At 67.0% G+C, this 115,343-nt stretch carries 92 protein-coding genes and 1 tRNA gene (1 of these 93 running past the window's edge); 63 read left to right on the top strand and 30 right to left on the bottom strand.

The features are described from left to right. Positions 1–2,629, top strand: the 3' portion of a protein-coding gene (gene uvrA, locus AAHS21_RS16075) for an excinuclease ABC subunit UvrA (RefSeq protein ID WP_342928604.1). It extends 287 nt beyond the left edge of the window; 2,629 of the gene's 2,916 nt are visible here — the last part of the coding sequence; its start codon lies off the left edge, out of view; the stop codon is at positions 2,627–2,629. A gap of 11 nt (positions 2,630–2,640) precedes the next feature. On the opposite strand, the gene AAHS21_RS16070 is transcribed toward uvrA, so the two are convergent. Beyond that, positions 2,641–4,065, bottom strand: a complete 1,425-nt coding sequence (locus tag AAHS21_RS16070; RefSeq protein ID WP_342928603.1) for a wax ester/triacylglycerol synthase family O-acyltransferase — start codon at positions 4,063–4,065, stop codon at positions 2,641–2,643. A 446-nt stretch (positions 4,066–4,511) separates the two neighbouring features. Between AAHS21_RS16070 and AAHS21_RS16065 the strand changes: the two genes are divergently transcribed. After that, positions 4,512–5,714: an acyl-CoA desaturase gene (locus AAHS21_RS16065; protein WP_342928602.1), complete on the top strand. Its 1,203-nt coding sequence runs from the start codon at positions 4,512–4,514 to the stop codon at positions 5,712–5,714. On the opposite strand, the gene AAHS21_RS16060 is transcribed toward AAHS21_RS16065, so the two are convergent. Beyond that, a complete protein-coding gene (locus AAHS21_RS16060) occupies positions 5,707–6,579 on the bottom strand; it encodes an NYN domain-containing protein (RefSeq protein ID WP_342928601.1) in 873 nt (290 codons plus the stop codon). The genes AAHS21_RS16065 and AAHS21_RS16060 overlap by 8 nt on opposite strands. A gap of 515 nt (positions 6,580–7,094) precedes the next feature. Between AAHS21_RS16060 and AAHS21_RS16055 the strand changes: the two genes are divergently transcribed. After that, a complete protein-coding gene (locus AAHS21_RS16055; protein WP_342928600.1) occupies positions 7,095–8,417 on the top strand; it encodes a fatty acid desaturase in 1,323 nt (440 codons plus the stop codon). Positions 8,418–8,421: 4 nt separating this feature from the next. On the opposite strand, the gene AAHS21_RS16050 is transcribed toward AAHS21_RS16055, so the two are convergent. From AAHS21_RS16050 to AAHS21_RS16040, 3 genes are all read right to left on the bottom strand, one after another. Beyond that, positions 8,422–8,625, bottom strand: a complete 204-nt coding sequence (locus AAHS21_RS16050) for a cold-shock protein (RefSeq protein WP_342928599.1) — start codon at positions 8,623–8,625, stop codon at positions 8,422–8,424. Between the two features lie 161 nt (positions 8,626–8,786). Beyond that, positions 8,787–8,921 (bottom strand): hypothetical protein, encoded by a 135-nt coding sequence (locus AAHS21_RS16045; RefSeq protein WP_264002055.1) that lies wholly within the window; start codon positions 8,919–8,921, stop codon positions 8,787–8,789. A 96-nt stretch (positions 8,922–9,017) separates the two neighbouring features. After that, on the bottom strand, positions 9,018–9,518 hold the full coding sequence (locus AAHS21_RS16040) for a DUF5994 family protein (protein ID WP_342928598.1): 501 nt from the start codon (positions 9,516–9,518) through the stop codon (positions 9,018–9,020). A 429-nt stretch (positions 9,519–9,947) separates the two neighbouring features. Between AAHS21_RS16040 and AAHS21_RS16035 the strand changes: the two genes are divergently transcribed. Further along, the gene (locus tag AAHS21_RS16035) at positions 9,948–10,499 is read left to right on the top strand and encodes a DUF5994 family protein (protein WP_342928597.1); all 552 of its coding nucleotides are present in this window, start codon (positions 9,948–9,950) and stop codon (positions 10,497–10,499) included. A gap of 36 nt (positions 10,500–10,535) precedes the next feature. On the opposite strand, the gene AAHS21_RS16030 is transcribed toward AAHS21_RS16035, so the two are convergent. From AAHS21_RS16030 to lysX, 6 genes are all read right to left on the bottom strand, one after another. After that, on the bottom strand, positions 10,536–11,339 hold the full coding sequence (locus AAHS21_RS16030) for a transglutaminase family protein (protein ID WP_342928596.1): 804 nt from the start codon (positions 11,337–11,339) through the stop codon (positions 10,536–10,538). A gap of 92 nt (positions 11,340–11,431) precedes the next feature. Continuing rightward, on the bottom strand, positions 11,432–13,147 hold the full coding sequence (locus AAHS21_RS16025) for a serine/threonine-protein kinase PknH/PknJ (RefSeq protein ID WP_342928595.1): 1,716 nt from the start codon (positions 13,145–13,147) through the stop codon (positions 11,432–11,434). Between the two features lie 30 nt (positions 13,148–13,177). Then, positions 13,178–13,417 carry a hypothetical protein gene (locus tag AAHS21_RS16020; RefSeq protein WP_342928594.1) on the bottom strand — a complete coding sequence of 80 codons (240 nt, stop codon included), beginning with the start codon at positions 13,415–13,417 and terminating at the stop codon, positions 13,178–13,180. A 10-nt stretch (positions 13,418–13,427) separates the two neighbouring features. Then, positions 13,428–13,865, bottom strand: a complete 438-nt coding sequence (locus AAHS21_RS16015) for a DUF6653 family protein (protein WP_342928593.1) — start codon at positions 13,863–13,865, stop codon at positions 13,428–13,430. Between the two features lie 6 nt (positions 13,866–13,871). Further along, positions 13,872–15,284, bottom strand: a complete 1,413-nt coding sequence (locus AAHS21_RS16010) for an alpha/beta hydrolase-fold protein (RefSeq protein ID WP_342928717.1) — start codon at positions 15,282–15,284, stop codon at positions 13,872–13,874. Between the two features lie 146 nt (positions 15,285–15,430). Then, entirely contained in the window at positions 15,431–18,763 is a 3,333-nt protein-coding gene (gene lysX, locus AAHS21_RS16005) for a bifunctional lysylphosphatidylglycerol synthetase/lysine--tRNA ligase LysX (RefSeq protein WP_342928592.1), read from the bottom strand. A 455-nt stretch (positions 18,764–19,218) separates the two neighbouring features. Between lysX and infC the strand changes: the two genes are divergently transcribed. From infC to AAHS21_RS15985, 4 genes are all read left to right on the top strand, one after another. Then, the gene (infC, locus tag AAHS21_RS16000; protein WP_096291081.1) at positions 19,219–19,836 is read left to right on the top strand and encodes a translation initiation factor IF-3; all 618 of its coding nucleotides are present in this window, start codon (positions 19,219–19,221) and stop codon (positions 19,834–19,836) included. 41 nt (positions 19,837–19,877) lie between these two features. Then, complete coding sequence (gene rpmI, locus AAHS21_RS15995; RefSeq protein ID WP_267730407.1) at positions 19,878–20,072, top strand: 50S ribosomal protein L35; 195 nt, start codon at positions 19,878–19,880, stop codon at positions 20,070–20,072. 88 nt (positions 20,073–20,160) lie between these two features. Next, positions 20,161–20,550, top strand: coding sequence for a 50S ribosomal protein L20 (gene rplT / locus AAHS21_RS15990; RefSeq protein WP_036468879.1), 390 nt, complete (start codon positions 20,161–20,163; stop codon positions 20,548–20,550). Between the two features lie 5 nt (positions 20,551–20,555). Beyond that, positions 20,556–21,347: an RNA methyltransferase gene (locus AAHS21_RS15985; RefSeq protein WP_342928591.1), complete on the top strand. Its 792-nt coding sequence runs from the start codon at positions 20,556–20,558 to the stop codon at positions 21,345–21,347. Here AAHS21_RS15985 and AAHS21_RS15980 read toward each other — a convergent pair. Then, positions 21,344–22,375, bottom strand: a complete 1,032-nt coding sequence (locus tag AAHS21_RS15980; protein WP_342928590.1) for an oxygenase MpaB family protein — start codon at positions 22,373–22,375, stop codon at positions 21,344–21,346. The two genes, AAHS21_RS15985 and AAHS21_RS15980, sit on opposite strands and share 4 nt — an antisense overlap. A 315-nt stretch (positions 22,376–22,690) precedes the next feature. Between AAHS21_RS15980 and AAHS21_RS15975 the strand changes: the two genes are divergently transcribed. The 4 genes from AAHS21_RS15975 (at position 22,691) to pheT (ending at position 28,034) form a co-directional block, all read left to right on the top strand. After that, the gene (locus AAHS21_RS15975; RefSeq protein ID WP_342928716.1) at positions 22,691–23,482 is read left to right on the top strand and encodes an adenylate/guanylate cyclase domain-containing protein; all 792 of its coding nucleotides are present in this window, start codon (positions 22,691–22,693) and stop codon (positions 23,480–23,482) included. A 57-nt stretch (positions 23,483–23,539) separates the two neighbouring features. Further along, entirely contained in the window at positions 23,540–24,361 is an 822-nt protein-coding gene (locus AAHS21_RS15970; RefSeq protein WP_342928589.1) for a rhomboid-like protein, read from the top strand. Positions 24,362–24,504: 143 nt separating this feature from the next. After that, positions 24,505–25,548, top strand: a complete 1,044-nt coding sequence (gene pheS / locus AAHS21_RS15965; RefSeq protein ID WP_342928588.1) for a phenylalanine--tRNA ligase subunit alpha — start codon at positions 24,505–24,507, stop codon at positions 25,546–25,548. After that, on the top strand, positions 25,548–28,034 hold the full coding sequence (gene pheT / locus AAHS21_RS15960; RefSeq protein ID WP_342928587.1) for a phenylalanine--tRNA ligase subunit beta: 2,487 nt from the start codon (positions 25,548–25,550) through the stop codon (positions 28,032–28,034). The genes pheS and pheT overlap by 1 nt, the downstream gene beginning before the upstream one ends. 3 nt (positions 28,035–28,037) lie before the next feature. Here the strand turns inward: pheT and AAHS21_RS15955 are convergent, their stop codons facing one another. Continuing rightward, positions 28,038–30,014: an MFS transporter gene (locus AAHS21_RS15955; RefSeq protein ID WP_342928586.1), complete on the bottom strand. Its 1,977-nt coding sequence runs from the start codon at positions 30,012–30,014 to the stop codon at positions 28,038–28,040. A gap of 163 nt (positions 30,015–30,177) precedes the next feature. On the opposite strand from AAHS21_RS15955, the gene argC reads away from it, so the two are divergent. The 13 genes from argC (at position 30,178) to AAHS21_RS15890 (ending at position 56,898) form a co-directional block, all read left to right on the top strand. Then, positions 30,178–31,221, top strand: a complete 1,044-nt coding sequence (argC, locus tag AAHS21_RS15950) for an N-acetyl-gamma-glutamyl-phosphate reductase (RefSeq protein WP_342928585.1) — start codon at positions 30,178–30,180, stop codon at positions 31,219–31,221. Beyond that, positions 31,218–32,456 (top strand): bifunctional glutamate N-acetyltransferase/amino-acid acetyltransferase ArgJ, encoded by a 1,239-nt coding sequence (argJ, locus tag AAHS21_RS15945; protein WP_342928584.1) that lies wholly within the window; start codon positions 31,218–31,220, stop codon positions 32,454–32,456. The genes argC and argJ overlap by 4 nt, the downstream gene beginning before the upstream one ends. After that, on the top strand, positions 32,453–33,349 hold the full coding sequence (gene argB, locus AAHS21_RS15940) for an acetylglutamate kinase (RefSeq protein WP_342928583.1): 897 nt from the start codon (positions 32,453–32,455) through the stop codon (positions 33,347–33,349). The genes argJ and argB overlap by 4 nt, the downstream gene beginning before the upstream one ends. 14 nt (positions 33,350–33,363) lie before the next feature. Beyond that, entirely contained in the window at positions 33,364–34,530 is a 1,167-nt protein-coding gene (locus AAHS21_RS15935; protein WP_342928715.1) for an acetylornithine transaminase, read from the top strand. Beyond that, entirely contained in the window at positions 34,527–35,450 is a 924-nt protein-coding gene (gene argF / locus AAHS21_RS15930; RefSeq protein ID WP_342928582.1) for an ornithine carbamoyltransferase, read from the top strand. Before AAHS21_RS15935 ends, argF begins: the two co-directional genes overlap by 4 nt. After that, a complete protein-coding gene (locus AAHS21_RS15925) occupies positions 35,447–35,935 on the top strand; it encodes an arginine repressor (RefSeq protein ID WP_342928581.1) in 489 nt (162 codons plus the stop codon). Before argF ends, AAHS21_RS15925 begins: the two co-directional genes overlap by 4 nt. A gap of 17 nt (positions 35,936–35,952) precedes the next feature. Further along, complete coding sequence (locus AAHS21_RS15920; RefSeq protein ID WP_342928580.1) at positions 35,953–37,176, top strand: argininosuccinate synthase; 1,224 nt, start codon at positions 35,953–35,955, stop codon at positions 37,174–37,176. After that, positions 37,173–38,597: an argininosuccinate lyase gene (gene argH / locus AAHS21_RS15915; protein ID WP_342928579.1), complete on the top strand. Its 1,425-nt coding sequence runs from the start codon at positions 37,173–37,175 to the stop codon at positions 38,595–38,597. The genes AAHS21_RS15920 and argH overlap by 4 nt, the downstream gene beginning before the upstream one ends. Positions 38,598–38,747: 150 nt before the next feature. Next, positions 38,748–39,809, top strand: coding sequence for a type III polyketide synthase (locus tag AAHS21_RS15910; protein WP_342928578.1), 1,062 nt, complete (start codon positions 38,748–38,750; stop codon positions 39,807–39,809). A 36-nt stretch (positions 39,810–39,845) separates the two neighbouring features. Further along, on the top strand, positions 39,846–46,229 hold the full coding sequence (locus AAHS21_RS15905) for an SDR family NAD(P)-dependent oxidoreductase (protein WP_342928577.1): 6,384 nt from the start codon (positions 39,846–39,848) through the stop codon (positions 46,227–46,229). A 17-nt stretch (positions 46,230–46,246) separates the two neighbouring features. After that, positions 46,247–52,603, top strand: a complete 6,357-nt coding sequence (locus AAHS21_RS15900) for an SDR family NAD(P)-dependent oxidoreductase (protein WP_342928576.1) — start codon at positions 46,247–46,249, stop codon at positions 52,601–52,603. Then, positions 52,603–55,680, top strand: a complete 3,078-nt coding sequence (locus AAHS21_RS15895) for a type I polyketide synthase (protein WP_342928575.1) — start codon at positions 52,603–52,605, stop codon at positions 55,678–55,680. The genes AAHS21_RS15900 and AAHS21_RS15895 overlap by 1 nt, the downstream gene beginning before the upstream one ends. A 147-nt stretch (positions 55,681–55,827) precedes the next feature. Further along, positions 55,828–56,898, top strand: a complete 1,071-nt coding sequence (locus AAHS21_RS15890) for a 3-oxoacyl-[acyl-carrier-protein] synthase III C-terminal domain-containing protein (RefSeq protein WP_342928574.1) — start codon at positions 55,828–55,830, stop codon at positions 56,896–56,898. On the opposite strand, the gene AAHS21_RS15885 is transcribed toward AAHS21_RS15890, so the two are convergent. The 3 genes from AAHS21_RS15885 to AAHS21_RS15875 form a co-directional block, all read right to left on the bottom strand. Continuing rightward, positions 56,881–58,188, bottom strand: a complete 1,308-nt coding sequence (locus AAHS21_RS15885) for a cytochrome P450 (protein WP_342928573.1) — start codon at positions 58,186–58,188, stop codon at positions 56,881–56,883. The genes AAHS21_RS15890 and AAHS21_RS15885 overlap by 18 nt on opposite strands. A gap of 120 nt (positions 58,189–58,308) precedes the next feature. Continuing rightward, on the bottom strand, positions 58,309–60,081 hold the full coding sequence (locus AAHS21_RS15880; RefSeq protein WP_342928572.1) for an ABC-F family ATP-binding cassette domain-containing protein: 1,773 nt from the start codon (positions 60,079–60,081) through the stop codon (positions 58,309–58,311). A gap of 36 nt (positions 60,082–60,117) precedes the next feature. Next, the gene (locus AAHS21_RS15875; RefSeq protein ID WP_342928571.1) at positions 60,118–60,477 is read right to left on the bottom strand and encodes a YbaB/EbfC family nucleoid-associated protein; all 360 of its coding nucleotides are present in this window, start codon (positions 60,475–60,477) and stop codon (positions 60,118–60,120) included. 237 nt (positions 60,478–60,714) lie between these two features. Here AAHS21_RS15875 and AAHS21_RS15870 point away from each other — a divergent pair, with 237 nt between their 5' ends. Genes AAHS21_RS15870 through AAHS21_RS15855 form a run of 4 tightly spaced genes read left to right on the top strand, consistent with a single transcriptional unit; the run spans position 60,715 to position 63,319 of the window. Next, the gene (locus AAHS21_RS15870) at positions 60,715–61,974 is read left to right on the top strand and encodes an EspA/EspE family type VII secretion system effector (RefSeq protein ID WP_342928570.1); all 1,260 of its coding nucleotides are present in this window, start codon (positions 60,715–60,717) and stop codon (positions 61,972–61,974) included. A gap of 51 nt (positions 61,975–62,025) precedes the next feature. Next, complete coding sequence (locus AAHS21_RS15865; RefSeq protein ID WP_342928569.1) at positions 62,026–62,358, top strand: hypothetical protein; 333 nt, start codon at positions 62,026–62,028, stop codon at positions 62,356–62,358. 32 nt (positions 62,359–62,390) lie between these two features. Continuing rightward, the gene (locus AAHS21_RS15860) at positions 62,391–62,939 is read left to right on the top strand and encodes a YbaB/EbfC family DNA-binding protein (RefSeq protein WP_342928568.1); all 549 of its coding nucleotides are present in this window, start codon (positions 62,391–62,393) and stop codon (positions 62,937–62,939) included. A gap of 59 nt (positions 62,940–62,998) precedes the next feature. Further along, positions 62,999–63,319: a hypothetical protein gene (locus AAHS21_RS15855; protein WP_342928567.1), complete on the top strand. Its 321-nt coding sequence runs from the start codon at positions 62,999–63,001 to the stop codon at positions 63,317–63,319. 1 nt (position 63,320) lies between these two features. Here the strand turns inward: AAHS21_RS15855 and AAHS21_RS15850 are convergent, their stop codons facing one another. The 3 genes from AAHS21_RS15850 to AAHS21_RS15840 form a co-directional block, all read right to left on the bottom strand. Beyond that, positions 63,321–65,249, bottom strand: a complete 1,929-nt coding sequence (locus AAHS21_RS15850) for a hypothetical protein (protein ID WP_342928566.1) — start codon at positions 65,247–65,249, stop codon at positions 63,321–63,323. A gap of 281 nt (positions 65,250–65,530) precedes the next feature. Beyond that, a complete protein-coding gene (locus AAHS21_RS15845; RefSeq protein ID WP_342928565.1) occupies positions 65,531–67,843 on the bottom strand; it encodes a hypothetical protein in 2,313 nt (770 codons plus the stop codon). A 282-nt stretch (positions 67,844–68,125) separates the two neighbouring features. After that, the gene (locus AAHS21_RS15840) at positions 68,126–68,479 is read right to left on the bottom strand and encodes a YbaB/EbfC family nucleoid-associated protein (RefSeq protein ID WP_342928564.1); all 354 of its coding nucleotides are present in this window, start codon (positions 68,477–68,479) and stop codon (positions 68,126–68,128) included. Positions 68,480–68,724: 245 nt separating this feature from the next. On the opposite strand from AAHS21_RS15840, the gene AAHS21_RS15835 reads away from it, so the two are divergent. Genes AAHS21_RS15835 through AAHS21_RS15825 form a run of 3 tightly spaced genes read left to right on the top strand, consistent with a single transcriptional unit; the run spans position 68,725 to position 71,013 of the window. After that, complete coding sequence (locus AAHS21_RS15835; RefSeq protein WP_342928563.1) at positions 68,725–70,014, top strand: EspA/EspE family type VII secretion system effector; 1,290 nt, start codon at positions 68,725–68,727, stop codon at positions 70,012–70,014. Positions 70,015–70,060: 46 nt separating this feature from the next. Next, positions 70,061–70,390, top strand: coding sequence for a type VII secretion target (locus AAHS21_RS15830; protein ID WP_342928562.1), 330 nt, complete (start codon positions 70,061–70,063; stop codon positions 70,388–70,390). Positions 70,391–70,410: 20 nt separating this feature from the next. Further along, positions 70,411–71,013 carry a hypothetical protein gene (locus tag AAHS21_RS15825; protein WP_342928561.1) on the top strand — a complete coding sequence of 201 codons (603 nt, stop codon included), beginning with the start codon at positions 70,411–70,413 and terminating at the stop codon, positions 71,011–71,013. A gap of 16 nt (positions 71,014–71,029) precedes the next feature. Here AAHS21_RS15825 and AAHS21_RS15820 read toward each other — a convergent pair whose 3' ends face one another. Together AAHS21_RS15820 and AAHS21_RS15815 are read right to left on the bottom strand one after the other, a co-directional pair. Beyond that, the gene (locus AAHS21_RS15820; protein ID WP_342928560.1) at positions 71,030–72,715 is read right to left on the bottom strand and encodes a hypothetical protein; all 1,686 of its coding nucleotides are present in this window, start codon (positions 72,713–72,715) and stop codon (positions 71,030–71,032) included. A gap of 235 nt (positions 72,716–72,950) precedes the next feature. Beyond that, positions 72,951–75,320, bottom strand: a complete 2,370-nt coding sequence (locus tag AAHS21_RS15815; protein ID WP_342928559.1) for a hypothetical protein — start codon at positions 75,318–75,320, stop codon at positions 72,951–72,953. A gap of 351 nt (positions 75,321–75,671) precedes the next feature. Between AAHS21_RS15815 and AAHS21_RS15810 the strand changes: the two genes are divergently transcribed. Next, positions 75,672–78,650 carry an acyl-CoA synthetase gene (locus tag AAHS21_RS15810; RefSeq protein ID WP_342928714.1) on the top strand — a complete coding sequence of 993 codons (2,979 nt, stop codon included), beginning with the start codon at positions 75,672–75,674 and terminating at the stop codon, positions 78,648–78,650. Continuing rightward, on the top strand, positions 78,643–78,852 hold the full coding sequence (locus tag AAHS21_RS15805) for a Trm112 family protein (protein WP_342928558.1): 210 nt from the start codon (positions 78,643–78,645) through the stop codon (positions 78,850–78,852). The genes AAHS21_RS15810 and AAHS21_RS15805 overlap by 8 nt, the downstream gene beginning before the upstream one ends. Here AAHS21_RS15805 and AAHS21_RS15800 read toward each other — a convergent pair. After that, complete coding sequence (locus tag AAHS21_RS15800; protein ID WP_342928557.1) at positions 78,849–79,940, bottom strand: methyltransferase; 1,092 nt, start codon at positions 79,938–79,940, stop codon at positions 78,849–78,851. The two genes, AAHS21_RS15805 and AAHS21_RS15800, sit on opposite strands and share 4 nt — an antisense overlap. A gap of 172 nt (positions 79,941–80,112) precedes the next feature. Between AAHS21_RS15800 and AAHS21_RS15795 the strand changes: the two genes are divergently transcribed. Next, positions 80,113–83,433, top strand: coding sequence for a LuxR C-terminal-related transcriptional regulator (locus tag AAHS21_RS15795; RefSeq protein WP_342928556.1), 3,321 nt, complete (start codon positions 80,113–80,115; stop codon positions 83,431–83,433). A gap of 55 nt (positions 83,434–83,488) precedes the next feature. Here AAHS21_RS15795 and AAHS21_RS15790 read toward each other — a convergent pair whose 3' ends face one another. Genes AAHS21_RS15790 through AAHS21_RS15775 form a run of 4 tightly spaced genes read right to left on the bottom strand, consistent with a single transcriptional unit; the run spans position 83,489 to position 86,947 of the window. After that, a complete protein-coding gene (locus AAHS21_RS15790) occupies positions 83,489–84,109 on the bottom strand; it encodes a TetR family transcriptional regulator (protein WP_342928555.1) in 621 nt (206 codons plus the stop codon). A gap of 1 nt (position 84,110) precedes the next feature. Next, complete coding sequence (locus tag AAHS21_RS15785; RefSeq protein ID WP_342928554.1) at positions 84,111–84,929, bottom strand: ABC transporter permease; 819 nt, start codon at positions 84,927–84,929, stop codon at positions 84,111–84,113. Then, positions 84,863–85,627: an ABC transporter ATP-binding protein gene (locus AAHS21_RS15780; RefSeq protein WP_342928553.1), complete on the bottom strand. Its 765-nt coding sequence runs from the start codon at positions 85,625–85,627 to the stop codon at positions 84,863–84,865. The genes AAHS21_RS15785 and AAHS21_RS15780 overlap by 67 nt, the downstream gene beginning before the upstream one ends. Before the next feature lie 51 nt (positions 85,628–85,678). Next, positions 85,679–86,947: an ammonium transporter gene (locus AAHS21_RS15775; protein ID WP_342928552.1), complete on the bottom strand. Its 1,269-nt coding sequence runs from the start codon at positions 86,945–86,947 to the stop codon at positions 85,679–85,681. Positions 86,948–87,015: 68 nt separating this feature from the next. Here AAHS21_RS15775 and AAHS21_RS15770 point away from each other — a divergent pair, with 68 nt between their 5' ends. The 15 genes from AAHS21_RS15770 to AAHS21_RS15700 all read left to right on the top strand — a co-directional run bounded on the left by AAHS21_RS15770 (position 87,016) and on the right by AAHS21_RS15700 (position 102,114). Next, positions 87,016–87,627, top strand: coding sequence for a DNA-3-methyladenine glycosylase (locus tag AAHS21_RS15770; RefSeq protein ID WP_342928551.1), 612 nt, complete (start codon positions 87,016–87,018; stop codon positions 87,625–87,627). An 11-nt stretch (positions 87,628–87,638) separates the two neighbouring features. Beyond that, positions 87,639–88,901 carry a tyrosine--tRNA ligase gene (gene tyrS / locus AAHS21_RS15765; RefSeq protein WP_342928550.1) on the top strand — a complete coding sequence of 421 codons (1,263 nt, stop codon included), beginning with the start codon at positions 87,639–87,641 and terminating at the stop codon, positions 88,899–88,901. Positions 88,902–89,340: 439 nt separating this feature from the next. Beyond that, entirely contained in the window at positions 89,341–89,730 is a 390-nt protein-coding gene (locus AAHS21_RS15760; RefSeq protein ID WP_342928549.1) for a DUF732 domain-containing protein, read from the top strand. A gap of 68 nt (positions 89,731–89,798) precedes the next feature. After that, entirely contained in the window at positions 89,799–90,623 is an 825-nt protein-coding gene (locus AAHS21_RS15755; protein ID WP_342928548.1) for a tetratricopeptide repeat protein, read from the top strand. 19 nt (positions 90,624–90,642) lie between these two features. Continuing rightward, entirely contained in the window at positions 90,643–91,656 is a 1,014-nt protein-coding gene (locus AAHS21_RS15750; RefSeq protein ID WP_342928547.1) for an HAD-IIA family hydrolase, read from the top strand. A 23-nt stretch (positions 91,657–91,679) separates the two neighbouring features. After that, complete coding sequence (locus AAHS21_RS15745) at positions 91,680–91,865, top strand: hypothetical protein (protein WP_096287257.1); 186 nt, start codon at positions 91,680–91,682, stop codon at positions 91,863–91,865. A 9-nt stretch (positions 91,866–91,874) separates the two neighbouring features. Continuing rightward, on the top strand, positions 91,875–92,684 hold the full coding sequence (locus AAHS21_RS15740) for a TlyA family RNA methyltransferase (protein WP_342928546.1): 810 nt from the start codon (positions 91,875–91,877) through the stop codon (positions 92,682–92,684). Continuing rightward, the gene (locus AAHS21_RS15735; RefSeq protein ID WP_342928545.1) at positions 92,681–93,604 is read left to right on the top strand and encodes an NAD kinase; all 924 of its coding nucleotides are present in this window, start codon (positions 92,681–92,683) and stop codon (positions 93,602–93,604) included. The genes AAHS21_RS15740 and AAHS21_RS15735 overlap by 4 nt, the downstream gene beginning before the upstream one ends. A gap of 24 nt (positions 93,605–93,628) precedes the next feature. Beyond that, complete coding sequence (gene recN, locus AAHS21_RS15730) at positions 93,629–95,374, top strand: DNA repair protein RecN (RefSeq protein ID WP_342928544.1); 1,746 nt, start codon at positions 93,629–93,631, stop codon at positions 95,372–95,374. A gap of 170 nt (positions 95,375–95,544) precedes the next feature. Then, entirely contained in the window at positions 95,545–96,726 is a 1,182-nt protein-coding gene (gene steA / locus AAHS21_RS15725; protein WP_342928543.1) for a putative cytokinetic ring protein SteA, read from the top strand. Between the two features lie 22 nt (positions 96,727–96,748). Further along, the gene (locus tag AAHS21_RS15720; protein WP_342928542.1) at positions 96,749–97,693 is read left to right on the top strand and encodes a copper transporter; all 945 of its coding nucleotides are present in this window, start codon (positions 96,749–96,751) and stop codon (positions 97,691–97,693) included. Positions 97,694–97,829: 136 nt separating this feature from the next. After that, positions 97,830–99,581 carry a CTP synthase gene (locus AAHS21_RS15715; protein WP_342928541.1) on the top strand — a complete coding sequence of 584 codons (1,752 nt, stop codon included), beginning with the start codon at positions 97,830–97,832 and terminating at the stop codon, positions 99,579–99,581. Next, positions 99,574–100,200 (top strand): NUDIX hydrolase, encoded by a 627-nt coding sequence (locus AAHS21_RS15710; RefSeq protein WP_342928540.1) that lies wholly within the window; start codon positions 99,574–99,576, stop codon positions 100,198–100,200. Before AAHS21_RS15715 ends, AAHS21_RS15710 begins: the two co-directional genes overlap by 8 nt. Beyond that, complete coding sequence (gene xerD / locus AAHS21_RS15705) at positions 100,197–101,141, top strand: site-specific tyrosine recombinase XerD (RefSeq protein WP_342928539.1); 945 nt, start codon at positions 100,197–100,199, stop codon at positions 101,139–101,141. The genes AAHS21_RS15710 and xerD overlap by 4 nt, the downstream gene beginning before the upstream one ends. Before the next feature lie 268 nt (positions 101,142–101,409). Further along, positions 101,410–102,114, top strand: a complete 705-nt coding sequence (locus tag AAHS21_RS15700; protein ID WP_342928538.1) for a sensor domain-containing protein — start codon at positions 101,410–101,412, stop codon at positions 102,112–102,114. A gap of 610 nt (positions 102,115–102,724) precedes the next feature. Here AAHS21_RS15700 and AAHS21_RS15695 read toward each other — a convergent pair. After that, positions 102,725–102,997 carry a hypothetical protein gene (locus AAHS21_RS15695; RefSeq protein ID WP_342928537.1) on the bottom strand — a complete coding sequence of 91 codons (273 nt, stop codon included), beginning with the start codon at positions 102,995–102,997 and terminating at the stop codon, positions 102,725–102,727. Between AAHS21_RS15695 and AAHS21_RS15690 the strand changes: the two genes are divergently transcribed. Further along, the gene (locus AAHS21_RS15690; RefSeq protein WP_342928536.1) at positions 102,981–103,349 is read left to right on the top strand and encodes a hypothetical protein; all 369 of its coding nucleotides are present in this window, start codon (positions 102,981–102,983) and stop codon (positions 103,347–103,349) included. The two genes, AAHS21_RS15695 and AAHS21_RS15690, sit on opposite strands and share 17 nt — an antisense overlap. Positions 103,350–103,499: 150 nt before the next feature. Continuing rightward, a complete protein-coding gene (locus AAHS21_RS15685) occupies positions 103,500–104,084 on the top strand; it encodes a sensor domain-containing protein (RefSeq protein ID WP_342928535.1) in 585 nt (194 codons plus the stop codon). Positions 104,085–104,198: 114 nt separating this feature from the next. On the opposite strand, the gene AAHS21_RS15680 is transcribed toward AAHS21_RS15685, so the two are convergent. Then, positions 104,199–104,951, bottom strand: coding sequence for a class I SAM-dependent methyltransferase (locus AAHS21_RS15680; RefSeq protein WP_342928534.1), 753 nt, complete (start codon positions 104,949–104,951; stop codon positions 104,199–104,201). A gap of 192 nt (positions 104,952–105,143) precedes the next feature. On the opposite strand from AAHS21_RS15680, the gene AAHS21_RS15675 reads away from it, so the two are divergent. From AAHS21_RS15675 to der, 6 genes are read left to right on the top strand one after another with little or no spacing between them, the layout of a single operon-like run. Continuing rightward, a complete protein-coding gene (locus AAHS21_RS15675) occupies positions 105,144–106,010 on the top strand; it encodes a ParA family protein (protein ID WP_342928533.1) in 867 nt (288 codons plus the stop codon). Next, complete coding sequence (locus AAHS21_RS15670; protein WP_342928532.1) at positions 106,007–106,822, top strand: segregation/condensation protein A; 816 nt, start codon at positions 106,007–106,009, stop codon at positions 106,820–106,822. The genes AAHS21_RS15675 and AAHS21_RS15670 overlap by 4 nt, the downstream gene beginning before the upstream one ends. Continuing rightward, on the top strand, positions 106,823–107,527 hold the full coding sequence (gene scpB / locus AAHS21_RS15665; RefSeq protein WP_342928531.1) for an SMC-Scp complex subunit ScpB: 705 nt from the start codon (positions 106,823–106,825) through the stop codon (positions 107,525–107,527). It begins immediately after the preceding gene. Then, entirely contained in the window at positions 107,527–108,270 is a 744-nt protein-coding gene (locus AAHS21_RS15660; RefSeq protein WP_342928530.1) for a pseudouridine synthase, read from the top strand. Before scpB ends, AAHS21_RS15660 begins: the two co-directional genes overlap by 1 nt. After that, positions 108,267–108,953, top strand: a complete 687-nt coding sequence (gene cmk, locus AAHS21_RS15655; RefSeq protein WP_342928529.1) for a (d)CMP kinase — start codon at positions 108,267–108,269, stop codon at positions 108,951–108,953. Before AAHS21_RS15660 ends, cmk begins: the two co-directional genes overlap by 4 nt. Next, a complete protein-coding gene (gene der, locus AAHS21_RS15650; protein WP_342928528.1) occupies positions 108,950–110,350 on the top strand; it encodes a ribosome biogenesis GTPase Der in 1,401 nt (466 codons plus the stop codon). The genes cmk and der overlap by 4 nt, the downstream gene beginning before the upstream one ends. A gap of 159 nt (positions 110,351–110,509) precedes the next feature. On the opposite strand, the gene AAHS21_RS15645 is transcribed toward der, so the two are convergent. Next, positions 110,510–111,445: an SDR family NAD(P)-dependent oxidoreductase gene (locus AAHS21_RS15645; protein WP_342928527.1), complete on the bottom strand. Its 936-nt coding sequence runs from the start codon at positions 111,443–111,445 to the stop codon at positions 110,510–110,512. A gap of 112 nt (positions 111,446–111,557) precedes the next feature. Here AAHS21_RS15645 and AAHS21_RS15640 point away from each other — a divergent pair, with 112 nt between their 5' ends. The 5 genes from AAHS21_RS15640 (at position 111,558) to AAHS21_RS15620 (ending at position 115,089) form a co-directional block, all read left to right on the top strand. Further along, positions 111,558–112,403 (top strand): helix-turn-helix transcriptional regulator, encoded by an 846-nt coding sequence (locus tag AAHS21_RS15640; protein ID WP_342928526.1) that lies wholly within the window; start codon positions 111,558–111,560, stop codon positions 112,401–112,403. Positions 112,404–112,532: 129 nt separating this feature from the next. After that, a complete protein-coding gene (locus AAHS21_RS15635; protein ID WP_342928525.1) occupies positions 112,533–113,312 on the top strand; it encodes an SDR family oxidoreductase in 780 nt (259 codons plus the stop codon). Positions 113,313–113,328: 16 nt separating this feature from the next. Next, positions 113,329–114,153 carry a cyclase family protein gene (locus tag AAHS21_RS15630; protein ID WP_342928524.1) on the top strand — a complete coding sequence of 275 codons (825 nt, stop codon included), beginning with the start codon at positions 113,329–113,331 and terminating at the stop codon, positions 114,151–114,153. Position 114,154: 1 nt separating this feature from the next. Further along, positions 114,155–114,955, top strand: a complete 801-nt coding sequence (locus tag AAHS21_RS15625) for an IclR family transcriptional regulator (protein ID WP_342928523.1) — start codon at positions 114,155–114,157, stop codon at positions 114,953–114,955. 60 nt (positions 114,956–115,015) lie between these two features. Continuing rightward, a tRNA-Pro gene (locus AAHS21_RS15620) sits at positions 115,016–115,089 on the top strand. A gap of 42 nt (positions 115,090–115,131) precedes the next feature. Here the strand turns inward: AAHS21_RS15620 and AAHS21_RS15615 are convergent. Next, a partial coding sequence (locus AAHS21_RS15615) for a hypothetical protein (RefSeq protein WP_342928522.1) occupies positions 115,132–115,343 on the bottom strand: 212 nt, incomplete at its 5' end.

Below are 115,343 nucleotides of genomic sequence, written 5' to 3'. Positions count from 1 at the left end.
ATCGACCGTCGGCACCATCACCGAGGTCTACGACTACCTGCGGTTGCTCTACGCGCGGGCCGGCACCCCGCACTGCCCGATCTGCGGCGAGCGGATCGCCCGCCAGACCCCGCAGCAGATCGTCGATCAGGTGCTGGCGATGGAGGAGGGCACCCGATTTCTGGTGCTGGCCCCGGTGGTCCGTACCCGTAAGGGTGAGTTCGCCGACCTCTTCGACAAGCTCAACGCGCAGGGCTACAGCCGGGTCCGGGTCGACGGCGTGGTGCACCCGCTGTCCGATCCGCCGAAGCTGAAGAAGCAGGAGAAGCACGACATCGAGGTGGTGGTGGATCGCCTCACCGTCAAGACTGCCGCCAAGCAGCGCCTCACCGACTCGGTGGAGACCGCGCTGAACCTGGCCGACGGCATTGTGGTGCTGGAATTCCCCGACGACCGCGACGAACACGACCACCCGCGCGAGCAACGCTTCTCCGAGAAGCTGGCCTGCCCCAACGGACATCCGCTGGCCGTCGACGATCTAGAACCCCGTTCGTTCTCTTTCAACTCGCCCTACGGCGCCTGCCCCGAATGCGTGGGCCTGGGTATCCGCAAAGAGGTCGATCCCGACCTCGTGGTGCCCGACCCGGAACGCACCCTGGCCGAGGGGGCGGTGGCGCCGTGGTCGGCCGGCCACACAGCGGAGTACTTCACCCGGATGATGGCCGGGCTCGGCGAGGAGCTGGGATTCGACGTCGACACCCCCTGGCGCAAGCTTCCGGCCAAGGCCCGCAAGGCGATTCTCGAGGGTTCCGACCATCAGGTTCATGTGCGGTACCGCAACCGGTACGGCCGAACCCGTTCGTACTACGCCGATTTCGAAGGTGTGCTGGCGTTCCTGCAGCGCAAGATGGAGCAGACCGAGTCCGAGCAGATGAAGGAACGCTACGAGGGCTTCATGCGCGACGTGCCCTGCCCGGTGTGTGAGGGGACGCGCCTTAAGCCCGAGATCCTCGCGGTGTCGCTGGCCGCGGGCGACCGGGGCGCCAAGTCCATCGCCGAGGTCTGCGAGCTGTCCATTTCCGACTGTGCCGACTTCCTCAACGCGCTCACCCTCGGCGCGCGCGAGCAGGCGATCGCGGGGCAGGTGCTAAAGGAGATCCAGTCGCGGCTGGGCTTTCTGCTCGACGTCGGACTGGAGTACCTGTCGCTGTCCCGGGCGGCCGCCACGCTGTCCGGCGGTGAGGCCCAACGCATTCGGCTGGCCACCCAGATCGGTTCCGGCCTGGTCGGTGTGCTGTACGTGCTTGACGAGCCGTCGATCGGGCTGCATCAGCGCGACAACCGCCGTCTCATCGAAACACTCACGCGTCTGCGGGCTTTGGGTAACACGCTGATTGTCGTCGAGCACGACGAGGACACCATCGCGCATGCCGACTGGATCGTCGACATCGGGCCCGGCGCCGGCGAGCACGGCGGCAAGATCGTGCACAGCGGGACCTACCAGGAGCTGCTGAGCAACCCGGACTCGATCACCGGGGCCTACCTGTCGGGCCGGGAAAGCATTGCCACACCGAAACATCGGCGTGCCGTCGACAAGAAGCGTCAGCTCACCGTCGTCGGGGCGCGCGAGCACAACCTGCGCGACATCGACGTGTCGTTCCCGCTCGGCGTGCTGACCTCGGTGACCGGCGTGTCCGGCTCGGGCAAGTCGACGTTGGTCAACGACATCCTGGCGGCCGTGCTGGCCAACCGGCTCAACGGTGCCCGGCAGGTCCCGGGTCGGCATACCCGCGTCAACGGAATTGACCAGCTGGACAAGCTCGTTCGCGTCGACCAGTCGCCGATCGGGCGCACGCCGCGGTCCAACCCGGCCACCTACACCGGGGTGTTCGACAAGATCCGCACGTTGTTCGCCGCGACCACCGAGGCGAAAGTCCGTGGCTACCAACCGGGCCGGTTCTCGTTCAACGTCAAGGGCGGCCGCTGCGAGGCATGCACCGGGGACGGCACGATCAAGATCGAGATGAACTTCCTGCCCGACGTCTATGTGCCGTGCGAGGTGTGCCAGGGCGCCCGGTACAACCGGGAAACCCTCGAGGTGCATTACAAGGGCAAGACCATCTCCGAAGTGCTGGACATGTCGATCGAGGAGGCCGCCGACTTCTTCGAACCGATCAGCGGCATTCACCGCTATCTGCGCACGCTGGTCGACGTCGGCCTCGGCTACGTCCGGCTCGGTCAGCCCGCACCGACGCTATCCGGTGGTGAGGCGCAGCGGGTCAAGCTTGCCTCCGAACTGCAGAAGCGTTCGACCGGGCGCACGATCTACATCCTCGACGAGCCGACCACCGGGTTGCATTTCGACGACATCCGCAAGCTGCTCAATGTGATCAACGGCCTTGTGGACAAGGGCAATACGGTCGTCGTGATCGAGCACAACCTGGACGTGATCAAAACCGCGGACTGGATCGTCGACATGGGCCCCGAGGGTGGCGCCGAAGGCGGAACCGTTGTCGCCCAAGGCACTCCGGAGCACGTCGCCGCGGTGCCCGAGAGCTACACCGGTAAGTTTCTCGCCGAGGTGGTCGGGCGCAGTGCGCCGTCGGTGGCCAAGCCGCGGCCCAGCGGGCGGCGCAAAGTCAGCGCCTGAGTCGTTGCCGGTTAGCCCGAGCCCGCGAGCAACTCGCCGAACGACTCGTCCATGCACGCGGCGTATCGCGACGGGTCGGGCAGCGCGTCGCGATCCGCGGTCGCGCTAATCGACAGCGTCCCGTTGTAGCTGGCAACGACGTGGATGAGATTCGCGCCGCCGACCAGCGGTCCGAGACCGGCGGCGCGGACGAGTCGGGCACCGCTGAAGAACAGCGGTTCGGCGGGACCCGGAACATTGGTGACGGTCGTGTTGGCGATCGTCGGGCCGGAGAACGGGAGCGCGTTCGCGGCCTTCGCCGTCATTCCGAGCAGTGCAGTCGGCACCGTGCCGATCAATTGGAGAAGCTGACTGGTGCTGGCCGATTCCGCGTCGGCGCGGCTTCCCGCGGTCGATTCCGCGATCGCCGTGAGCCGTTTGATCGGATCGGCGATGTCGGTTCCGAGCGTTTGCAGTCGGCCGAACAAATCATTTCCGTTGTTAGTTGTATCGCCCGGCCTGCGTACCGACATCGGGCAGGCCGCGACGAGCGGTTCATCCGGTAGCTCGCCGTGGCCGTCCAGGTATGCGCGAAGCGTGCCGCCGACATACGCGAGTGCCACGTCGTTAATGGTCGCGCCGGGAACGCTGGCCTTGATCTTTTTGAAATCGGCGAGCTCGTGGAATCTGGCCTCGAAGACACGGTGCGCCGAGACCGTCTGGTTGAAACGGGTCTTCGGCGGAAATGAGGGCATCGCGGGGCGGGCGGCACCTCCGATCAGCTTGCCCGGCAGACCGGCGAGTCCGCGCACCGCCTTGGGGGCGTTGGCGAACAGCACCCCGCTCGCGCGCCACGGGTATAGCGCGGCGTTGATCGTCGCGCGCGAGAGTAGTGCCGCGTTCGACGGGAGCGGGCCGGGCTGCCAGGGACCGTCGGGCCCGGTGGGCCGGGGGCTGTCCGCAGCCAGGTCGTGCAACGCGGCGATCATCTGAACGCTGCCCATCCCGTCGACCGCGCAATGGTGCAGTTTCAACGCCATTGCGAAGGAGCCCTTCGGTACTCCCGATACTGAATTCAGTCCCTCGATCACAGTGATCTCCCAGGGCGGTCGCCGCAGGTCCACCTGCCTGGCATGAAGACGCGCGACCTGGATACACAATTGCCGCCAGTCACCGGGCTGGGGCAGCCCGATATGACGGACGTGATACTCCAGATCGAAGTTCGGGTCGTCCACCCAATAGGGCCGATGCAAACCCCCGGGCAGCTCGGTCAGCCGGTGCCGAAAGACGTCCGCCAGGTGCAGCCGGGCGTCGAGTTCCTCGAGAATGCCCCTGAAGGTCACCTTGCCGCCCGGCGCGGTCGCCGGGTCGTATATCAGCAGCAGCTGAATCTGTATCGGTGTCGCCGGCGTCTCCGCGCGCAACATCATGTCGTCGGTCCAACTCAGTTGCCGCACTAACGCCCCCTCGGGCTCGCCTCTATGGGCCAGCGTAGGCTGCTCACCCTACTGCGCGGGGAACGTGAGTGCGGCCTCCGGCAGATGCGCATAGCCGCATATGGTGCCGCTCATGTAGCCTCAGAGGTCAATCGAAGCCAGGGGGTAAGGCAGGTGCTCGAGCAGAGGGCTGAGTCGCAGCCCCGACCAGTAAGTTTCGGGAAAGGCGCCGTACTGGGCGTCGCCCGGACGGCCGACTCTGGTGGCTCGTTGCCGCAGTTCTGCTGTGCCGATTGAGACGTTCTCGCTCAGCTGACCTCGCGCCGCCAATCTTCGGCTTGTGCGCGCAACCGCCATCAAAAAACGATCGGACGTTACCTAAGATGCTGCGGCTTACCAGCCTTCCTCGATTGTGCGCTGTAGCGCGCACGTCCCGCGCCACTGTGCGCGAATTGCGTTGAGCGTCAATGGCCATCACTGACGTTGCCGAATACGCCCATCTCAGCGACACCGATCTCGAGGAGTTCGGGGCGGCGCTGGACCAGATCCGCTGCGATATCGAGTCTTCGCGCGGAGGGCGCGATCGCGCATATATCTTGCGCGCCATAGCTTTTCACCGAGTCCTCGAGGTCGCAGCACGGCTGGTCATCGGGGTCGGCAAGGGCAAGTTCGGCTGGGCTGTCGGGACAACCGCTCTGGCCGCGGCCAAGTGCATCGAGAACATGGAACTGGGCCATAACATCAGCCACGGTCAATGGGATTGGATGAACGACCCGGAAGTCCATTCCAATACCTGGGAATGGGACATGGCCGGCCTGACATCCCAGTGGCAGAACTCCCATAACTACAAACACCACGTCTTTGCCAACGTTGTCGGCGTTGACGACGATCTCGGTTTCGGAGTCCTGCGAGTGACTCGAGACGAGAAGTGGCAGCCCAGCGCCTTGATGCAGCCGTTGCGCGCGGCGCTGCTTGCGCTGTTATTCGAGTGGGGTGTCGCATTGCACTGCATGTATTCAGTGCAGGAGCGCGAGACGACGAGCGCCGGTAAGGCCACGCACCGAACGGCGCTTATGCGCAAGATTGCTCGGCAGGTCGGCAAGGACTACGTCGCGTTTCCCGCGCTGAGTCGCCGGCGGTGGTGGCGCACGTTGGGGGCCAACGTGGTTGCCAACGGACTGCGCAACGTGTGGGCATACGTCGTGATCGTCTGCGGTCACTTCACCGACGGAGCGGAAAAGTTCGCCCCGTCAGTGCTGGAGGCTGAGACGAAGCCCGAGTGGTATCTCCGGCAGATGCTGGGTACCGCCAACTTCCGGGCCGGGGCGGTGATGGGCTTCATGAGCGGAAACCTCTGTTATCAAATCGAACATCACATGTTCCCGGATCTGCCGAGCAATCGGTACCCCGAAATCGCCGAGCGGGTCCGCGAGTTGTGCGTCGCCTACGACCTGCCGTATACGACCGGCCCGTTGCATCGCCAGTTCCTACTCACCGCGCGCACAATTTGTAAACTCGCGCTGCCGGACCGCTTTCTGACCGCTACCTCCGACGACGCGCCAGAGACCGCTTCCGAGCACAGGTTTCGGAACACATCCCAACGATCGCACGTCTCGGGTGTGGGGCGACGCGGACTGGCGACGGCAATCCTGGCGCTTCGGACTACGTAACCGTTTCGCTGCGCAGCCGCACCAGACGCGTGGTGCTGGTCTCGTCGAGTTCGACCAGGTCGTTGCGGGACCTCAGGAAATCGCTGAATGATTTGAAGCCCAAAGACTTTTCGCTGAACGACGGGTCCATCCGCTTCATCTGGGCTTTGACTGCCGAGTTGTGCAGCCACTCGGTGTCGTCCTTCTCCAGGCCGATACGCAGCGCGCGTTCGAGCAATCCGGTGGCCGCGGCCTGTGCATCGGCAGGTGCGTCGTCGGTCTCGGCGGCGGTGTTCTGCTGCCGGCCGCGTTTCTTGGAATCGGTGGATTGCGCTGCGGCAGTAGGTATCCCGGGCAGGGCGTCGTAGGTTACGAACTCGTCGCAAGCCGCGGCCAGGGACCGGCTGCTGGCGCCGGCCACACCGATGCCCACGACGTATCTGCCGAGCCGCTTGCACCGCTGCGCCAACGCGATGTAATCGGAATCGCCGCCCACGATCACCACGTGGGTCAGATCGGGTAACCGAAACATGTCCTCGACCGCGTCGACGGCCAGCCGGATATCGGCGCCGTTCTTGCCGTAAGCGGCGGCCGGGAAGAGTTGAACGAGATCGACCGCACGGCCCACGAGCTGGCCGTGATAGGCCGCGTTGACGTCGGCGGACCAGTCCGCGTAGGCGCGGGTGAGCACGAGGGTGCCGAAGGACGATGCGAAGTCGATGATGGCGCCGAGGTCGACGGTCGCCGACTGCAGCCGGTCCACCTCGAGACCCTTGGCCTTGTCCTTCTGGAAGGAGTTGCGCCCGTGCACCTGGTCGTACCGGGAGATCACGATGTTGTCGAAGTCCAGGTACACCGCGACGCGAGTGGTAGCGAATTCGGTCATCCTGCGTGCACCGGGTCCAGCGTTTCGAGAGCAGCCATCCGGTCATGGTGCGCCACGAAATCCCACGCATCAAGCCCCGGTGCGGCGATAACGACGGCGCACCAGGTTGTGGGTGTAGCGTGGTAGTTGTTGAGACTTCCAGCCAAACCCAAAGCCGTTTTGGTTCTAAGGGCCGTTCTGTTCGTCGCCGCCTGCTAATTGCCTCGGTGGAACTGCCGAGGCCCGCGGTCGGCGACCGCCGCCACTACTGCTAAGGAGCCAGAGTTACTCGGCTCGGCTGCCCGGCCAGGTCAGCTGCGGCTCCGGTTGCGACAAACTTCGCTTCGCTGGGTAACCGCCCGGCCAGACCCACTTCACCAAGGCTACGAATGGCATTGGTGTGCAAATCAATTGGGTGTAGACAACCACCCAGCCAGATATCGCGGTAAAGCCGTCGCGCTCGGTTGGCGATTGGACCCGCCGGCGGCTAGGCGATACAGGCTGCGGTGAAACTCTGCCCTACGAAAGGACAAACCATGGCAATCAGTAACATTGCCGCGTTCGCTCACCTGACCGAGGCCGACATCGAGGCTTTGGGCGTCGAGCTGGATTCGATCCGCTTGGACGTCGAGGAGTCCCTTGGTGAGCGCGACGCGCTGTACATCCGTCGCACCATCGCCGCACAACGGGCCCTCGAGGGGGTGGGACGGGTCCTGCTCGCCGCTAGTTCGAAACGCTGGGCGTGGTGGGCCGGAACGGTGACCCTGGGGGTGGCCAAGATCGTCGAGAACATGGAGATCGGCCACAATGTCATGCACGGCCAGTGGAACTGGATGAACGACCCCGAGATCCACTCCTCAACGTGGGAGTGGGACATGGCTGGGGTGTCGAAACACTGGCGGTCGACCCACAACTACCAGCACCACAAATACACCAACATCGTCGGCATGGACGACGACATCGGATACGCCATTCTCCGGGTTACTCGTGACCAGCCTTGGCGGCCGTTCAACGCCGGCAACTTGCTGTTCAACGCCATCCTGGCGTTCGGCTTCGAGTGGGGAATTGGCTTCCAGCCCATCGAACTCGGCAAGATCCTCAAGCCCGGCGCGGACCGCGAGACTACCCTCCGGCAGGTGCGTGAGCTGGCGGTTAAGGCGGGAAGGCAGGCGGTCAAGGACTACGTCGCGTTCCCGGGTATCACTGCGCTGTCGCCCGTCGCGGGCTACAAATCCACGCTCAAGGCCAATATCGTGGCCAACCTGATTCGCAACGTCTGGGCCGACACGGTGATCTTCTGTGGGCATTTCCCCGATGGCGCAGAGAAATTCGCCAACACCGACATGGTCGAGGAATCAAAAGGTCAGTGGTATCTGCGTCAGATGCTCGGCAGTGCCAATTTTGACGCCGGACCGACGCTGCGGTACATGAGTGGGAATTTGTGCTACCAGATCGAGCACCACCTGTACCCCGACCTGCCGAGCAACCGGTTGCACGGGATTTCGGTGCGAGTGCGCGCCTTGTGCGACAAGTACGACTTGCCTTACACCACAGGCTCATTCCTGGTGCAGTGCGGCAAGACGTGGCGCACCATCGCCAAACTCTCACTGCCGGACCGTTACTTGCGCGACAGCGCGGACGACGCAGCGGAGACTCGCAGCGAGCGGATGTTCGCCGACCTGGCGCCCGGCTTGGCCTGGACCGACCCGGCAACAGGTCGTCACCGTGGCCTCAAAACAGCGATCGCTGCCGTCCGACGGTGGCGCCGGGACGCCGTGTTGCCAAAACCCCCGGGGCTGACGGTTGATCGTCACCGAACTAGGACGACATCCACTCCGCCCCAGGGGTTTTCGTACTGAAAGGCTATACGATGGTCACTTGCACAGCCTGGGGGCCTTTGGGTCCCTGGTTGATTTCGAACTGCACTCGCTGATTCTCTTCAAGGGAACGAAAACCGCTACCTTGGATCTCGGAGTGGTGGACGAACACATCCGTTGCGCCGTCATCAGGGGCGATGAAGCCAAAGCCCTTGTCGTTGTTGAACCATTTCACAGTTCCCTGTGTCATTCTTTTTCTCTCTCTTTTTTCAACTAGATGCAATTCGGATGCACCTAAGATTCTGACCCGGCCGCGGTGTGCCTAACGGGCAACGCCGCACGTCAACGGCGTTAGGTCGGATGATTTCTCCGGGCCTACACGATGAGGCTGGATTTCGACGGGCTATTGACTCAACGCTTCTTGGTCTGCGCCAACACCTCAGTCGCCGAAGTCTGGGCGACCTTGGCGCGCCTATCGGCGCGCTTCTCTTTCAGGGATTTACTCGATTTCTTCGTCATGGCTTGCCGGGGCGACTTGTCGGTCATCACAGCCCTTCGATGGGGCCTGTGTGGCCCCGATTGGTCGAGTGTACGCCCCGTTGCGCTGTTGGTGTTGCGGCTTTCCTGCCGCGTCGGCGGGCCTCAGCGTCCCGGCGTCCAATCCACACCGCACCCGATGGCGGGCGAGGGTTCCAACGCACGACCGAAACCCGGGCTCGGTTGGAGGACCATGTGCCGTAACACGCTGGCATTCATCGGTTGTCCTGACGCGGCGACCTCGCCGAGAAGTTGCTTCACTTCGTCGGCGGAACTGGACGGCGAGAGTACGAACAGCACGGCGTCGCGAGACCTGGCGCCCTTCAGGTAGATGGTGTCGCTGAAGACCATCCGATACGGGTCAAGGGAGACCATCTCATTGCGGCGGAGAACTCGCGACGGGGCGGGCAACCATGCGGTTGGGTCGTAAACGACCCGGCGCACCCGGCCCAGCCATAGGTTGAACACCGTTACGAGGTCCAGCAGCTCCACGCTCAGGTCCAAGCTTTTCGGCCACCACACGCCGTCGACGGCCGCCTGGCTGAGGTCGCGTTCGCACAGCGTCAATCGGGTCGGGCTGGCGGGGGACGACGAAACGTGCGCCACAGTGACGCTCCCGTCTAACAATTTCTGCCATCGCAGACGGCTACCGGAGGAAGCGGTACTCGACAAACCCACGACCGCAACAGCATAACTCCCACGTCTGCATGAACGGCGCGCGAATCGCCGAAAGGCAATCTTCGATGCGCGGTGCCGGTCTACCGCCGACTCGGTCTCCGTGTGGAATAGTGGCGCATCCTCGCCGTTACGCCGACGGTGCCTCTGAACTGCCGCGACTGAAAATACCTCAGGTGCGGCGGAATTCAGCGTCTAGCTGAACGTGTACACCAGGCGGGAGGACTGCGGGCTTACGCATGACCGGATAATGGCGTAACGTCGTCACTGAGCTGTTTCGTTGTCGGCGCTACGGGCAATGCGATTCCTCCGTCGGCCCGACTCGCGGTCCGATCGCTTCGAACCTCGAGGGGCCGCGCCATGAATCGCGCAGATACATTTATCGATGTCATTGCTTCTCAACAGAATCCAACAACAGATGTCGGCGTATCTGCGGGCACGCTAGAGGCGCGGCACCCCGGCAGCCAGGTGCGGCTCACTCTGGCATCAGGGCTCGGGGACAAGATTGATGGGGCCTGGTGGCCACGTACTGGGCTGATCTCACGGGAGCTCCCGGAATTGGTCTCCATTTTGGAAGCGCGGTTAGGCCAGGTCATCGACATCAACGTCAATTGGCCAGCGATACAACGCCAGCCGGATCTGAATTGGGCCTGGTGGCAGGGCATCCACCCGCACGTAATGACGGTTTGCGGTCACGATGCGCGGGCAAAGATTCTGATCGTTCCCTACCGAACCGGCACGGCGCTTGCGGTGATGCTCTTGCGCCGGTCTGCGGGCCTGTCCGTCCTTGCCGCGCATCGTGATTCCCGGGCGTTCGCGACCGCCGACTCGATTCTCCGCGCCGCCCGCGGCGAGCGAGTGTTTGAAATCCGTCGCACCCGACGTGCCGTGGACAAGAGCGGATTGAATTGATTCGCGGTGTCTTTGCCTGAGGACTGCCGGGAAATCTCAGCGGATGGAAACCAGCTGATCGATCGAATCGCCGGGCAAGTCGCCGTCGACGACGGCGGTCACCATCAGTTTGGTGAGTGTGATCGCGCCCTTGTGATTATCGAGGAACGCGGTGTCGGAGGCATCACGGCCCGTGGCGATGCGCACCAGGGTTTGTCTCGGCGCCAACAGCGTCGCGTCGACAACCCGCCACTGCCCCTGGACAAAGGCCTCGGCCACCGCGTGAAAATCCATGGGGGACAGGCCGGGTGCATACACCGATACCAGGCGGGCAGGGACCTTCACCGCTCGAAGCAGCGCCACGACCAGATGCGCGAAGTCGCGGCACACACCTTTGCCCGCGAGCAGCGTCTCCACCGCGCCGTCAATCGGATCGCTGGAGCCGGGCACATAGTTCAGCCTGGTACCCACCCACGAACTCACGTGCTCCAGCAGCGTCGCCGAATCGTGGTGGTTACCGAATTCGGTTGCGGCAAAGCCATAGAACTTGTCGGCCTCGGCATAGCGGCTGGGTCGCAGATACATCGATTGGTCGTATTCGGTCACCGGCGCGGGACTGGTCTGGCCCACTACGGTGGCCGAGTAGTCGACCTTCAGCGTGCCTGCCGCGGCGTCGAACTTGTGGATGCGGTTTCCGTGCACGCCGCTGATTTCCAACGGGTGAACCTGTACTCCGTTCAGGACGAAGCGCAGTGACTCGAAGACCTCCGCGAGTGGATGTGGTGCGACGGCGACTTGAAACTCCAACGTCGTGGCCGAGGTGATGTCGACTTCGAGTTGCACGCCCACTTCTCGTCTCATAACGCAATACTGCGCCAGTGGCCCTGGATGCGCCAATCGCGTGACCGGCCTGTCACGTTCTGCTGCACGCTGTTAGATTGCGCCGCAACGGTTTAGCCGGGCACTCTGGTCGCCATGTCATTGGCGATCTGCCGGGGTTGGTTGATGATTCCAGGCGCGCACCCGTTGACGTCGAGAACTACATTGGAGACCGCGGACAGCACGTGCTGGCACACCACCGGGCTGTTGGCCAACGTGTGCTGCAGGGCGATATTCGGCGGATTGCCGCTGACCTCCCGGAAGGTCCACTCGGATGTGACGCCCTTGTTGACCTGGGTCACGGTTCTGCCGGCGCAGCTTCGCCAGGGATCCACCTGCGCCGCCACAAATGCCTGGGCCTGGTTGGCTGACGCGAAAATCACGGCGCCCTGCACCACGACGTAACCGGGGTCGCTCTGCGGCTTCGTCAGCAGCTGGGCAAGCATCGCGGTATAGCCGCTGCTCTTGTATGTCTTGGTTTGAAAGCCGATGAGTGCTCCCAGGCACTTGTCATCCGACAGTGTGCTGTCGGGGCCGGAGTCGCTCATCTCTGTTGCGCTATGGTCCACGATGATTCCGGTGGTGCCCATCAGAACGTTGACCAGTTCGATCGGCGTCAGGATCGAATTCAGTTGTGCGGGAGTCACTGTCGGTGCGGCGCTGGTAGGCGCGGTGGTCGGTGCCACGGCGGTGGTGGCGGCGGTGGTGGTGAGTGCAGTGTCGGGTTCCGACGCACCGGGTTTACGCACGGCCGCCCAGATCGCGGTACCGGCGACGGACGCGACGACGACCGCGATCGCGCCGATCATCAGCCCCAGCCTGCGCTTGGGTGGCGGGGCCGGCGTCCAGGGTGGCGGGTTGGTGACCCAGGTCGGGGGCACGGGTGCCGGTTGGGTCCAGGGTTGCGGCGGCGGGGCGAAATGGCGGCTGTGGTGGATCAGGTCGGTCGCCCGGTCCTGGTCGGGGGTGCTGAGCGCGTGCAGGGCGGACTGCGCCAGATCGCCGGCGGTGACATAGCGGTCGTCGGGGTTCTTGGCCATACCGCGCGCGATGACGTCGTCGAATGCTGCCGGGACTGCCGGGTTTCGCTGACTGGGCCGCGGGATGGGTTCCATCATGTGCGCGGCCATCAGGCTGCTGAGGCTGTCGCTCTGGAACGGCGTTGCGCCGGTGAGGCATTCGTATAGCAGACAGGCCAGGGCGTAGACGTCGACTCGGTAAGTCGGGTCCTGCTTGCCGAATCGTTCCGGCGCCATGTAGCTCCAACTGCCCACGGCGGCACCGGTTTTGGTCACCCGCTGGTCGGTGGCAGCGGCGGCGATGCCGAAGTCGACCAGGTAGGCGAAGTCGCCCTCGGTGAGCAGGATGTTCTCCGGCTTGATGTCGCGATGAATGACGCCGGCGCGGTGGGCGGCATCGAGCGCGGACGCGATTTGCTCGACGATGGCGACCGCGCGCGGCGGGGGCAGCGGTCCGCCGCGGCGCAGCACCGAGCCGACGTCCTCGCCCTCGATGAACCGCATGTCGATGAACAGCTGGCCGTCGATCTCGCCGTAGTCGTGGATAGGCACGATGTGCGGTTCTGCCAGCCGTCCCGCGGTCTGCGCCTCCCGTTGCATGCGCCGGCGAAAGACGTCGTCGGCACTCACTTGCGTGGACACCAGCTTCAGCGCCACCACGCGGTCTTTGACGGAGTCGTAGGCCTCGTAAACCTCGCCCATCCCGCCGCGGCCCAGTAGTCGGCGCAACTGGTAGTGCCCGAACCGGCTACCAACGCGCGCTTCACTCATCGATGTCCCCCCGGCGTCAAGCCAACCGCCCTAACCCTCATCCGCGCGCATCGACTCGCGGATCTGCGCCAATCGTTCGGCCGCGGCACGCCGGCGCTCCTCGTATTGCTCGTCGACGGAGCGGCCCTTTGGGGATTCGGCGTCGAGTTCCGCGTCACCCAGTGACGCCGCGTAGCGGGTTTCGATTTTCTCACGCACCGAGTCGAAGGTCGGTACACCCGCGCTGTCGTACCCGGGGTCGGGTGCGGGGTTTGCTGGTAAGTCGGGCATGGTTGCCACGCTACTGCCGCGTGGCTGCGCCCTGCCGCTCACGCGCGAGATAACGCACCATTTGCTCCCAATAGACCAGGGTGAGCGACATGTGCAGCGTGGTAGCGATCGCCGCGAGCAGCAACAGATGGCGGCGGGCGGCCACCAGCGCGATCAGCGCCGTCGCCGAGGTCAGCCCGCTGACCACGGTGGCCCCGTCGAGGGGGCGTCGGCTGATCCACAGTTCCTCGCCGAGCATCGCTCGCGTCGACCAACCGTGCAGCCGCCGGGGCTCGCCGAAGACGTACGGGTTGGCCGCCAGCCACACCGCGAGCCAGATCGCATGGCTGCGCCGTCGCGTCCAGGCCGGCACCAGGATCAGCGGCGTGCTGGCCCAACGTGTCCACGCACTCCAGGGGTTGCAGTGCCGGGCGAACAGCGCCCGCCGCAGCCGTGCAATGGACGCCACCCGCGGCTACCTCGGCGCGGTGTTGGCGTGCTGGGCCGGGACCACCACCGGCGCGACCGTCGTCGCCTCGGCGGGCGACGTGCCTGGCAACGGAGCCCGCGGCACGCCGGGCGTGCCCAGCTGGCCGGCCAGCCACGGCAGCGCGGCCGCGAAGACCCGATCGGCGAAGGGCCAGTCGTGCTTACCCGGCTGGGGGAGCACCGCGCAGTCGATGCCATTGGCTCGGCCGAGCGCGCAGAGTGAATAGGCGGCCGCGGTCTGGTTGCTCGGGTTGGCGGCGGCATCGCGCTGCGCCAGCCGCATTGCCGCGGTGTCCGCGATCGCGTGCGTGGCAGGCCGGTCGTCCGACGAGATCGCGAACCAGCCGGAAACGTCGTGGTACCGGCCGTGCCGGTTGATCACCGTGCTCGGGTCGAACGACGCCCACGCATCGGCGTTTCCGCCGAACAGCCGGCTGATGGTTTGCGCCTTGTTGCCGGCGTTGGGGAAGAAGTCGCCGGCGACGTCGACGAACGCGCTGAACATATCCGGGTGCATGACGGTCAAGTCCACCGCGCAGGTGCCCCCCATGGACCAGCCCGCCACGCCCCAGTTCGCGCGGTCGCCGCTGACGCCGAAGCTGGTAACCATATAGGGGACAACATCTTCGGTGAGGTGGTCGGCAGCGTTGCCGCGGACGCCGTTGACGCATTCGGTGTCGTTGTTGAAAGCCCCGCCGGAGTCCACGAACACCAGCACCGGGGCTTGGCCGTGGTGGGCCGAGGCGAAGTCGTCGATCGTCTTGATCGCGTTGCCCGCACGCGTCCAGTCGGCCGGGGTATTGAACTGTCCGCCGATCATCATCACCGTCGGCAGCGCCGGCGGCGGGCTGGTCGCGAACCATTCGGGCGGCAGGTACACCAGCTCGCCGCGGTGTTTGAAGTGCGAGGCGGACGACGGGATGACCACCGGCACCACACTGCCGTGCGCCGGCCGAGTTCCCTTGGCGGCCATCGCGGTAACGGTGGCCCGATCGGTCTGGTCGGGCAGTGGGCCGGAGGTGAGCTGACCCCACGCGGACTGCACGGTGGGGAAGTAGCCGACCCACAGATTGAGCATCAGCGCGGCGCACAGCAGGCACAGCGGCACCGAGACCAGGGCCGCACCCCGCCGCCAGCCGGTTGCGCCGCGCCAGCCCAGCAGCAGCACCGCTCCGGCCATGCCGGCGACCGCGATCCACAGCCACAGCGCGGCCGGCGCGGGTTCCTCGGACAGACCCTGATCGACGACGTACCAGTGCGTTGCGTACGCCGCGGCACCACCGATCGCGGCCGCCAGGGGCAGGCACATCGTCCGCCAGCGCTGGGAACGCCAGCCGACGGCCAGCGTCAGCACGAGCGCGGTGACGACCTGGGCCGTGATCGGCACCCAGCCGTGCATCAGGGAGGTATGGCTACTTGCCAACAACTGTCCGGTGGCAACCGGCGCCGGCGGTGTCACGCGATCCATTGTGATCGATTGTTAACCATCCCGGAACATATTCAACCGATGTTCCCGGTGCGATCACGCAGGCGCCGTTGGCTGGGCTAATGCGGTTTGGCCAGCGGAAATGGCAGGGTCTCGCGGATGCTGCGACCAGTTATGAGCATCACGAGCCGATCGATACCCATCCCGAGCCCGCCGGTGGGGGGCATCGCGTATTCCATGGCCTGCAGGAAGTCTTCGTCGAGTTCCATGGCCTCGGGGTCACCGCCGGCGGCCAGCAGCGACTGCGCAAGCAGCCGGCGCCGCTGTTCCACCGGATCGGTCAGCTCGCTGTAGGCGGTGCCCAGCTCGACGCCCCACGCCACCAGGTCCCATCGCTCGGCGACGCCGGGCTGACTGCGGTGCGGCCGGGTCAGCGGTGACACCGACGTCGGAAAGTCGATGTAGAACGTCGGCGCCTCGGTGCGGTCCTCGACCAGGTGCTCGTAGAGCTCCAGCACGACTGCGCCGGCGTCCCAGTGGTCCCGGTACGGAATGCGGGCGCGGTCGGACAGCTTGCGCAATGCGCTCAGCGACGTGTTCGGGTTGATGCGTTCGCCGAGTGCGTCGGAGACCGCGTCGTGCACCGTCTTCACCGGCCATTCCCCGGAGATGTCGACAGGCTCGAGGCGGCCGTCGTCCCGCGGGTGGGGCCGCAGCACGGTCTGCGTGCCGTTGGCCGCCTCGGCGGCGTTCTGGATGAGCTCGCGGCAGCCGTCGATCCACACCCGGTAGTCGGCATGGGCCTGATAGGCCTCCAGCAGCGTGAACTCCGGGTTGTGGCTGAAGTCGACGCCTTCGTTACGGAAGGCCCGGCCCAGTTCGAACACCCGCTCCACGCCGCCGACGCACAACCGCTTCAGGTACAGCTCGGGCGCGATGCGCAGAAACAGGTCCATGTCGTAGGTGTTGATGTGTGTGACGAACGGGCGGGCCGCGGCCCCGCCGTGAATCGGCTGCAGGATCGGGGTTTCCACCTCGATGAAGTCCTTGGCGAACAACGTTTCGCGCACCGAACGCAGCACGCTGCTGCGGGCCATCACCAGGTTGCGTGACTCGGCATTGACCGCCAGGTCGACGTACCGGGTGCGCACCCGCGCTTCCGGGTCGGTCAGCCCTTTCCACTTGTTGGGCAACGGCCGCAAGCACTTCCCGACCATTCGCCAGTCGCTGACGATCAACGAGCGGGTTCCGCGCTTGCTGAATCCCATGTGCCCGGTCATCTCGACCAGGTCGCCGAGGTCGATGGCCGCGGTGAAATCGGCGGTCCGGCCGGACTCCAGGCGCGAATTATCCAGCAGCACTTGCATTTCGCCCGACCAGTCACGTAGTTCGGCGAACAGCACGCCGCCGAAGTCACGGATCCGCAAGATCCGGCCCGCTACCGAGACCGTGTCCTGGTCGTCGCTGTCGAGGGCGCGCGCGACGGTGTGGCTGGGCGGAGATCCCACCGGGTAGGCGTCAATTCCGTTGCGCTGCAGCGTTCTCAGCTTGGTCAGGCGGACACGTACCTGTTCGGGTAGCCGTCGCCGGTACTCCTCGGAGTCGACTTCGTCGCCCCGCTTGAGCCCGCTGACGTCTGGCGTCGATCCGTCTTCGTGCAGCAACCCCGATTCCGCGAGCCTGGCCGGCACAGCCGAGTGGTGCCCGGTGTGGACCTTGTCGCGCCGGCTGAATGGCAACACCAGGAAGCCTTCGGCCATCGCCGAAGCGACACCCACCCGCGGGATCAGCCGGGCGTCTTCGTAGCAGGCGTAGCGGGGAACCCATTCGGGTTGGTACTTCATGTTGGAGCGGTACAGCGTCTCCAGCTGCCACCACCGGGAGAAGAACAGCAGCAACCCGCGCCACAGCCGTGCGATCGGGCCGGCGCCGAGTTGCGCGCCCTGCTCGAACGCCGACCGGAACATGGCGAAGTTCAGCGAAACACGATTGATACCAAGCCCTTCCGCGTTCAGGGCAAGTTCGCTGACCATGAATTCGTTGGTGCCGTTGGGCGAGTTGGGGGAGCGGCGCATCACATCCAGGGAAACCCCGGTGCTTCCCCATGGCACCAGCGACAGCATCGCGACCACCTGCTCGTCCCGATCCAGCGCCTCGACCAGCAGGCACTCGCCGTCGGCGGGATCTCCCAGTCGCCCCAGCGCCATGGAAAATCCGCGCTCGGACTGGGTGTCGCGCCAGGCGTTGGCGCGTGCGATCGTCTCGGCCATCTCCTCGGCGCTGATGTCGCGGTGCCGGCGGATGCGGACCGTCAGCCCGGCTCGGCGTGCCCGCGTCACGGCCTGACGCACCCCGCGCATGTCCGGGCCGGACAGCTTGAAATCGGAGGTCCGCAGAATGGCCTCGTCGCCAAGCTCGAGAGCATTGAGGCCGCGCTCCCGATACGACTGAGCCCCTTGGGAACTGGCGCCCATCACACCGGGTGCCCAGCCGTAGGTCTTGCACAGCCCCAGCCATGCCTCGACGGCTTGCGACCAGGCCCGGGGGTCACCGACCGGATCGCCACTGGCCAGGCAGACGCCCACCTCGACTCGGTAGGTGATCGCGGCGCGGCCACTATGGGCGAAGACCACCGACTTGTCGCGTCGGGTGGCGAAGTAACCCAGCGAATCGTTCTTCCCGTACAGCTCGAGCAGCCCGCGGATCGCGGACTCGTCCTCGCCGGTGAGAGCGTTGTCGGCGCGCTGGGACTGGAACAGCACGATCGCGGCCGCGATCAGGGCGAGCGCGCCGAACAACCCGAAGATCGCATTGAGCAGAACGTGCGGCTTGCCGGTGAACAGGTCGGGGTCGGCCAGCGCGAACCCGACGACGCGGTTGGCCACGTAACCCAGCCGATCCTGGCGGGCCAGCGACCCGGGGAAGAGCTCGACCAGGCCCCAGGACAACAGGATTCCGATCACGTCCCCGACGACCAGGACGGCGGCCGCCTTGAGCAGCGCCGCGCGGCGGACCTTGGCCCAGAACTCCCGATAACTCAACAGCAGCAGGACGATCACGACGATGTGCATCGCGAACCCGAGGTTTTCGCCGAACGTCTCGGCCGCGGTGTTGTCGCCGGCGGCGATGTCGGCGGCGTTCCAGAATGCGGCCAGCACCATCTGGCCCAGCAGCACCCACCACGCGATACGTTTACGGGCGGTCAGCGCCGCCGCCAGCAGCGCCAGCACGAACGACCACGCGATGCTGGTGTCCGGGAAGTTGAACAGGTAGTCGTTGATGAACTCCCGCGGGCCCTTGATCAACCACCGGATCAGGGGCGACACGCTGCCGATCAGGGACAGGGTGGCGATGACGCCGACGGTCCAGCCGGCCGCCGCCGGTACCCACCGGTACCGAGAGTTCGACCGGCTGCCGGAACGAGGCCCCGAAGCAGCAGAAGCGAGAGTCACAGACCGCGAGGATAAGCCTTTACACCGTGAAATGCCTGGCGAAGCGCCAATCACGTCGAGACTAGTTATCGGTCCCGGGCGCGGCGCGATGGCGCGGTTCGGAATGCCGCCCGCGGTGGTCTCCGGCAGCTGAAATGCAGGCAGACGCCCGATGGCTGCTAGACTTGCCTCCGCGACCATCCCGGCTTGGCCTGGGACAGTTAAGTGGAGTCCCACTCCCACCGCTAGCCGCGAAACATTTCAAGGCGTAGCGGTCCGGTCACCGGCACCGCAAGGTGCCTGTTTCGCGCATGGCGCGAACGGCCTGAATGCGTTTCAGGTCGTGATCGGTCGGCATTGGGCCCTGCTTCTGCAGGGCTTTTTTTGCTGATGGTGTGGCGTTTCCACTGCTGAATCCCGACGGGCCCGAGCCACCGGTCGTGCGAGACGACGAAAAGCCCAACAAGGGAGGCCCCATCAGCACTGAGACCCGCGTCAATGAGCGCATCCGCGTACCTGAAGTCCGACTGATCGGCCCGGGGGGGGAGCAGGTAGGCATCGTGCGTATCGAAGACGCATTGCGCGTCGCCGCGGACGCCGATCTCGACCTCGTCGAAGTCGCCCCGAACGCCAGGCCACCGGTCTGCAAGATCATGGACTACGGCAAGTTCAAGTACGAGGCGGCGCAAAAGGCGCGCGAATCCCGCCGGAACCAGCAGCAGACCGTTGTCAAAGAGCAAAAGCTGCGACCCAAGATCGACGATCACGATTACGAGACCAAGAAGGGCCACGTAATCCGCTTCCTGGAAGCGGGATCGAAGGTAAAGGTCACCATCATGTTCCGCGGACGCGAGCAGTCGAGGCCCGAGTTGGGCTACCGATTGCTGCAGCGCCTGGGCGCGGACGTCGCCGAGTACGGATTCGTCGAAACGTCGGCCAAGCAGGACGGCCGCAACATGACGATGGTGCTGGCGCCGCACCGCGGCGCCAAGACTCGCGCCAGGGCGCAGCACCCGGAACAGCCCGGAGCCGCGCCGGCGCAGGCCGCCGACGAGACCGATGCCCCCGGCGACAACGCAGCTGCACCGAACTGACCTGACAGCCAAACCGCGAAACAGTAAGAACCAGAGGAAACATGCCCAAGGCCAAGTCCCACAGCGGGGCGACCAAGCGATTCCGGCGTACCGGGACCGGAAAGATCGTCCGCCAGAAAGTCAATCGTCGACACCTGCTCGAGCACAAGCCGAGCAAGCGCACCCGGCGGCTCGACGGCCGCACCGAGGTTGCGGCCAACGACACCAAGCGTGTCAACGCGATGCTGAACGGCTGACCTCAGCCACACCGAGTGCCGGCCGGGATACACCGAACCCGGCACGGCACCTGAGACCATTTACGTCTGAACGAGAGTAGGAACATCCATGGCACGCGTGAAGCGGGCAGTCAACGCCCACAAGAAGAGGCGCAGCGTCCTGACAGCCTCGAAAGGCTATCGCGGCCAGCGGTCTCGGCTCTACCGCAAAGCCAAAGAGCAGCAGCTGCATTCGTTGCAGTACGCCTACCGCGACCGCCGCGCCCGCAAGGGTGAGTTCCGCAAGTTGTGGATCTCGCGTATCAACGCGGCGGCCCGCGCCAACGACATCACCTACAACCGGCTGATCCAGGGCCTCAAGGCCGCCGGTGTGGAAGTCGACCGCAAAAACCTTGCCGACATCGCGATCACCGATCCGGCCGCGTTCACCGCGCTGGTCGACGTCGCCCGGGCGGCCTTGCCCAAGGACGTCAACGCGCCCTCCGGAGAAGCTGCTTAACCCCGGTGCTCACCGAGCGCTCGGCCCGGGTGGCCGCGGCGGTCAAATTGCATCGCCACGTTGTGCGACGACGGGCGAACCAGTTCCTGGCCGAAGGCCAAAATCTGGTTGAGGCCGCGTCGTCGCGCGGCTTGGTCCGCGAGGTGTTCGTCACCGAGCTCGCGGCGCAGCGGCACGCGGCCCTGCTGGCCGGCCAGCGAGGCCCGGTCCATGTGGTCACCGACCGTGCCGCAAAAGCCCTGTCCGACACCGTTACTCCGGCGGGGCTGGTCGCCGTCTGCGACATGCCGGCAACCGGACTGCAGCAGGCGTTGGCCGGCTCACCCCGGCTGGTCGCCGTCGCCGTCGAGATCAGCGAGCCGGGCAACGCGGGCACGCTGATCCGTCTGGCCGACGCCATGGGCGCCGCGGCGGTGATTCTCGCGGGGCACAGCGTCGACCCCTACAACGGCAAGTGCCTGCGCGCGTCGGCCGGCAGCATCTTCTCACTTCCGGTCGTCGCCGACCCTGACGTCGACGCGGTGCTGGGCGCGGTGCGTGTCGCCGGGCTGCAGGCGCTGGCCACCACCGTCGACGGCGGGACGCGGCTGGACGAGGCTGACGAACTGCTGAGTAGGCCGACGGCCTGGCTGTTCGGCCCCGAATCGCACGGCTTGCCCGAAGAGATCACCGACCAGGCGGACCAGCGCGTGCGCATCCCGATGTCGGGCGGCGCCGAGAGCTTGAATGTCGCTGCTGCCGCGGCGATCTGCCTGTATCAGAGCGCCCAGGCACTGGGTGTGCTGCAGGGTTTCTAAGCGGCCCTTTTGCGGCCGCCGGCGGGGCGCAGCCCGGCCAGCGAGAGTGTGGTGTGCACCAGCGACCCGGCCCGCTCGATCAGCGACTTATTGCGCAGGGAACCCGGGGGCCAGTAGTGCATCGGCAGGCCGCGCCGGTCGCGCGGCGGTGCGATGAACTCGGGCGCCTCGACCAGTGGCGCATCGAGCGGAACCCGGCCCTCGGCGCGGCGGTAGGCGGCCAGCGCCCGCGGATGCAGCCGGATCTCGTCGGGCACTGCCAGGAACGCCAGCGCAATCAGCTTGCCGAACACCCGCAGCAGGATTTCGTCGCCCGGTGTCCAGCGCATGCCCGCCTTCTCGCGCACCGCCGGTTCGAAGAGCCCGGCCGCGATCCAGCGTTGACCGGCCACCAACGGCTTGAAGATCTGATCCCAGATCGGCGTGGGCATCAGGACGAACTTCGGCTTCGGGATGCGGATCCGGAAGATGTCCAGCGTTGCCTGGTTGATCTCCAGCTCGTCGCGGCAGACCCGGTCCCAGTACTCCTGGAATTCCTCCCAGGACCCCGGCACCGGCCGCATGCTCATGCCGTACATCCGGTACCACTGCACGTGCTCGTCGAACAGCTGGCGCTTCTCGGACTCGGTCAGGCCGCCGCAAAAGTATTCGGCGACCTTGACGATGAGCATGAAGAAGGTGGCGTGCGCCCAGTAGAAGGTCTCGGGATTCAGCGCGTGATAGCGACGCCCTTCGGCATCAATCCCCTTGATGGTGTCGTGGTAGTGCTTGATCTGCTCACCCGTCAGAGGCGCGCGATCGCCGTCGTAGACCACGCCCATGATCGGATACACCGACCGGGCCACCCGCTGCAGCGGCTCGCGCAGCAGGATCGAATGCTCCTCGACGCCGGCACCGAGCTGTGGGTACATGTTCTGGATCGCCCCGATCCAGACGCCCATCATTCCGGTGCGCAGGTCGCCAAAGTACTTCCAGGTCAGGGAATCTGGCCCAAGAGGATCAGCGGATGTGGTCGATGCGGTTGTCATCACGACCTCCTACGTGCCCAATGAGCTCACGATAACTCTGACAACGCGTGTTGTCCGCGTTTCGGCGCGCGCCACGCGAAGCCGTTACCGAGATTCCACGCACGTGTGGCAGCGTCGTGATCAGCCGGTTTGATGCGATGTGTGACACAAACCGGACAGGCGTCGTTGCCCGGCTTCCCCGGAACTACTTACCCTTGCCAGGTGGAACTCGCGCCGCGCGATCCGGATCCGGCCGAGTCCTATGACAAGGACTCGGATTCGGTGACGACGGTGACGCCTCCCGGCTCCACCTCTTTCTCAGGAAGACGACCTCCGGTGTCCAAACACACCGCGGTCCAGTGGTGGCAGACCGCCAATCGCAGCCCGGGCGTGGTGGCCTTCATTCGGCGGGCGCGGCGGATGCTGCCGGGCGATCCCGAATTCGGCGACCCGCTGTCGACTGCGGGTGATGGCGGCCCGCGGGCGGCGGCCCGCGCCGCCGACCGGTTGCTGGGGGATCGCGATGCGGCCTCGCGCGAAGTCAGTCTTGGCGTGCTGCAGGTCTGGCAGGCCCTGACCGAAGCGGTGTCTCGCCGGCCGGCGAACCCGGAGGTGACGCTCGTCTTCACCGACCTGGTCGGCTTTTCGACGTGGTCGCTGCAGGCCGGGGACGATGCGGCGCTCACATTGCTGCGCCAGGTGGCCCGCGCGGTGGAGCCGCCGTTGCTCGATGCCGGCGGGCACATCGTCAAGCGGATGGGCGACGGCATCATGGCAGTGTTCCGGCGTCCTGATGTCGCGGTGCGGGCCGTGGTGCAGGCCGACGCCGCGATGCGGGAGGTCGAGGTGGGCGGCTATCGACCCCGGATGCGGGTCGGGATCCACACCGGGCGACCGCAGCGGCTGGCCGCCGATTGGCTCGGTGTCGACGTCAATATCGCCGCTCGCGTGATGGATCGTGCCACCAAGGGTGGGATCATGATCTCGGCTGCGGCGCTGGATCTGATCCCGCAGAACGAGCTGGACGTACTCGGCGTCGTCGCTAAACGCGCACGTAAATCCATGTTTACGCCCAAGACCCCGGGCATTCCGCCGGACTTGGCGATATACCGCTTGGAATACTATTAGCCAAGTCACAGCGTCCCATCACGAGGACGAAACAATTTAGCCCTCATAATGGATTCAATGCTTGGGGGACTGCTTTCCCGGCTCGGCCGGATCCGTTTCACCGTGGGGTATGCCGCGGTGCTGCTTGCCGTGAGCTGCGCCATCCTGATGCTCGGCCAGCACGCGCACGACGTCATCGTCGCGCGTGCCAGCACCAACCTGCACAACTTGGCGCACGGACACATCGGCACCCTGTTGGGCAGCGCGCTGGTCGTCGACGCCGGTCCGCTGTGGTTCTGGTTGCCGTTCCTGACCTGCCTGCTGGCGCTTGCGGAGCTGCATTTGCAGACCATCCGGTTGGTGATCGCGTTCGTGGTCGGTCACATCGGCGCGACGTTGGTGGTGGCCGCCGCTCTTGCCTCCGCGGTCGAGTTCGGCTGGCTGCCGATATCGATCTCGCGGGCCAGCGACGTCGGGATGAGCTATGGCGCCCTGGCGGTGCTCGGCGCGATGACGGCCGCGATACCGCAGCGGTGGCGCCCGGCGTGGATCGGCTGGTGGATCTCGGCGGGCCTGGCCTCGGCGATCATCGGTGCCGACTTCACCGACGCGGGTCACACCGTCGCCGTGATCCTGGGCGTGCTGGTGTCCGCCCGGTTCCGTCAACCGATCCGCTGGACGCCGGTGCTGATCGCGATGCTGGTGGCGTCCTCCGGGTTCGGCTTCCTGGTCCTGGCTCACCACTGGGCAACGATGGCCACGGCTCCGGTCGTCGGGTCGCTCGGCGCTTTCGCGGCCTACAAGCTCGCCCAGCTCAGGGCGTCGCGCCACCCAGCGCCGGTCGAGGCGGCAGACGACGGGGAAGCGTCCACCGCGCTGCAGCCGGCCCTGGTCGGCTAATCCATCGCTGCCCGCCGAAGCGCGTTCAGTTCCCCGGGCTGGGTCACATATGATCGGCACTCGACCCGTGCCTGTTTTTCAGCACCGCTCGCTGGCAATACGGGCAGCCCCTACCGCCTCGTCAGCAAGGAGAGTGTCGCCGCGTGGGTGATCAACCCGTCGACCTGTCGCCGGAAGCGATGGCCGAGGCTGTCGATGCTGCCCGCGGAGCTTTGGCCGGGGCCGGCAACCTGGAAGCGCTGGCACAGATCAAGACCGAGCACCTGGGCGACCGCTCGCCGATCGCACTGGCCAGACAGTCGCTGGGCACCCTGCCCAAGGAGCAGCGCTCCGACGCCGGCAAGCGCGTCAACACCGCGCGCGGCGAGGTGCAAAGTGCGTACGACGAACGGCTGGCGGTGCTGCGTGCCGAGCGCGACGCTGCCGTGCTGGTCGCCGAAAGCATCGATGTCACGCTGCCCTCGACCCGCCAGCCTCCCGGCGCCCGGCACCCGATCACGATCCTGGCCGAACACGTCGCGGACACCTTCATCGCGATGGGGTGGGAACTGGCCGAGGGCCCCGAGGTCGAAACCGAGCAGTTCAACTTCGACGCCCTGAACTTTCCGCCCGATCACCCGGCGCGCAGCGAGCAGGACACCTTCTACGTCGCGCCGGATGATTCCCGCCAGCTGCTGCGCACCCACACCTCGCCCGTTCAGGTGCGCACGCTGCTGGAGCGCGAACTGCCGGTCTACATCGTCTCGATCGGCCGCACCTTCCGCACCGACGAACTCGACTCCACTCACACGCCGGTGTTCCACCAAGTCGAGGGCCTCGCTGTGGACCGCGGCCTGTCGATGGCGCACCTGCGCGGGACCCTGGATGCGTTCGCGCGCGCGGAGTTCGGCCCCGAGGCCCGCACCCGGATCCGGCCGCACTTCTTCCCGTTCACCGAGCCCTCCGCCGAGGTCGATGTGTGGTTCGTCGGCAAAAAGGGCGGTGCCGGCTGGGTGGAATGGGGCGGCTGCGGCATGGTTCATCCAAACGTGTTGCGCGCCGCCGGGATTGATCCCAATGTCTACTCGGGCTTCGCATTCGGGATGGGCCTGGAACGCACCCTACAGTTCCGCAACGGCATCCCCGACATGCGCGACATGGTCGAAGGCGACATCCGGTTCTCGCTGCCGTTCGGGGTGGGTCTGTAATGCGCATTCCGTATAGCTGGCTGCGTGAGGTGGTTGCCGCCGGGTCGCCGGGCTGGGATGTCGCCGCCGCCGATCTCGAGCAGACACTGGTGCGCATCGGTCACGAGGTCGAGGAAGTCCTTACCCTGGGCCCGGTCGAAGGTCCGCTGACCGTGGGCCGGGTGTCCGCGATCGAGGAGCTCACCGAATTCAAGAAGCCGATCCGCGCTTGCCTGGTCGACGTCGGCGAGGGTGAAGATCGTGCAATCATCTGCGGCGCAACCAACTTCGCGGTGGGTGATCTGGTGGTGGTGGCGCTGCCCGGCACCACGCTGCCCGGCGGGTTCGCGATCACCGCCCGCAAGACCTACGGCCGCAGCTCCGACGGGATGATCTGCTCGGCATCCGAGCTCGGCTTGGGGGCTGACCATTCGGGAATTCTGGTGCTGCCGCCGGGAACCGCCGAACCCGGTGCCGCCGGCGCCGAGGTGCTCGGGCTGGACGACGTGGTATTCAACCTGGCCATCACCCCGGACCGCGGTTACTGCATGTCGGTGCGCGGCCTGGCCCGCGAGATCGCCTGCGCCTACGAGCTGAATTTCGTCGACCCGAGCGTCGTCGAGCCGCTGCCGGCCGACGGCGAGGCGTGGCCGCTGACCGTGCAGGCCGAGACCGGCGTACAGCGGTTCGCGCTGCGCCCGGTCACCGGCATCGATCCGGCAGCGGTCTCACCATGGTGGCTGCAGCGCCGGCTGTTGTTGTCCGGCATCCGCGCGATGTCCCCGGCCGTGGACGTGACCAACTACGTGATGCTCGAACTCGGCCACCCGATGCACGCCCACGACCGCAACCGCATCACCGGGGGCTTCAAGGTGCGCTTCGCGCAGCCCGGCGAGACGGTCGTCACCCTGGATGACATTGAGCGCAAACTCGATCCGGCCGATGTGCTGATCGTCGACGACGTCGCGACGACGGCGATCGGCGGTGTGATGGGCGCGGTGAGCACCGAGGTGCGCACCGACTCCACCGACGTGCTGCTGGAAGCCGCGGTGTGGGACCCGGCCGCCATTTCGCGCACCCAGCGGCGGCTGCACCTGCCCAGCGAGGCCGCGCGTCGTTACGAGCGCGCCGTCGACCCGGCCATCTCGGTAGCCGCGCTGGACCGCTGTGCCGCGCTGCTGGCCGACATCACCGGCGGATCGGTGTCGCCGACCCTGACCGACTGGCGCGGGGATCCGCCGCGCGACGACTGGTCGCAACCGGCGATCTCGATCGCCGCCGACCTGCCGGACCGCGTCGCCGGTGTGGCGTACGCCGCGGGCACGACCACCCGGCGGTTGGCCCAAATCGGTGCCGCGGTAACCGAAGACGGTGACACGTTGATCGTGACCCCGCCGAGCTGGCGGCCCGATCTGCTGCAGCCCGCCGACCTCGTCGAGGAGGTGCTGCGGCTGGAAGGCCTCGAGGTCATTCCGTCGCTGCTGCCGCCGGCGCCGGCCGGGCGCGGCCTGACGCGGGTGCAGAAGCGCCGCCGCGCGATCGGGAAGTCGCTCGCGCAGTCCGGGTATGTCGAGATCTTGCCGACCCCGTTCTTGCCGGCCGGTGTGTTCGACCTCTGGGGCCTACCGGCCGACGATCCGCGGCGCACCGCGACACGGGTGCTCAACCCGCTGGACGCCGATCGTCCGGAGCTGGCTACCACGCTGCTGCCCGGACTACTGGAAGCGTTGGGGCGCAATGTATCCCGAGGCCTTGTCGACGTAGCGCTGTATGCCATCGCGCAGGTGGTGCGGCCGACCGAGCAGACTCGCGGCGTCGAGCTGATCCCTGTCCACCGCCGGCCGACCGACGCCGAGATCGCGACGCTGGACACCTCGCTGCCCCGCCAGCCTCAGCACGTCGCCGCGGTGCTGGCCGGGTTGCGCGAACCCCGGGGCCCGTGGGGCCCCGGCCGTACCGTCGACGCCGCCGACGCCCTGGAGGCGGTGCGAATCATTGCGCGCGCCAGCGCAATCGACGTCACGTTGCGCGCGGCGCAGTACCTGCCGTGGCATCCCGGCCGCTGCGCCGAGGTCGTCGTCGCCGACACCGTCATCGGCCACGCGGGTCAACTGCATCCGGCGGTCATCGAGCGGTCGGGGCTGCCGAAGGGGACCTGCGCCGTGGAGCTCGACCTCGACGCGTTGCCGATCACCGAGCTGTTGCCGGCGCCCAGGGTGTCACCGTTCCCGGCCGTCTTCCAGGACGTCAGCCTGGTGGTGGCCGCGGACGTGCCGGCCCAGGCGGTGGCCGATGCGGTGCGCGAGGGAGCCGGCGAGCTGCTGGAAGACATGCAGCTGTTCGACGTGTTCACCGGCCCGCAGATCGGCGAGAATCGCAAGTCGCTGACCTTCGCGCTGCGGTTCCGTGCCCCGGACCGCACGCTGACCGAGGACGACGCCAGCGCGGCCCGCGATGCCGCGGTGCGGCGCGCCGCCGAGGCCGTCGGCGCCGAAATGCGCGCCTAGGCTTCAGCTTTGGCTGACGGCCGCGCGCAGTTGCTCGCCGGGTAGTCGCCACAGCACGGTGCCCGGGGCGGCGGTGGCGGTGGCCGCACGGGTCGCGCCCGGCCGCAACACGGCGACTTCGCCGAAGATCCGGCCCGGGCCCAGCGCGCGAATGCGTTCGCCGGCCCGGTCGAAGTCGACGCGCCCGTCGACGATGTAGTACGCGTCGCGGGCGGGGTCGTTCTCGCCGAACACGACGGTGGCGGTCTCATATCCCTCGGTGGTTGCCGAGGCCGCCAGGTCGCGGAGGGTGTCTGCGGGCAGCGCGGCCAACAGGGGTGCACCCGCCAGCGCGGCGTCGCGGCCGTTCGCGGTCGCGGGCATGTTCGCTTGTCGCTCGGTGGACGCCGCGTCGATGGTCTGACCCGTCGGGTCAAAGCCGGTCAGCACCGTCAGGAACCCCCGTCGGGGGAGGACCCACAGCCGGCAATCGGATGTCGCGCGCACGGTAGCGCTGCGGGTGGTGTCGCGCAGCAGGGCGAGCTCGCCGAAGAAATCGCCCGCGGACAGCGAGCGGACGTGTCGTCCGTCGACGCACACGTCGAGGGTGCCGGACTCGACGATGTAGAAGGAGTCGCCGTACTCGCCTTGGTAGGTGACGACCTCGCCGGCGCCGACCTCTTCGCGGTAGATCTGAGTGGCGATGCGTTCCCGCAACACGTTGGTCAGCGGAGCGAACAGCTCGATGTCGTCGAGGGCCCCCACCCGCTCACGGGTCGCCGCGACTCTGGCGTCGGTGCGCAGCAGCGCGCGTGCCACAGCCAGCATGGCCAACACCGTCAGCACGGCCAGGGCCAGCAGGCTGATGCGCAGCGACCACCCCTGGGTCACGCGCGTCGTGGCCCACGCGCCCGCGGCCATCGCGAACTGGCTCAGGCCTTCCACCGCGCCGAGCACCCGCCCGCCCGCGGACAACGGGATGAGACTTTGGATCTGTACCTGGCCCGCCATCATCACCAGGGCACTCCCGGCGCCGAACGCGATGGTGGAGGCGAGCACAACGGCATAGTGCGGTGCGGCCGCCATCAGGGTCAGGGCTGTGGCCATGACGGCCCCGGCGACGACGAACCACGGGCCCAGCCGGCGCTTGCCGATCGCACCGAGCGCCACCCCGCCCAGCAATCCGCCGCCCGCAATCAAAGCGGTCAGCACGCCGGGTCCGGCCTTTCCCCAGTGCAGGAGGTCGATCGCCAACGGCACGACGAAAACTTCGCTCGCCGCCAGCATCAGGAACGCCAGCGCGGTCACGACGACGATCGAACGCACGTGGGGTCCGGCGACGGTGCGGATCCCCTTGGCGGTTTCGCTCAGCGCATGCCGGGGACCATCGCCGGTGGCGCCGTGCGGGCGTTCGGCGACGTCCACCCGCAAGGTCATCACCGCGGCCACGGCACCCAGGGCGAAGACGGCGGAGACGCTGAGCGCCGCGGCGGGTGATGTGGCAGCCAGCATCAGGCCGCCCGCAACCGGCCCGATCAGGATCCCCATCTTGTCCGTGGCTCCCAGCGCCGCGTGTGCGCGAACCAGGTCCTGGGGTCGCTGGGTGATGGACGGCAGCAGCGCCGCGGTCGTCGGCCGCACGAACATGGTGGTGGTGCCCTCGACTCCGATCACCGCGACCAGGATGGACACCGCCGGGAAGAATGCCGCCGAGATCGCCGTGACCACAATCGAAACCAAGCGCATCGCGAACACCCCGGTGAGGATGCGTTCGTGCGGGTACTTGTCGATGACGTATCCCAGCGCCGGCGACAGCAGCGCGGCCGGCAAAACGGCGGCGACGCTGATGGCCCCGACCGCGCCCACCCCGGACAGGGTGAACGCATACACCGTCGTGACGGTGTACCACATCCACTCGGCGACCGTCGCCAGCAAGCGTCCCAACACGAGCCGGCGCAGCTTGGGGTTCGGCGACACGGACTCTCGGGTCTGCAGGCGCACCCGACCCACATACCCCCGCCGAGTAACGCCAACCTTCACGGCAAGCAAAGACGAGACGCGAGTTGCAGGCCGCGGGACGAGGCGACGACCGTGTGGCGTGCGTGAACCGTTGGCGGTGAGTATGAATTTGCAATCATTCGCATAACCATGCAGAATCGACGAAATGGCCGACGTGATAACAGTGGCGGTTGCCGGTGCCAGCGGCTATGCCGGCGGGGAGATTCTGCGCCTGCTGCTCGGGCACCCGGCCTTCGCCGACGGCCGGCTTACGATCGGCTCGGTGACCGCCGCGGCGAGCGCAGGCAGCTCGCTCGGCGAGCACCACCCGCATCTCACACCGCTGGCGCAGCGCGTGGTCGAGTCCACCGAACTCGACGTGCTGCGCGGCCATGACGTGGTCTTCCTGGGCTTGCCGCATGGGCATTCGGCGGCGCTGGCCGAACAACTCGGCCCCGAGACCCTGGTCATCGACTGCGGCGCGGACTTCCGGCTCACCGATCCCGCCGCGTGGGAACGGTTCTACGGATCCCCGCATGCGGGCAGTTGGCCCTACGGCCTGCCGGAGTTGCCCGGCGCCCGGGAGCGGCTGCGCGGTACCCGCCGTATCGCGGTGCCGGGTTGCTATCCGACCGCGGCGCTGCTGGCATTGCTGCCCGCGGTGGCCGAGGACATGGTCGAACCGGCCGTCACGGTGGTCGCGGTCAGCGGCACCTCCGGAGCGGGACGCGCCGCCAAACCCGACCTGCTCGGCTCCGAGGTCATCGGGTCGGCCCGGGCCTACAACATCGCCGGCGCCCACCGGCACACGCCCGAAATCGCCCAGGGCCTGCGGGCCGTCACCGATCGTGACGTCACGGTGTCGTTCACCCCGGTACTGATCCCTACCTCCCGCGGAATCCTGGCCACCTGCACCGCGCGCACCACGGCGCCTCTGTCGCAATTGCGGGCGGCATACGAAAAGGCTTACGACGCCGAACCTTTCATTTACCTGATGCCCGAGGGGCAGCTGCCCCGCACCGGCTCGGTGATCGGCAGCAACGCCGCGCACGTCGCCGTCGCGGTCGACGAGGACGCCCAGACGCTCGTCGCGATCGCCGCGATCGACAACCTGGTCAAGGGGACCGGCGGCGCCGCCGTGCAGTCGATGAACCTGGCGCTGGGTTGGCCGGAGACCCAAGGACTTTCGGTGGTCGGAGTGGCGCCATGACTGATGTCGTTCCCGAAGAGCCCACCGAGGCGTCCGCTACGCGGCTGGTGCGCACCCAGGGTGTCACCGCGGCCGCCGGTTTTCGGGCGGCCGGAATTGCCGCCGGGATCAAGGCTTCCGGCGCACGCGACCTCGCGCTGGTGTTCAACGAAGGACCCGACTATGCGGCCGCCGGGGTTTTCACCCGCAACCAGGTCAAGGCCGCGCCGGTGCTGTGGACCCAGCAGGTCCTCACCACCGGCCGGCTGCGGGCGGTGATCCTCAACTCCGGCGGTGCCAACGCCTGCACCGGGCCCGGCGGATTCCAGGACACCCACGCCACCGCGGAGGCGGTTGCGGGCGCGTTGTCGGACTGGGGAACCGAGACCGGGGCGGTCGAGATCGCCGTGTGCTCCACCGGACTGATCGGCGACCGGCTGCCGATGGATAAGGTGCTCGCCGGCGTCACGCACATCGTGCACGAGATGCAAGGCGGGCTCAGTGGTGGCGACGAGGCCGCCCAGGCGATCATGACCACCGACACGGTGCCGAAAAAGGTTGCGCTGCATCATCAAAGCAACTGGACGGTCGGCGGGATGGCCAAAGGCGCGGGCATGCTCGCGCCCTCGCTGGCCACCATGCTGTGTGTGCTGACCACCGACGCGGTCGCCGACTCCGCGGCACTCGACCACGCACTGCGCGCCGCGACCGCGCGCACCTTCGATCGGCTCGACATCGACGGCTGCTGCTCGACCAACGACACCGTGCTGCTGTTGGCCTCCGGCGCCAGCGGGATCACGCCGTCTCAGGCCGAGCTCGACGACGCCGTGCGGCAGGTCTGCGACGACCTGTGTCTTCAGCTGCAAGCCGATGCCGAGGGGGTGACCAAGCGTGTCACCGTGACGGTGACCGGCGCATCGTCGGAGGCCGACGCCGTGCTGGCCGCCCGCTCGATCGCCCGTGACAGCCTGGTCAAGACCGCGATGTTCGGTTCGGACCCGAACTGGGGCCGGGTGGTGGCCGCCGTCGGCCTGGCACCGGGGGTGTTCGTGGATCCCGATCGAATCACCGTGTCGTTCAACGGGTTTACCGTCTGCGCCAACGGGACCGGGGCTCCGGGCTCACGCGACGTGGACCTGTCCGGGACCGACATCGACGTCACCGTCGACCTCGGCCTGGGCGACGGCGAAGCGTCGATCCGTACCACCGATCTGTCGCATGCCTATGTCGAAGAGAACTCGGCCTACAGCACATGACGGCGAACATCAACACCGACGAACTGTCCACTCACGTCAAGGCACAAGTGCTCGCCGAGGCGCTGCCCTGGCTCGTCCAGCTGCACGGCAAGATCGTCGTGGTCAAGTACGGCGGCAACGCGATGACCGACGAGACGCTGCGTCAGGCCTTCGCCGCCGACATGGCATTTCTGCGCAACTGCGGAATCCATCCCGTCGTCGTGCACGGCGGCGGCCCGCAGATCACCGCGATGCTGCGCCGGCTGGGCATCGACAAGGGTGACTTCAAGGGCGGATTCCGGGTCACCACACCGGAAGTGCTCGACGTCGCACGGATGGTGCTGTTCGGACAGGTGGGTCGCGAACTGGTCAACCTGATCAACGCCTACGGTCCCTACGCCGTCGGCATCACCGGCGAGGACGCTCAGCTGTTCACCGCGGTGCGGCGCAGCGTCACCGTCGACGGCGTGGCCACCGACATCGGCCTGGTGGGTGACGTCGACAAGGTCAACACCGCCGCGGTGCTGGATCTCATTGCGGCGCGGCGCATTCCGGTGGTCTCGACCCTGGCGCCCGACGCCGAGGGCGTGGTGCACAACATCAACGCCGACACGGCCGCGGCCGCGCTGGCCGAGGCGCTGGGCGCCGAAAAGCTGTTAATGCTGACCGATGTCGAGGGTCTGTACACCAGCTGGCCGGATCGCGATTCGCTGGTCAGCGAAATCGACACCGCCACATTGGCGCAACTGCTACCCACTTTGGAGGCGGGCATGATCCCGAAGGTCGAAGCGTGTCTGCGGGCGGTCACCGCGGGCGTGCCCAGCGCTCACGTCATCGACGGCCGGGTCAAGCACTGCGTGCTGGTCGAGCTGTTCACCCACGCCGGGACCGGCACCAAGGTGGTGGCGGCGTGAGCAACACCGACGCCATGCGGCAGCGGTGGGAAGCCGTGATGATGAACAACTACGGCACCCCGGTGATCGCGCTGGCCAGTGGCGAGGGCGCGGTGGTCACCGACGTGGACGGCAAGAGCTACCTGGACCTGCTCGCCGGCATCGCGGTCAACGTGCTCGGCCACAGCCACCCGGCCGTCATCGAGGCTGTCACGCAACAGCTCTCGACGCTGGGACACACGTCGAACCTGTACGTCACCGAACCGGGTGTCGCGCTGGCCGAGGATCTGGTGGCCCTGCTGGGCACCGACACCATGACCCGGGTGTTCTTCTGCAACTCGGGCACCGAGGCCAACGAGATGGCGTTCAAGTTGTCGCGGCTCACCGGCCGTACGAAACTGGTTGCCGCGCAAGAGGGTTTTCACGGCCGCACGATGGGCTCGCTGGCGCTGACCGGCCAGCCGGCCAAGCAGGCGCCGTTCGAACCGTTGCCCGGCGACATCACGCACGTGCCCTACGGCGACGCCGATGCGCTGGCGGCCGCCGTCGACGACCAAACCGCGGCGGTATTCCTGGAGCCGATCATGGGGGAGAGCGGCGTCGTCGTCCCGCCCCCGGGCTACCTGGCCGCGGCCCGCGAGATCACGACACGACACGGCGCCCTACTGGTGCTCGACGAGGTGCAGACCGGAATCGGGCGCACCGGAGCCTTTTTCGCCCACCAGCACGACGGCATCACCCCCGATGTGGTGACGCTGGCCAAGGGGCTCGGCGGCGGACTGCCGATCGGAGCCGTGCTGGCCGTCGGGCCAGCGGCCGACCTGTTGACTCCCGGCCTGCACGGCAGCACGTTCGGCGGCAACCCGGTCTGCACCGCCGCAGCACGCGCGGTGCTGCGGGTACTCGTCGATGACGACCTGATCCGGCGTGCCGAGATGCTGGGCAAGTCGCTGCGCCAGGGCATCGAAGCGCTGGGCCACCCGCTGATCCACCACACCCGCGGCCGCGGGCTGTTGTGCGGCGTGGTGCTCACCGAGCCACGGGCCAAGGACGTCGAGGCCGCCGCGCGGGAGGCCGGATTCCTGGTCAATGCCACCGGAGCCGACGTCATCCGATTGGCGCCGCCGCTGGTGATCACCGAGGCCCAGATCGACAGCTTCCTCACCGCGCTGCCCGCGATCCTCGACAAGGCCGCGGCGTGAGGCACTTTTTGCGCGACGACGACCTGTCGCCGGCCGAACAGGCCGAAGTGCTCGAGCTGGCCGCCGAGCTGAAGAAGAACCCGTACAGCCGTCGCCCACTGGACGGGCCGCGCGGGGTCGCGGTGTTGTTCGACAAGAACTCCACCCGGACGCGCTTCTCCTTCGAGGTGGGTATCGCGCAGCTGGGCGGGCACCCCGTCGTCGTCGACAGCAGCAGCACTCAGCTGGGCCGCGACGAGACGTTGCAGGACACCGCGCGGGTGCTGTCGCGCTACGTCGACGCGATCGTGTGGCGGACTTTCGGGCAGGACCGGCTGGAGGCGATGGCCTCGACCGCGACGGTGCCGGTGGTCAACGCGCTGTCCGACGAGTTCCACCCCTGCCAGGTGCTGGCCGATCTGCAGACCATCGCCGAGCACAAGGGGGCGCTGCGCGGATTGTCGCTGTCCTACTTCGGCGACGGCGCGAACAACATGGCGCATTCCCTGATGCTCGGCGGGGTCACCGCCGGCATCCACGTGACGATCGCGGCCCCGGAGGGCTTCACGCCGGACCCGTCCGTGCTGGCCGCCGCCGAGCAGCGCGCCGCCGAGACCGGTGGGTCGGTCAGCGTGACCACGGATGCCGAGTCGGCCGCCGCGGGCGCCGACGTCCTGGTCACCGACACCTGGACGTCGATGGGACAGGAAGCCGACGGGCTGGACCGGGTCAAACCGTTTCGGCCATTCCAGATCAACGCGCGGCTGCTGGAGTTGGCTGACCCGAAAGCTATTGTGCTGCACTGTCTTCCGGCTCACCGCGGCGATGAGATCACCGACGAGGTGATGGACGGACCGGCCAGCGTGGTCTTCGACGAGGCCGAAAACCGGTTGCATGCCCAGAAAGCGCTGCTGGTGTGGCTGCTGGAGTGGTTCCGATGACGCGCGGCGTCTCCGACGTCACCCGGGCCGGGCGTCAGGCGCGCATCGTCGCGGTGCTGTCGTCCTCGTCGATCAGCAGCCAGAGCGAGCTGGCCGCCAGGCTGGCCGACGAGGGCATCGAGGTCACCCAGGCCACGCTGTCGCGCGATCTCGAAGAGCTCGGCGCGGTGAAGCTGCGCGGCGCCGACGGCGGCGTCGGGGTCTATGTCGTCCCGGAGGACGGCAGTCCGGTGCGTGGCGTCTCCGGCGGCACCGCGCGCTTATCGCGACTGCTGAGCGAGCTGCTGGTGTCCACCGACGCCAGCGCGAACCTCGCGGTGCTGCGCACTCCGCCGGGCGCAGCTGACTATTTGGCCAGCGCAATCGATCGCGCGGCGTTACCGTACGTCGTCGGCACAATCGCCGGAGACGACACTCTGTTCGTGGCCGCCCGGGAGCCGATGACCGGCGCCGAGCTGGCCCGAACCTTGGAACAGCTCAAGTAAACCTAGGAGATTGATTCATGTCAGAGCGCGTCATCCTGGCGTATTCCGGTGGTCTGGACACCTCGGTGGCCATCAGCTGGATAGGCAAGGAGACCGGCCGCGAGGTCGTAGCGGTTGCGATCGATCTCGGCCAGGGCGGCGAGGACATGGAACTCGTGCGCCAGCGGGCGCTGGACTGCGGTGCGGTGGAAGCGGTCGTCGTCGATGCCCGTGACGAGTTCGCCGAGGGCTACTGCTTGCCGACGGTGCTCAACAATGCGCTGTACATGGACCGCTACCCGCTGGTGTCCGCGATCAGCCGGCCGCTGATCGCCAAGCATCTGGTCGCCGCGGCCCGCGAGTACGGCGGCAGCATCGTCGCGCACGGCTGCACCGGCAAGGGCAACGACCAGGTCCGCTTCGAGGTCGGATTCGGTTCGCTGGCACCGGATTTGGAGGTGCTTGCACCGGTCCGCGACTACGCCTGGACACGGGAGAAGGCGATCGCGTTTGCGGAGGAGAACGCGATCCCGATCAACGTCACCAAGCGCTCGCCGTTCTCCATCGACCAGAACGTGTGGGGTCGCGCGGTGGAAACCGGCTTCCTGGAACACCTTTGGAACGCGCCCACCAAGGACGTGTACGACTACACCGAGGACCCGACCCTCAACTGGAGCACACCCGACGAGGTGATCGTCGGCTTCGAGCGGGGCGTCCCCGTGTCGATCGACGGCACACCGGTGTCGGTGCTCGAGGCGATCGTGGAGCTCAACCGACGAGCCGGCGCCCAGGGGGTCGGACGCCTGGACGTCGTCGAGGACCGCCTGGTGGGCATCAAGAGCCGCGAGATCTACGAGGCGCCCGGTGCGATGGTGTTGATCACCGCGCACGCCGAACTCGAACATGTCACCCTGGAGCGCGAATTGGGCCGATTCAAGCGCCACACCGACCAGCGCTGGGCCGAGCTGGTCTATGACGGGCTGTGGTTCTCGCCGCTGAAGGTCGCTCTGGACAGTTTCGTCGCCAAGACCCAGGAGCATGTGTCGGGCGAAATACGAATGGTGTTGCACGGCGGGCATATTGCGGTCAACGGCCGGCGCAGCTCGGAATCGCTCTACGACTTCAACCTGGCCACCTACGACGAGGGCGACAGCTTCGACCAGTCGGCGGCCAAGGGCTTCGTCTACGTGCACGGGTTGTCGTCCAAGCTGTCGGCCCGCCGAGACTTCGCCTTTGACGCAAAAGTCGCCGACGAAGCGTGAGCACTCGCGAGGGATCCCTGTGGGGCGGACGGTTCGCCGACGGCCCGTCGGATGCGCTGGTCGCGCTGAGTAAGTCGACGCACTTCGACTGGGTGCTGGCGCCCTACGACATCTCCGCGTCGCGCGCGCACACCATCGTGCTGTTCCGGGCCGGGCTGCTCACCGAAGAACAGCGCGACGGGCTGCTGGTCGGCCTGGACAGTCTGGCCCAAGACATCGCCGACGGCAGTTTCGGCCCGCTGGTCACCGACGAGGACGTGCACGGCGCGCTGGAGCGCGGACTGATCGACCGGGTCGGCCCCGAGCTGGGCGGGCGGCTGCGGGCCGGGCGGTCGCGCAACGACCAGGTGGCCACGCTGTTCCGGATGTGGCTTCGCGACGCGATCCGCCGGGTCGCCGCCGGGGCGCTGGACGTTGTCGCGGCGCTGGCCGTCCAGGCCGATGCCCACCCGACGGCGATCATGCCGGGCAAGACGCACATGCAGTCCGCCCAGCCGATCCTGCTGGCCCATCACCTGCTCGCGCACGCCCATCCGCTGCTGCGCGACGTGGACCGCCTCGCCGACTTCGACAAACGCGCGGCGGTGTCGCCGTACGGTTCGGGAGCGCTGGCCGGCTCGTCGCTCGGCCTGGATCCGGACGCGATCGCCGCGGACCTGGGTTTTGCCACCGCCGCCCCCAATTCCGTTGACGCGACGGCCGCCCGCGACTTTGCCGCCGAGGCGGCGTTCGTCTTCGCGATGATCGGGGTCGACCTGTCCCGGCTCGCCGAGGACATCATCATCTGGAGCTCAACCGAGTTCGGCTACGTCACGCTGCACGACTCGTGGTCGACCGGCAGCTCGATCATGCCGCAGAAGAAAAATCCCGACATCGCTGAGCTGGCCCGCGGCAAGTCGGGGCGGCTGATCGGGAACCTGGCGGGGCTGCTGGCCACGCTGAAGGCGCAGCCGCTGGCCTACAACCGTGACCTGCAGGAAGACAAGGAACCGGTGTTCGATTCGGTGGCCCAGCTGGAGTTGCTGCTGCCGGCGATGGCCGGGCTGGTCGGCAGCTTGACGTTCCACGTCGAGCGGATGGCGGCGCTGGCCCCGGCCGGCTACACCCTGGCCACCGATATCGCGGAGTGGCTGGTGCGACAGGGAGTGCCGTTCCGGTCCGCGCACGAGGCCGCGGGTGCGGCCGTGCGCACGGCCGAAGGCCGCGGCGTCGGCCTCGAGGAGCTGACCGACGACGAACTGGCGGCCATCAGTCCGACCCTGCGGCCCGACGTCCGCGAGGTGCTGACCGTGGAGGGCTCGGTGTCCTCCCGCGACGCCCGCGGCGGCACCGCGCCGGACCGCGTCGCCGACCAACTGCGCGATGTCCTGGCAAGCTGCGCGGAACTGCGGTCGCGGCTGGCCGCGCAGATCGAGAGATGACCTACGCCGCATAACCGCGGTTTGCTGTGGCCATTCTCTCAGGTCAGGGCGTTATTGCGGCGGTGCTGGCACAAAAGGAATAAACTTGCAGCTCGTAACCACAGGCTTGAACCCGTCGACCTGCATGTTCGTCACCAAGGGGTGGGACCAATGAGCGTCATCGCAGGAGTATTCGGTGCGTTGCCGCCGTATCGCTATTCCCAACGAGAACTCACCGACTTTTTCCTCAGCATTCCCGGCTTCGAGGACTACGAGGACATCGTTCGGCAGCTGCACACCAGCGCCAAGGTCAACAGCCGCCATCTGGTCATCCCGCTGGAGCGTTATCCCCGGCTGACCGACTTCGGCGTCGCGAATCAGATCTACATCGACAATGCCGTTGAGCTGGGCAGCGAGGCGCTCGCCGGCGCGCTCGACGACGCCGGCCTGCAGCCTAGCGACGTCGACGTGCTGTTCACGACCACGGTCACCGGACTCGCGATCCCGTCCATCGACGCCCGGATCGCCGGGCGGCTCGGGCTGCGCGACGACGTGCGGCGGGTGCCGCTGTTCGGCCTGGGCTGCGTGGCCGGGGCGGCCGGTGTGGCCCGGCTGAACGACTATCTGCGCGGCCACCCGGACGGCGTGGCGGCCCTGATCTCGGTCGAACTCTGCTCGTTGACCTACCCGGGGTACAAGCCCTCGCTGGCCGGTCTGGTGGGCAGCGCCCTGTTTGCTGACGGCGCCGCATCCGTGGTTGCCGTCGGTGCGGATCGCGCGGCGAGGATCGGCGCCGGCGGCCCGGATGTCCTGGATTCGCGCAGTCATCTCTACCCCGATTCGCTGCGCACCATGGGCTACGACGTCGGCACCGAAGGGTTCGAGCTGGTGCTGTCCAAGGACGTCGCGGCCGTCGTCGAGCAGTACATCGAAGACGACGTCACCGGTTTCCTGGGGGCGCACGGCCTGACCGCGACCGACATCGGCGCCTTTGTCAGCCACCCCGGCGGCCCCAAGGTCATCGAGGCGATCACCGCGGCACTGAGCCTGCCGCCGGACGCCCTGGAACTCACCTGGCGATCGCTCGGCGAGATCGGCAACCTCTCGTCGGCGTCGGTGCTGCACGTGCTGCGTGACACCATCGCCAAGAAACCGCCCAGCGCAAGCCCGGGTCTGATGCTCGCGATGGGGCCGGGCTTCTGCTCGGAGCTCGTCTTGCTGCGCTGGCACTGATGCGGGCGTATGGATCCTGGCTCGTCTCCTAGCCCCATGAATAGCACTCCCGATGAGCTGGTCAAGGCGCTACGCGCGTCGCTCAAGGAAAACGAGCGGCTGAAGCGGGAGAACCGCGAGTACCTAGCCCTGCTCACCAAGGAAGCGACCGAGCCGGTTGCCATCGTCGGGATGGCCTGCCGGTATCCGGGCGGGGTGGACTCACCGGAAGCCCTGTGGGAGATGGTCGCCGAGGGCCGCGACGTCGTCACCGACTTCCCGGCCGACCGCGGCTGGGATCTGGCCGAGCTGTTCGACCCCGACCCCGACGCGACCGGCAAGTCGTACAACCGCTGCGGTGGATTCCTTTCCGGTGTCGCCGATTTCGACGCCGCGTTCTTCGGGATCGCGCCGAGCGAGGCCCTGGCGATGGATCCCCAGCAACGCCTGCTGCTCGAGGTGTCGTGGGAGGCGTTGGAGCGGGCCGGAATTGACCCGATCACGCTGAAAGGATCGGCCACGGGCGTGTTCGTCGGCATCTTCCACGGTTCCTACGGCGGTCAGGGCCGCGTCCCCGGGGACCTGGAGCGCTACGGCTTGCGCGGTTCGACGCTGAGTGTCGCGTCGGGCCGGGTCGCGTATTCGCTGGGCCTGGAGGGCCCGGCGGTATCGGTGGACACGGCGTGCTCGTCGTCGCTGGTGGCGTTGCATCTGGCGGCGCGTTCACTGCGCTCGGGTGAGTGCGATGCGGCGCTGGTCGGCGGCGTGACCGTGATGGCCACCCCCGCGATGTTCGTGGAGTTCAGCCGTCAGCGGGCGCTGTCGGCCGATGGTCGGTGCAAGGCGTATGCCGGCGCAGCCGACGGAACCGGCTTCTCCGAGGGCGTCGGCGCGCTGGTGCTGGAGCGGCTGGCCGACGCGCGGCGGCTGGGTCACCGGGTGCTGGCCGTGGTGCGGGGTTCCGCGGTGAATCAGGATGGTGCGTCCAACGGGTTGGCGACCCCCAACGGGCCGGCGCAGCAGCGGGTGATCCGGGCGGCGCTGGAGAGTGCCCGATTGGGCACGGCGGACGTGGATTTGGTGGAGGGCCACGGGACCGGCACCACCCTGGGCGATCCCATCGAAGCCCAGGCGATCTTGGCGACCTATGGCCAGGATCGGCCGGCCGATCGGCCGTTGTGGCTGGGCTCCATCAAGTCCAACATGGGCCACACGTCGGCGGCGGCGGGAGTGGCCGGGGTGATCAAGATGGTGCAGGCGATGCGGCACGGCGTGATGCCCAAGACGCTGCACGTGGATGTGCCTACGCCGCATGTGGATTGGTCGGCGGGCGCGGTGTCGTTGCTGACCGAGCAGCGGTCGTGGCCCGCGCTGGATCGGCCGCGTCGAGCGGGGGTGTCGTCGTTCGGGATCAGCGGCACCAATGCACACGTGATCCTGGAACAGCCTCCGGTGGTGGAAAGCGTTGCGGCTGACAGTGACATGCCGGTGGCTCCATGGGTGTTGTCTGCCCGGTCGCCCGAGGCGCTGGCGGGCCAGGCGCGCCGACTGCTGGCACACGTGCAGGCCGATCCGCGGCTCGGCATTGCCGACGTGGGGTGGTCGCTGGCGTCGACGCGCTCGGTGTTCGATCATCGGGCCGTGGTCGTCGGTGGCCGCGACGAGCTGATGGCCGGGCTGGCCGGCCTGGCGGCGGGGGAGCTGGGCGTCAACGTCGTGGTGGGGCGCGCGCAGGCCGTCGGCAAGACGGTGGTCGTGTTTCCCGGCCAAGGCTCGCAGTGGGTCGGTATGGGGGCCCAATTACTGGACACCGCACCGGTATTCGCCGAGCAGTTGAACCGGTGCGAGAAGGCGCTCGGCGAGTACGTCGAGTGGTCCCTGATCGATGTGATCCGCGGCGCCGCGGGTGCCCCGGGGCTGGATCGGGTCGACGTGGTGCAGCCGGTGCTGTGGGCAATGATGGTGTCGCTGGCCGAATTATGGCGCTCGATAGGTGTGCGGCCCGACGCAGTCATCGGCCACTCGCAGGGCGAGATCGCGGCGGCCTACGTGGCCGGTGCGCTGTCGCTGGAGGACGCGGCTCGGGTGGTGGCGCTGCGCAGCCGGCTGCTGGTGCAACTGTCGGGGGCCGGGGGCATGGTCTCGCTGGCCTGCGGCCAGGACCAGGCGCACGAGCTGTTGGCGCCCGCTGGCGATCGTCTGAATATCGCTGCGGTCAACGGCATTTCGGCCATCGTCGTCTCCGGAGAGGTCAGCGCACTCGAGGAGTTGATGCGCCGTTGTGAGGGTGCCGGTGTGCGTGCCCGCCGGATCGACGTCGACTATGCCTCGCATTCGGCGCAGGTCGACGCAATTCGTGAGCCACTTGCCCAGGCCCTGGTCGGCATTGAGCCCCGATCGTCCTCGATCACCTTCTTCTCCACCGTCACCGGTGAGCCCCTCGACACCGCGGCACTGAACGCCGATTACTGGTACCGCAGCATCCGCCAGACCGTGCAATTCGCGCCGGCGGTGCGGACCGCCAGCGACGCCGGCTTCCGGGTGTTCATCGAATGCAGCCCGCACCCGGTGTTGGTTGCCGGCATCGAAGGCACCGTCGCCGACGATGCCGTCGTCATCCCGTCGCTGGGCCGCGACGATGGCGGGCTGGACCGGTTCTGGTTGTCCGCGGGACAGGCGCACGCCGCCGGTGTGACGGTGGATTGGCGCCCCGTGTTCTGCGGCGCCCACCAGGTGCAGTTGCCGACCTACGCCTTCCAGGGCCGACGATTTTGGTTGCCCCCGATGGGCATTGGTGGCGGCGATCTCGGTGGATTGGGATTGGCCGGAGCCGAGCACGGCTTGCTGGGTGCTGTGGTGCAGCGGCCCGATTCCGGCGGCGTGGTGCTGACCGGGCGCCTGTCGCTGGCCGCGCAGCCGTGGCTGGCCGATCACGCGGTGGCAGGTGTGGTGTTGTTCCCCGGCGCCGGGTTCGTGGAGTTGGCGTTGCGGGCCGGTGATGAGGTCGGCTGCTCGGTGGTCGAGGAGCTGACCCTGTCTTCCCCGCTGCTGTTGCCGGCGTCGGACAGCGTCGCGGTGCAGGTCGTGGTCGGGCCCGCGGGCAGCTCGGGCCGCCGGGCGGTATCGGTGTATTCCCTTGGCATGCAACCCGATTCGGAATGGGCGCTGCATGCGGAGGGTGCGTTGAGTGCCGCGGCGCCCGAACCTGCTACGGACTTGTCGGTGTGGCCACCGGTCGGCGCTTCCGTCGTCGAGGTCGGCGAGGTGTACGAAGTGCTCGCGGCTCGGGGCTACGAATACGGTCCCGCGTTTCAAGGCTTGCAAGCCATGTGGCGCCACGGTAATGAGGTCTTCGCCGAAGTCGCCGTGCCCGAGGTCGCCGGGATGCGGGTGGACAGTTTCGGAATCCATCCGGTACTGGTCGACGCCGCGCTGCACGCGATGGGTGTGGTCGGCGACCAGGCCGAGACCATGCTGCCGTTCTCCTGGCAGGGCGTGTGTCTGCACGCCGCCGGCGCGTCCCGGGCGCGGGTGCGGATCGCCCCGGTCGGGGTGAGCGCGGTGTCGGTGGACCTGGCCGACGGAACGGGCCTGCCGGTTTTGTCGGTGCGGGAGCTGGTGGTCCGGCCGGTCTCGACGGCCCAACTGGCGGCGGGGGCCGTGGCACCCCGCTCCAGCGGCGGACTGTACGAACCCGCATGGTCGGCGGTTGCCTTGGAGCCCAATGCTGTTGGTGGACGGGGTGTGACGGTGTGGGAGCCGGGTTCGGGCACCTCGGTCGAGTCGGTGTATGGGGCTACTCATGAGGCGTTGGGTGTGTTGCAGTCGTGGTTGGCTGGTAGCGATGCGGGGCCGTTGGTTGTGGTGACGCGTGGCGCGGTGGGGTTGGCCGGTGAGGATGTGACCGATCTGGCGGGCGCGGCGGTGTGGGGGTTGGTGCGGTCGGCGCAGGCCGAGCAGCCGGGTCGGGTGGTGCTGGTCGACACCGACGGATCATTGGACATCGCCGACGTCGTCGCCTGTGGCGAACCGCAATTGGTGGTGCGTTCCGGCGTCGCGCACGCGGCGCGGCTGATCCCGTCCCGGTCGGTGTCGACGTTGCCGGCGGGGCAGTGGCGGATGAGCGTGGGTGGCGGCGGCACCCTGGAGGATCTGGTGGTGCGCCCACTTCCCCGCGCGGAGCTGGCCGCCGGGCAGGTGCGGGTGGCGGTGGCCGCGGTCGGGGTGAATTTCCGGGATGTGTTGGTGGCGTTGGGAATGTATCCCGGTGGCGGCGAGCTCGGCGTCGAGGGCGCCGGCGTGATCGTCGAAATCGGTCCGGGAGTTCAGGGGCTGTCCGTTGGCGATGCGGTGATGGGCCTGCTGGGAGTCGTCGGATCCGAGGCCGTGGTGGATGCGCGGATGGTGACCAGGGTGCCGGCCGGCTGGTCGATGGTCCAGGCTGCGAGTGTGCCGGTGGTGTTTTTGACCGCCCTGTACGGATTGTCCGAGTTGGCGGGCCTCAAAGCCGGGGAGAAGGTGTTGGTGCACGCCGCCACTGGCGGGGTCGGCATGGCCGCGGTGCAGTTGGCCCGGCATTGGGGTGCGGAGGTGTTCGCGACCGCGAGCCGTGGCAAGTGGGATACGTTGCGCGCGATGGGCTTTGACGATGACCATATCGGTGACACCCGGACCGTGGATTTCGAGGAGAAGTTCCTGGCCACCACCGGCGGGGCCGGGGTCGATGTGGTGCTCAACTCGCTGGCCGGTGAGTTTCTCGACGCCTCGCTGCGGTTGCTGGTCGGCGGCGGGCGGTTTATCGAGATGGGCAAGACCGATCTTCGCGACCCCGCGTCGATGCCACCGGGCGTGCTGTACCGCGCCTTCGATCTGATTGAGGCCGGCCCGGACCTCACCGCGACCATGCTGTCCGACTTGATGTCGATGTTCGACGCCGGTGTGCTGAAGCCGTTGCCGATCACGATGTTTGACGTGCGCTGCGCATCCGCGGCCTACCGCTTCGTGAGCCAGGCCCGCCACACCGGCAAGGTGGTGCTCACGATCCCCGATGGTCCCGGCGACGCGGTCCTAACGGGTTCGGGCGGCGGTCTGGCCGGCGGCAGCGTGCTGATCACCGGGGGTACCGGCATGGCCGGTTCGGCGGTGGCCGCCCATCTGGTGGCGCGTTACGGGGTGGCCCATGTCGTGTTGGCCAGCCGCGGCGGCCCCGATGGCGACGGCGTGCCGGAATTGGTGGATCGACTCACCGCGGCCGGGGCCGAGGTGTCGGTGGTGGCCTGCGACGTCGGCGATCGAGATGCGCTGGCGGCGTTGATCGCCGGGCTGCCTACCGAATATCCGCTCAAGGGCGTATTCCATGCTGCCGGAGTGCTCGATGACGGGCTGCTCGCGTCGCTGACGCCGGGACGGGTGGACACGGTGCTGCGGGCCAAAGTGGACGGCGCGTGGAACCTGCACGAGCTCACCCGGGACATGGACCTGTCGGCGTTCGTGATGTTCTCCTCGATGGCCGGCATCGTGGGCTCCGCGGGCCAGGGCAACTACGCCGCGGCCAACAGCTTCCTCGACGAATTGGCGACCTACCGGCGTGCCCATGGTCTGGCGGGATTGTCGATCGCCTGGGGACTGTGGGACCAGGCCAGCGGCATGACCCAACACCTCGGCGAGCGCGACAAAGCGCGCATGAGCCGAATCGGGCTCGCCCCCATGCCAACCGAGCAGGCTCTGCGACTGTTCGACGCCGCGATGCTGGCCGAATGTCCGGTGCTGGTCGCCGCGCGCATCGATCCCGGCGCGTTGGCCGACAACGGCGCCACACTGCCCCCGCTGCTCAGTCAGCTCGTCGCCCGCCCCATCAGGCGTGTCATCGACGAGACCGACACCACCTCGGCTTCGACGACCAGCCTGGTCGCCCGCTTGCAGGGTCTGTCCGCCGAACAGCGGCATAGCGAACTGGTCGATTTGGTCAGCCGCAACGCCGCCACCGTGCTGGGCCGTCCCAACGCCGGAGATATCGACGCGGGCAGCGTCTTCCAGGACCTGGGCTTCGACTCGCTGACGGCGGTCGAGCTGCGTAACCGGCTCAAAACAGCGACTGGGCTGACCCTTTCGCCGACCCTGATCTTCGATTACCCGACGCCGATCGTCCTGGCCGAACATCTCGACACCCGGCTGGTGGTGCTCCATGCTCCGGACTCCGCCGGGCAGCCCGACCTGATGGCGCGCTTCAACGATGTCACCCGGGAGCTGCAAACGCTGCTGAACCAACCCGATTGGCAGCCAGCAGACAAGCCGCACTTGACCACCCGCATCCAGACGTTGCTGACCACACTCAGTGCCCACCTGGATCCACACGACCAACAGGAAGCCGACGACGAGGACATCCACACTGCCAGCGAAAGCGAACTGTTCGCGATCCTCGACGAAGAACTCGGATCGTAAGACGCCAAGGAGCGCCCGTGTCGGACACCGACAAACATCTTGATTACCTGAAGCGGCTGACCGCCGATCTGCGGCGCACCCGGCGCCGGGTGGCCGAACTGGAGGGCAAGCTGTCCGAGCCGGTGGCGGTGGTCGGGATGGCGTGCCGGTATCCGGGTGGAGTGGATTCGCCGGAAGCGTTGTGGGACATGGTGGTTGAGGGCCGTGACGCCGTGTCGGATTTTCCTTCGGACCGGGGCTGGGATGTGGCGGGGTTGTACGATCCCGACCCCGATGCCCCCGGCAAGATGTACGTGCGGCAGGGATCGTTTCTCGGCGACGCCGGCGATTTCGATGCCGGGTTCTTCGGCGTCGGTCCCAGCGAGGCGCTGGCGATGGATCCACAGCAGCGTTTGATGCTGGAGCTGTCGTGGGAAGCGTTGGAGCGCGCGGGCGTCGACCCGCTGGGGTTGCGGGGCTCGGCGACGGGCGTGTTCGCCGGCGTTATCCATGCCGGTTACGGCGGGCAGGTGGAAGGCGAGCTGGAGGGCTACGGGCTCACCGGCTCGACGTTGAGCGTGACCTCGGGCCGGGTGTCATATGTGCTGGGCCTGGAAGGCCCGGCGGTATCGGTGGACACCGCGTGCTCGTCGTCTCTGGTGGCGCTGCACCTGGCCGCGCAGTCGTTGCGATCGGGGGAATGCGACTTGGCCCTGGTCGGTGGCGTCACGGTCATGGCCACCCCCGCCGCCTTCGTCGAATTCAGCCGCCAGCGAGCATTGGCTCCCGATGGCCGCTGCAAGGTGTACGCCGGCGCCGCGGACGGCACCGCCTGGTCGGAAGGCGCCGGTGTCCTGGTGGTGGAGCGGTTGGCGGACGCACGCCGCGCCGGACACCCGGTGTTGGCGATCGTGCGGGGCACCGCCGTCAACCAGGATGGCGCGTCCAACGGGCTGACCGCACCGAACGGGCCCTCCCAGCAACGCGTCATCCGCACCGCGCTGGCCAGCGCGCGCCTGACCGCGGCCGACGTCGACGTGGTCGAAGGCCACGGCACGGGAACAGTGCTGGGCGATCCGATTGAGGCGCAAGCGTTGTTGGCGACCTACGGCCAGGATCGGCCGGCGGACCGTCCGCTGTGGCTGGGGTCGATCAAATCCAACATCGGTCATACCTCGGCCGCCGCCGGCGTGGCCGGGGTCATCAAGATGATCGAGGCGATCCAGCACGGGGTGCTGCCGCAAAGCCTGCACGTGGATGTGCCGTCGCCGCATGTGGACTGGTCGTCGGGCGCGGTGTCGTTGTTGACCGAGTCGCGGGCCTGGCCGAGCGGCGACGGGCCACGCCGGGCCGGGGTGTCGTCGTTCGGGATCAGCGGGACGAACGCCCACGTGATCATCGAGCAGGCACCGGCTACCGAATCCGAAGACGTTGTCGCCGAACCGGATCCGCGCGAGACCGCGTGGGTGCTGTCGGCTCGCTCCGAGCAGGCTTTGGCCAATCAGGCCAAGCGGTTGCTCGCCCACGTGTCCGGGGACGCGAAGCTGAGCCCGGTGGACGTGGCGTGGTCCCTGGTCACGACACGCGCGGTGTTCGACCATCGGGCCGTGGTGATCGGCGCGGACCGGGATCATCTGATCGCCGGCCTGAGCGAGCTGGCCGCCGGTGACCCGGGCGCCGGCGTCACGGCAGGGCGGGTCCGCTCGGCAGGCAAGACCGTGTTCGTGTTTCCCGGCCAAGGTTCGCAGTGGTTGGGGATGGGCCAGCAGCTCTACGAACGCTTTCCGGAGTTCGCCCGGGCGTTCGACGAGGCGGTCACCGCACTGGATCCGCAGCTGCGGTTGCCGCTGCGGCAGGTGATCTGGGGCGAGGACGCCGAGCTGCTGCAGAGTACTGAGTTCGCGCAGTCGGCGCTGTTCGCCGTCGAGGTGGCGATCGCGGCGTTGCTTGCGCATTGGGGCGTGCTGCCCGACGTGGTGACCGGCCATTCCGTCGGCGAGATCACCGCGGCCTACATCGCGGGCGTGCTGTCGCTCGCGGATGCGGCGAAAGTCGTTGCGGGGCGCGGCCGGTTGATGGCGGCGCTGCCGCCCGGGGGGGCGATGGTCGCGGTCGCCGCCGGCGAAGCCGACGTCTCGCCGATGCTGAGCGCGGAGGTAAATCTCGCCGCGATCAACGGCCCTGACGCCGTGGTGATTTCGGGCCCCGAGGCCGCGGTCACCGCGGTGTCCGACGAACTCGCGGCCCACGGCCGGCGGGTACATCGACTGGCCGTCTCACACGCTTTCCACTCCGCGCTGATGGAGCCGATGCTCGGGGAGTTCGCGCAGCTGGTCGCCGCAGTGTCACCTGCGCCGCCGCGAATAGGGTTGGTGTCCAACCTGACCGGCGAGCTGGCCGGGCCCGGCTACGGATCGCCGGAATACTGGGTCGAACATGTGCGCCTGCCGGTCCGTTTCGCCGACGGGGTGCGCACTGCCGAGTCGTTGGGCGCCCGGGCTTTCGTGGAGGTCGGTCCGGGTCGCGGTCTTATCGCTGCCGTCGAGCAGTCGTTGACCACCGAGCAGGCGACGTCGGTGATCACAGTGGCCAAGGATCGCCCCGAGGCGGAGTCGGCACTCAAGGCGCTCGGGCAGTTGTTCACGATCGGCGTCCAGGTGGACTGGGCCAAGGCGGTGGGAAACGGGCACCGCGTCGACCTACCCACGTACGGCTTTGTCCGGCAACGATTCTGGCTGCCCCTCGGCGCGGTGGGGTCGGGCAATGTGAGCAGCGTCGGGCTGGTCCGCGCCGCACATCCATTGCTGGGCGCGGTGGTGGAGCGGCCCGACTCCGGCGGCGTGGTGCTGACGGGCTCGTTGTCGGTGAGCGGATCGCCCTGGCTGGCCGATCACGTCGTCGACGGGGTGGTGTTGTTCCCCGGCGCCGGGTTCGTGGAGTTGGCGTTGCGGGCCGGTGATGAGGTCGGCTGCTCGGTGGTCGATGAGCTGACCTTGTTGGCACCGCTGGTGTTGCCACCGGGTGGCACCGCGCGCGTTCAGGTCGTCGTGGACGCCGCGGGCGAGTCGGGTTCGCATGCCGTGTGGGTGTATTCGCGTGGTGCGGCGACGGATTCGGTCTGGGTGCTGCACGCCCAAGGCGCGCTGAGTGCCGCGGCGCCCGAACCCGCCGCGGACTTGTCGGTGTGGCCGCCGGTCGGGGCTTCCGTCGTCGAGGTCGGCGACGTGTACGAGGTGCTCGCGGCTCGGGGCTACGACTACGGGCCCGCGTTCCGGGGTCTGCGAACCCTGTGGCGGCGCGGCCAAGAGGTCTTTGCCGAAGTGAGCGCCGGTGAGGGTGTGACCATGGGCGGCTTCGGGATTCACCCCACCGTGCTGGATGCCGCGTTGCACGCCTGGGGGATCGCCGAAGGTGGTGACTCCACGATGCTGCCGTTCTCCTGGCAGGGCGTGTGTCTGCATGCCGCTGGGGCCTCCCGGGTCCGGGTGCGGATCGCGCCGGCTGGCGCCGGCGCGGTGTCGGTGGACCTCGCCGACGCAACGGGCCTGCCGGTTTTGTCGGTGCGGGAGCTAGTGGTTCGCCCGATCTCGATCGGTGCGCTGTCGACCGCCTTGGCCGCTGCCGCCGGCGGCGGCGGCGGACTGTACGAACCCGCATGGTCGGCGGTTGCCTTGGAGCCCAATGCTGTTGGTGGACGGGGTGTGACGGTGTGGGAGCCGGGTTCGGGCACCTCGGTCGAGTCGGTGTATGGGGCTACTCATGAGGCGTTGGGTGTGTTGCAGTCGTGGTTGGCTGGTAGCGATGCGGGGCCGTTGGTTGTGCTGACTCGTGGCGCGGTGGGGTTGGCCGGTGAGGATGTGACCGATCTGGCGGGCGCGGCGGTGTGGGGGTTGGTGCGGTCGGCGCAGGCCGAGCAGCCGGGTCGGGTGGTGCTGGTCGACACCGACGGATCATTGGACATCGCCGACGTCGTCGCCTGTGGCGAACCGCAATTGGTGGTGCGCTGCGGCGTCGCGCACGCGGCGCGGCTCGGCGCCGTCGGGGCCGGGGCAGTGCTGGAGTTGCCACCCGGCGGCTGGCGACTGGCCGCCGGTGGTGGCGGCACCCTGGAAGACGTGGTGGTCGCTCCGGCCGCACCGGCGGTGCTGGCTGCCGGGCAGGTGCGGGTGGCGGTGGCCGCGGTTGGGGTGAATTTCCGGGATGTGTTGGTGGCGTTGGGGATGTATCCCGGGGGCGGCGAGCTGGGTGCCGAGGGCGCGGGGGTGGTGCTCGAGGTGGGTCCGGGGGTTGTGGGGCTGTCGGTCGGGGATGCGGTGATGGGCTTGCTGGGGGTGGTCGGGTCCGAGGCCGTGGTGGATGCGCGGTTGGTGACGGGGGTGCCGGCCGGCTGGTCGCTGCCGCAAGCCGCGGGCGTGCCGGTGGTGTTTTTGACCGCCCTGTACGGATTGTCCGAGTTGGCGGGCCTCAAAGCCGGGGAGAAGGTGTTGGTGCACGCCGCCACTGGCGGGGTCGGCATGGCCGCGGTGCAGTTGGCCCGGCATTGGGGTGCGGAGGTGTTCGCGACCGCCAGCCGTGGCAAGTGGGATACCTTGCGCGCGATGGGCTTTGACGACGACCATATCGGTGACACCCGGACCGTGGATTTCGAGGAGAAGTTCCTGGCCACCACCGGCGGTGCCGGGGTTGATGTGGTGCTCAACTCGCTGGCCGGTGAGTTTCTCGACGCCTCGCTGCGGTTGCTGGTCGGCGGCGGGCGGTTTATCGAGATGGGCAAGACCGATCTTCGCGACCCCGCGTCGATGGCACCGGGGGTGAGATACCGCGCGTTCGACCTGATGGAGGCCGGCCCGGACCACATCGCCTCAATGCTGTCAGACCTGATGTCGATGTTCGACGCGGGTGTGTTGAAGCCGTTGCCGGTCAAGACTTTTGACGTGCGTTGTGCAGCCGCGGCGTACCGGTTCGTCAGCCAGGCCCGCCAGATCGGGAAGGTGGTGCTCACGATCCCGGATGGCCCCGGTGACGCGGTCCTCACCGGGGCCGGTGGCGGGCTGGCCGGGGGCAGTGTGCTGATCACCGGAGGTACCGGTATGGCAGGTTCGGCGGTGGCCGCCCATCTGGTGGCGCGTTACGGGGTGGCCCATGTCGTGTTGGTCAGCCGCCGTGGCGCCGATGGCGAGGGCGTGGCGGAGTTGGTGGATCAGCTCGGGACGGCCGGGGCCGAGGTGGCGGTGGTGGCCTGCGACGTCGCTGATCGCGATGCGCTGGCGGCGTTGATCGCCGGACTGCCGGCACGGTATCCGCTCAAGGGCGTATTCCATGCTGCCGGGGTGCTCGATGACGGGCTGCTCGCGTCGCTGACCCCGCAACGCGTGGACTCGGTGTTGCGGGCCAAGGTGGACGGCGCGTGGAACCTGCACGAGCTCACCCGGGACATGGATCTGTCGGCGTTTGTGATGTTCTCCTCGATGGCCGGCATCGTGGGCTCCGCGGGCCAGGGCAACTACGCCGCGGCCAACAGCTTCCTCGACGGTCTGGCCGCCCACCGGCGTGCCCACGGTCTGGCGGGATTGTCGATCGCCTGGGGACTGTGGGACCAGGCCAGCGGCATGACCCAACACCTCGACGAGCGCGACAAGGCCCGGATGAGCCGGGCCGGGTTGGCGCCGCTATCCACCCCGCATGCGCTTCAGCTGTTCGACGAGGCCATGCTCGCCGACCGTCCGCTGCTGGTGGCTGCCCGCGTCGATTCGGCCGGGCTGGGCGCGGGCGGTGCCATCCCGCCGGTGCTGCGTGACCTGGTCAGGCGACCGGGTCGGCGACTGATCAGCGATGCCGACGCAGGGGCGTCGACGTCGGGTCTGGCCACCCGATTGCAGGGACTCAGTCCTGAGCAGCGTCACCACCAGCTGGTGGAACTGGTGTGCACCAACGCGGCCACCGTGCTGGGCAGGTCCAACGCCGACATCGAGGCTCAGCTGCCGTTCCAGGACCTCGGGTTCGACTCGCTGACGGCGGTAGAACTGCGCAACCGCATCAAAATGGCTACCGGACTTACCCTTTCACCGAGCCTGATCTTCGACTTTCCCACACCCGCGGCGCTCGCCGAACACATCGACGAACAACTCAGCTCGGTCACCACGAGCGCACCCGCGGCCGCGCCGGACCAACTGGCGCGGTTCAACGACATCGCCCGCGAGTTGCAAACACTGGTCAACCAACCCAACTGGACGCCGGACGAAAAAACTCGCTTGGCCGCCCGCCTCCAGGCGATCGTCAGCGAGCTGGCATCCCCAGCACCGCTGACCACCGAATCACACGTCATCGACGATGACATCACCACCGCCACCGAACGCGAACTCTTCGCGATCCTCGACGACGATCTCAGTCCCTGATGTCACCCACCGACGTCGCAGTCATCGGCCTCGCCTGCAGGCTGCCCGGTGCCGCCACCCCGCGGGACTTTTGGCGGCTCGTTCGCGACGGGTTGGAGCAGAACCGGCTACCCGGTGAGATCGCCGAGTTCGACGCCGACTTCTTCAATCTGTCGCCCCGCGAGGCCAGCGCGATGGATCCCCGTCAGCGGGTCGCCCTCGAACTGGCTTGGGAACTGTTCGAAGACGCCTTTCTGGTACCGGAAACCCTACGCGGCGAACAGGTTTCCATCCACCTCGGAGCGATGACCGACGACTACGCCGTGCTGACGCTTCGCGACGGCGCGGACAACCTCGACCACTATTCCTTCGGCGGGGTCACGCGGGCCATGATCGCCAACCGGATCTCCTATGCGCTCGGCTTGCAGGGGACCAGCATGGTCGTCGATTCCGGTCAATCGTCCGCACTGGTCGCGGTGCACCTGGCCTGCGAAAGCCTGCGCGCGGGCGAGTCAGCGCTGGCGATAGCCGGCGGGATCCACCTCAACCTGGCCGACGAAATCGCGATGCTCGAAACGGAATTCGGCGCGATGTCGACCTCCGGCCACACCTATGCCTTCGACGGACGTGCGGACGGCTACGTGCGGTCCGAGGGTGCCGGTATGGTCCTGTTGAAGCCGCTGGCCGCGGCCCTGAAAGACGGAAACAGAATCCGCGCCGTCATCCGCGCCAGTGCGGTCGGCAATGCCGGCCACAGCTCCGCCGGCCAGACCGTACCGTCGGTGCCCGGGCAAGCCGACGTCATCCGGCGGGCGCTGGGCCGCGCCGGCCTGGGCGCCGACGACATCGACTATGTCGAGGCGCACGGCACCGGGACGCAAGTCGGTGACCCAGTCGAGGCGCGGGCACTGGGTGAGATCTTCGCCGGGCGCCACCAGAACCCGGTACTGGTCGGCTCGGTGAAGACCAACATCGGACACGCCGGCAGTGCCGCCGGAATCGCGGGCTTGCTCAAAGCGGTACTGGCCGTCGAAAACGCGGTGATTCCGCCGAGCCTCAACTACGACCCAAACACTGTCGGCAACAGCCTCAAAAACTATGGGCTGCAAGTCAATACAGCGTTGATGCCGTGGCCGAACGAGGACCGGCCGCGGCGGGCCGGTGTGTCGTCGTTCGGAATGGGCGGGACGAATGCACACGTGATCGTCGAGCAGGCGCCCGCGCAGCCGGAAAGCGTTGTCGCCGAACCGCAACAAGTGATCCCGCTGCCCTGGGTGCTGTCGGCGCGCTCGGAGCAGGCCTTGATCAACCAGGCCGGGCGGTTGGCCGCCTACCTCGACTCCGAGGACGCGGCGACCGTGACGGATGTGGCGTGGTCGCTGGCCACCACGCGGACGGCCTTCGAACACCGGGCGGTTCTGGTGGGCAGCGATCGTCCAGCGCTCACCTCGGGCTTGACACGGTTGGCCACCGGAGACCGGTCCGCGGTCACCGGCCGCGCTCGAGCGGCCGGCAAGACCGCGTTCGTGTTCCCCGGCCAAGGTTCGCAATGGTTGGGGATGGGCCAGCAGCTCTACGACCGCTTTCCGGTCTTCGCCCGAGCATTCGACGACGCTCTCGACGCGTTAAATGTCCACCTGCGGTCGGGTTTGCGCGATGTGATCTGGGGTGTCGACGCAGAGTTGTTGGCGAATACCGAATATGCGCAGCCGGCGCTGTTCGCCATCGAGCTGGCCGTGGCGGCATTGCTGCAAAGCTGGCGAATCGAACCCGATTTGGTGATGGGTCACTCGGTGGGGGAGATCACCGCTGCGCACATCGCCGGCGTGCTCACGCTCGACGACGCCGCACGCCTCGTCGCGGTGCGGGGCCGCTTGATGGCGGCGCTGCCGGCCGGTGGCGTGATGATCGCGGTGGCCGCCAGCGAGGACGTCGTAACCCCATTGCTCGCCGACGGCGTGGCCATCGCGGCGGTCAATGCCCGCAACGCCGTAGTGCTTTCGGGCGCCGAGGCCCCGGTGGCCTCCGTGGCCGACCAGTTGGCGCGGCAGGGGGCGCGGGTGCATCGCCTCGCGGTCTCGCATGCGTTTCATTCGGCGCTGATAGAGCCCATGATGGACGAATTCGCCCGCTTGATAGCTGACGTCAAAGCCGACGAGCCGCGGATTGACTTGGTGTCCAACGTGACTGGTGAGTTGGCCGGCACCGACTACGGAACGGCGGAATACTGGGTTGAACACGTACGCCGGCCGGTTCGCTTCGTCGACGGCGTTCGGCTGGCGGAATCGTTGGGAGTCAACACGTTTGTCGAGGTGGGGCCTGCTGCCGGCCTGAGCGCTGCAGTGGAGCAGTCGCTGAACACCGAGCATGCCTGCGCGGTGGCCACACTGGTCAAGGAGCAGCCCGAAATTGACGCGCTGATGAGCGCGGCCGGGCAACTCTTCGTCAACGGCACGGCGGTTGACTGGCCGTCGATCGTGGCCGGCCTGGGTGGACGGCGTATCGAGTTGCCGACGTACGGCTTTGCCCGGCAACGGTTTTGGTTGGGATCACGCACGGACGCACCCGCGCCGCCTATCGACCGGGTGGCGGATCTGGCCGAGCAGTTGCGCGCGATGGCACCCGAGGACCAGCACCGTCAGCTGGTGGAACTGGTGCGCGCTCACGCGGCAACGGTGCTGGGGCACTCGAGCGGGCGCGACATCGACGTCGACCGTGCCTTTTCCGACATAGGCTTTGAATCGCTCACCGGCGTCGAGCTCCGCAACCGTCTGAAAGCCGCTACCGGGTTGGCCTTGTCGCGCACGCTGATCTTCGATTTCCCCACCCCGGCGGCGTTGGCCGATCAGCTGCGTCGGCAACTGCTGCACGGCGAGCGCGAAGTGTCCGACGACGAGAAGACGTGGGCGGCGCTGAGAAAAATCCCGTTGGGCGAACTTCGGCGAACGGGCTTGCTCGACAAGCTTTTGCTGCTCGCGGGCGACTCGGAAACGGCGCGTGCCGAAACCCAAGTCGACGACGACGTCATCGACTCGTTGAGCACCGACGCGTTGATCGCGATGGCGTTGGAGTCCAATAAGTCCGATGATGTTGAATGACGAAATCCCTGCTGGCGGGCCTGATTCCGCGCGGGTCTCCGAGGCTGTATCCGACACATGTTGAATAGCCGTATCTTTGCGGCCCTGAACCAGACCGCATAAACTTCCGTGCAATGGGGAGGGAACCGTTTTAGGTAGAGGTCAGGTATGAGCGTCATCGCAGGTGTGTTCGGTGCCGTGCCACCGCACCGTTACAGCCAGGGCGAGATTACCGACCAATTCGTCAAGTTCCCGGTCTTGCAGGAACACGAAGCGATCGTCCGGCGCCTGCATGCGGGCGCGAAGGTCAACAGCCGCCACCTCGTGCTGCCTCTCGAGCAATACCTGTCGCTGACCGATTTCACCGAAACGAACGAAATCTTCATCGAAAATGCCGTCAACCTCGGCTGCGAGGCGCTGCTGGGCGCTCTCGACGAGGCGGGACTGCAACCCCAGGACGTCGACTTGATCGCCACCACGACCGTCACCGGCGTCGCGGTGCCGTCGCTGGACGCCCGCATCGCCGGGCGGATCGGCCTGCGCCCGGATGTGCGCCGGATTCCGCTGTTCGGCCTGGGCTGCGCCGGCGGGGCGGCAGGCGTGGCGTCCCTGCACAACTACCTGAAGGGCGCGCCGGACGGCGTCGCGGTCCTGGTGTCCGTCGAGCTGTGCTCGCTGACATTTCCGACGGTCAAGCCGACCGTATCCGGGCTGGTGTCGACCGCGATGTTCGGCGATGGGGCGGCCGCCGTGGTGGCGGTCGGCGATCGTCGCGCCGACCAAGACCGGCAACTGCGTGCCAGCGGGCCCGACATCGTCGATTCCCGCAGTCGCCTCTATCCGGAATCACTGCACATCATGGCGTGGAACGTCGGCCCCGCCGGGCTACAGCCCGTGTTCTCCCCGGAGCTCGCCACGATCATCGAGCGCCACCTGGCCGGCGACGTCGACCGGTTCCTCAGCCGACACAGCCTGACCAGGGCCGACATCGAGGCGTGGGTGGCCCATCCCGGTGGTCCCAAGGTGATCGACGCGATCGGCAAGAGCCTTGAGCTGCCTCCCGAGGCGCTCGAGCTGACCTGGCGCTCACTGGGTGAGATCGCCAACCTCTCGTCGGCGTCGGTGCTGCACGTCCTGCGCGACACCATCGCCAAGCCGCCGGCCAGCGGCAGCCCGGGCCTGATCGTCGCGATGGGCCCCGGATTCTCCTCCGAGCTCGTGCTACTGCGCTGGCACTGAGCCGGCGATTTCGACGACCAGTCCCGGGGTGGGACTGAGCGCGGCGAGGTTGGCCGCACGGATTCGCTGAGCGGGCAATCGCATCGTCGTCCGGGCCACCAGCCGGGCCAGCATGACTGTCATCTCGGTCGTCGCCATCACCGCCCCGATACAGCGGTGCAGCCCGCCACTGAACGGAATGAACTCATGTGGTGCGGGCTTGCGGTAATCCGGCGCGTCCGGGTCCCAACGGGCCGGACGAAACGTGCGCGGGTCCGGCCACACCTCGGGCAGCCGGTGGGTGACATAGGCGCTGAAGATCAGCAATCGGCCGGCCCGGATGCGGTGTCCGTCGAAGCTGAGGTCGCGCATCACCCGGCGGGCGGAGATCACGCCGGGGGAGTACAGCCGAAGCGTCTCCTGCACGACGCCGTGCAGGTAGGTCAGCGCGTCGAGGTTGGCGGCGGTGGGCGCCTGGGCGCCGAGTATCCGCCGGACCTCGTCGGCCGCGGCGTCCCAGGCGCCCGGCAGGGTCAGCAGCGTGTAGATCGCCCAGGCCAGCGCGCCGCTGGTCGTCTCGTAGCCGGCGGTGATCAGCGAAATGATCGAGTCGCGAATCTCGTTGTTGCTCAACGCGTATCCTTCGTCGCCGCGACCGTTGATCAACATGGTCAGCATGTGGTCGTCGGGTCTGGGCGCGGTGCGGGCGTCGGCGATCAGGCTGTCGATGAAGTCGTCGAGGCGCTCGCGGGCAGCCATCGCGCGGCGCCACCCGCGGGAGTTGAGACGCCGCTGCAGCACCACGACCTGGGGCAGCTGGTGGGTGAGGTCCAGCAGCGGCTGGAGTTGCTCACCGAGAAAGTCGGAGTGCGCCGCCAGGCGTGGGCCGAACAGGCTCTCGGCGGTGCTGCGCCGCACCGCGGAGCGGCACTGCTGGTAGATGTCCAGCCGTTGGCCCGGCCGCCAGCCGTCGATCACCGCGTCAATGTTGGAGACCATGGTCTGTACGTAGTCCTGGATCTGCCGGTGGCGCAGCCCCGGCGCCACCACGCTGCGGCGACGGCGATGATCGTCCCCGTCGCTGACGATCAGCGCGGTGGGCCCGTCGACCCAAGCGAGGCTCTCGAACGTCTGCGCCCAGCTGAACGCGTCCGCGTTGGCAAACACGAACTTGTTCGCCTCGGGGCCGAGCAGATAGGTGTAGCCGTGCCGGCCGACGCCGGAATTGATCACCGGGCCCCGCAGCCGGTACAGCGCGAGCAACCCTTCGCCGGGAAGGTAGCGAACCGGTCCGTGCGGCTGCTTCGTCATGGTTTTCTCCCGACCCGGCTTGTGGCCGAACATTCCGATTGTAGTGCCTCGCGACGCGGATTGACTTGGGCTGCTTGGGGAGTCACGCTGCGTAAGAGGCAACGCCCCACGGCCGGTTGATCATTCGAGTGCTTCCGAGATCTCGAGCCACCGGCTCTCCAGCGTGGTGACCTCGTCTTCCAGGCCGCGCAGTTCGCCGGTCAGCCGGGAGACGCCGACGTGGTCGGACTGGTCATGGTCGGCGAGTTCGACGTGTTTGGCCGCGATCCGATCGGCCAGCCGGGCGAGCTGGCGGTCCACCGAGGCGAGCTCCTTCTCGGCGGCGCGACGTTGCGCGCCGGACATCGCCTCGGGTTCGGGTGTCGCGGGCGCCGATGGCGCAGCACCGGTCGACCGGGCGGCCAGGCGCAGGTATTCGTCGACGCCACCCGGCAGGTGGCGCAGGCGGCCGTCGAGAATCGCGTACTGCTGGTCGGTGACGCGCTCCAGCAGATAGCGGTCGTGCGAGACGACGATCAGGGTGCCCGGCCAGGAGTCGAGCAGATCCTCGGTGGCGGTCAGCATGTCGGTGTCGACGTCGTTGGTGGGCTCGTCGAGCAGCAGGACGTTCGGCTCGGACAGCAGCGTGAGCATCAGCTGCAGTCGACGCCGCTGTCCGCCGGACAGCTCGCCGACGCGCGCCGAAAGCTGGCCGCGCTCGAACCCGAGCCGCTCCAGCAGCTGGGTGGGGGTTACCTCGCGGCCGTCGACCTCGTAGCCACCGCGCAGGCCGGTCAAGACGTCAGCGATCCGATCGTCGGCATACTGGGTCAGCAGATCGCCCTGTTGGTCGAGCACCGAGAGCACAACGGTCTTGCCGCGCTTGACCCGCCCGGTGTCCGGCGTCACGGTGCCGGCGATCAACCCCAACAGCGTCGACTTGCCCGCGCCGTTGGCGCCGACGATGCCGGTCCGTTCACCCGGGCCGATGCGCCATTCGACGTCGCGCAGCACGGGACGTCCGTCGAACGAGACCGACACGTCCAGCAGATCGATCACGTCCTTGCCGAGCCGGGCGGTGGCGAGCTTGGCCAGCTCGACGGTGTTGCGCAGCGGCGGCACGTCGGCGATCAGCTGGTTGGCGGCGTCGATGCGGAACTTCGGCTTGGAGGTCCGCGCCGGCGGACCCCGGCGCAGCCAGGCCAGCTCCTTACGCATCAGGTTCTGCCGCTTGGCCTCCACCGCGGCGGTCTGCCGGTCCCGTTCGACGCGCTGCAGCACGTACGCCGCGTAACCGCCCTCGAAGGGTTCGACGATTCCGTCGTGCACCTCCCAGGTCGTGGTGGCGACCTCGTCGAGAAACCAGCGGTCGTGCGTCACGAGGAGCAGCCCGCCGGTGTTGCGCGCCCAGCGCTGTTGCAGGTGGCCGGCCAACCAGGTGATCCCCTCGATGTCCAGGTGGTTGGTGGGCTCGTCGAGGGCGATGACGTCCCACTCGCCGATCAGCAGCTCGGCCAGCTGCACACGCCGCCGCTGCCCACCGCTGAGTGTGGAAACCGTTGCATCCCAAGCGATATCGGCTACCAGCCCACCAACCACGTCGCGGATGCGCGGATCGCCGGCCCACTGGTGCTCGGGTGTCTCGCCCACCAGCGCCCAGCCGACGGTGTGTTCGGGGTCCAAAGTGTCGGCCTGGCTCAACGCGCCGACCCGCAATCCGCTGCGCTGGGTGACTCGCCCGGAATTGGGCGCCAGCTGACCGCTCAGCAGGCGAAGCAGGCTGGACTTGCCGTCGCCGTTGCGACCGACGATGCCGATACGCGCGCCGTCATTGACCCCGAGCGAGATCGAATCGAAGACGACTTGAGTCGGGTATTCCAGGTGAACGGCCTCGGCCCCCAGTAGGTGCGCCACCGGCCGACGCTAGCAAGGCGGGCCTGGACGCCGCGGCTAAGGCTGCTGCTGAAGATCCCCGAGCTGCTGCTGCAGCGCACTGACGACCGCCGCGACGGTGTCCTGGAGCTGCTGCTCTTCGTCTTCGGCGGCCGCGATCGTGGCCGCCTGCGCCGTATGTAGGGCCTCGTTGAGGCGCTGCTGGACCGTTTCGGCGCCCATGCGCAGCAGCCCGGGTTCGATCTGCAGGCCGGTCAGCCAGCGATCTCCGTTGACGGTTACCGTTACGGTCTCGGTTTCGTCTGTGGCAGTGAAGGTTCCGGTGCTCGTGCGAAACGCATCATCCTCGAAGGCCGAGACAAACCGCTGCAAATGCTGCAGCGCTTCGGTCACCTGCGGGTCGGTCTGGCCGGTCATCCGAAGTCCTCACTCGCGGCACGCTTTTGCCGGAGCATACCGACTGTGTGCTCGGCCGGGCCGATCGTCGGTATACGACGCATTAATGCTGGATGACCGAAGAAAGTTTTCCGCGCAGACCCCAGCGGCGGCGTTGTTAAGCTGACGCCCACATGCCGTCACGCAATCGGCACCGGGCGTATGCCGACCACAACGTGCTCGTTGACAGATCCGGCTGGTGTAAAGGGGTTGTGTCGAATGGTGAACTGGGCGAGCTTAACCAGTCTGGTTTTGAAACTTACGGCTAACTCCGCAGGCGCCTGGAAGAGTTACGCCCTCGACGGCGATATCGCCAATATGAGCATCAGTGTTGGCACGACATTTCAGTTGGTTCTACAGGAAGGATTGAAGGCGCTCTGCGGTGACAGCATCAAAGATATGCTCGAACTGAAGCCAACAGTCTACCTCGAGAATGCCGTAGCGCTGGTCAGCCTGTTGGAATGGTTCAACGGGTTCGGTAAACCCGACAAGGGGACAGTGCTGACGGACGCGGCGAAACCGAATTTCGATGCGGCCCTGGCTAACCTGAAACTCGCGGCGCCTGATGAACTGCGCTGGTCCGGTAAGGCGTCGCTCGCCTACGGTCAGCTGATCCACGAGTTGCAAGAGTGCATAAAAGCGGTGCAATCGACCGATAAGGATCTGCAAGGCTATGTGAAATCCGAAGCCGAGCTGGTTTTCAATGTGCGACAGCAATTCGGATATACAAAAGCTGCACTCGCCGCTTGTATTCCGGTGGCCTGGGCGATCTACGGTTATGCCTTGGTGGCTGCCTCGGCCGAAAACGTGCTCTGGATTCCCCCGCTTACTCCTCAGATCATTGCTCTGCAAACTACCAAGAGATGGCAGATTGCATTCATCGTGGCCGCGCTCGGAGCCCTCGGGGTCGAGACGGGAATTCACATTGACAAAGTCGCGTCGAACGCTGCCGCCATGCAGGCCGCCGTGCCGGCCAAGTATGACGCCGCCCGTGGCGCCTTGACGATGCCGAATCCGGCGAATGCCCTTCAGGCGGTGTTGACAGCGGGCGGGGGATCGGTCGCTCCCGACTTCCACACGCCGTCGGCCGCCGGCGGCACCATCTCGGGTGCCCCGTCGGGGCGGCACGCCGTGGCGACCGGCACGTGGGCGCGCGGCGGTCTCCCGGCGAGGGAGCACGCGACACCGGAAGCGCCGGCCGCAGTGTCGACCCGGGCCGCCGCAACGGCTACGCCCGCACCGGCGTTCACGCCGCCCGTCGTGTCGCAGCCGGCACCAACCGCGGTGTCGCAGCCCGCGAGACACCGCAAAGACACGGGGGCTGCGGCCGAGCGGGCCGTGGGCGCAGAGTCCGCGCCCGAGGTAGACGTCGCCGATTTCGGAGCGGCTGCGGGTGCGGCGGGTGCCGAGCGTGCGCCGATCGACGTCGCGGCCGACACCGGCGAGCAGGCGCCGGATGCAAGCGCGGCCAGTCGTTAGAGAACCAAAACCGTTGCAAGAGAAGAGTATTCTTTCAAGGAGACCGGCGCTGTGGAAAATGTAATCGTCGATCCGACCTACATCGACAACCTGCGCACCTCCCTTGCCGCCGTCCGTACAAGCGTGTACGCGGCCTTCGGGGCACCACGATCGGTGACAGGCGGATACCCCGACAAACTCATAGACAGCCACGGGCTTACCGCCCGCGCGGGCGCCAACGCCATGATGGCAACGCTGGATGGGAACCGCGCCGCCGTGCAAGCGCGCCTCGCCGAATGCCTGACAGCGTGTGACCAAGCGCTGCAGGCGGCCAAGGCGATGTACGCGGCGACCGATGGGGCGCAGCGTGATGTCCTTGACCATCAGCTGGATGCTGGCAACTGACCGAGGTACACGAGTCGAAGAAAGAGAAAGCGATGTCCCGAGACGACGACGGCCAGGATGACGTTTCCGCCCTGGTTTTCTTCGATACCCACCAATCCGGTGCTGACGACGACGGGACCGCCGACAGGCAAGCGCTGACTTTCGCAGCCGGCGGCGATGTCGATGCGCCCTCGGGTGTCGATGCGTTGCGAGTTCAGGGGACGGGTCAAACCGTGGACGCGGAGCGAGAACACGATGAAGGGCCCGGTTTCCTGGCCAAGGTGACCAATCCTCCCGGAACGGTCTCGATCACCGCACTGCCGGACGGCAGCGTCGTGCAGATCGAACTTTCTCCGAAGGTGACGAGCATGACGGAGGCAGCGCTGGTTGACGAAATACTTGCCATGGCCGAGCTGGCCCGGCAAAAAGGACTGGCCGGCCAGCAGGCGTTCATCGTCGATGCCGTGCGGGCTCTGGGGTTGGGTCCTGGCGACGGAGTAGACGACGAACTCATCGTGGGGGCCGCGGAATTGCCGACACCGGAACAGGCCGAGGCGGCACAAGCGCACGTGTTCGCCAATCGCTACGTCAATACCGACTGATCGTTCGAAACGGCGTTTCAGCCTCACCGCGCTGTCAACACTGCGGACGAGGAGAGGACATGACGATGGTCTATCCCGGCGTCGGCCCCGGGGCCGAATCCGTCCCCCAGCCCTGGGCCGCCGAACAAGCATTCCGTGCCGGTGCGCGCGCGGAGCAAGCGTTCCGACGGGCCAGAGCAGCGCAGCGAGCCGCGGCAATCAGCTTGGACCACTCCGCGGCCAGTCAGGACCGGACGGCGCAGGCCTTCGAGGGCCTGGCCGAACGCGAGCGCTGCGACCGTCAGCGTGACCAATATTTGGCCTACGCGGCCCGACACCGCGCGTCCGCGCGCGACGATCGTGAGGTGGCCTGCCGGCTGCGCCAGACTGCCACCACCTGACTCACTTTGGGCCGTCGGCGGCTTCCGGCGGAGGCGCAACAGGTTCGACCTTGCGTGGCCGACGGCCGATGACACCTTCGGTCCACGGCCGTTCCTCCGTGTAGAGGGCCGAGTCGTCGGGATCCACGCGTTTAGCTTTGCCGGCATTTTGGTCCTGCGGGGGCATTCCGGGCATCGGGGGCATGGCGCCGGCCTTGGCGACATGAGACCCCGCGGAGTCCGACGTCGATCCGGGCATGCGAGGCGCGAGCTCCGAGGCGGGCGCGGGCCGCGGACCTCCCTCGTGTAGGCCGGGGCCCTGCACCGGAGCGTGGACCGGGGGCGCCAGCGGATGTTCCACCCGCGTCGACGGGACGGCGCCGGCGCCGGCGACCGGTATGTTGATCCCGCCGCCCATCGTCCCGCCCGCCCCAGCCCCGTGCGCCACGTTGGGTACATGCCCGCCTGCGGGCAGCGGCGGCACCCACGGCACACCCGGCTTGGTGCCGCCCGGGGGTACCGGGGGCGTCGCTTTGGCGGCCATTCCTTTTGCCATGTTCGCGAACTGGTTTACCGTGCCCATCAATTTCGACACGGAGGGGACCTTCGGCATGCCTGCTTTACCAGCCTGACCGGCCGCACCGATCGACTTGGCCAGGGCTGCCTGTTGGGCGTTCATCGACTTGGCGAAGTTCGAGGTCATGGATTTCTGCATTTCCTGCGCCTTTGCCTGCGCTTCGTCCGCCTTTTCCTGCGCTTCCTGCCGGGCCCTTTGCGCCTCTTCGCGTGCTTCTTGCCGTGCCTTTTGGGCGTCTTCTCGTGCCTCTTGTTGTGCCTTACGCGCCTCGGCGCGGGCCTTCTCCGTCTCTTCTCTCTGTGCTTTCAGCATCGCTTGGATCGGCTCCATGGAGCGCGTCTGAGCCTTTGCCGCCTTCTCGTCCGCCTTTTGTTCGGCCGACTTGAAATCCGAGGCGACCCTGGGCGGCACTGCCGGATTCAGTGGCGCCAGTGGCATGCCGGCGCGCTCCCGGTATTTCCTAAGTACTTCTTCTGATTTTTTCTGCAATTCTTCGAGCTCTTTTTTCGCATTGACCCATTGCCAGTGGGTGATGTTGCCTTTCTCCATCACGGTATAGGGTTTGGCCACGTCGCCCGGCGTGGGATGCTCCGCGTGCAGCAGGCGATGCGCGTCAGCGATCTTTTGCGACTGTTCGGAAATCGTCCGGCAGTTCTGTGCGGTGCTTCGCAACCAGTTCAACTGCAGCTCGAACTGCTGATGAGCCTGGTCAGAAGCATCGCCGCGCCATCCGCTGATACGGCGGAATCGATCCTCGGCGCGTACCAGCGATCCACTGAAGACATGCCAGGCGTCCGCATAATTGGACCAAGCATTGGCGTTCGGGTCGAGCGAAGTTTTCGTCACCTTCAGACTTGGAGTCGCCGCGCCCGCGGAATAATGGATTTGGTCGGCAGCTTCTCTGACCCGCACAAAGAGAGTGTCAATATCCTTATAAGAAGAATTGACTTTGTGCACGTAGTAATCGCCGGCGTGCTGCAGCGGCGAAAGCTTGTATTGAGGGGTGAACCCGGCCGGCGGGGGGCGCCGGTATTCGGCTTGCAGGTCATACTTCGATGTGGGCTCGGGCGCCGCCCACGCCACGGTCCAGTACGACTTGATGCGGCGTGCGGTGTCCTCGTCCATGCCCCGATACGCGGTCGCCGCGTCGATCAATAATCGCGCTAATTGCAGCCACTCCTCTTGGGCTGCTCTGATCACATGCGCCATGTTGTCGACGGACCGTTGCAGGGCAACAATGGCATTACTGGTCATCACCAGCCGGTTCGGCGGCTCCGGTGTGTTCCCGGGCCACCTGCCGAGCGGCTCAACCAGCTCGCTGGATCTTCTCGACAGGGTGGACGCTTCCACGCTCATTTTGCTGGGATTGCTCATTGCGAGTCCTCTCCCGGCTGCCGCAAACCAACCGAATTGGAGTGGCAACCATCGTCGCGTACCGCCGCGTGGGCAAACCGGCCCGCGTGTCCGCCCCGAAACAAAAAGCGCCGATCAGGGTTGTCCGCCCGAGGCAACCCCGACATCACGCTCGGTAGCCTAATCGACATCCGGCCGCTGAGCGCGCAATACGCGAGTATTCGACCCAACGTCGCCGTCCGCGAAAAGCGCAGTCGCACAAATCAAGTCACCGATCGACGAATGCAGGACGGCGAGGAGGATCAATAGCCGGCCGCGGCCTCGTCGTAAAAGGCGGCCACTCGTCGCACGTACGTTGGGTCGGTGAAAGCATTTTCGTGCAGGATGCCGAGGCGCTTCCAGTAGAGCCAGTCGGCCACCGCAGAACGTCGCGAATCCGGGTCCGTCAGCAAGCGTGCCTTCTTGAGCGCAGCGCGTTCGGCGAAAGCGGCGTAGGTATGAAACGCCCTCAGGTGGGCAACTTCTCGTCCGGTAGCAGTGCTGAGCATCGGTTCCATCACCTCCATCCACAGCATGAACGGTCCTACCGCCTCCGCGTCGTCGTCGACTGGCGCTTGTGGTAGGCGGTCCAATAAATCCCGATCGGGGATCGCCGCTAGCCATTCGGCCCCTTGTGGGTCGACTACCTCCAACCGAGTCCGGCCGACCATCTCCGCGCTGTCCGGGATGTCGTCCCGTTGCAGCACCACCTTCTCCACGCCGGGATCGGACTCGGCCAGCTGTTCCTCGGTGGCGATGACCGCCCGCAGCGTCAGGCCGTGGTGGCTTGCCCACCCCCGCACGGCCATCACCGGGTAGGTCGCCCAGAAGGCACGCTCGCCGGCCGGGATCTCGTCGTCGGCGCTGGCCATGACGACCACTTCGGGTAGCTGAAGCCCATCCGGGATGTGGGTGATGCCGTAACTGTTGGCCACCACGATCGTGCCCTCGGTGGTCACCGCCGTTACCCAGAAGAACCCGAAATCGTTCTCGCCGCCGCTGCCCGGCGCGTTGAGCACGGCGGCGATGCGCCGAGCCAACAGCAGCGGATCGACGCCGTCGCGACGCGACGCTTCAGCGCTGGCGGCCTCGGCGACGGCATCGCGTTCGGCGCGCGCCGGTGACACCGGGATCGACGCCATCAAGGCTTCCCGCGTGCGCGGCACCGACGCTGCGGCGGCCGGTCCACTTGCCGGCTTCGAACCGGTGTCCGCGGGCGGATCGGCAGCCGCGGGGGAGATGGCCGGCGACGCGGGTGGCGATGGCATGCTCGGCGCAGGGCTGGACGCCGCCGGGCCCGTGCCTCCACCCGCGTCTGGCGCCGAGGGCGGAGCCGGAGCCTGCGGCGCCGCCGGCGCCAACGGAGCGTGTGGGGTGGTCGGACTCAGTGGAGCCGCGGGCGCGGGCGGACTCAGTGGCGCGGCGTGCGCGCCGACCGGCCCGACCGGCATCGGTCGCGCCGCCGGGCCCGGAGCCGCTGCGTGCGACGCGGCAGGCTGGTGCCCGGGCGCCGCGTGCGGGACCGCGGGCCGGTGCGGTGTGGCGGGCGGCTTCGGCGAGCTTGCGAGAGACTGCGGGATTCCGCCGCCGCCCCCGCCGGCGCCGGCTGGTGAAACCGAAAACAGCCCTCGACCGGCGGCACCCGCACCCCGCGGAGGAGCCGACGCGGGGCGGTCTTTTTGCGACGCCGGATTCACGGAGGTTCGTGGGTCAGCCGGCGCTTTCGCGCCATCCGGCGTGCCGGGACCCTGGCCGTTTTGGCTGCCCGGTCCCGCCACCTCCGATATTGCCGGGTCGTTGGCCGTCCCCGGGCCAACCGCCGTTCCCGGATCGTCGTCGGTCCCCGGACCATCGTCGGTCCCCGAACCACCCGTTACCTCTTGGTCCGTCGGGTTTTGCGGTTCCCCGGACGCGTCCTGATCCGTCAGCGCGCCGCCGGAATCCGTCGACCCGTCCACCGAGGCGGGTTTCACTGCACCGGCGGATGCGTCCGGGTCCGCGGGAGCGTTCCACCCCATGGAGTTGAGGACCTCGTCCGCGTCCGGATCAGCCGGGGCGGACCACGGTGCGGGGTCGAAGGCATCCTCCGGCGCTTGCGGGTTCAGCGACGTCGCCGGGCCGGCGCCACCGGGGTCCGACGCACCGGGACCGCCCGCGGTCAGCGCTGTCGAGTGCGGTAGCTGGTCCTGCGTCGGGGATGGCGCAGATAGCTTGGGGCCGCTGTCCGGTGCCTGGGGTGCGGAATTCGTGGAGCTGGACGGCGGGGGTGCGACCTTATCTTTACCGCCGGTGAAGTGGGCCTGGTTGAGTTGGCCTCCCAGCTTCTGGTCGGTCTCGGCGTATATGCGACCCGCGGCAGCGATTTTGGACCCCACAGCGTTGATAGCGGCCTGGGTGGCGGGCAGCCCCTCGACCACCGGTGCCTCGATCATCGGCATGGTCACGTTGATGGCCGTCGACACTGCATCCGATCCGTTGGCGGTCAGCGGTGGCGGCGCCGTCGGTAGAACCTGGCCCAGCAAAGTGGCGCCCGCAGCCTCGAGATAGGCGGGGTCGACGATCAAGGATTCAGGCATCGCCCAAATCCCTTGTATCGGAGCGCATTCGATACCCCCGGCAGAATTGGTGCACCACGATCGCGAACAGGCTCACGTCGGCGGGCGAACGCAACGCTGAGCTGACGGGAGCCTAGCAGTTGTTCGCCGCGCAACCCGTGATGTTTCACCGACGTTGGCCCGATAGGGGTCTGTGCGTAACTATGCCGGCCGCGTGCTCGTGCCTGAATGTGTCGTCGGCGGGTTGCCGATGAACTACGAATAATACTGTGCAGCAAGCAGTTTAACGAGTGAGTAGGGTCGCTACGTCGCGAGGTCTCCGACCGTCTGGTCGAGCTTGTCGAGGGCCGCTGCGAGCGTTTGGTGAAGTTGCTCGGCGGCAACTTCACCGGCCTCTGACGCTGCGGCCTGCGCCGTGTACAGGGCCTGCAGGATGCGTTGCCGAACCATTTCAACACCCAGGCGCAGCAGGCCCGGTTCGATGTACAGGCCGGTCAGCCAGCCGTGTCCGTTGACGACTACTTCGACGGTAGCGGCTTCGTCTGTGGCCGTGAAGGTTTGGGTATTCGCCCGATACCGCTCGTCCTCAACAGCGGAGATGGAGCGCTCCAGCTGCTGCTGCGTGTCAGTTAACGCCGCGTCGGGCCCCATGGTCATATGAAATCCTTTGATTCTCGCGAGGGATCCAAAGATAGCCGATGGCGCCAAAAGTGTCTCGGCTAACGGTGCTGGTAGGTGTACAGCGTTTGAATGCTGTCTGACTCACCGGAATTCGGAACGCGGCGCGGACTGGTGCTTGTTAGGGTCATGCGGACGATCGCGTCTTCGTACGGGTGGCGTGTGCGGTTGCGGAAAACTGCCCGATTTGTGCGGGTCCAGTGAGTATCAGGAGGCCAAGTCCGTTGGTAAGCAACGCTTTTTATCTCGCTGTCGCTAAGGCTGCTGCCAGCGGTCAGGGTGCTTACAAGAATAAGATTGACAAAGAATACGGCAGCATGGTCGCCAATATTACCTCGACCCTTCCAACGCTGATATTTGCCGCGGCCGCAGAAGCTAAGGGGGATGATTTTTGGGGATCCTTAGGCGATTTTATGAAGGCGAAACCCTTACAATGGTTGGAAAACGCGATCGCCGTCATTGCGGTCCTAGATTTTCTGAATGGCCTTTCGTCTCCCGACAAAGGGCTGTCGCTAACCGAAGCAGGCGCAGCCGCAAGTTTCGATTCAGCGATCAAGAGCTTGCGATTAGCTATGCCGGACGAATCGAAGTGGTCCGGCCCGGCGGCGGAGGCGTACCGCAACGCGGTTAAAACACTGCAACAAGCTCTGATAGAAGTCAAACAAGCCGACGCGAAAATGCAGGAGGCTGTGCAAAGCCAGGCTTTAAGAATTATCAATCTACGAAGCAAATTTGCTTATACAAAAGTAGGACTGATGGTAGCGATGGCGCCTGCTCTCGTCATATACGCGGAAACCTGGGCGGGCCGGATGACTTTCTATTTGTCAGAGGGAAATCCAGCTGCGGCGAAACTAGCCCAACGAGACGCGATGGCTGTTACTCGCAAATTCCAGCTCGGGACGATTGCTGTTGCGATGACCGCGATCGCCGGCTTCCTGACTGACCATACCGTCGAGACGCTATCGCAGTCCGCGGCTGTGGCGAGCCTCGCGGGCGGCCAATACGACGCCGCCGCGAAATTGGTGCCGTCAACGGCAAAATCCACCCCGGTTCAGCAAGCTGCGGCCGCGAGCACTAGTACGACTTCCAAACTTTCGAGTTTTCAACGGATTCCCGACGGTGCGGGCAATTCCTCGAACGCCAGGTCGTACCCCGTAGCTGGTGGTGCCGCAACGGCTAGGGCCACGTCGTACCCCGTCGCCGGCGGCAGCGGTACGCCTGGTGGCGCCGGAACGGTCTCGACTCCATCCACGCCGTCGGCCCCGCCTGCGACGGCGGCGACGTCAGCGACCGCGGGCACCGGCCATTCAGGCCAAGGCGTCAAGCCGGGTGTGGGTGGTGCCCCGATCCCAAAGCCTGCCAAGCAGACTGACGCGCGTGGCGAGGAGGCCGCTGGCAAGGGGAACACCGCAGCGGCGGAAGGCGCCGAAGCAGCCCGGCGTGCACCGATCGAGGTCCCAACGGCCGTCGCGGGACACGCGCAGCGGCCAACATCGCCCACGAGTGCGGTGTAGCGCGCCAAGAACCGTGTATCTGACAATCTCTTGAAGGAGGTACCCCGTGGACGGACTAAGAGTCACACCGGAGGAACTGACAGCACTCAAGAATGAACTCGGCGAGGCGAAAAAGGCGATAGATGCCGGGTTTAATGCGCCCGAGCATGTCGGCGGTTACCCCGACAAAATTGAGGATACTCACGGTTTTTCCTCGCGCATCGCCGTTTACCGCATGCTCGAAGTACTGAGCAACAACCGTGCGGACGTGCATACGAAAATGACGGCAGCCATAACCGATTTGCAGGCAAGCCTTCAGGCCGCGTCGGCCATGTATCGGAATACCGATGAGTCGCATGCCGGTGTTCTCAAGCAGCAAGTAGACACCAACGGCTGATTAGAAAGAAAGAGAAATCGATGCCGCAGTACGACGATGGCCAAGATGATATCGCTGCCCTGACTTTCTCCGACTTCAGCCAGCCGGGCGCCGACCGCGACAGTGATGTGCAGGCCCTGGTTTTCTCCGCAGCGAGCGATGGGGGCGCCCAGGAGTCAACCATTGAGGACTTGCGCGCCTGGGCGCCCACGCAACCTGATGACGGCGTCGCCGGCGAAGGCGACGCGATGCGTGCCCAAGTCAGCGGTGCCGGGGACGCGGATGGAGCCGACCAAGACGAAGCGAGCCAATTTCTCGCTACGGTGGCCAACCCGTCCCGAACCATTGTCGTCACGGCACAGCTGGATGGCAGCGTCCAGCAGCTGAAGCTGTCGTCAGAGGTGGCGAGCATGGCCGAATCGGCGCTCGCCGACGAGATATTGGCCATCGCCGACCTCGCCCGCCAGAAGGGCCTCGCGGTACAGCGAGCGATGGTGAGCGCCTTCATGACGGGAATGGCACTCGACAGGGATCTGAATGACGACGTGGTCAGACAGGCTCTCGAGGAATTACCCACGCCGGAACAGGCGGAGGAATCCCGGGCGGAAGTGTTCGCCAGCCGCTACGCGTCCGACACCGATTGAGCGTTCGCTCGGCGGCCTAGCCTTCTTTGCTGGTAGGGCCGAGCTTGCGCGGGGTAATGCCGATAATGCCTTCGGTCCACGCCCGCTGCTCGGTATAGAGCGCCGAGTCGTCGTCACCCACTCGCTTGGATTTACCGGCGCTGTCTTGGGCTTTAGCGCCCATGCCACCCATCGGGGCCCCACCCATACCACCACCGGCGCCGGCTGCCCCGCCGTGCGAACCCGCGCCGGCAACGCCGGGAGTGAAGCTGGCGGCTGCGGTCCCTGGGCTGCCGCCTGGCCAGCCGCCCGGTAGTGAGGGGGGCTGCAATGGCGCTTTGCCAAGTCCACCGCCGAGCGACGGCACGCCGCCGCCACCTCGACCGGGCATCGCAGCAGCCGGCGACACCTTCGGCGCGTGCGGATCCAGGGGCGGCAGGCCCGTTCCGGCGCCTCCCGGTGCGGGCTTGTGCCCCATCCCTTTCGCCAGGGTCGCCGCCTGGTTCACCGCGCTCAGGAGTTTCTGGGGTGACGGCAGCGACGGTGGGCGGGTCGCGCCCATGCCGGCCGAGTTTGCGAGGGCGGCAGCATCAGGCTGCGTCATCGTGCCGGGGCCTTCTGTCATGTCGTCGATCAGGGCGGCCGTGTCCCGCTTCAATTGCTCTTGCTGTTTTTTTCGGTTTCGCTCCGATATCTGCTCGGTGGTCAGAAACAAATCGCCGTCGACACGATCGGGTACCGCGGGTTTATCCAGCGGCGCCAAATTATTGACCGATTTCCGATAGGCGGTTAATACGTCCTGAGAAGTTTGCTGCATTTTCTCTAGTTCCGCCATGGCTTTGTCGTACTCAGCCGCGCTTGCCTTCGCGGACGAATCTAGCCTGCGGTAGATGGCGTCTATATCTTTGAGCTTGGGATGGTTAGCGCAGGCGGTGGTGTACGCGTCGGTGACGGTCTGGGCGTTTTGGCTCAGTGCCCGGCAGAGGCCCTCGAGGTTTCTTATCATCTCCGCATGCCGCTGAAAGTACTTCTCGACCTTGGTGGCCGCTTCGCCCTCCCAGTCGTTAAAACCTCGGAACCGAGTGGTGATACTGCGCAATTTTTTCTCGTACTCAGACCATTCGTACCGGAAAAGATCTAACGAGTTTCGGTTACCTGATTCGAGTAGTTGTGCCACAGTTTTGACATCTAGAAATTTTGAGTCTAATTCCCCACCAGTTATGTAACGCGCCGTCTGAGTCTCAAAAAAGCGATCGATGAAGTCCTCATCGAAACTAAGCCCGAACTTACGGTTGGTCAGCCCGTAATCTAGCCTCTTTTTCGCCTGCGAATGGTAGACGGTTTCCTTCATCCTCGTGTAATTCCGCGACGACGCAGGCACCAGCTTGTTGAATGTCAGGCTGCCCGCGACGCCAGGCTCTTTCACCTCAATCGCCGACCCTGGGTTATCGAAATCCAGGCTGCTGGCCGCGCTCTCGTCGACACCTTCGTAGGCATTGGCCGCACCCATCACCGCCTGGGCCAGAGCTTGCCATCGCCGTTGGCCTTGCCCGAGGGCGTCGAGTATCACATCCGCGCCTTCTTGAAGTGCGATAGCGCCATTCTTCGCCGCGTCGAGCTCACACAGTGCCTTCGGCGCTACCTCTGGCCATTGCGGCAGCGGCTGCACTATCTCTCTGGCTCTCTGCGAGAGCTCGGCGGGCACCACATTCATCGATGTCATGGTGAATCCTCATCCGGCTGCCATGCGCCCACCACGGGTGGGAGCGGCGGCCATCGTCCGTACCTACACGGTGTCCGTCGAGTTAGCGGTGCAGTGATTGAGGTCAACTGTGTTGTGTGACAACAGCCGAGCGGGGATATCAGGCGATAGCTTAATTGACGCACGCGTCTTCGGCTGCCCTAAGCGACCGCAGACTTGCTGCCCTGAGAAGCTACTCGTACGGGGCATGGAGTCTTCATCGAGTGCTGCTGGCTTGAGCCTCTTGGAGGAGTGCTCGCAGCAGTCCGATGATGCGTTTCCAATAGAGCCAGTCGGCCACCGCCTTGCGCCGGGCAGGCGAATCGGTGCTGCCGTGCGCGCGCCTGAGGGCGGATTCTTCGGCTTCGGCGGAATAGATCATGAAAGCTCGTAGATGTGCGGCCTGACGGCTGGGATGGTCGCTGAGCAAGGGTGTCGTCACCTCGACCCACAACATATCTTGCTCTTGATCGGTCAACTCGGCCTCAGTCCCGGCCGGCGGCAGCAGGTTGGCCAACCGCTGATCTGGCGTGGATGCCAGTCGCTCGGCCGCTTGGGGATCGACCACGGCCAATCGGGACCGGCCGGTCATTTTGCCGCTGGTAGGGATGTCGTCAGGTTCCAGCACAACTTTTGTCACGCCAGGGTCGGACTCGCCGAACTGCTCTGCGGTGGCGATCACCGCACGCAGCTGTTCATCGCGATGGTCGGCCCAGCCCTTGACGGCCACCATCGGATAGGTGATCCAGCGGACTCGATCGGTAAGCGGGATGGCGTCATCGGCACTGGCCATGTGCACCGGCTCGGGTAGCTGTATCCCATCGGGGAGGTACGCCATCCCGTAGTTGTTGGCGATCACGATCGCACCGCTGGTCGTCACGCCGGTCACCCAGTAGAAGCCGAAATGGCGCTCGGGGCGGGTGTCGGGCGCGTTCAACGCGGCCGCGATGCGCCGGGCCAACTGCAAGGGATCCGCCCCGTTGCGACGCCTCGCGTCCGCGGCGGTGGCCTCGGCGATCGCATCGCGTTCCGCGCGTGCCGCGGACACCGGAGTCCCCGCCGTGGCACCGTCTTTGCTTACCGGCGGTGGGGTGGGCGACTTAGCCGGCGGCTTCGGCCCGGCGTCCCCGTCCGGCGTACCGCCGTCCTTGGCTGCGGCCGGAGCCACCGGCCGCGACGGGCCGGGCGGCCCGCCGGGAGCCATGGGTGGCGCCGCCGCGCCGGTGCCGCCGTCGATTCCGCCACCACCCGGTGGCATCGATGCCGGCGTGCCTGATGGCGCCGCCGGTGCAGCCGGTGGACTGAGGTGCGGAGTCGGCAGCTGCTGCGACGGACCGGGTGGAGTCGACGGACTCAGCGGTGCGGCGTGTCTGCCTCCCGTGGCTGCCGACGCTGGGGGCAGATGCTGGCCGGGCGCCGAGGCCGGCGTGACCGCGGGATGATGCTCGGGATGGGCGTGGCCGGCCGCAGGTGCGTGGGGCATGCCGGACGGCTTCGTCAATCCCGTCAACGATTGCGGGACGCCTCCACCGCTGGCACCTCCGCCTGGTTGCGAGACCGCCATCCGCCCTTTGCCGGTTGCGCCCAGACTCTGCGCCCGCATCGGCTCCGGTCGCCTCGAGCGGGGTGTCGTATCTCCGAGTGTCTTTGGATCGCCCGACTTTGTCCGATCGTCCGATGTGCGGGTACCTGTTCCCGATTCCTCGGGTCCGGGCTGGCCCGCAGTCGCCGGTTGCGTGGCTAATGCGCCTTCGTCCGTTGCGGGATCCGCTGGACCCTGCAGGCCGGCCGGCAACTGCTCATTGTCCGGTGCAAGCTGATCCGTCAAGGAGTCGGTCGCGCTGTCCTGATCGGTGAAGGTGTCCTGACCCGCGGGGTTCTCGGGATCGCCCCACGAGTCCAGATCCGGGCGAGCTTCCTCGACCCCGTCCGCAAAGTCCGTGTCATCCGAACCTTCCCAGGCTTCGGGACGCACACCGGCCTCCGACACGTCCGCATCGCCAGGGTCCGTCCACCCCGTCGAGTTGAAGAACTCGTCGGGAGCGTCCGGATTCAGCGAAGCCGAGAGTTCGTTATCGGCGACATCCCAGGTCGACGGGCCAGGCCCATCGGGCGCTGCCGTCAATACCGGCGAGTCCTCCGCGGATCCGGACGATGGCGGCTGCGCATGAAATTCCGACGCCGGCGCCTGGGCCGCCGGATGGGGGGCGTCAGGCGACGGGCTCGCCAGCCGGCTTTGAGTGCCACCCGATCGAAATGTGGCTTCGACGCCGTTCGACGGCGAGTTGGACCCGGCGTTATCGGGCCGAACCTGGTTGAGCTTCTTGCCCAGCCTCTGGTCGGTTTCGGCATACATGCGAGCCGCGGCAGCGAGTTTGGATCCGGTCGCTTTGATCGCGACTTGGGCGGCGGGCAACCCATCGTTGACCGGAGCTTCGATGATCGGCATCGTCACATTGATCGCTTCCGACGCCGCATCCGATCCTTCGGCGACGATCGGCGGCGGTGGCACCGGCAACACCTGGCTCTGCAATGTGATGCCCGCACGTTCGAGAAAAAAGGGATCGACTGCCAACGGTTCAGGCATCTTCTTTTTCCAGGTCCAAATCCCGCGCGTAGGAGTGCATTTGATAATCCCGGGAGAACATTGGTGTGCCGCGAACCATTTCGCGGCAGAGCGCCGACACCCAGCCGTGCAGTCGGCAGCTTAGCAGTCGCACGGCCCGCAACCTGCGATGTTTACGGGTGCGTCAGTTAGGACGGGGGCGCGCGCAACCCTGTGTCCCCAGCGGACACCACATCTTTGCCGGCTGGTCGCCAAACGTCGCCGCCGACACCGCAGGGAGCAAACAGCCTGACCAGAACCGCTAAGGACAGCGATGTGCCATGATGTCTCAGCTGTCGAGAGTGGGGAGCAGCGGTGGATCTGAACTTGTCGATGATCACGCGGCCGGTGGAACGACTGGTCGCGACGGCCCAGAACGGCCTGGAGGTCTTGCGGCTGGGGGGCCTTGAGACCGGCACGGTTCCGTCGCCGTCGCAGATCGTCGAAAGCGTGCCGATGTACAAGCTTCGGCGCTACTTTCCGCCCGACAATCGCCCCGGCCAGCGTCCGGTGGGCCCACCGGTGCTGATGGTGCACCCGATGATGATGTCGGCCGACATGTGGGACGTGACCCGCGAAGACGGCGCGGTCGGCATCCTGCACTCGCACGGGCTGGACTGCTGGGTGATCGACTTTGGTTCACCCGACAAAGTCGAGGGCGGCATGCGCCGCAACCTGGCCGACCACATCGTCGCGCTGAGCCAGGCGATCGACACGGTCCGCGATGTCACCGGCGCCGATGTGCATCTGGTCGGGTATTCGCAGGGCGGGATGTGGTGCTATCAGGTCGCCGCCTACCGCCGTTCGAAAGCGCTGGCCAGCATCGTGACCTTCGGCTCGCCGGTGGACACCCTGGCCGCGTTGCCGATGGGCATCCCGGCAAACTTCGCCCCACCCGTCGCCAACTTCATGGCCGATCACGTCTTCAGCCGCTTGGCCATACCGGGCTGGATGGCGCGGGCCGGCTTCCAGATGCTGGATCCGCTCAAGACGGCCAAGGCGCGCGTCGACTTCGTGCGTCAGCTGCACGACCGCGAGGCGCTGCTGCCCCGCGAACAACAGCGCCGGTTCCTCGAGCGCGAGGGTTGGATCGCCTGGTCCGGTCCGGCGATCTCCGAGCTGCTCAAGCAATTCATCGCGCACAACCGGATGATGACCGGCGGGTTCGCTGTCAACGGACAGATGGTCACGCTCACCGACATCACCTGCCCAGTGCTGGCCTTCGTCGGTGAGGTCGATGACATCGGCCAGCCGGCGTCGGTGCGCGGTATCCGGCGCGCCGCACCCGACGCCGAGGTCTACGAAGCCCGGATCCGCACCGGTCATTTCGGCCTGGTCGTCGGATCCAAAGCCGCAGAACAGGGTTGGCCCACCGTCGCCGCCTGGATCGAGTGGCTCACCACCGGCGGCGACAAGCCCGACAACATCGACCTGATGGCCGATCAGCCCGAAGAGCACACCGACAGCGGCGTCGCGCTGAGTTCGCGGCTCACGCATGGCATCGGCGAGGCGTCGGAGGCGGCGATCGAGCTGGTGCGCGGCGCCACTGGCGCGGTGGTCGCGGCCAACAAATCCATGCGGACCCTGGCCGTCGAGACCGCGCGTACGCTACCCCGGCTGGCCCGGCTCGGGCAGATCAACGACCACACCCGAATCTCGTTGGGCCGCATCATCACCGAGCAGGCCCGCAACGCGCCGCGGGGCGAGTTCCTGCTGTTTGACGGTCGTGTGCACACCTACGAGGCGGTCGACCGCCGCATCAACAACGTTGTCCGGGGCCTGATTCAGGTCGGCGTCCGGCAGGGCGACCGGGTCGGCGTGCTGATGGAGACCCGACCCAGTGCCTTGGTCGCGATCGCCGCACTGTCCCGGCTCGGCGCCGTCGCGGTGGTGATGCGCCCCGACGCCGACCTGACCGCATCCGTGCGGCTTGGGCGGGTCGGCGAGATCATGACCGACCCCACCAACCTGGAGGCCTTACGCGATTGGCCGGGCCAGGTGTTGGTGCTCGGTGGTGGTGAGGCACGCAACCTGCATCTGCCCGAGGACGGCTCGAAGCAAAACCAGGTCATCGACATGGAGCAGATCGACCCGGATGCCGTCGAGCTCCCCGCCTGGTATCGGCCCAACCCGGGATTGGCCCGGGATCTGGCGTTCATCGCATTCAGCGCCGTCGGCGGCGAGTTGGTGGCCAAGCAGATCACCAACTATCGGTGGGCGGTGTCGGCGTTCGGAACCGCTTCGGCGGCCGGCCTGGACCGCCGCGACACCGTCTACTGTCTGACGCCGCTGCACCACGAATCCGCCCTGCTGGTCGCCCTGGGCGGCGCGGTCGTCGGCGGTACCCGCATCGCGTTGTCGCGCGGGCTGAACTCGGACCGGTTCGTCCATGAGATACGGCAGTACGGCGTCACCGTCGTGTCCTACACCTGGGCGATGCTGCGCGACATCGTCGACGACCCGGCCTTCGTGCTGCACGGCAATCATCCCGTCCGGCTGTTCATCGGCTCGGGTATGCCGACCGGATTGTGGGAGCGGGTCGTCGACGCATTCGCCCCCGCGCACGTCGTCGAGTTTTTCGCCACCACGGACGGACAGGCCGTGCTGGCCAACGTGTCCGGCGCCAAGATCGGCTGTAAAGGCCGGCCGCTGCCGGGTGCCGGGCGAGCAGAACTCGCGGCCTACGATGCCGAACACGACCTGATCCTGGAAGACGAGCGAGGCTTCGTGCAGGTTGCCGACGTCAACCAGGTCGGGGTGCTGCTCGCGGCTTCCAACGGGCCGATCGATCCGACGGCGTCGGTCAAGCGCGGGGTTTTCGCGCCCGCCGACACCTGGATCTCCTCCGAGTATTTGTTCCGCCGCGACGAGGACGGCGACTTCTGGCTGATGGGCCGGCGCGGCTCGGTGGTGCACACCGCGCGCGGGCTCGTCTATCCCGAGCCGGTCACCGACGCGCTCGGCCTGATCAACGGCGTGGACCTCGCGGTGACCTACAACGTGCCGTTCGGCAACCTGGAGGTGGCGGTGTCGGCGGTGACGTTGTTGCCCGGAGCCACCATCACCGCGGCGGACTTGACCGAAGCTTTCGCCGGCATGCCGCTCGGGCTGGGACCCGACATCGTTTGTGTGGTGCCGGAGCTGACGTTGAGCGCGACCTACCGCCCCACCGTCAGCGCCCTGCGGGCGGCCGGGATTCCCAAATCCGGGCGGCATGCCTGGTATTTCGACACCGCCAGCTCGCAGTACCGCCGGTTGACTCCGGCGATACGGTCCGAACTGGCCGCCACGTATCGAGGTGACGATGCTTGACCAGACCCTGCTGAGCATTCTGGTGTGCCCGCAGGACCGCGGCCCGCTGCTGCTGGTGTCCCAAGAAGACGGGGCCGAGCTGCTCTACAACCCGCGGCTGCGCCGTGCATACCGCATCGAGGACGGCATCCCGGTGCTGTTGATCGACGAGGCGCGCGATGTCGACGAGGACGAGCACGCCCGCCTCACGGAACGAGGCTAGGCGGCGGCGGCCTCCACGATTCTGAACGGCGAGGGTGTCGACACAACCCGGGTCATCTGAAAGCCTGATTGCTGCAACAGATTTCGATATTCGTCGACGGTGCGTTCCCGGCCCGCATTCACGACCAGCATCTCCAGGTCCGTCCATTTGGCGAGATCATCTCGATCGTGCGGGGGTATCACGCATTCGACGAGCAAGACGGTTGTTCCGATTTGAGTTGCCGCGCGCAGGGTTTTGAGGATCTGCTGAGCTTTGTCGTCGGGCCAGTCGTGGATGATGTTCTTCAGCAGGTAGAGGTCGCCGCAATCGGGGACCGCATCGAAGAACGATCCCGCGATGACGCGCACGCGCTCCGCGACGCGGTGCTGGGACAGCAGTGGTTCGGCGCCGGCCACGACGTGCGGCAGATCGAAGAGGATGCCAGTCGCGGTTGGGTTCTTGGCGAGGATGCCGGCCAGCAGCCGGCCGTGCCCGCCGGCAACGTCCACGATGGTGCGATAGTCGGCGAAGTCGTATGCGGCGGCCACCGCATCAACGGCCATCTCGGAGAGGTTCGTCATCGCCGAATCGAAGACTGCACTGAGTTCGGGGTGGCCCGAGAGCCAGTCGAAACCGTCCATGCCACGTAGCTTGGGAACGACCGCCTCGCCGGTGCGAATCGCATCGATGCAATGGCTCCAATGTTCCCGCATCTCCGGCGTGCCGACCATCCGGGCCATCCCGGCCACGGAACCGCGTGCGTCCCAGCGCAGCGTGCCTGCCAGCGACGTCAGCCCGTACCGGCCGTCGCGGTGCCGGCGGAAGATTCCGCGGCTGATCAGTGCCCGCAGCAACCGGCCCAGCGCGTCCTGGTCGGCGCCCACCCGGGCGGCCAGCTGATCGAGTCCGAGGGGTTCTGCGTCCAGCGCGTCGGCGATGCGCAGTTCGGCGGCGACGGCGATGGCCTGGGCCACCCAGGCCCCGGACACGAGTTCGGTCATCACCGCCGGTGCGGGGGCGAGGGACTGGTGAAGCCGCAGCAGACGCTGGCGAAACCGCTGCACTGCATTGACCAACTGGACCGGCGGGACTCGGGGCGCGACTTTCATGGGGATTCCTCTCTAGTGCGTCTGCATTGCATTTCGGAACGACTATCCGGCGCCGCGGGGTCCACACCATCGGCCAGAACGCGGAAAAAATCCGGTGGGGGGTCGGAGAAACCGCACGACGGCCAGCGAAATCTGCGCGGTTTCGCGGATGTTATGGCGCTGGCGAGCACTGATGCTGGCTAACATGAGCGAGATTGACCCACGCGCGGGGATACCACCGATGAACGAGAGCGACGTAGGGCTGACAGAGCTACCGACCGGCACGGTGACGCTGCTCCTCGCCGATATCGAGGGGTCGACGCGGCTCTGGGAAACGCAGCCCCGGGAAATGGCGCAAGCTGTCGCCCGGCTCGACGGCGCACTCACCGAGCTGATTGCCGCCCATCGGGGTGTGCGCCCGGTTGAGCAGGGCGAAGGCGACAGCTTCGTCGTCGCGTTCGACCGCGCCAGCGACGCGGTCGCATGCGCTCTCCAACTGCAGTTGGCGCCTCTGGCGCCGATCCGGCTGCGGATCGGTCTGCACACCGGCGAGGTCCAGTTACGGGACGAAGGCAACTACATCGGGCCGACGATCAACAGGACCGCGCGGCTCCGCGACCTGGGGCATGGCGGACAGACCGTCCTGTCCGGCGCAACCGAAGAGATGGTGGCCGACCACTTGCCGCCTGACGCCTGGTTGCTCCCGCTGGGCAGCCACCAGCTGCGTGATCTTCGCCGCGCCGAGCGAGTGATCCAGCTGTGCCACCCCGACCTGCACAACCAGTTCCCGCCGCTGCGCCTCCCGGCCGCGGTGTCGGTCGGGCTGCCGCCTCAGCTGACCAGCTTCGTGGGCCGCCAGGAGCAGATCGCGGAGCTGACGCGCATCATTGCGGAGAATCGACTCGTCACCCTGACCGGACCCGGCGGTGCGGGCAAGACCCGCCTCGCTGTACAGGTCGCCGGCCGGATAGCCGCCGATTTCCGCGACGGCGCACACTACGTCGACCTGGCACCGATCACCGAATCCGACCTCGTCCCCGCCACGACCGCCCGCACACTCGGGTTGACCGACATTCCCGGGCGCTCTGCGGGTGACGCCTTGCTGCGGTTCATCACCGATCGGCAGATGCTGCTGGTATTGGACAACTGCGAGCACCTGCTCGATGCGACCGCCGAACTCGTCGGCCCGATCCTGCGGGCCTGCCCCGGTGTGACAGTGCTGACGACCAGCCGTGAGCCGATCGGCATGACCGGTGAAGTGATCTGGCGGGTGTCATCCCTGTCGATCACCGATGAAGCGGTCGAGTTGTTCACCGACCGTGCGCGTCTCGTCAGGCCCGAATTCGTCATCAACCAGGACAACGCCGCCGCGGTCGAGGAGATCTGTCAACGCCTTGACGGCATGCCGCTGGCGATCGAACTTGCCGCGGCGCGAGTGCGGGCTCTGTCGGTCACCGACATTCTCACCAGCCTGCATGACCGGTTCCGCCTGCTGACCGGGGGGAACCGCACCGCGGTCCGACGCCAGCAGACGCTGCGGGCATCGGTGGATTGGTCGCACGCGCTGCTCACCGACGTCGAACGTCTGATCTTCCGGCGGCTGGCGGTGTTTCGCGGCGGATTCCACCTCGATGCCGCCGAAGCCGTTGCCACCGACGATCAGGTGCAGCGCCACCAGGTGCTCGACGAGCTCACCCTGCTGGTGGACAAGTCGCTGGTGATTGCCGAAAACATCAGCGGCCGAGCGCGATACCGGCTGCTCGAGACGGTGCGGCAGTACGCCTTGGAGCGGCTTGGCGAATCCGGTGAATCGGATGCGGTTCGCGCCCGGCACCGTGACCACTACACACAGCTGGCGGTAGTTCTGGATCAGCCGAACTCGGCCGGCCGACGCGAGCAAGTCGAACAGGCCGAGAACGAGATCGACAACCTGCGAGCCGCGTTCACCTGGAGTTGCGATACCGGCGACGGCAACCGGGCGCTGCAACTCGCGTCCGCCCTGCAGCCGTTGTGGCTCACCCGCGGGCGGGTCCAGGAGGGCCTGTCGTGGATCAAGTCGGTGCTGTCCGACGGGTACTCGCCGCAGACGGGGGTAGCGCCCGCGGTCTACGCGCGGGCGCTCGCCGACCATGCCGTGATCGCCGCGGCGGTGGGGGATCCGATCGGCATGGAGGGAGCCCAGCGCGCCCTTGCCATCGCGCGAGAGGTCGGCGAATCCGGCCCCTTGCTCCATGCCCTGGTCGCGTGCGGGTGCACCGCCGCCTACAACCCGGAGGTCGCGGGCCCATACCTCGATGAGGCGGCAGGTCTGGCGCGCGAATCCGGCGACAAGTGGAGACTGAGCCAAATCCTCTGGTGGCAGAGCTACGCGGCAATATGCGGCGGTGATCCCACCGCCGCGCTCAGAGCAGGGCAGGAAGGTCGCGACCTCGCCGACGAGATCGGAGACCGGTTCCTCTCGCGAATGTGTCGATTCTGGGGCATCGCAACTTCCCACGTCATGCGCGGCGAACCGGCCCGGGCCAATACCGAATTCAACGAGATCATGGCGGAGGCCGAGGCCGATCACGACCCGCTCATGCGGGAACTCTGCCACTGCCACCTGGGCCACACCCTGGCGTGGATGGGAGACACCGAAGCCGCGTTGGAGGAGGCGTCCGCCGCGCTTCGAGCCGCATCCGAATTCGGTGCCATGGCCGAAGGCATGGCGGGCGGCCCGTTGGCGCTGGCGCAACTCGCGGCGGGCGACGTTGCGGCTGCGGTGCAGACGAGCGAGATGGCCGCACAACGCATCAGCGCGCAGCAGGGACACACCGTGGTCAATGCGAACCCGATCGCCGATGTCATGCTGGCGCATGGTGATATAGCCGCGGCCAGGCGGTGGGCGGACGCGGCGGTAGCGGTGACTGCCGGCTGCCACTTGGGCCTGGCGCTCAACACCCGCGCCCGCGTCGCGAGCGCCCAGGGTGAGCCCGAGCAAGCGGAACGCGACGCCCGCGAAGCGTTGGCAATAGCGGCCTCACACGACGCCCACGTGATCACGCCCGACGCCTTGGAGTGCCTTGCCGGGCTTGCCGCCGGCGCGGGCAGTCACCGGGAAGCCGCGCGGCTTTACGGCGCGGCTGACGCGGTCCGGCAAAGCACCGGCGTGATGAGGTTCAAGGTTTACGACGACGCTTACACGACGGCGATCGATGCCGTCCGGGAAGCGTTGGGACCCAGCGAATTTGAGAGCGCTTGGACTGAGGGCGCGGCACTGTCCGTCCAGGAGGCGATCGCGTATGCCCGTCGAGGGCACGGCGACCGTAGGCGGCCGACAACCGGTTGGGGCGCGCTGACCCCCACCGAGCACGACGTCGTGCGGCTGGTCGGCGAAGGCCTGGCCAACAACGACATCGCCAAGCGGCTGTTCATCTCGCCGCGCACGGTGCAGAGCCATCTCACCCACGTCTACAACAAGCTCGGCGTCAGCTCGCGGGTGCAACTCGTGCAAGAGGCGGCCCGGCACCACTAGGAACCAACGGTGCTGCCCGACGTCGGCGAAGCTTGGCCTGCTGGAAAGCTCCGCTTCAGTCCTGCAGATCCGGCAAGTCCCCGGTGAGGTAACGCTGCAGGTTGGGCGCGATGGTGCGGGCGATCTGTTCGGCCGGCAGCGACGCGAACGGCTCGAGTTGAAATATGTAGCGCGCCATCACCACTCCTACCAGCTGAGACGCGACGAACTGGATGCGGATGACGCCGCTGCCCGGCGGATCGTCGACGCGGGAACCCACTTCGACCGCGATGATGTCCTGGATGAACGTGCGGAACAGGTTGACCTCTGCGCCGGCCAGGACCGACCGCAACACCGCGATGAACCCGGTGCCCAGCTCGGAATCCCACAGCGGCAACAACATCGACGGCAGCCGGTAGCCGATCTCCTCGATCGGCACCTCGCGCAACGGACCGATGATGTCCATCGGGTCGATCGGGATGTGGACGGCCGCGGCGAACAACTTTTCCTTGGTGCCGAAATAGTGATGCACGAGTGCTGAATCGACACCCGCCGCCGCGGCCACCGCGCGAATCGACGTGTTGCGAATCCCCTTGCTGGCGAACAGCTCTCGGGCGCTGGCCAGGATGCGATCGCGGGTATCGGAATTGCCGGCCGGACGCCCGGGTCGTCTGCGCCCGGTCTTGGCGGCCGTCACGTTATGGCGTCCGTCGCCGCAGTGTGGCCGCGGCCAGGCACAGCGCCGCGAACGCCGAACCCGCCACTACGGCGATGTCGCGCACCGCGATGCCGGTCAGTTCGGTATGCGAATTGACCTGTTGCAGAGCTTCCAGCGCGTAGCTGGCCGGCATGACATTGCTGATCCATTGCAGCCAGTCTGGCATCAGCGCTCGCGGGACGATGATGCCGGCCAGCAGCAGCTGCGGCACCATCACCAGCGGGATGAACTGCACGGCCTGAAACTCGGTGCGGGCGAACGCACTACACAGCAAGCCCAGGCCGACGCCCAGCACCGCGTTGACGATCGCGATCACGAACACCCACACCCAGCTGCCCAAGGTATCGAACCCGAGGAACCAAAACGACACAGTGCACGCGACCGTCGCCTGCGCCGCCGCGGCGATCGAGAAGGCGGTTCCGTAGGCGATCAGCAGGTCCAGCCGGCGCAGGGGAGTGGTCAGGATGCGCTCCAGCGTCCCGGAGGCCCGTTCGCGTTGCATGGTGATCGCGGTGATGATGAACATCACGAACAGCGGGAACAGACCCAGCAGGATCAGGCAGGCATTGTTGAACGGCGCCGGCGTGCCGGGCGGGTGGTGGGCATTGCGAAACATGAAGTACATCAACGTGATAACCAGAACCGGCACGGCGAGGATCATCGCGACACTGCGGTGATCGGCGGCCAACTGACGCAGAATCCGCGTCGTGGTGGCGGTGTATCCCTTGAGCCCTAGCCGGCTTCGCGCATGATGGTGCGCTTGATGATGGACAGAAACGCGTCCTCCAGTGACGTGCATCCGGTGTCCTCTCGTAGTCGGGTCGGCGTGGTGTGGGCGAGCAGGTTCCCGTCCCGCATCAGCAATAGGTCTTTGCAGCGATCGGCCTCGTCCATCACGTGACTCGAGACCAGCAGGGTGGCGCCCGCACGGGCGAGGTCGTTGAACTGATCCCAGAGGTCGGCGCGCAGCACCGGGTCGAGGCCGACCGTGGGCTCGTCGAGCACCAGCAGCTCGGGCTGGCATACCAGTGCGCAGGCCAGCGACACCCGGGTGCGCTGGCCACCGGAGAGGTTGGCGCAGAACGCGGTCCGGTGATCGGTCAGCCCGACCCGCTCGATCGCAGCGTCGGCGGCGTGGCTGTCGAAGCCGTAGAGCGAGGCGAAGTAGCGGACGTTGTCGGCGACGCGCAGGTCGTTGTAGATGGTCGGGTCCTGCGGCAGATAGCCGACGCGGCGGCGCAATTCGGCGGAGCCGGCGGGTCTGCCGAGCACGGTTACGGTTCCAGACGTCACGATCTGCGTGCCGACGATGCTTCTGATCAGCGTGGTCTTGCCGCAGCCGGACGGGCCGAGCAAGCCGGTGATGCTGCCCTTCCCGATCTGCACCGAAAAGTCGTGCAGAGCTGGGCGTTTGCCGCGGATAACGCGGAGATGGTCGATGTCGACGGCAACGTCGCTGCCGGTCGAGATTAATTCATCACGAGATGAAATCATCATGCGATGAATATTCGTCCTCGTGGTGAGGCTTTGTCAAGGGGTGGTCTGGAGTCAGCCGGGGGAGCCGGGACGGCGCAACGGCAGATGACCGTGCACGCCTTCGGCGTAGGCGGTCTCGGCGTGCTGGGTGAAGTCGACGCCGGTCGTCTCGTCCTCGGGGCTGAGCCGGAAACCCATCGTCCGCTCGATCACCTTCGCCAGGACGAACGTCACCGCGAACGCATAGACCGCGACGACGACGATCGCGAACGTCTGCTTGCCGAGCTGGCCGAACCCGCCCCCGTAGAACAGGCCCTGCGGTCCCGACGTCATCACGGCAGTGGCCAGCAGCCCGATCAGGAAGACGCCGACGACTCCGCCGACGAAGTGCACACCGACGACGTCGAGCGAATCGTCATAGTTGAAGCGCAATTTCGCCGTCACCGCGAACGCGCAGACGACGCCCGCGGTCAGGCCGACGGCCGCGGCGCCGAGCGTGTTGACGGTCCCGCACGACGGGGTGATCGCGACGAGGCCGGCCACCACACCGGACGCCGCGCCGAACGTCGTGGGCCTGCCGTCACGGATCTGCTCGACCGTCAGCCAGCCCAGCATGCCGAGGCAGCCGGCCACGAGCGTGTTGAGGAAGATGGCCGCGGCAGTTCCGTTGGCGGCCAACGCGGAACCGGCGTTGAACCCGAACCAGCCGAACCACAGCAGTCCGACACCGACAAAGAGCAGCGGCAGATTGTGCGGCCGCATGGCGTCTTTCTTGAAGCCGATGCGTGGTCCCAGCACCAGCGCCAGCGCCAGCGCCGAGGAGCCCGAGACGATCTCGACGACCAGGCCGCCCGCGTAGTCCAGCACGCCGAGCTTGCCCAGCCAGCCGCCGGGGCCCCATACCCAGTGCGCGACAACCGAATACACGACAATCGCCCAGACCGGGACGAACACCATCCAGGCGGCGAAGCGGGCGCGGTCGGCGATCGCGCCGCTGACCAGGGCCGCCGTGATGATCGCGAAGGTCAATTGGAACGTCGCATAGAGCAGTTCGGGAACCGTGCCGTGCAGGCTGTCGGGTGTGATGCCGAGCATCCCGAGATGACTGAGGTTGCCGATGAACCCGCCGGCGCCGTCCTCGGAGAACGCGAGCGTGTAGCCGACCAACAGCCAGGCCACCGTGACAAGCGGGATCGAGACGAAGCTCATCATCATCATGTTGAGCACCCCGGTGGTGCGGACCATCCCGCCGTAGAAGATCGCCAGGCCGGGGGTCATCAACAGGACCAGTGCGGTACTGGCCAGCAGCCACGCGGTGGCAGCGGGGTCGATTGCATGCATTGTTTGGGCTCCTTCGCCACGCGGCAACCGGGAGTTTGCCATGTTCAGGCTCTCGGTAGGTTCGGTGGGTGGGTGCACGCAAGCTGGTAGTCGACCCGGTCGCGGCCGCGCACCGGCTACTCGGCGCCACCCTCACCGGCCGGGGCGTGCGCGCGATCGTCGTGGAGGTGGAGGCCTATGGCGGGGTTCCCGACGGGCCGTGGCCGGACGCGGCGGCGCACTCCTACCGGGGACCCAGCGGCCGCAACGCCGTGATGTTCGGGCCGCCGGGCCGGCTGTACACCTACCTCAGTCACGGGATCCACACCTGCGCCAACGTCTCGTGCGGACCCGACGGCACGGCCGCCGCGGTGCTGCTGCGCGCCGCCGTGATCCAGGACGGCGTCGACATCGCCCAGGGACGCCGCGGCGAGGCCATCCGCACCACCGCGCTGGCCCGTGGTCCCGGCAATCTGTGCGCTGCGTTGGGAATTACGATGTCCGACAACGGGATTGACCTGTTCGCCCCGGACTCGCCGGTGTCGCTGGCGTTGAACCCGACCGATGGCGCGGTGGCGGGCCCGCGGGTGGGCGTCAGCCAGGCCGCCGACCGGCCCTGGCGGCTGTGGCTTGCCGGTCGACCGGAAGTCTCGGCGTACCGGCGAAGTCCGCGGGCACCTGCCCCGGGCGCCAGCGACTAGATTCTTACCCCATGATCATCGACGAGCTGGGCTGGCGTGGGCTGATCGCGCAGTCCACCGACCTCGACGCCCTGGCCGCCGAATCCCAGCGCGGACCGCTGACGGTGTACGCCGGCTTCGACCCGACGGCGCCGAGCCTGCACGCGGGACATCTGGTGCCGCTGCTGGCACTACGGCGTTTTCAGCGCGCCGGGCACCGGCCCATCGTGCTCGCGGGCGGGGCGACCGGCATGATCGGCGACCCGCGTGAGGTCGGGGAACGCAGTCTCCACGAGGCCGGCACCGTCGCCGAATGGACCGAACGGATTCGCGGACAGCTGGAACGCTTCGTCGACTTCGACGACTCACCGACCGGCGCGATCGTCGCCGACAACCTCGAGTGGACGGCCCAGATGTCGGCGATCGAGTTCCTGCGCGATCTTGGCAAGCACTTCTCGGTCAACGTGATGCTGGATCGCGACACCATCCGGCGGCGGCTGGCGGGCGACGGGATCTCCTACACCGAGTTCAGTTACATGCTCCTGCAGGCCAACGACTACGTCGAACTGCACCAGCGCCACGGTTGTGCGCTGCAGATCGGCGGCTCGGATCAATGGGGCAACATCATCGCCGGGGTTCGGTTGGTGCGCCAGAAGCTGGGCGCGACGGTGCACGCACTGACCGTCCCGCTGGTGACGGCGGCCGACGGCACCAAGTTCGGCAAATCCACCGGCGGCGGCAACTTGTGGCTGGACCCGCAGCTGACCAGTCCGTATGCCTGGTACCAGTACTTCGTCAACACCGCGGACGCCGACGTGATCCGCTACCTGCGGTGGTTCACCTTCCTGTCCGCCGAGGAGCTGGCCGAGCTGGAACAGGTGACCGCCGAACGTCCGCAACAACGCGCCGCGCAGCGGCGGCTGGCCACCGAACTCACCGTCTTGGTGCACGGCGAGGAGGCCACCGCGGCCGTCGAACACGCCAGCAAGGCGCTGTTCGGCCAGGGCGATTTGGACCGTCTCGACGAAACGACGCTGGCCGCCGCGCTGCGCGAAACGTCGGTTGCCGAGCTCATACCCGGCGGGCCCGACGGCATCGTCGACCTGTTGGTGGCCAGCGGCCTGTCAGCGAGCAAGGGCGCCGCGCGACGCACGATCGGCGAGGGCGGCGTTTCGGTCAACAATGTTCGGGTCGACAGCGACGAATGGTCGCCGCAGGACTCGGATTTCCTCCACGGCCGGTGGTTGGTGCTGCGTCGCGGAAAGCGCAACATCGCCGGCATCGAGAAGGTCTAGGAAAAAAGTATTCAGCGGAGATCTCGTCAATCGGAGGGGAAGCCGATATGAGAGGAGGGGAGCCTCGTTTGGAAGGAGCGACGAGATCCCCGCTGTGAGAACTAGTTTTCCCGGATTGACCGCTCCCCGGTATCCCTCAACCGGTTGAATCGCGGGTGGAAATCCGGTGTCCCCCATTCGGGGGACATCACCGTCTGGCCTGGCGCCGCTGGTGGGCTCAGATCGCTTGGGCGACAAGAGATTCGGTGTACCGATCTGGTCGGCCGCCGATGGTGGGCGATCAACGGCGGAACATACTGCACCCGAGATTGTCAAGACGTCAGAGCAAAACGCGGTGGTGTGCAAACCTTTACCTGGCCGTGCCCTAAACGTGACACTCGTTGGCCACTGTAGTCACAATGAATTTGCGCAGCCACCACACAATCGACGAGAGCGAGAGATGACGGCGCAAGCAATGGCGTACCAGTGGACCTTGCGGGCCGGTACCGAGGTCAAGGCCTTCGGGTTTATGGTCTTGACGGCGGCTTTGATCGTCGCGGCGGCATCGATGGCCGCCCCCATTCGCGCGGACATAGCGGGCAACGCCTTCCTGTCCAGGCTGACCAATGCCGGTATTGCCGTCACTGCGCCGGCCGCCGCACTGGCGCAGGGGCAGTCGGTCTGCCCGATGCTGGTCCAGCCGGGTCGGTCGTTCGATTCGGTCGTCTCGGAAGTGTCCAGCGGCAACGGCATGACCGAGAAAAATGCGGGCATCTTCACGATCATCGCGATCGCGAGCTTCTGTCCTTCGATGATCGCGCCGTTGGTTCCGGACCGCTTCAAGGCGTAGCGAGACCCACACCCGGGTGCCCGTATCCTTTTCGAGGAGACCGGGAGCAATCGAGGTGAACGACACGAGTGGGCGACGACAGACAGCGTCACAACGGCGAACGACGCCCGCGCACGGGATCTGGGGGCGCACCGAAGCGGCGCACGGGCCGTGACGGTTCCTGGTCTGGACCGGGCCGCGCGCGCACAGCCCAGCCGCGCAACACCCCGCAGGACCGCGATCGCCCGTCGGACAGCGGGCCCCCGATACCGCCCGACGTGGACCCCAAACAGCTGGCTCCCGAAATCCGCGGCGAACTGAGCACCTTGGACCGCGCGACCGCCGATGCGGTGGCACGCCACCTGGTCGCCGCCGGTGAGCTGATGGACGAAGACCCGGAAGCCGCCCTGAACCATGCCCGTGCCGCGCGCGCCAGGTCCAGCAGGATCGCCGCCATCCGCGAAGCGGTCGGCATCGCCGCATACCGCACCGGCGACTGGGCCCAGGCGCTGTCCGAACTGCGTGCCGCCCGCCGGATGGGCAGTAAGTCCTCCCTGCTGGCGTTGATCGCGGATTGTGAACGCGGCCTTGGCCGGCCGGAGCGGGCGATCGAGCTGGCCCGCGGGGAAGAGGCGGCCCAGCTGTCCGGCGACGACGCCGATGAGCTGCGCATCGTAATCGCGGGTGCCCGCTCGGATCTCGGTCAACTCGAACAGGCGCTGACGCTGTTGGCCACTCCGCAACTGGACCCGATCCGCTCCGGCACGACGGCCGCCCGGTTGTTCTACGCCTACGCCGACACCCTGCTGGCGCTCGGCCGCAATGACGAAGCGCTGCAATGGTTTTTGCACTCCGCGGCCGCCGACGTCGACGGCGTGACCGACGCCGAAGACCGGGTCAGCGAGCTGGGCTGACGATGCTGGGTTCGATCAAATGAAAAGCATTGCGCAGGAATATGATTGCCTGCTCATCGATCTGGACGGGACGGTGTTCCGCGGTCACAGTGCCACCGACGGCGCGGTGCAGACCCTCGACGAGGTCAGCAGCCGCAAGCTGTTCGTCACCAACAACGCCTCCCGCAGCGCCGACGAAGTAGCGACTCACCTGCGTGACCTCGGCTTCACCGCCACCGGCGACGACGTCGTCACCAGCGCCCAAAGTGCCGCACGCCTGCTTTCCGGTGAGCTGCCCCCGGATTCGCCCGTGCTGATCGTCGGTACCGACTCGCTGGCCAACGAGATCTCCGCAGTCGGGCTGCGTCCGGTGCGCCGCTTCGACGACGACCCGGTCGCGGTCGTGCAAGGACTGTCGATGACGATCGGCTGGCCCGACCTGGCCGAGGCCGCACTCGCCATTCGGGCCGGCGCGCTGTGGGTGGCGGCCAATATCGATGCCACGCTGCCCACCGAGCGTGGTCTGCTGCCCGGCAACGGATCTCTGGTGGCCGCGCTGCGGGCAGCGACCGGGGCCGAACCCAAGGTGGCCGGAAAGCCCGCCCCGACACTGCTCGACGATGCGGTCGCCCGCGGCGACTACCGCGCGCCGTTGGTGATCGGCGACCGCCTGGACACCGACATCGAGGGCGCCAATGCCGCGAGGCTACCCAGCCTGATGGTGCTGACCGGGGTGAGCAGCGCACGCGACGCGGTGTACGCGAGCGCCGAGCAGCGGCCCACCTACATCGGCCACGACCTGCGCGCCCTGCACCAGGGCAGCAACCTGCTCGCGGTCGGGCCGCAGCCCGGCTGGGCGATCGACGTCGCCGATGGTGCGGTGACGGTCACCGGTGCCGGCGAAGCAGACGACGGGGACGGACTGTCGATCGTGCGCGCCGTCGCCAGCGCGGTGTGGGGCGGCGATTTTGACGGGCGGCCGGCGCGCATCCGGCCCGGCGACGACCGGGCACACGACGCGCTCGAGCGCTGGTCTCTCGTGCACGGGGACTAGCGGATGGCTACCGTAGAACCGCAATGAATATCGATCCCGAACAGATTCGCGCCGACATCGACAACCTGCTGGCGCAGCTGCCCGACCTGGCCGACCCGGAAAACCGGGAGACCGGGCCGTCCCTGGCCGAGCTCGAAGACATCGCACGCCGGCTATCGCAGGCCCATGACGTGCTGCTGGCCGCGCTGGAGTCGGCGGAGAAGGGCTGAGGTGCGGGCATGGCACGACGCGCCCGCGTTGACGCCGAGCTGGTGCGCCGCGGACTCGCACGATCCCGTCAGCAGGCCGCCGAGTTGATCGGCGCCGGCAAGGTCAGCATCGACGGCATGCCCGCGGTCAAGCCGGGCACCGCCGTCGCGGCGACTGCGGCCCTGACCGTCGCCGACGACGGCGAGCGCCGATGGGTGTCGCGCGGCGCACACAAGCTGATCGGTGCGCTCGACGCGTTCGGGATCCCGGTCGCGGGCCGGCGCTGCCTGGACGCCGGCGCGTCGACCGGCGGCTTCACCGAGGTCCTGCTGGACCGTGGCGCCGCCGAGGTGGTGGCCGCCGACGTGGGATACGGCCAGCTGGCCTGGTCGCTGCGCTCGGACTCGCGGGTGATCGTCGTCGAGCGGACCAATGTGCGCGACCTGTCGCCCGAGGCGATCGGCGGCCGTGTCGACCTCGTGGTGGCTGACCTGTCGTTTATCTCGCTGTCCACCGTGTTGCCCGCGCTGGCTGGTTGCGCCAACCCCGACGCGGATATCGTTCCCATGGTGAAGCCGCAGTTTGAGGTCGGGAAGGGCCAGGTCGGTGCCGGCGGGGTCGTCCACGATCCCGCGATGCGCGCCCAATCGGTGCTGGCCGTCGCGGGACGTGCCGGCGAGCTGGGCTGGCACACCGTCGACGTCACGGCCAGTCCGCTGCCGGGACCATCGGGCAATGTCGAATACTTCCTGTGGTTGCGCGCCGACACCGAGCGGGTGCTGACCGGTGACGGGCTCGTCGACGCGGTGCGCCGCGCGCTAGCGCAGGGCCCGCAATGACCACCGAACGCACCATCCTGCTGGTCGTGCACACCGGGCGCGAGGAAGCCACCGAGACCGCGCGACGTGTTCAGAAGGTATTGAGCGACAACGGAATTGCGCTTCGCGTGTTGTCGGCCGAGGCGGTCGACCGGGGGCCGCTGCCGCTGTCTCCCGACGACGTACGGGCGATGGGCGTCGAGATCGAGGTGGTCGACGCCGAGCCCGACGCCGCGGAAGGCTGCGAGTTGGTGCTGGTGCTCGGCGGCGACGGAACCTTCCTGCGCGCGGCGGAATTCGCGCGTAATGCCGGCATTCCGGTGCTGGGCGTCAACCTGGGCCGCATCGGGTTCCTGGCCGAGGCCGAAGCCGAAGCGATCGACCGGGTGCTCGAACATGTGGTCGCGCAGGACTACCGGGTGGAGGAGCGTCTGACGCTCGACATCGCCGTACGGCATCGCGGGAAGGTGATCGACCAGGGCTGGGCGCTCAACGAGGCCAGCCTAGAGAAGGGCCCTCGACTCGGCGTGCTCGGCGTGGTCGTCGAGATCGAGGGACGGCCGGTGTCGACCTTCGGCTGCGACGGCGTCCTGGTGTCGACGCCGACCGGATCGACCGCCTACGCCTTCTCCGCCGGCGGCCCGGTGCTGTGGCCGGACCTCGAGGCGATCCTGGTGGTGCCCAACAACGCTCACGCACTGTTCGGGCGGCCGATGGTCACCAGCCCGGACGCCGCTATCGCGATCGAGATCGAGGCAAGCGGCAACGACGCCCTGGTGTTCTGCGACGGTCGTCGCGAAATGGTGCTACCCGCGGGAGGCCGGCTCGAGGTGAAACGCTGCGGCACCGCGGTGAAGTGGGCACGGCTGGACAGCGCGCCGTTCACCGACCGACTGGTGCGCAAGTTCCGCCTGCCCGTGACCGGTTGGCGCGGAAAGTAACGGCGCCGCAGCGGTGCTGACGCCATGCTGACCGAAATCCGCATCGAGTCGCTGGGTGCGATCAGCTCTGCCGTCGGCGAGTTCGACCGCGGCCTAACCGTTCTGACCGGTGAGACCGGCACCGGCAAGACCATGGTGGTGACGGGACTTCATCTGCTCGGTGGCGCCCGTGCCGACGCCAACCGGGTGCGTTCGGGTGCCGAACGCGCGGTCGTCGAAGGCCGGTTCACCACAACCGATCTCGATGACGCTGTGATCGCGCAGCTGGACGAGATGCTGGACGCGTCCGGCGGGGAGCGCGACGAGGACGGCAGCGTGATCGCGCTGCGCTCGGTCAGCCGTGAGGGGCCGTCTCGTGCCTATCTCGGCGGTCGCAGCGTGCCCGCGAAATCGTTGGGGGACTTTACTACCGGGCTACTGACCCTGCACGGCCAGAACGACCAGCTGCGGTTGATGCGGCCCGAGGAGCAACGCGGCGCGCTGGACCGGTTCGCGAAGGCCGGCACCGCGCTGGAGCGCTACCGCAAAGTGCGCGACGCCTGGCTCACGGCGCGGCGCGACCTGTTCGACCGGCGCAACCGCATGCGCGAACTCGCGCTGGAGGCAGACCGGCTGAGCTTCGCGCTCAACGAGATCGATGCCGTGGATCCGCAGCCCGGCGAGGACGATGCCCTGGTCGCCGACATCGTGCGACTGTCCGAACTGGACACCCTGCGCGAGGCCGCGGCCACCGCCCGCGAAGCGCTCTCGACCGAGGATCTCTCGGGTGGCAGCGCGGCCGACACTCTCGGACGGGCAAGGGCCGCACTGGAATCCACCGACGACGCCAAGCTGCATGCGTTGGCCGAGCAGGTGCGCGAGGCGCAGACCGTGGTCGCCGACGCGGCCCAGGAACTCGGCGGCTACCTCGAAGAGCTGCCGAGCGATGCCAGCGCGCTGGAGTCCAAGCTGGCCCGCCAGGCCGAGTTGCGGACACTGACCCGCAAGTACGCCGCGGACGTCGACGGCGTGCTGGCCTGGGCGGCCGAATCTCGCGACCGGCTTGCCCAACTCGACGTGTCCGAAGAAGGGCTGGCGGCGCTGGAACGCCGCGCCGACGAGCTCGCCGGTGAATTGGCAGAAGCCGCAATAGATCTCAGTAAGGCCCGGCGTAAGGCCGCGAAGAAACTGGCCAAGGAAGTGACCGCCGAGCTGTCCGGGCTGGCGATGGCCGATGCCGAATTCACCATCGAGGTGAGCACCGATATCGCCACCGAGAAGGACGACCCGGCCGCCCTCATGCTGCCGTCCGGCGAGCTTGCCCGCGCGGGCGGCGACGGCATCGACCAGGTTGAGTTCGGCTTTGCCGCGCACCGCGGCATGACGGTGCTGCCGCTGGCCAAGAGCGCCTCCGGCGGCGAGTTGTCCCGGGTGATGCTGGCTCTGGAAGTGGTGCTGGCGGCCTCGGCGCAGGGCACCACGATGGTGTTCGACGAGGTCGACGCCGGCGTCGGCGGCCGGGCCGCGGTCCAGATCGGGCGGCGGCTGGCGCGACTGGCCCGCACTCACCAGGTCATCGTCGTGACCCACCTGCCGCAGGTCGCGGCGTATGCCGACGTGCACCTGGTGGTGCATCCGGCCGGGCCGCGGGGGACCAGTGTGGTGCGCCGCGTCACCGACGACGAGCGGGTCGCCGAGCTGGCGCGGATGCTGGCCGGTCTCGGCGAATCCGACAGCGGCCGCGCGCACGCCCGGGAGCTGCTCGCCGGCGCCCAAAACGACGAGATCTGACCGTCGTCGCCCCGCGAACGTCGCCTTGGCGTGGCCGTTCAGCCCAACAGTCGACGGTCGAGACCAGACCGCAACCCGCCTGTTACGGATGTGACTCTAGATAACTTCTGGGGCTAATGTTACGGCGCGCCTCCACCCCTGAGCCGACGATCGCGGACAGAATCGCCCCCATGAAGATGTCAGGGCTGCTCACACGTAATGCTTCCCGGCCGGGTCTGACCGGCACCGCACGGGTGGACCGCAACATCGACCGCCTGCTGCGCCGGGTCTGCCCGGGAGACATCGTGGTTCTCGACGTCCTGGACCTGGACCGCATCACCGCCGAGGCGCTGGTCGAGGCCGACATCGCCGCCGTCGTCAACGCATCGCCGTCGGTCTCCGGCCGTTACCCGAACATGGGCCCGGAGGTGTTGGTCAACAACGGCGTCACGCTGATCGATGAGACCGGGCCGGACATCTTCAAGAAGGTCAAGGACGGCTCCAAGATCCGGCTGTATGAGGGCGGGGTGTACGCCGGCGAGCGTCGGCTGATCCGCGGCACCGAGCGCACCGACCACGACATCGCCGACCTGATGCGCGAGGCCAAAAGCGGCCTGGCCGCCCACCTGGAGGCGTTCGCGGGCAACACCATCGAATTCATCAAGAGCGAGAGCCCGCTGCTGATCGACGGCATCGGCATTCCCGACGTCGATATCGATATGCGCCGCCGCCACGTGGTGATCGTCGCCGATGAGGACAGTGCCGCCGACGACCTCCGCTCGCTGAAGCCGTTCATCAAGGAGTACCAGCCGGTCCTGATCGGCGTGGGCAGCGGCGCCGACGTGCTGCGTAAGGCGGGCTATCGCCCGCAGCTGATCGTCGGCGACCCGGAGCAGATCAGCACCGACGCACTCAAGTGCGGCGCTCACGTCGTGCTGCCGGCCGACGCCGACGGCCACGCGCCCGGGCTGGAGCGCATCCAGGATCTCGGGGTGGGGGCGATGACCTTCCCCGCCGCGGGTTCGGCCGTCGACCTGGCCCTGCTGCTGGCCGACCACCACGGCGCGGCGCTGCTGGTGACGGCCGGCCACACCGCCAACATCGAGACGTTCTTCGACCGGACGCGCACCCAGAGCAACCCGTCGACGTTTTTGACCAGGCTTCGGGTCGGGGAGAAGGTGGTTGACGCGAAGGCTGTCGCCACCCTCTACCGCAACCACATCTCGGGCGGTGCCATCGCGCTGCTGGCACTGACGATGCTGATCGCCGTCATCGTCGCGCTGTGGGTGTCGCGCACCGACGGCGTGGTGCTGCACTGGGTCACCGACTACTGGAATCACTTCTCCCTGTGGATTCAGCACCTGATCACGTAGTCCGTTCTAAGGGGGTGCGCTCATGATCTCGTTACGCCAACATGCCTTGTCGCTGGCCGCGGTCTTCCTCGCGTTGGCCGTCGGCGTCGTGCTGGGCTCGGGCTTTTTGTCCGACACCCTGCTGTCCAGCCTGCGCAACGAGAAGCGTGACCTCTACTCGCAGATCAACGGCCTCAACGACCAGAAGAATGTCCTCAACGAAAAGCTCAGCGCGGCAAACAATTTCGACAACCAGCTGATGAACCGGATCGTGCACGACGGGCTGGCCGGCAAATCCGTCGTCGTCTTCCGCACTCCGGATGCCAAGGACGACGACGTCGCCGCGGTCGCGAAGATCGCCGGGCAGGCCGGCGGGACCGTCACGGGGACAGTGGCACTGACGCAAGAGTTCGTCGACGCCAACTCGGCCGAAAAACTGCGGACCGTGGTGAACTCGTCAGTGCTGCCCGCCGGCCAGCAACTCAGCACCAAACTCGTCGACCAGGGGTCCCAAGCCGGTGACCTGTTGGGTATCGCCCTGCTGATCAACGCCAACCCGGCGGTCCCACCCGTCGATGACACCCAGCGCGACACCGTGCTGGCGGCGCTGCGCGAGACCGGATTCGTCACCTATCAGCCCGGCGACCACATGGCAGCGGCGAACGCCGCGCTGATCGTCACCGGTGGCGCGCTGCCGCAAGACGCAGGCAATCAGGGAGTCAGCGTGGCCCGCTTCGCCGCGGCGCTGGCGCCGCACGGCTCGGGCACGCTGCTGGCCGGGCGGGACGGATCGTCGACGGGCGGTGCCGCGGTCGCGGTGGCACGCGCCGACGCCGGCATCAACTCCGCGATCAGCACCGTCGACGACGTCGACGTCGCGCCGGGTCGGATCACCGCGATCCTCGGCCTGCATGACCTGCTCAATGGCGGCCATGTCGGGCAGTACGGCACCGGCCACGGCGCCAGCTCGATCACCGTCCCGCAGTAGCTGCTGTCCGGCTGCCGGGCGTGTTAGCCGCGTCCGGCGGTCGCTGGTGTTAGGGTGGATTTCCGTGGGTCGGCAGGCCCAGCTTCTTAAAAGCTAGACGAAAACGACGCCCTGCCCGTCTTCACGGAGGTCGCCTGTGCGTAAGCACCCGCAAACCGCCACCAAGCATCTCTTCGTCAGCGGTGGGGTTGCTTCCTCGCTCGGCAAGGGGTTGACCGCGAGTAGCCTTGGCCAGCTGCTGACCGCCCGCGGATTGCACGTGACGATGCAAAAGCTCGACCCGTATCTCAACGTGGACCCGGGCACGATGAACCCGTTCCAGCACGGCGAGGTGTTCGTCACCGAGGACGGCGCTGAGACCGACCTCGACGTCGGCCACTATGAGCGGTTCCTCGATCGCAACCTGTCCGGATCGGCGAATGTCACTACCGGGCAAGTGTATTCAACCGTCATCGCCAAGGAGCGGCGCGGCGAGTACCTCGGCGACACCGTCCAGGTGATCCCGCACATCACCGACGAGATCAAACGGCGCATCCTGGCGATGGCCCAACCCGACGACAACGGGCGCCGCCCGGACGTCGTCATCACCGAGATCGGCGGCACGGTCGGCGACATCGAATCGCAGCCCTTTCTCGAGGCGGCCCGCCAGGTCCGCCATGACGTCGGCCGCGAGAACGTCTTCTTCCTCCACGTGTCGCTGGTGCCCTACTTGGCGCCGTCCGGCGAACTCAAGACCAAGCCGACCCAGCACTCGGTGGCGGCGCTGCGCAGCATCGGTATCACCCCGGACGCGCTGATCCTGCGCAGCGACCGTCCCGTTCCCGAACCGTTGAAGAACAAGATCGCGCTGATGTGTGACGTCGACATCGACGGTGTCATCTCCACCCCCGATGCGCCATCGATCTACGACATCCCCAAGGTGTTGCACCGCGAGGAGCTCGACGCCTACGTGGTGCGCCGGCTCAACCTGCCGTTCCGCGACGTCGACTGGACCGAATGGGACGACCTGCTCCGCCGGGTGCACGAGCCGCATGAAACCGTCCGAATTGCTTTGGTGGGCAAGTACGTTGACCTCTCCGATGCGTACCTCTCGGTGGCCGAGGCGTTGCGGGCCGGCGGCTTCAAACACCACGCCAAGGTCGAGATGCTGTGGGTGCCCTCCGACGACTGCGAGAGCGCCGCGGGTGCCGCCTCAGCGTTGGCCGACGTGCACGGCGTGCTGATCCCCGGCGGATTCGGCATTCGCGGCATCGAGGGCAAGATCGGCGCCATTCGCTACGCACGGTCGCGCGGGTTGCCGGTATTCGGGTTATGTCTCGGGCTGCAGTGCATCGTGATCGAAGCCGCCCGCTCGGTCGGCCTGACCGAGGCCAACTCGGCCGAATTCGAACCGTCCACACCGGATCCCGTGATTTCGACGATGGCCGATCAGGAGCACATCGTGGCGGGCGAAGCCGACCTCGGCGGCACCATGCGCTTGGGGGCATACCCCGCGGTGCTCGAGGCGGATTCGATTGTGGCGCAGGCATATGGGTCTACCCAGGTGTCCGAGCGGCACCGGCACCGCTACGAGGTGAACAATGCCTACCGCGACAAGATCGCCGAAAGCGGTCTGCGATTCTCCGGCACCTCGCCCGACGGCCACCTGGTGGAGTTCGTCGAATACCCGTCGGACATTCACCCGTTCGTCGTCGGCACTCAGGCCCATCCCGAACTGAAGAGCCGGCCCACCCGGCCGCACCCACTGTTCGTCGCATTCGTCGGCGCGGCCATCGACTACAAAGAAGGTGAGCTGCTTCCGGTGGAGATCCCCGAGCACACGTCCAACGGCAACCAGCATCGAGACAGCGCCGAGCGGTCGATACCTGAACCCGCCACCCGTGGCTGACCACGTCTTCGAGACGGCGTCGAGCGAAACGCTCTACACCGGAAAGATTTTCACGCTGCGCCGCGACGAGGTGCGGATGCCCGGCGGCAACACCGCGGCGCGCGAGGTCGTGGAGCACTACGGCGCCGTCGCCGTCGTGCCGATGCGCGACGACCACAGCATCGCGATGGTGTATCAGTACCGGCACACCTTCGGCCGGCGCCTGTGGGAGCTGCCGGCGGGCCTGCTCGACGCCGAGAGCGAAGCACCGCACCTCACCGCCGCACGCGAACTCGAGGAGGAAGTCGGTCTGCACGCCGACTCCTGGCACGTTCTCGTCGACATCGACACCGCGCCCGGATACAGCGACGAATCGGTGCGGGTCTTCCTGGCCACCGGCCTCAGCGAGATCGGCCGTCCCGAAGCGCACGACGAAGAAGCCGACATGCAGATGCGCTGGGTCCCGATCGACGAGGCGCTGCGGCTGGTCTTCAGCGGTGAGATCGTCAATTCCATTGCCGTGGCCGGGATTCTGGCCGCACACGCCGTGACGACCGGGCTGGCCCAGCCGCGTGGGGTGGACATCCCGTGGCCGGACAAGCCCACGACATTCGCCGCCCGAAAAGCGGCCGCGCAATGACGACCGCGCTGATGCTCGAGTCGCAAATGCAGGGCTACCTCGACCATCTGACGATCGAGCGGGGAGTAGCGGCCAATACGCTCAGCTCTTACCGGCGCGACCTGCGTCGCTATTCAAAGCACTTGGAAGACCGTGGAATTCACGATCTGGCCAAGGTCGGTGAGGACGACGTCAGCGAATTCCTGGTCGCACTGCGACGCGGTGATCCCGATTCCGGAGCGGTGGGCTTGTCGGCGGTGTCGGCCGCGCGGGCATTGATCGCGGTGCGCGGATTGCATCGCTTCGCCGCCGCCGAGGGGCTGGCCGAACTGGACGTGGCGCGCGCTGTGCGACCCCCGACCCCCGGTCGTCGGCTGCCCAAAAGCCTGACCATCGACGAGGTGCTGGCGCTGCTGGAAGGCGCGGGCGGGGAGAGCCCGTCCGACGGTCCGCTCACGCTGCGCAACCGGGCGCTGCTGGAGCTGTTGTACTCCACCGGATCACGCATCTCCGAAGCCGTCGGACTCGACGTCGACGACATCGACACCCAGGCCAGATCGGTGCTGTTGCACGGTAAGGGCGGTAAGCAGCGGCTGGTGCCGATCGGGCGGCCCGCCGTGCAGGCGCTGGATGCCTACCTGGTGCGTGGCCGCTCGGAGCTGGCCCGCCGGGGCCGCGGCACGGCCGCGATATTCCTCAACGCCCGCGGCGGACGGCTGTCGCGGCAAAGCGCCTGGCAGGTGTTGCAGGACGCCGCCGAGCGCGCCGGGATCACCTCGGGGGTGTCGCCGCACATGCTGCGGCACTCGTTCGCCACGCATCTGCTGGAGGGCGGGGCCGACGTGCGCGTCGTGCAGGAGCTGCTCGGCCACGCCTCGGTGACGACCACGCAGATCTACACGTTGGTCACCGTGCACGCGCTGCGCGAAGTGTGGGCCGGAGCCCACCCGCGCGCTCAGTAACTCTTTTGCGGCGACCGTGCTGACCACGCCCACGCGACGTGGGCGTGAATCCTCATCCTGGCTCAGGCCGCTGAGCCGTAGCGCGGTCAACTTCCGACCTATTTACGACGTGACCTAGGACCCTAGCCGCCGAACGCCAGCGTGCAGAAGGCTGCGATTCGTAGAACGCCTACTTGCGGGCACAGTTGAGCAACCGCTCACCGTTGTGTCCCTTGAGGAGACGAACAAAGGGCGCCGTCAACAAGGACGCGACATGAGAATTCAGCCCATGGCTTCGGTGATCGGGGTCGGTGTAGTGGCGTTGACAGCTGGGTGTGGGGGAGGGCAGGGCGGTGGCCACAGCACGACGTCGACGTCGTCCACGGTCGTCCCGGCGGCAGCTCCGACGATCGCGCCCAAGGACATCAACGCGCTCATCGTGCCACCAGATGCGGCCGGCGAACTCCTCGGGACGAAATTCAACTGGGTTGGCAGCCCTCCGCCGGGGTGGACCAGCCCTCCATCGCCATTCGTCATCGACGAGGGTAACCCCGAATGTGATGCAGCGATGGGGCTGGACAGCAACACGGTTGGTGTCGTTTACACCGCATGGCGGAGCAATCACTACAAAGAAGACAAGGACACTTTCGACCATGCGGTCTACCAGGTTGTTGCGACGGTTGCCGACCCGAAAGCGGCCAAGCAGTTACTTGCCGACGCTTTGGGCAAGCCTTTGAACGACTGCAACAACGTTGTCATCCACCGTAAAGACGACAAATATCACTGGAGAATCCAAAAGAGCAGCAGCACCGACACCGAGGTGCTGTGGACGGCAACCGAACTGCTCGACGGCCAAGTTGTTGGTTGGGTCTGCGCCAATGAAGCCCGGGCAAAGAACAACGTGGTCATATCTGCGCAGGTGTGTCAAAACGGCAACGGCGCTCCGGTCGCAAAGAACATGGCGGACATGATCTCGGCGAAAATCCCGGGATAGCCCGGCGGAGACAAGCTTCGAGTCCAAGCTGAGTGCTAACATTTTTGTTACCTGGCTAACTTTGTGAAAGCTATTACCCCTTGTTGATTCAGCTCGATCGGAAATTCGCGATGATACTGAAACGCGTGGTCGCGGCGGCAGCAGTTGCCGCCCTCGCCGTAGTCGCAGGCGGGTTGCATGCCAGCGTCGTGCGGGCCGATCCGAATCCGTCTCTTCCGTGTCCGCCGCGCGCTGTGCTTTGCAGCCCGGCCTCGGACGGGGAAACCGAGGCCCTCCCCGCTAGCCCCCAGGCTCTCAACCCTGTCGTGGGCAGACAACCTCCGCTCAGCACGCCCAGTAGCCCGTTAGCCGTGAACGTTTCGACCGGGCGTACCCCCAGCGGTCCCGTTGCCGTCAACCCGGTATCGAGTGGACAGTCGTTCAGCACGCCTGACAGCCCCGAGTACCTACAGCGGTAACCCGGACGCATTAAGTTCGACGATTCTCCACCGCGTGCGGTGGGCAGACCGCGCCTTCGATGCTGCGCGAAACGAGACTGCGTGCGGCTCCGACGCCTGGCACCGCCCGCCGGGCTGCGACTTCAGTCCCGTTCACGACGTGACCTACGACCCTAGCTGCCGCACACCAGCCGAACAAAGCTGCGATTCATGAAGCGCCAAATTGGGCAGTTGCTCATCGCGATCACAGTGCTCGCTGTCGTTGCATGCTCACGCCACGCAGCGGAACCGTCGTCGTCGACAACGGTCGCGCCAACGACTGCATCCACCACATCGGTAACGCCAACCAGCACGTCGCCAACCCCCACCGTCCCGCCGGGGCCGCATTCCGCGCTGGCCGACATCACCTTGCCATCCGGATCGGTTCTGATGAAGACGTACAGCAACGATAAGACCGGGGCGGACGCGGTCAACGAGGAGTTTTATTCCAATCCGGCACCGTACGACACCCTCGTTGCCGATATCGGAAAGCTGTTGAGCGCGAACCAATCCCCGAACGGCTGGTACAAGGGCAAGCTGCCGCTCTGCTACCGGACGCTCACGGCAACCGGTCGCGAAGTGCCCCCGCCGTGGCCGATGGGCGACAAATTCACGGAATGGGCGTGGGCCGGTGGCAGGGCATTAGTAGTGGAAGTGCACCGTCCAGGAACAGACACACTCGCCGGCAATGACTCACAAATCACGATTATGGACTTGCCGACGAGTTCGGCTGGATCCGCGGCGGCGCACTGTTACTGATGCGCGGCGGGCCTAATGAGAATTCGTGATGTGGCTTCGGCAGTGGGAATTAGTGCGGCCGCATTGGCGGGTGGTTGCGGTGGCGACGGCAGCGGCCACAGCACAACGACGACGGCACCCACGACGACTGCACCGACGATAGTACCGACGATGGTGCCCAAGGACATTGACTCGTTGATCTTGCTGCCGGAGGTGGTCGGCGAAATCGTCGGGGCGAAATTGAACTGGGCGTCCAAGCCCCCGCCGGGCTTTAACTATCCGCCAACGCCGACGGCCGTCGAGGAGGGCAACGCCGAATGCGGGGCGCTGTTAGGGCCGGACACGAGCACCGTTGGTGAGGATTACACCGCGTGGCGGAGCATCAAATACAGAGAGGAGAAGGACAAGTTCGACCACACGGCCTTTCAGGCTGTCGTGATAGTTGCAGATGCTAAGGCAGCGATACAGTTGCTAGACAATGCTTTTGGCAAGCATCTGAATCCTTGCAACAACGCCGTCATCCATCGAAAAGACGAAAGCGACCCTTGGCGATTCCAAAAGACCGACTCCACCGACCGTTACGCGCGTTGGACGGCAACAGAACTCAGGGACGACCAAGTCATCGGGTGGGTCTGCTCTAACGAGGCCCGGGCAAAGAACAACGTGGTTACATTTGCGTTCGTATGCCAATACGGCAACGGCGCTCCGGCCGCAGCGGCGATCCTCGATAAGATCTCGGAGAAGATACCGGGATAGGGACCCATTTTCGACGCCGTCGCTGACGAGCTTCACGTGTGGCCGCTGCTCACAGTCGTTCCAACCCCGAATCGGTTAAGCACCTGTCATCGGCTTCGACGTTCGGCCGTGGATTCAGCCCAGGTAGTCGGACTCCAGCACCAGGTCGGACACCATTGATTGGTATTCCAGGTGGGCCTTGTGCTCCACGGTGTTCCACACCTTGCCCTGCTGCTGGCGCATGTACTCGCGGTACTTCGGCGCGCCGGGCACCCGGACGTTGTCGGCGACCGCGATCGAGCCTTTGTGCAGCCAGCCCCGGTCCATGATGCTCAGCAGATCAGCGAGGTAGGCGTTCTTGTCGTGGTCGAGGAACAGGAAATCGAGTGCGCCAGAAGCGAATCCGTGCTCGCCGGCAAGCGCGTCGAGCGTGCGCCCGCCGTCACCGATGGTGCCGACGACGCACGTCACCCGATCGGCGACACCGGCGTGCGCCCAGATCCGCCGGGCGTTGGCGGCGTTGGCCTCGGCGAGTTCGACGGAAAACACCTTGGCGTTCGGCGCGGCCCGGGCGATCCGCAGCGCGCCGTAGCCGCAGTAGGTGCCCAACTCCAGGGCGAGCGCGGGATCGGCCCGGCGCACGGCCGCGTCGAGCAGCAGGCCTTTCTCGTCGCCGACATTGATCAGCATCGACTTCTGGTAGGCGAATTTGTCGATGGTGGCCAGCACGTCGTCGATGTCGCCGGCGCGGGCGTTGGCGACGACGTAGTCGACCGCGGCCGCCTCGCGTCCGTCGCCGATCTGGCCGGTCGTGGTGATGTTGCGAGCTCCGGCGGCCATCCGCCATACCGACCACCGCAGCAGCGGTATCCGTCTCCTGAGGTCCATGGGGCCCACCCTAGCGCCGGCAAGCGTGGGCCGAATGTGGCTGGTGTGACTAAAGTTAACTCTGAAATCCCCTGCGGGCGCTGGCGGCGAAATCCGCACATATTCCCTGGTATCTCGCCTGCGGGTCGCCCGGTTTACGCGCGCCTACCCGTTAGACTTTCCGACGATGTTCACCTCCGCAACACCCCGGGCATGACGACCGAGCACCCGGATAGCGCCGTCGAGATCGGCTTGACGGGGCGTCCGGCGCGGGCGATCCCGGAGCCGCAGCCGCGCACCTCGCACGGCCCGGCCAAGGTCATTGCGATGTGCAACCAGAAGGGTGGCGTCGGGAAAACCACGTCGACGATCAACCTGGGAGCCGCGCTCGCCGAGTACGGCCGACGGGTGTTGCTGGTGGACATGGATCCGCAGGGCGCGCTGTCCGCGGGCCTCGGCGTCCCGCATTACGACCTGGAAAAGACGATTCACAACGTGCTGGTGGAGCCGCGGGTGTCGATCGAAGACGTGCTGCTGTCCACCCGGGTGAAGTACCTGGACCTGGTGCCCAGCAACATCGACCTGTCGGCGGCCGAGATTCAGCTGGTCAACGAGGTGGGCCGGGAGCAGACGCTGGGCCGGGCGCTGCATCCGGTGCTGGACCGCTACGACTATGTCCTGATCGACTGCCAGCCGTCGCTGGGCCTGCTCACCGTCAACGCGCTGGCCTGCTCCGACGGCGTGGTCATTCCGACCGAGTGCGAGTACTTCTCGCTGCGCGGCCTGGCGCTGCTCACCGATACCGTGGACAAGGTGCGCGACCGGCTCAACCCGAAGCTCGAGATCAGCGGCATCCTGCTGACCCGGTACGACCCGCGCACCGTCAACGCCCGCGAGGTGATGGCCCGTGTCGTGGAACGCTTCGGTGACCTGGTGTTCGACACCGTGATCACCCGGACCGTGCGTTTTCCGGAGACCAGCGTGGCGGGCGAACCCATCACCACCTGGGCGCCGAAGTCGGCGGGTGCCATCGCGTATCGCGCGTTGGCCCGCGAGTTCATCGACCGATTCGGCGCGTGAACGGCACAGCGAATGGTGAAGCGGCAGCGCAGAACGGCTCCTCCACCGGTTTCCAAGTCCGCCTCACCAACTTCGAGGGGCCGTTTGACCTGCTGCTGCAGCTGATCTTCGCGCATCGTCTCGACGTGACCGAAGTGGCGCTGCATCAGGTCACCGACGACTTCATCGCCTACACCCGCGAGATCGGCGCCCAGCTGGACCTGGAGGAGACCACCGCGTTCCTCGTGGTCGCCGCGACCCTGCTGGATCTCAAGGCCGCGCGGCTGCTGCCGGCCGGGCAGATCGACGACGAGGAAGACCTCGCCCTGCTGGAGGTGCGCGACCTGCTGTTCGCCCGGTTGTTGCAGTACCGCGCGTTCAAGCACGTCGCGGAGATGTTCGCCGAGCTGGAAGCCACCGCGCTGCGCAGCTACCCGCGCGCGGTGTCGCTGGAGGACCGGTTCACCGAACTATTGCCGGAAGTGATGATCGGGGTCGACGCCGAGCGTTTCGCCCAGATCGCCGCGGTCGCGTTCAGCCCGCGGCCGGTGCCGACAGTCGGGATCGGCCACCTGCACGAGGTCAAGGTCTCGGTGCCCGAGCAGGCCCAGAAACTGCTGTCGATGCTTGAAGCCCGGGGCAGTGGCCAATGGGCGACGTTTTCCGAGTTGGTCGCCGACTGTGAGGTGCCGATCGAGGTGGTCGGACGCTTCCTGGCGCTGCTCGAGCTGTATCGGTCCCGGGCGGTAGCATTCGACCAGTCGGAGCCGCTTGGCGTGCTCCAGATTTCGTGGACCGGGGAGCGTCCGACCACCGAAATACGGGACGAATAGATGACTGAAGACTTGCCCGACCTCGAACTCGGCCCGGGTATCGAGGGCATCCCCGACATCGCCGAAGCAGCGCCGCTCGACGACGAGGAGCTGCGCGGCGTGCTGGAGGCGCTGTTGCTGGTGGTGGACACCCCGGTCGCCGAGGAGGCGCTGGGCGCCGCCACCGGGCAACCCGTCTACCGGATAGCCGCGAAGCTGCAGCTCATGGCCGAGCAGCTCGCGCACCGCGACAGCGGGATCGACCTGCGCAAGACCGGCGAGGGTTGGCGGATGTACACCCGCGCCAAGTACGCGCCCTACGTGGAGAAGCTGCTGCTGGATGGTGCGCGCTCCAAGCTCACCCGGGCCGCGCTGGAGACCCTGGCTGTCGTGGCCTACCGCCAGCCCGTGACCCGCGCGCGGGTCAGCGCGGTGCGCGGTGTTAACGTCGACGCCGTCATCCGAACCCTGTTGGCGCGCGGCCTGATCACCGAGGCCGGCGTCGACGAGGACAGCGGCGCGGCCACCTTCGCCACCACCGAGCTGTTCCTGGAGCGGCTGGGGCTGGAGTCGCTGACGGACCTGCCCGACATCGCACCGCTGCTTCCCGATGTCGACACGATCGAGGACCTGAGCGAATCCCTGGACAGCGAGCCACGTTTCATCAAACTGTCCGGTGGCCAGACGCCCGAACAGTCGCTGTCGTTTGACGTGGACCAGGATTGATGGCCGAAGATCAGGGCATCCGGCTCCAAAAAGTGTTGTCCCAGGCCGGAATTGCGTCGCGCCGGGCCGCCGAGAAGTTGATCATCGACGGCCGCGTCGAAGTGGACGGGCAGGTGGTGACCGAGCTGGGCACCCGCGTCGACCCTGATGCCTCGGTGATCCGCGTGGACGGCGCCAGGATCGCCCTGGACGAATCGCAGGTGTATCTGGCGCTGAACAAGCCGCGCGGGATGCACTCGACGATGTCCGACGATCGTGGCCGGCCGTGCATCGGCGACCTGGTCGAGCGGCGAGTGCGGGGCAACAAGAAGCTCTTTCACGTGGGACGGTTGGACGCCGACACCGAGGGGCTGATCCTGCTGACCAACGACGGCGAGCTGGCGCACCGGTTGATGCACCCCTCCCACGAAGTCCCCAAGACGTATCTGGCGACGGTCTCCGGAACGGTGCCGCGCGGGCTGGGCAAGCAATTGCGAGCCGGTGTCGAGTTAGAGGACGGCCCGGCGCGTGTCGACGACTTCGCGGTGGTGGACGCCATTCCAGGAAAGACGTTGGTGCGCTTGACGTTACATGAAGGACGGAATCGGATTGTGCGCCGGATGCTGGCGGCGGTAGGTTTCCCGGTGGAGGCCCTGGTTCGCACCGAGATCGGTGGGATTGCGCTGGGCAAGCAGCGGCCGGGCAGCATCCGGGCGCTGAGCCAGGGCGAGATCGGCCAACTGTACAAAGCGGTGGGCCTGTGAGCGACGGCGTCGTGGTGGCGATTGACGGCCCGGCCGGAACCGGAAAGTCCTCGGTGTCAAAGGGATTGGCGGAAGCGTTGAGGGCGCGTTACCTGGACACCGGTGGGATGTACCGGATGGTGACACTGGCCGTCTTGCGCGCCGGGACCGACCCGGCCGATGCCGACGCGGTCGCGCGGATTGCCGAGACGGTGCGGATGTCGGTCGACTACCACCCCGAGGGTGATCGTTATTTCCTTGACGGAGAAGATGTTACGGCCGAGATCCGTGGCGACGAGGTGACCGGCGCGGTGTCGGCGGTGTCCTCGGTTGCCGCCGTTCGGGCCCGGCTGGTCGCCCTGCAGCGCGAGATGGCACAAGGGCCGGGCAGTGTCGTTGTCGAGGGGCGCGACATCGGGACGGTGGTGTTGCCGGACGCACCGGTGAAGATCTTTTTGACCGCATCGGCCGAGACCCGCGCCCGTCGGCGCAATGACCAGAACGTCGCCGCGGGTTTGGCCGACGATTACGACGGGGTCCTGGCCGATGTGCGCCGCCGGGATCATCTGGACTCTACCCGTACGCTGTCGCCGTTGCGACCGGCGGCGGACGCGGTGATCGTCGACACCAGCGACATGACCGAGGCGCAGGTGATCGATCACCTGCTGGAGTTGGTCAAGCAGCGAAGCGAGGCAGTGCGGTGAGTCAGGACGGCACGTGGTCCGACGAGAGTGATTGGGAAGTAGTCGATTCCGATTCGGGAGGCTTCGACGAGCCCGGTCCCGCGCCGGTGGTGGCCATCGTCGGGCGGCCCAACGTCGGCAAGTCGACGTTGGTCAACCGGATCCTGGGCCGGCGCGAAGCGGTGGTGCAGGACATTCCCGGCGTGACCCGCGACCGGGTTTCCTATGACGCGTTGTGGACCGGCCGCCGGTTCGTCGTGCAGGACACCGGGGGATGGGAGCCCGACGCCAAGGGCCTGCAGCAGCTGGTGGCCGAACAGGCGTCGGTGGCGATGCGCACCGCCGACGCGATCATTCTGGTGGTCGACGCGACGGTCGGGGCGACCAGCGCCGACGAGGCCGCCGCCCGCATCCTGCTGCGTTCCGGCAAGCCGGTCTTCTTGGCCGCCAACAAGGTTGACAGCGAGAAGGTCGAGTCCGACGCGGCCGCGTTGTGGTCGCTGGGTCTGGGCGAGCCGCACGCGGTCAGCGCAATCCATGGCCGTGGGGTGGCGGATCTGCTCGACGAGGTGCTGGCCGTGTTGCCCGAGGTGTCCGAGGCGGCGCCGGCGGTCGGCGGCCCGCGCCGGGTGGCGCTGGTCGGCAAGCCCAATGTCGGCAAGAGTTCGCTGCTGAACAAGCTGGCCGGCGACGAGCGCTCGGTCGTGCACGACGTCGCGGGCACCACGGTCGATCCGGTGGACTCGCTGATCGAATTGGGCGGCAAGGTCTGGCGTTTCGTCGACACCGCGGGGTTGCGTCGCAAGGTCGGTCAGGCGAGCGGGCACGAGTTCTACGCGTCGGTGCGCACGCACTCGGCCATCGATTCCGCCGAGGTGGTGCTCGTGCTGATCGATGCGTCGCAGCCGCTGACCGAGCAGGACCAGCGCGTGCTGAGCATGGTGATCGAGGCCGGCCGGGCGCTGGTGCTGGCCTTCAACAAATGGGATCTGGTCGACGAGGATCGCCGCGAGCTGCTGGACCGCGAGATCGACCGTGAACTGGCGCAGCTGCAGTGGGCGGAGCGGGTCAACATCTCCGCCAAGACGGGACGGGCCGTTCAGAAGCTGGTGCCGGCGATGGAGACCGCGCTGGCGTCGTGGGACGCCCGGATCGCGACCGGCCCGCTGAACACCTGGCTCAAGGAAGTCGTCGCGGCCACGCCGCCTCCGGTGCGCGGCGGCAAGCAGCCCCGCATCCTATTCGCCACCCAGGCCGCCGCCCGCCCGCCGACGTTCGTCCTCTTCACCACCGGCTTTCTCGAGGCCGGCTACCGGCGCTTCCTGGAGCGCCGGCTGCGCGAGACGTTCGGGTTCGCCGGCAGCCCGATCCGCATCAACGTGCGGGTCCGCGAAAAGCGCAGCGCCAAGCGCCGCTGACTCTTGGGTTCTGCCCTCTGCGCCTGGTGTGTGCGGCTGCGGCGTTGAGTGTGCAGCCGCGGCTTTGACCGTGAGCTCACGGCCGGGAGTCCCGGCGTATTCCCGGCCTCAGCACACACTCTTTGCCCCCAGCGCACACTCGCCGCCCTGAGCGCGCACTCATCGAGCCGCAGCGAGAAGCTCGGCCGTCGCCTCCCAGAGCCGTGCCTCGCGACGCGGATCAATCGCAATCGGCTTCACCTCTCGCTCTTCGTCTTTGAGGACGAAGGCGCCGTCGCGCAGATGCGCCCAACGCTGATCGAGGACGATCGAGGCGAGCAAGGGCCCGGAGCGCACCGGTGACGAGACGCCGGGAATTTTCTCCAGCAGACGCCCGATTCGTTGCAGGGTGGGACCGTTCGCTCTGCTCAGACCGGTGCCCGGCATGAATCCCGGTTCGAAGACAATCACGTTGACGCCATGCGGGGCGTGGCGCTGCAATTCGTGTGCGTAGTACATCAGCGCCAGCTTGGAATCGGAGTAGGCGGTCCAGGACAGCTCGGACGTCGCCGGCAGGCTCGCGGCGGTGGGCTGGGCCAGCTCGATGGGATCGCGCCAACGCGCCGGGGGCACGTGCAGGATCCGGCGAAAGATGTTCTGGTGGTAGGTGTTCGAGCCCAGGAGCACGACGCGGGCCGGAGCCGTCAATGAGCCGAGCAGATCGCCGATCAGTTGCGCGTGTGCGAGGTAATTCACCGCGAAGGTGAGTTCGTAGCCATCCGCCGAGGCGGTATGCGTGTCGGCGACGGTGAGGCCCGCGTTGGCGACCAGTGCGTGCAGCGGGCGCACCGCGCCGGCATCCAGCAGCTCCTTGGCCTGCTGACCCGCGGCGCGCACGTCGGCCAACCTGGAGAGGTCGCAGCCGATTTCGTACACTGTTGCGCCGGCCGTTCGGGCCTCGTCGGCCACCTCGGCCAAGGCATGGCCCGGCCTGCCGAGCAGCAGCAGGTCGGGGCGTTGGGATGCAGGCCGATTCGCCAGCGCCAGTGTCGTGGACCTGCCCAGTCCGCCGGTCGGCCCGGTGAGCAATACGGTTCCGGAAGCGATCGAAGTCATGGCCCGACTGTTAATCGATGTCGCAGTCTTAGGGAGCCGTCTGGTTGTCGTAGGACTGCCAGTGCCACCACAAAGCCTTTCCCCGGCTACCCCAGTCGCGCACAGTAGAGGGGTGCAGACGTGGGAATTCGGCCGCAGGGTGCGCCAGTGGCGCGACCGCGTCACGCCGGCGGCCGTGGGTATGCCCGTCGGCGGGTGCCGTCGCGCCGCGGGGCTGCGTCGCGAAGAGCTTGCCGGGCTTGCCGGAATCTCAGTCGACTACTTGACCAGGCTGGAACAGGGTCGGGCAACCTCGCCTTCGGTCCAGGTCGTCGAGGCACTTGTCCGTGCGTTGCGCGTCTCGGACGCCGAGCGTGATCTGCTGTTCCGGCTGGCGGGGCATGTCGCTCCGGGACGCGACGTCGTCTCGTCGCGCATTTCGCCGAGCGTCCAACGGATGCTCGACCGGTTGGCGAACAATCCGGTGGCCGTCTACGACGCCACCTGGACCCTGCTGATCGCCAACGCACCGTATGACGCGCTGATGGGTCCGACAACCAATTTGCGGGGGCTTGAACGCAATGGCGTGTGGCGCAACTTGATTGGCGCCGGTACCCGTGCTGTGCAGACGCCCGAAGAGCGTGCCGTATTGCAGGCCGGGCTGGTCGCCGACCTACGTGTGACGGCGTCGCGCTATCCCGCCGATCAACGGTTGAAGCAGTTGATTCGCGAGCTGTCCGCGCAAAGCCCCCGGTTCGCTGAGCTCTGGGACGCGGAATCCCCGGATCTTCTTCACGACGTCGGGCGTCGAAAAGTCATCGACCACCCGGACGTCGGGCGCATCACCCTGGACTGCGACACGCTGGTTGTCGCCGGAGATGACCTGCGCATCATGATCTTCACCGCGGAACCCGACACCGAGGACGCCGAGCGTCTCGGTCTGGCCATCGTGCTGGGCATGCAGACATTCGCGGAGTGAAGCACCGTTCCCCGCAATGCAGGCGATGTGAGCTATATCTTGGGAGTTCTGTGTTGACTTTCATCGCGGCGCGTCCCTAATCTCTCGTATAACGGGTGGATAATCCCGTAGTGCAGGAGTTGAGGTGAGATGAAAAGCGCGGCGCGGTTCAGCGTGCAGGACAAGTCGATACTCATCACCGGCGCGACCGGCTCCTTAGGCAGCGCGGCGACCCAAGCTCTCGCTGAAGCGGGGGCCAAGCTGACGCTGACCGGCGGCAACACCGATCGCCTGGCCGAGCTCGCTGCTGAGACGGGCCGGCACGACCTGGCGGTGGTGATCCGACGCCCGGACACTCCGGCCGACGCGCAGGCCATGGTCGACGCGGCGGTGGCCAAGCATGGCCGGCTCGACGGCGTTCTGGTGGCCTCGGGCATGAACCACGTCGAGCCCATCACCGAGATGGCCGTCGACGACTTCGACGCCGTGATGAAGGCCAATGCGCGCGGCGCCTGGCTGATGTGCCAGGCAGCCGGACGGGTGCTGCTGCGGCAGGGCGGGGGAGGCAGCGTCGTGCTGGTCTCGTCGGTGCGCGGCAGCCTCGGTCATCCCGCCGGATACAGCGCCTACTGCCCGTCGAAAGCGGCCACCGACCTGCTGGCCAAGTCGTTGGCCGCGGAGTGGGGTCCACAAGGGATACGGGTAAATGCCCTGGCGCCAACGGTTTTCCGCTCCGAGTTGACCGAGTGGATGTATGCCGACGACGAAAAGGGGCGCCAGACCCGTGAGGCGATGTTCGCCCGAATCCCGTTGCGCCGCTTCGCCGAACCGGAAGACTTCGTCGGCGCGCTGATTTATCTGCTCAGCGACGCGTCAAGTTTTTATACCGGCCAGGTGATGTATCTGGACGGCGGCTACACCGCGTGCTGACACGAAAGGAAATGTCGTGACGTTCACCTGGCCGCTTGGCGACGCCGAATCGAAGCTGGAGTTTTACGACCTGTCCCACCCGTGGGGGCATGGTGTGCCGGCGTGGCCGTACTTCGAGGACGTCAAGATCGAACGATTGCACAACATGGCCAGAAGTCGTGTGCTGACCCAAAAGATCACCACGGTCATGCATTCCGGCACACACATCGACGCGCCGGGCCACGTGATCGAAGGCACGCCGCTGCTCGACGAGATTCCGCTGAGCGCGTTCTTCGGCACCGGGGTGGTGGTGTCGATCCCGAAGGAGAAGTGGGAGGTCGTCACCGCGGAGGACTTGGAGAAGGCGACGCCGCAGATCCGTCCTGGCGACATCGTCATCGTCAACACCGGCTGGCACCACACCTACGCCGACAGCGCCGAGTACTACGCCTACTCGCCGGGCTTCTACAAGGAAGCCGGGGAGTGGTTCGCGGCCAGGGGTGTCAAGGCCGTCGGCACGGACACCCAGGCTCTGGACCATCCGATGGCCACCGCGATCGCCCCGCACGGCCCCGCCGAGCACACCGGTGGCCTATTGCCCTGGGCGGTAAAAGAATACGAAGAGCACACCGGACGCAAGGTGCTCGACGACTTTCCGGAATGGGAGCCGTGCCATCGTGCGATTCTGTGCAAGGGCATCTACGGCTTCGAGAACGTGGGTGGCGACCTGGACAAGGTCACCGGAAAACGGGTCACCTTCGCGGCTTTCCCGTGGCGCTGGGTCGGCGGCGACGGCTGTATCGTGCGGCTGGTGGCGATCATCGACCCGACCGGCACCTATCGTCTCGAGACCGGGGCCTGACATGAGCGTCGACGCAGAAGAGGTACGCGGCAGCGGAATTCAGGTCATCGCGCGCGCGGCCGAGATGCTGCGGCTGCTGCAGGCGCATCCCGGCGGGCTGAACCAGGCCGAGATCGGCGAGCGGCTGGGCATGGCGCGCTCGACCGTGAGCCGGATCCTCAACGCGCTCGACGACGAGGGCCTGGTGGCCTCGCGTGCGGCGCGAGGTCGCTATCGGCTGGGGCCCGAGATCGCCCGCATGGCCACCACCGTGCGCCGCAGCGTCGTGTTCGATCTGCATCCGTTCATCGAGGAGTTGTCGCGCGAACTGGAGGAGACCGTCGACCTGTCGATCCTGGACGGCGACCGTGCGACGTTCATCGACCAGGTGGTCTCGCCGCACCGGCTGCGCGCGATCAGTGCGGTGGGCGAGTCGTTTCCGCTGCACTGCTGCGCCAACGGCAAGGCGCTGCTGGCCAATCTGTCGGCCGAGGGTCAGGCGCGAGCGCTGCCGAGTCGGCTGGCCAAGCTCACCGCGAACACGATCACGACGCCGGCGGCGTTGCGCAAGGAACTGGACCGCGTCAAGGCCGAGGGCGTGGCGTATGACCGCGAAGAGCAGAGCGAAGGCATCTGCGCGGTGGGCGCGGTACTGAAGAACGTGGGCGACGAGATGGTGGCCGTGAGCGTGCCGGTTCCATCGCAGCGGTTCTACCGTCGGGAAGCCGAGCTGGCGCAGGCGCTGCTGGAATTTGTCGGCAAGGTCGACGCCTGGTTCGCCAAAGCCGGTCAGCAGGAGACTCGCAGGTCAGCCGGGCAATAGCGGTCTGGGGCCCCGGCTGCGGTAGGCTTTCGAGCTGCTGCCGGTGGACTCACCGGTGCGCGGGCTGTGGCGCAGTTTGGTAGCGCACTTGACTGGGGGTCAAGTGGTCGCAGGTTCAAATCCTGTCAGCCCGACACTCTGGTGTCGCAAGACATCGGAATGGCCCTGAACCTACGTTAGGTTTGGGGTTTTTTCCGTGTGGGGCCTTTGGGGGCGCCGGTGGGTTGGTAGTTCCTGGTGGGGTCGAGGGTGAAGTCGCGCAGTAGTTCTCCGGTGGCGGCGTTGATGATTCTTGAAACGCCCTGGTTCTGCCGGAGGCTCGGGCTATTGGATTTCGACCAGGGGTTGGTCGGTCCGTTGTGCATCGTAGAACGCTGCTTCGAACTCA

Source organism: Mycobacterium sp. 050272, from assembly GCF_039023525.1.
In the GTDB taxonomy this organism is placed as follows: domain Bacteria; phylum Actinomycetota; class Actinomycetes; order Mycobacteriales; family Mycobacteriaceae; genus Mycobacterium.
This window is presented reverse-complemented; position numbering and strand designations above follow the sequence as displayed.

Coding starts and splice junctions, on each gene's coding strand:
- AAHS21_RS16065 (WP_342928602.1), top strand. CDS start 4,512: ATGGCCATCACTGACGTTGCCGAATACGCCCATCTCAGCGACACCGAT.
- AAHS21_RS16060 (WP_342928601.1), bottom strand. CDS start 6,579: ATGACCGAATTCGCTACCACTCGCGTCGCGGTGTACCTGGACTTCGAC.
- AAHS21_RS16055 (WP_342928600.1), top strand. CDS start 7,095: ATGGCAATCAGTAACATTGCCGCGTTCGCTCACCTGACCGAGGCCGAC.
- AAHS21_RS16050 (WP_342928599.1), bottom strand. CDS start 8,625: ATGACACAGGGAACTGTGAAATGGTTCAACAACGACAAGGGCTTTGGC.
- AAHS21_RS16045 (WP_264002055.1), bottom strand. CDS start 8,921: ATGACCGACAAGTCGCCCCGGCAAGCCATGACGAAGAAATCGAGTAAA.
- AAHS21_RS16035 (WP_342928597.1), top strand. CDS start 9,948: ATGAATCGCGCAGATACATTTATCGATGTCATTGCTTCTCAACAGAAT.
- AAHS21_RS16030 (WP_342928596.1), bottom strand. CDS start 11,339: ATGAGACGAGAAGTGGGCGTGCAACTCGAAGTCGACATCACCTCGGCC.
- AAHS21_RS16025 (WP_342928595.1), bottom strand. CDS start 13,147: ATGAGTGAAGCGCGCGTTGGTAGCCGGTTCGGGCACTACCAGTTGCGC.
- AAHS21_RS16020 (WP_342928594.1), bottom strand. CDS start 13,417: ATGCCCGACTTACCAGCAAACCCCGCACCCGACCCCGGGTACGACAGC.
- AAHS21_RS16010 (WP_342928717.1), bottom strand. CDS start 15,284: ATGCACGGCTGGGTGCCGATCACGGCCCAGGTCGTCACCGCGCTCGTG.
- rpmI (WP_267730407.1), top strand. CDS start 19,878: ATGCCCAAGGCCAAGTCCCACAGCGGGGCGACCAAGCGATTCCGGCGT.
- rplT (WP_036468879.1), top strand. CDS start 20,161: ATGGCACGCGTGAAGCGGGCAGTCAACGCCCACAAGAAGAGGCGCAGC.
- AAHS21_RS15980 (WP_342928590.1), bottom strand. CDS start 22,375: ATGACAACCGCATCGACCACATCCGCTGATCCTCTTGGGCCAGATTCC.
- AAHS21_RS15970 (WP_342928589.1), top strand. CDS start 23,540: ATGCTTGGGGGACTGCTTTCCCGGCTCGGCCGGATCCGTTTCACCGTG.
- pheT (WP_342928587.1), top strand. CDS start 25,548: ATGCGCATTCCGTATAGCTGGCTGCGTGAGGTGGTTGCCGCCGGGTCG.
- argC (WP_342928585.1), top strand. CDS start 30,178: ATGGCCGACGTGATAACAGTGGCGGTTGCCGGTGCCAGCGGCTATGCC.
- argJ (WP_342928584.1), top strand. CDS start 31,218: ATGACTGATGTCGTTCCCGAAGAGCCCACCGAGGCGTCCGCTACGCGG.
- argB (WP_342928583.1), top strand. CDS start 32,453: ATGACGGCGAACATCAACACCGACGAACTGTCCACTCACGTCAAGGCA.
- AAHS21_RS15935 (WP_342928715.1), top strand. CDS start 33,364: ATGCGGCAGCGGTGGGAAGCCGTGATGATGAACAACTACGGCACCCCG.
- AAHS21_RS15925 (WP_342928581.1), top strand. CDS start 35,447: ATGACGCGCGGCGTCTCCGACGTCACCCGGGCCGGGCGTCAGGCGCGC.
- AAHS21_RS15920 (WP_342928580.1), top strand. CDS start 35,953: ATGTCAGAGCGCGTCATCCTGGCGTATTCCGGTGGTCTGGACACCTCG.
- AAHS21_RS15910 (WP_342928578.1), top strand. CDS start 38,748: ATGAGCGTCATCGCAGGAGTATTCGGTGCGTTGCCGCCGTATCGCTAT.
- AAHS21_RS15905 (WP_342928577.1), top strand. CDS start 39,846: ATGAATAGCACTCCCGATGAGCTGGTCAAGGCGCTACGCGCGTCGCTC.
- AAHS21_RS15895 (WP_342928575.1), top strand. CDS start 52,603: ATGTCACCCACCGACGTCGCAGTCATCGGCCTCGCCTGCAGGCTGCCC.
- AAHS21_RS15890 (WP_342928574.1), top strand. CDS start 55,828: ATGAGCGTCATCGCAGGTGTGTTCGGTGCCGTGCCACCGCACCGTTAC.
- AAHS21_RS15885 (WP_342928573.1), bottom strand. CDS start 58,188: ATGACGAAGCAGCCGCACGGACCGGTTCGCTACCTTCCCGGCGAAGGG.
- AAHS21_RS15875 (WP_342928571.1), bottom strand. CDS start 60,477: ATGACCGGCCAGACCGACCCGCAGGTGACCGAAGCGCTGCAGCATTTG.
- AAHS21_RS15870 (WP_342928570.1), top strand. CDS start 60,715: ATGGTGAACTGGGCGAGCTTAACCAGTCTGGTTTTGAAACTTACGGCT.
- AAHS21_RS15860 (WP_342928568.1), top strand. CDS start 62,391: ATGTCCCGAGACGACGACGGCCAGGATGACGTTTCCGCCCTGGTTTTC.
- AAHS21_RS15855 (WP_342928567.1), top strand. CDS start 62,999: ATGACGATGGTCTATCCCGGCGTCGGCCCCGGGGCCGAATCCGTCCCC.
- AAHS21_RS15850 (WP_342928566.1), bottom strand. CDS start 65,249: ATGAGCAATCCCAGCAAAATGAGCGTGGAAGCGTCCACCCTGTCGAGA.
- AAHS21_RS15845 (WP_342928565.1), bottom strand. CDS start 67,843: ATGCCTGAATCCTTGATCGTCGACCCCGCCTATCTCGAGGCTGCGGGC.
- AAHS21_RS15840 (WP_342928564.1), bottom strand. CDS start 68,479: ATGACCATGGGGCCCGACGCGGCGTTAACTGACACGCAGCAGCAGCTG.
- AAHS21_RS15825 (WP_342928561.1), top strand. CDS start 70,411: ATGCCGCAGTACGACGATGGCCAAGATGATATCGCTGCCCTGACTTTC.
- AAHS21_RS15820 (WP_342928560.1), bottom strand. CDS start 72,715: ATGACATCGATGAATGTGGTGCCCGCCGAGCTCTCGCAGAGAGCCAGA.
- AAHS21_RS15815 (WP_342928559.1), bottom strand. CDS start 75,320: ATGCCTGAACCGTTGGCAGTCGATCCCTTTTTTCTCGAACGTGCGGGC.
- AAHS21_RS15810 (WP_342928714.1), top strand. CDS start 75,672: ATGATCACGCGGCCGGTGGAACGACTGGTCGCGACGGCCCAGAACGGC.
- AAHS21_RS15805 (WP_342928558.1), top strand. CDS start 78,643: ATGCTTGACCAGACCCTGCTGAGCATTCTGGTGTGCCCGCAGGACCGC.
- AAHS21_RS15800 (WP_342928557.1), bottom strand. CDS start 79,940: ATGAAAGTCGCGCCCCGAGTCCCGCCGGTCCAGTTGGTCAATGCAGTG.
- AAHS21_RS15795 (WP_342928556.1), top strand. CDS start 80,113: ATGCTGGCTAACATGAGCGAGATTGACCCACGCGCGGGGATACCACCG.
- AAHS21_RS15785 (WP_342928554.1), bottom strand. CDS start 84,929: ATGCACGTCACTGGAGGACGCGTTTCTGTCCATCATCAAGCGCACCAT.
- AAHS21_RS15780 (WP_342928553.1), bottom strand. CDS start 85,627: ATGATGATTTCATCTCGTGATGAATTAATCTCGACCGGCAGCGACGTT.
- AAHS21_RS15775 (WP_342928552.1), bottom strand. CDS start 86,947: ATGCATGCAATCGACCCCGCTGCCACCGCGTGGCTGCTGGCCAGTACC.
- tyrS (WP_342928550.1), top strand. CDS start 87,639: ATGATCATCGACGAGCTGGGCTGGCGTGGGCTGATCGCGCAGTCCACC.
- AAHS21_RS15760 (WP_342928549.1), top strand. CDS start 89,341: ATGACGGCGCAAGCAATGGCGTACCAGTGGACCTTGCGGGCCGGTACC.
- AAHS21_RS15750 (WP_342928547.1), top strand. CDS start 90,643: ATGAAAAGCATTGCGCAGGAATATGATTGCCTGCTCATCGATCTGGAC.
- AAHS21_RS15745 (WP_096287257.1), top strand. CDS start 91,680: ATGAATATCGATCCCGAACAGATTCGCGCCGACATCGACAACCTGCTG.
- AAHS21_RS15740 (WP_342928546.1), top strand. CDS start 91,875: ATGGCACGACGCGCCCGCGTTGACGCCGAGCTGGTGCGCCGCGGACTC.
- AAHS21_RS15735 (WP_342928545.1), top strand. CDS start 92,681: ATGACCACCGAACGCACCATCCTGCTGGTCGTGCACACCGGGCGCGAG.
- recN (WP_342928544.1), top strand. CDS start 93,629: ATGCTGACCGAAATCCGCATCGAGTCGCTGGGTGCGATCAGCTCTGCC.
- steA (WP_342928543.1), top strand. CDS start 95,545: ATGAAGATGTCAGGGCTGCTCACACGTAATGCTTCCCGGCCGGGTCTG.
- AAHS21_RS15720 (WP_342928542.1), top strand. CDS start 96,749: ATGATCTCGTTACGCCAACATGCCTTGTCGCTGGCCGCGGTCTTCCTC.
- xerD (WP_342928539.1), top strand. CDS start 100,197: ATGACGACCGCGCTGATGCTCGAGTCGCAAATGCAGGGCTACCTCGAC.
- AAHS21_RS15700 (WP_342928538.1), top strand. CDS start 101,410: ATGGCTTCGGTGATCGGGGTCGGTGTAGTGGCGTTGACAGCTGGGTGT.
- AAHS21_RS15690 (WP_342928536.1), top strand. CDS start 102,981: ATGAAGACGTACAGCAACGATAAGACCGGGGCGGACGCGGTCAACGAG.
- AAHS21_RS15685 (WP_342928535.1), top strand. CDS start 103,500: ATGGTGCCCAAGGACATTGACTCGTTGATCTTGCTGCCGGAGGTGGTC.
- AAHS21_RS15680 (WP_342928534.1), bottom strand. CDS start 104,951: ATGGACCTCAGGAGACGGATACCGCTGCTGCGGTGGTCGGTATGGCGG.
- AAHS21_RS15675 (WP_342928533.1), top strand. CDS start 105,144: ATGACGACCGAGCACCCGGATAGCGCCGTCGAGATCGGCTTGACGGGG.
- scpB (WP_342928531.1), top strand. CDS start 106,823: ATGACTGAAGACTTGCCCGACCTCGAACTCGGCCCGGGTATCGAGGGC.
- AAHS21_RS15660 (WP_342928530.1), top strand. CDS start 107,527: ATGGCCGAAGATCAGGGCATCCGGCTCCAAAAAGTGTTGTCCCAGGCC.
- AAHS21_RS15645 (WP_342928527.1), bottom strand. CDS start 111,445: ATGACTTCGATCGCTTCCGGAACCGTATTGCTCACCGGGCCGACCGGC.
- AAHS21_RS15635 (WP_342928525.1), top strand. CDS start 112,533: ATGAAAAGCGCGGCGCGGTTCAGCGTGCAGGACAAGTCGATACTCATC.
- AAHS21_RS15625 (WP_342928523.1), top strand. CDS start 114,155: ATGAGCGTCGACGCAGAAGAGGTACGCGGCAGCGGAATTCAGGTCATC.